101 protein-coding genes, 1 tRNA gene and 1 pseudogene (2 of these 103 only partly in view) are annotated in these 113,810 nt (G+C 70.4%); 45 read left to right on the forward strand and 58 right to left on the reverse strand.

The annotated features are described in order from the left end of the window. The 3 genes from ACFT7S_RS15325 to ACFT7S_RS15335 form a co-directional block, all read right to left on the reverse strand. On the reverse strand, positions 1–274 hold the 5' portion of the coding sequence (locus ACFT7S_RS15325) for a tetratricopeptide repeat protein (RefSeq protein ID WP_382731626.1). Its footprint begins 95 nt before the window's first position; the window shows 274 of its 369 coding nt (coding positions 1–274); its start codon is at positions 272–274; the stop codon falls past the left edge of the window. A gap of 126 nt (positions 275–400) precedes the next feature. After that, positions 401–1,003 (reverse strand): dephospho-CoA kinase, encoded by a 603-nt coding sequence (gene coaE / locus ACFT7S_RS15330; protein WP_382731628.1) that lies wholly within the window; start codon positions 1,001–1,003, stop codon positions 401–403. Between the two features lie 44 nt (positions 1,004–1,047). Next, positions 1,048–1,986: a PAC2 family protein gene (locus ACFT7S_RS15335; protein WP_382731630.1), complete on the reverse strand. Its 939-nt coding sequence runs from the start codon at positions 1,984–1,986 to the stop codon at positions 1,048–1,050. Positions 1,987–2,313: 327 nt separating this feature from the next. On the opposite strand from ACFT7S_RS15335, the gene ACFT7S_RS15340 reads away from it, so the two are divergent. Beyond that, positions 2,314–3,294: a right-handed parallel beta-helix repeat-containing protein gene (locus ACFT7S_RS15340; RefSeq protein WP_382731633.1), complete on the forward strand. Its 981-nt coding sequence runs from the start codon at positions 2,314–2,316 to the stop codon at positions 3,292–3,294. A 113-nt stretch (positions 3,295–3,407) separates the two neighbouring features. Here the strand turns inward: ACFT7S_RS15340 and rpsA are convergent, their stop codons facing one another. Continuing rightward, the gene (gene rpsA, locus ACFT7S_RS15345) at positions 3,408–4,922 is read right to left on the reverse strand and encodes a 30S ribosomal protein S1 (RefSeq protein ID WP_382731636.1); all 1,515 of its coding nucleotides are present in this window, start codon (positions 4,920–4,922) and stop codon (positions 3,408–3,410) included. A gap of 396 nt (positions 4,923–5,318) precedes the next feature. Between rpsA and ACFT7S_RS15350 the strand changes: the two genes are divergently transcribed. Together ACFT7S_RS15350 and hrpB are read left to right on the forward strand one after the other, a co-directional pair. Then, complete coding sequence (locus tag ACFT7S_RS15350) at positions 5,319–6,131, forward strand: class I SAM-dependent methyltransferase (protein ID WP_382731638.1); 813 nt, start codon at positions 5,319–5,321, stop codon at positions 6,129–6,131. A 49-nt stretch (positions 6,132–6,180) separates the two neighbouring features. Beyond that, complete coding sequence (gene hrpB / locus ACFT7S_RS15355; RefSeq protein ID WP_382731641.1) at positions 6,181–8,691, forward strand: ATP-dependent helicase HrpB; 2,511 nt, start codon at positions 6,181–6,183, stop codon at positions 8,689–8,691. 67 nt (positions 8,692–8,758) lie between these two features. Here the strand turns inward: hrpB and ACFT7S_RS15360 are convergent, their stop codons facing one another. The 3 genes from ACFT7S_RS15360 to ACFT7S_RS15370 form a co-directional block, all read right to left on the reverse strand. Then, positions 8,759–9,772 carry a DUF3068 domain-containing protein gene (locus ACFT7S_RS15360; protein ID WP_382731644.1) on the reverse strand — a complete coding sequence of 338 codons (1,014 nt, stop codon included), beginning with the start codon at positions 9,770–9,772 and terminating at the stop codon, positions 8,759–8,761. 43 nt (positions 9,773–9,815) lie between these two features. Next, complete coding sequence (locus ACFT7S_RS15365) at positions 9,816–9,953, reverse strand: SPW_0924 family protein (RefSeq protein WP_328909580.1); 138 nt, start codon at positions 9,951–9,953, stop codon at positions 9,816–9,818. A 183-nt stretch (positions 9,954–10,136) separates the two neighbouring features. After that, positions 10,137–11,837: a lytic transglycosylase domain-containing protein gene (locus ACFT7S_RS15370; protein WP_382731648.1), complete on the reverse strand. Its 1,701-nt coding sequence runs from the start codon at positions 11,835–11,837 to the stop codon at positions 10,137–10,139. Between the two features lie 196 nt (positions 11,838–12,033). Between ACFT7S_RS15370 and ACFT7S_RS15375 the strand changes: the two genes are divergently transcribed. After that, positions 12,034–12,909, forward strand: a complete 876-nt coding sequence (locus tag ACFT7S_RS15375; protein ID WP_382731651.1) for a DUF4184 family protein — start codon at positions 12,034–12,036, stop codon at positions 12,907–12,909. A 164-nt stretch (positions 12,910–13,073) separates the two neighbouring features. On the opposite strand, the gene polA is transcribed toward ACFT7S_RS15375, so the two are convergent. After that, positions 13,074–15,785: a DNA polymerase I gene (gene polA / locus ACFT7S_RS15380; protein ID WP_382731652.1), complete on the reverse strand. Its 2,712-nt coding sequence runs from the start codon at positions 15,783–15,785 to the stop codon at positions 13,074–13,076. A 166-nt stretch (positions 15,786–15,951) separates the two neighbouring features. Between polA and ACFT7S_RS15385 the strand changes: the two genes are divergently transcribed. From ACFT7S_RS15385 to ACFT7S_RS15415, 7 genes are all read left to right on the forward strand, one after another. Beyond that, the gene (locus tag ACFT7S_RS15385; RefSeq protein WP_382731654.1) at positions 15,952–18,225 is read left to right on the forward strand and encodes an FdhF/YdeP family oxidoreductase; all 2,274 of its coding nucleotides are present in this window, start codon (positions 15,952–15,954) and stop codon (positions 18,223–18,225) included. Positions 18,226–18,338: 113 nt separating this feature from the next. Next, a complete protein-coding gene (locus ACFT7S_RS15390; protein ID WP_382731656.1) occupies positions 18,339–18,809 on the forward strand; it encodes a PaaI family thioesterase in 471 nt (156 codons plus the stop codon). Between the two features lie 609 nt (positions 18,810–19,418). Then, positions 19,419–20,627: a branched-chain amino acid ABC transporter substrate-binding protein gene (locus ACFT7S_RS15395; RefSeq protein ID WP_382731883.1), complete on the forward strand. Its 1,209-nt coding sequence runs from the start codon at positions 19,419–19,421 to the stop codon at positions 20,625–20,627. Between the two features lie 104 nt (positions 20,628–20,731). Continuing rightward, complete coding sequence (locus tag ACFT7S_RS15400) at positions 20,732–21,661, forward strand: branched-chain amino acid ABC transporter permease (RefSeq protein ID WP_382731659.1); 930 nt, start codon at positions 20,732–20,734, stop codon at positions 21,659–21,661. A gap of 5 nt (positions 21,662–21,666) precedes the next feature. Then, the gene (locus ACFT7S_RS15405) at positions 21,667–23,448 is read left to right on the forward strand and encodes a branched-chain amino acid ABC transporter permease (RefSeq protein WP_382731662.1); all 1,782 of its coding nucleotides are present in this window, start codon (positions 21,667–21,669) and stop codon (positions 23,446–23,448) included. Positions 23,449–23,453: 5 nt separating this feature from the next. Next, positions 23,454–24,380, forward strand: coding sequence for an ABC transporter ATP-binding protein (locus ACFT7S_RS15410; RefSeq protein WP_382731886.1), 927 nt, complete (start codon positions 23,454–23,456; stop codon positions 24,378–24,380). Next, entirely contained in the window at positions 24,377–25,093 is a 717-nt protein-coding gene (locus ACFT7S_RS15415) for an ABC transporter ATP-binding protein (RefSeq protein ID WP_382731665.1), read from the forward strand. Before ACFT7S_RS15410 ends, ACFT7S_RS15415 begins: the two co-directional genes overlap by 4 nt. Positions 25,094–25,177: 84 nt before the next feature. Here the strand turns inward: ACFT7S_RS15415 and ACFT7S_RS15420 are convergent, their stop codons facing one another. Continuing rightward, complete coding sequence (locus ACFT7S_RS15420) at positions 25,178–25,834, reverse strand: ANTAR domain-containing response regulator (RefSeq protein ID WP_185301459.1); 657 nt, start codon at positions 25,832–25,834, stop codon at positions 25,178–25,180. Between the two features lie 101 nt (positions 25,835–25,935). On the opposite strand from ACFT7S_RS15420, the gene ACFT7S_RS15425 reads away from it, so the two are divergent. Further along, positions 25,936–26,008: transfer RNA gene (locus ACFT7S_RS15425), tRNA-Leu, on the forward strand. A 110-nt stretch (positions 26,009–26,118) separates the two neighbouring features. Next, positions 26,119–26,898: a helix-turn-helix domain-containing protein gene (locus ACFT7S_RS15430; RefSeq protein ID WP_382731668.1), complete on the forward strand. Its 780-nt coding sequence runs from the start codon at positions 26,119–26,121 to the stop codon at positions 26,896–26,898. 8 nt (positions 26,899–26,906) lie between these two features. On the opposite strand, the gene pyk is transcribed toward ACFT7S_RS15430, so the two are convergent. Both pyk and ACFT7S_RS15440 read right to left on the reverse strand, forming a co-directional pair. After that, the gene (gene pyk, locus ACFT7S_RS15435; protein ID WP_382731670.1) at positions 26,907–28,340 is read right to left on the reverse strand and encodes a pyruvate kinase; all 1,434 of its coding nucleotides are present in this window, start codon (positions 28,338–28,340) and stop codon (positions 26,907–26,909) included. Between the two features lie 120 nt (positions 28,341–28,460). Further along, entirely contained in the window at positions 28,461–29,171 is a 711-nt protein-coding gene (locus ACFT7S_RS15440) for an SIMPL domain-containing protein (protein WP_382731673.1), read from the reverse strand. 126 nt (positions 29,172–29,297) lie between these two features. On the opposite strand from ACFT7S_RS15440, the gene ACFT7S_RS15445 reads away from it, so the two are divergent. The 6 genes from ACFT7S_RS15445 to ACFT7S_RS15470 all read left to right on the forward strand — a co-directional run bounded on the left by ACFT7S_RS15445 (position 29,298) and on the right by ACFT7S_RS15470 (position 35,614). Then, on the forward strand, positions 29,298–31,103 hold the full coding sequence (locus ACFT7S_RS15445; protein WP_382731889.1) for a bifunctional metallophosphatase/5'-nucleotidase: 1,806 nt from the start codon (positions 29,298–29,300) through the stop codon (positions 31,101–31,103). Positions 31,104–31,451: 348 nt separating this feature from the next. Beyond that, positions 31,452–32,012 (forward strand): RNA polymerase sigma factor, encoded by a 561-nt coding sequence (locus tag ACFT7S_RS15450; RefSeq protein WP_382731676.1) that lies wholly within the window; start codon positions 31,452–31,454, stop codon positions 32,010–32,012. Further along, on the forward strand, positions 32,009–32,827 hold the full coding sequence (locus tag ACFT7S_RS15455) for a zf-HC2 domain-containing protein (RefSeq protein WP_382731678.1): 819 nt from the start codon (positions 32,009–32,011) through the stop codon (positions 32,825–32,827). The genes ACFT7S_RS15450 and ACFT7S_RS15455 overlap by 4 nt, the downstream gene beginning before the upstream one ends. Continuing rightward, positions 32,824–33,657 carry an ABC transporter ATP-binding protein gene (locus tag ACFT7S_RS15460; protein ID WP_382731680.1) on the forward strand — a complete coding sequence of 278 codons (834 nt, stop codon included), beginning with the start codon at positions 32,824–32,826 and terminating at the stop codon, positions 33,655–33,657. Before ACFT7S_RS15455 ends, ACFT7S_RS15460 begins: the two co-directional genes overlap by 4 nt. After that, positions 33,654–35,042 (forward strand): hypothetical protein, encoded by a 1,389-nt coding sequence (locus tag ACFT7S_RS15465; RefSeq protein WP_382731682.1) that lies wholly within the window; start codon positions 33,654–33,656, stop codon positions 35,040–35,042. Before ACFT7S_RS15460 ends, ACFT7S_RS15465 begins: the two co-directional genes overlap by 4 nt. After that, positions 35,039–35,614 carry a hypothetical protein gene (locus ACFT7S_RS15470; protein ID WP_382731683.1) on the forward strand — a complete coding sequence of 192 codons (576 nt, stop codon included), beginning with the start codon at positions 35,039–35,041 and terminating at the stop codon, positions 35,612–35,614. Before ACFT7S_RS15465 ends, ACFT7S_RS15470 begins: the two co-directional genes overlap by 4 nt. A gap of 75 nt (positions 35,615–35,689) precedes the next feature. Here ACFT7S_RS15470 and ACFT7S_RS15475 read toward each other — a convergent pair whose 3' ends face one another. From ACFT7S_RS15475 to ACFT7S_RS15495, 5 genes are all read right to left on the reverse strand, one after another. Continuing rightward, the gene (locus ACFT7S_RS15475) at positions 35,690–37,120 is read right to left on the reverse strand and encodes a lysine N(6)-hydroxylase/L-ornithine N(5)-oxygenase family protein (protein WP_382731686.1); all 1,431 of its coding nucleotides are present in this window, start codon (positions 37,118–37,120) and stop codon (positions 35,690–35,692) included. Further along, complete coding sequence (locus tag ACFT7S_RS15480) at positions 37,117–38,514, reverse strand: pyridoxal phosphate-dependent decarboxylase family protein (protein WP_382731687.1); 1,398 nt, start codon at positions 38,512–38,514, stop codon at positions 37,117–37,119. The genes ACFT7S_RS15475 and ACFT7S_RS15480 overlap by 4 nt, the downstream gene beginning before the upstream one ends. A gap of 208 nt (positions 38,515–38,722) precedes the next feature. Then, positions 38,723–41,227 (reverse strand): aminopeptidase N, encoded by a 2,505-nt coding sequence (pepN, locus tag ACFT7S_RS15485; protein WP_382731690.1) that lies wholly within the window; start codon positions 41,225–41,227, stop codon positions 38,723–38,725. 54 nt (positions 41,228–41,281) lie between these two features. Next, positions 41,282–41,608, reverse strand: a complete 327-nt coding sequence (locus ACFT7S_RS15490; RefSeq protein WP_382731693.1) for a chorismate mutase — start codon at positions 41,606–41,608, stop codon at positions 41,282–41,284. A 25-nt stretch (positions 41,609–41,633) separates the two neighbouring features. Next, positions 41,634–42,512, reverse strand: coding sequence for a helix-turn-helix domain-containing protein (locus ACFT7S_RS15495; RefSeq protein WP_382731891.1), 879 nt, complete (start codon positions 42,510–42,512; stop codon positions 41,634–41,636). A gap of 160 nt (positions 42,513–42,672) precedes the next feature. Here ACFT7S_RS15495 and ACFT7S_RS15500 point away from each other — a divergent pair, with 160 nt between their 5' ends. Then, positions 42,673–44,481: a beta-galactosidase family protein gene (locus ACFT7S_RS15500; protein ID WP_382731696.1), complete on the forward strand. Its 1,809-nt coding sequence runs from the start codon at positions 42,673–42,675 to the stop codon at positions 44,479–44,481. Positions 44,482–44,494: 13 nt separating this feature from the next. Here the strand turns inward: ACFT7S_RS15500 and ACFT7S_RS15505 are convergent, their stop codons facing one another. After that, positions 44,495–45,268, reverse strand: coding sequence for a S1 family peptidase (locus ACFT7S_RS15505; protein WP_382731698.1), 774 nt, complete (start codon positions 45,266–45,268; stop codon positions 44,495–44,497). Between the two features lie 244 nt (positions 45,269–45,512). On the opposite strand from ACFT7S_RS15505, the gene ACFT7S_RS15510 reads away from it, so the two are divergent. Next, positions 45,513–46,406, forward strand: coding sequence for a hypothetical protein (locus tag ACFT7S_RS15510; RefSeq protein WP_382731701.1), 894 nt, complete (start codon positions 45,513–45,515; stop codon positions 46,404–46,406). A gap of 78 nt (positions 46,407–46,484) precedes the next feature. On the opposite strand, the gene ACFT7S_RS15515 is transcribed toward ACFT7S_RS15510, so the two are convergent. Beyond that, entirely contained in the window at positions 46,485–47,450 is a 966-nt protein-coding gene (locus ACFT7S_RS15515; protein WP_382731704.1) for an SDR family oxidoreductase, read from the reverse strand. An 89-nt stretch (positions 47,451–47,539) separates the two neighbouring features. On the opposite strand from ACFT7S_RS15515, the gene ACFT7S_RS15520 reads away from it, so the two are divergent. Genes ACFT7S_RS15520 through ACFT7S_RS15535 form a run of 4 tightly spaced genes read left to right on the forward strand, consistent with a single transcriptional unit; the run spans position 47,540 to position 50,938 of the window. After that, positions 47,540–48,289 (forward strand): enoyl-CoA hydratase family protein, encoded by a 750-nt coding sequence (locus ACFT7S_RS15520; protein ID WP_382731706.1) that lies wholly within the window; start codon positions 47,540–47,542, stop codon positions 48,287–48,289. Positions 48,290–48,300: 11 nt separating this feature from the next. Further along, a complete protein-coding gene (locus ACFT7S_RS15525) occupies positions 48,301–49,155 on the forward strand; it encodes a CoA transferase subunit A (RefSeq protein ID WP_382731894.1) in 855 nt (284 codons plus the stop codon). Continuing rightward, entirely contained in the window at positions 49,152–49,892 is a 741-nt protein-coding gene (locus ACFT7S_RS15530; RefSeq protein WP_382731709.1) for a CoA-transferase subunit beta, read from the forward strand. Before ACFT7S_RS15525 ends, ACFT7S_RS15530 begins: the two co-directional genes overlap by 4 nt. Further along, positions 49,892–50,938 carry an NAD(P)H-dependent flavin oxidoreductase gene (locus ACFT7S_RS15535; RefSeq protein ID WP_382731712.1) on the forward strand — a complete coding sequence of 349 codons (1,047 nt, stop codon included), beginning with the start codon at positions 49,892–49,894 and terminating at the stop codon, positions 50,936–50,938. The genes ACFT7S_RS15530 and ACFT7S_RS15535 overlap by 1 nt, the downstream gene beginning before the upstream one ends. A gap of 113 nt (positions 50,939–51,051) precedes the next feature. Here the strand turns inward: ACFT7S_RS15535 and ACFT7S_RS15540 are convergent, their stop codons facing one another. The 5 genes from ACFT7S_RS15540 to ACFT7S_RS15560 form a co-directional block, all read right to left on the reverse strand. Continuing rightward, positions 51,052–52,707 (reverse strand): DEAD/DEAH box helicase, encoded by a 1,656-nt coding sequence (locus tag ACFT7S_RS15540; protein WP_382731714.1) that lies wholly within the window; start codon positions 52,705–52,707, stop codon positions 51,052–51,054. Positions 52,708–52,873: 166 nt separating this feature from the next. Next, on the reverse strand, positions 52,874–53,077 hold the full coding sequence (locus ACFT7S_RS15545; RefSeq protein WP_015607926.1) for a cold-shock protein: 204 nt from the start codon (positions 53,075–53,077) through the stop codon (positions 52,874–52,876). 250 nt (positions 53,078–53,327) lie between these two features. Further along, positions 53,328–54,485: an acetyl-CoA C-acetyltransferase gene (locus ACFT7S_RS15550; protein ID WP_382731716.1), complete on the reverse strand. Its 1,158-nt coding sequence runs from the start codon at positions 54,483–54,485 to the stop codon at positions 53,328–53,330. A 28-nt stretch (positions 54,486–54,513) separates the two neighbouring features. Beyond that, positions 54,514–55,125, reverse strand: coding sequence for a TetR/AcrR family transcriptional regulator (locus ACFT7S_RS15555; RefSeq protein WP_382731720.1), 612 nt, complete (start codon positions 55,123–55,125; stop codon positions 54,514–54,516). A 30-nt stretch (positions 55,126–55,155) separates the two neighbouring features. Then, entirely contained in the window at positions 55,156–56,004 is an 849-nt protein-coding gene (locus ACFT7S_RS15560; protein WP_382731723.1) for an SDR family oxidoreductase, read from the reverse strand. Between the two features lie 45 nt (positions 56,005–56,049). On the opposite strand from ACFT7S_RS15560, the gene ACFT7S_RS15565 reads away from it, so the two are divergent. Then, positions 56,050–57,195 carry an acyl-CoA dehydrogenase family protein gene (locus tag ACFT7S_RS15565; RefSeq protein WP_382731726.1) on the forward strand — a complete coding sequence of 382 codons (1,146 nt, stop codon included), beginning with the start codon at positions 56,050–56,052 and terminating at the stop codon, positions 57,193–57,195. After that, positions 57,195–58,181, forward strand: coding sequence for an acyl-CoA dehydrogenase family protein (locus ACFT7S_RS15570; protein ID WP_382731728.1), 987 nt, complete (start codon positions 57,195–57,197; stop codon positions 58,179–58,181). Before ACFT7S_RS15565 ends, ACFT7S_RS15570 begins: the two co-directional genes overlap by 1 nt. A gap of 49 nt (positions 58,182–58,230) precedes the next feature. Here ACFT7S_RS15570 and ACFT7S_RS15575 read toward each other — a convergent pair whose 3' ends face one another. Continuing rightward, a complete protein-coding gene (locus ACFT7S_RS15575; protein WP_382731731.1) occupies positions 58,231–58,728 on the reverse strand; it encodes a pyridoxamine 5'-phosphate oxidase family protein in 498 nt (165 codons plus the stop codon). 158 nt (positions 58,729–58,886) lie between these two features. On the opposite strand from ACFT7S_RS15575, the gene ACFT7S_RS15580 reads away from it, so the two are divergent. Then, entirely contained in the window at positions 58,887–59,174 is a 288-nt protein-coding gene (locus ACFT7S_RS15580) for a hypothetical protein (protein ID WP_382731733.1), read from the forward strand. Here the strand turns inward: ACFT7S_RS15580 and ACFT7S_RS15585 are convergent. After that, entirely contained in the window at positions 59,153–59,740 is a 588-nt protein-coding gene (locus ACFT7S_RS15585; protein ID WP_382731736.1) for a HutD family protein, read from the reverse strand. The two genes, ACFT7S_RS15580 and ACFT7S_RS15585, sit on opposite strands and share 22 nt — an antisense overlap. Then, positions 59,737–60,480 carry a vWA domain-containing protein gene (locus tag ACFT7S_RS15590; RefSeq protein WP_382731739.1) on the reverse strand — a complete coding sequence of 248 codons (744 nt, stop codon included), beginning with the start codon at positions 60,478–60,480 and terminating at the stop codon, positions 59,737–59,739. The genes ACFT7S_RS15585 and ACFT7S_RS15590 overlap by 4 nt, the downstream gene beginning before the upstream one ends. Before the next feature lie 147 nt (positions 60,481–60,627). Between ACFT7S_RS15590 and ACFT7S_RS15595 the strand changes: the two genes are divergently transcribed. Continuing rightward, positions 60,628–61,542, forward strand: coding sequence for a rhomboid family intramembrane serine protease (locus ACFT7S_RS15595; RefSeq protein ID WP_382731741.1), 915 nt, complete (start codon positions 60,628–60,630; stop codon positions 61,540–61,542). A gap of 152 nt (positions 61,543–61,694) precedes the next feature. Here the strand turns inward: ACFT7S_RS15595 and ACFT7S_RS15600 are convergent, their stop codons facing one another. From ACFT7S_RS15600 to ACFT7S_RS15610, 3 genes are all read right to left on the reverse strand, one after another. After that, entirely contained in the window at positions 61,695–63,155 is a 1,461-nt protein-coding gene (locus ACFT7S_RS15600; RefSeq protein ID WP_382731743.1) for a glutamate synthase subunit beta, read from the reverse strand. Next, complete coding sequence (gene gltB, locus ACFT7S_RS15605; RefSeq protein WP_382731745.1) at positions 63,148–67,731, reverse strand: glutamate synthase large subunit; 4,584 nt, start codon at positions 67,729–67,731, stop codon at positions 63,148–63,150. Before gltB ends, ACFT7S_RS15600 begins: the two co-directional genes overlap by 8 nt. A 425-nt stretch (positions 67,732–68,156) precedes the next feature. Continuing rightward, positions 68,157–68,891, reverse strand: coding sequence for a VIT1/CCC1 transporter family protein (locus tag ACFT7S_RS15610; protein WP_382731748.1), 735 nt, complete (start codon positions 68,889–68,891; stop codon positions 68,157–68,159). A gap of 344 nt (positions 68,892–69,235) precedes the next feature. On the opposite strand from ACFT7S_RS15610, the gene ACFT7S_RS15615 reads away from it, so the two are divergent. The 7 genes from ACFT7S_RS15615 to ACFT7S_RS15645 are packed head-to-tail and all read left to right on the forward strand — an operon-like array spanning position 69,236 to position 76,953. Then, the gene (locus tag ACFT7S_RS15615; protein WP_382731897.1) at positions 69,236–70,318 is read left to right on the forward strand and encodes an ADP-ribosylglycohydrolase family protein; all 1,083 of its coding nucleotides are present in this window, start codon (positions 69,236–69,238) and stop codon (positions 70,316–70,318) included. Continuing rightward, positions 70,315–71,577 carry an ADP-ribosylglycohydrolase family protein gene (locus tag ACFT7S_RS15620; protein WP_382731751.1) on the forward strand — a complete coding sequence of 421 codons (1,263 nt, stop codon included), beginning with the start codon at positions 70,315–70,317 and terminating at the stop codon, positions 71,575–71,577. The genes ACFT7S_RS15615 and ACFT7S_RS15620 overlap by 4 nt, the downstream gene beginning before the upstream one ends. Then, positions 71,522–72,706, forward strand: coding sequence for an ADP-ribosylglycohydrolase family protein (locus ACFT7S_RS15625; protein WP_382731754.1), 1,185 nt, complete (start codon positions 71,522–71,524; stop codon positions 72,704–72,706). Before ACFT7S_RS15620 ends, ACFT7S_RS15625 begins: the two co-directional genes overlap by 56 nt. After that, positions 72,703–74,070, forward strand: coding sequence for an ADP-ribosylglycohydrolase family protein (locus ACFT7S_RS15630; protein ID WP_382731756.1), 1,368 nt, complete (start codon positions 72,703–72,705; stop codon positions 74,068–74,070). Before ACFT7S_RS15625 ends, ACFT7S_RS15630 begins: the two co-directional genes overlap by 4 nt. Beyond that, entirely contained in the window at positions 74,067–74,951 is an 885-nt protein-coding gene (gene rbsK / locus ACFT7S_RS15635) for a ribokinase (protein WP_382731759.1), read from the forward strand. The genes ACFT7S_RS15630 and rbsK overlap by 4 nt, the downstream gene beginning before the upstream one ends. Continuing rightward, complete coding sequence (locus ACFT7S_RS15640) at positions 74,948–76,147, forward strand: CaiB/BaiF CoA transferase family protein (protein WP_382731762.1); 1,200 nt, start codon at positions 74,948–74,950, stop codon at positions 76,145–76,147. Before rbsK ends, ACFT7S_RS15640 begins: the two co-directional genes overlap by 4 nt. Beyond that, positions 76,144–76,953, forward strand: a complete 810-nt coding sequence (locus ACFT7S_RS15645; protein ID WP_382731764.1) for an HpcH/HpaI aldolase/citrate lyase family protein — start codon at positions 76,144–76,146, stop codon at positions 76,951–76,953. The genes ACFT7S_RS15640 and ACFT7S_RS15645 overlap by 4 nt, the downstream gene beginning before the upstream one ends. Positions 76,954–77,053: 100 nt before the next feature. Here the strand turns inward: ACFT7S_RS15645 and lgt are convergent, their stop codons facing one another. From lgt to hisI, 11 genes are all read right to left on the reverse strand, one after another. Beyond that, positions 77,054–78,040 (reverse strand): prolipoprotein diacylglyceryl transferase, encoded by a 987-nt coding sequence (gene lgt, locus ACFT7S_RS15650; protein WP_382731767.1) that lies wholly within the window; start codon positions 78,038–78,040, stop codon positions 77,054–77,056. A 99-nt stretch (positions 78,041–78,139) separates the two neighbouring features. Continuing rightward, entirely contained in the window at positions 78,140–78,964 is an 825-nt protein-coding gene (locus tag ACFT7S_RS15655; protein ID WP_382731769.1) for a DsbA family protein, read from the reverse strand. Between the two features lie 75 nt (positions 78,965–79,039). Continuing rightward, positions 79,040–79,861 carry a tryptophan synthase subunit alpha gene (gene trpA, locus ACFT7S_RS15660; RefSeq protein ID WP_382731771.1) on the reverse strand — a complete coding sequence of 274 codons (822 nt, stop codon included), beginning with the start codon at positions 79,859–79,861 and terminating at the stop codon, positions 79,040–79,042. Beyond that, positions 79,858–81,096: a tryptophan synthase subunit beta gene (gene trpB / locus ACFT7S_RS15665; protein ID WP_382731773.1), complete on the reverse strand. Its 1,239-nt coding sequence runs from the start codon at positions 81,094–81,096 to the stop codon at positions 79,858–79,860. Before trpB ends, trpA begins: the two co-directional genes overlap by 4 nt. A 139-nt stretch (positions 81,097–81,235) precedes the next feature. Further along, positions 81,236–81,451, reverse strand: a complete 216-nt coding sequence (trpM, locus tag ACFT7S_RS15670; protein ID WP_382731776.1) for a tryptophan biosynthesis modulator TrpM — start codon at positions 81,449–81,451, stop codon at positions 81,236–81,238. Between the two features lie 8 nt (positions 81,452–81,459). Beyond that, positions 81,460–82,269 carry an indole-3-glycerol phosphate synthase TrpC gene (trpC, locus tag ACFT7S_RS15675; RefSeq protein WP_382731779.1) on the reverse strand — a complete coding sequence of 270 codons (810 nt, stop codon included), beginning with the start codon at positions 82,267–82,269 and terminating at the stop codon, positions 81,460–81,462. Between the two features lie 124 nt (positions 82,270–82,393). Continuing rightward, a complete protein-coding gene (locus ACFT7S_RS15680; protein WP_382731782.1) occupies positions 82,394–82,903 on the reverse strand; it encodes a DUF2752 domain-containing protein in 510 nt (169 codons plus the stop codon). 59 nt (positions 82,904–82,962) lie between these two features. Beyond that, positions 82,963–83,211, reverse strand: a complete 249-nt coding sequence (locus tag ACFT7S_RS15685) for an HGxxPAAW family protein (RefSeq protein ID WP_382731785.1) — start codon at positions 83,209–83,211, stop codon at positions 82,963–82,965. A 94-nt stretch (positions 83,212–83,305) separates the two neighbouring features. After that, positions 83,306–83,965 (reverse strand): TIGR02234 family membrane protein, encoded by a 660-nt coding sequence (locus ACFT7S_RS15690; protein ID WP_382731787.1) that lies wholly within the window; start codon positions 83,963–83,965, stop codon positions 83,306–83,308. A gap of 14 nt (positions 83,966–83,979) precedes the next feature. Next, a complete protein-coding gene (locus ACFT7S_RS15695; protein WP_382731790.1) occupies positions 83,980–85,473 on the reverse strand; it encodes an anthranilate synthase component I in 1,494 nt (497 codons plus the stop codon). A gap of 11 nt (positions 85,474–85,484) precedes the next feature. Next, positions 85,485–85,877 carry a phosphoribosyl-AMP cyclohydrolase gene (hisI, locus tag ACFT7S_RS15700; protein WP_382731793.1) on the reverse strand — a complete coding sequence of 131 codons (393 nt, stop codon included), beginning with the start codon at positions 85,875–85,877 and terminating at the stop codon, positions 85,485–85,487. A gap of 84 nt (positions 85,878–85,961) precedes the next feature. Between hisI and ACFT7S_RS15705 the strand changes: the two genes are divergently transcribed. Continuing rightward, entirely contained in the window at positions 85,962–86,594 is a 633-nt protein-coding gene (locus ACFT7S_RS15705; protein ID WP_382731795.1) for a TIGR03085 family metal-binding protein, read from the forward strand. Positions 86,595–86,612: 18 nt separating this feature from the next. On the opposite strand, the gene ACFT7S_RS15710 is transcribed toward ACFT7S_RS15705, so the two are convergent. The 13 genes and pseudogenes from ACFT7S_RS15710 to hisD all read right to left on the reverse strand — a co-directional run bounded on the left by ACFT7S_RS15710 (position 86,613) and on the right by hisD (position 97,927). Beyond that, on the reverse strand, positions 86,613–87,938 hold the full coding sequence (locus tag ACFT7S_RS15710; protein ID WP_382731798.1) for an MFS transporter: 1,326 nt from the start codon (positions 87,936–87,938) through the stop codon (positions 86,613–86,615). A 24-nt stretch (positions 87,939–87,962) separates the two neighbouring features. After that, the gene (locus ACFT7S_RS15715; protein WP_382731801.1) at positions 87,963–88,550 is read right to left on the reverse strand and encodes a winged helix-turn-helix domain-containing protein; all 588 of its coding nucleotides are present in this window, start codon (positions 88,548–88,550) and stop codon (positions 87,963–87,965) included. A gap of 53 nt (positions 88,551–88,603) precedes the next feature. After that, complete coding sequence (locus ACFT7S_RS15720) at positions 88,604–90,178, reverse strand: cation acetate symporter (protein ID WP_382731804.1); 1,575 nt, start codon at positions 90,176–90,178, stop codon at positions 88,604–88,606. A gap of 191 nt (positions 90,179–90,369) precedes the next feature. Then, positions 90,370–91,707, reverse strand: a complete 1,338-nt coding sequence (locus ACFT7S_RS15725) for a helix-turn-helix domain-containing protein (RefSeq protein WP_382731807.1) — start codon at positions 91,705–91,707, stop codon at positions 90,370–90,372. A 209-nt stretch (positions 91,708–91,916) separates the two neighbouring features. Further along, positions 91,917–92,038, reverse strand: a pseudogene (locus ACFT7S_RS15730) (LuxR C-terminal-related transcriptional regulator); the annotation flags it as partial. A 147-nt stretch (positions 92,039–92,185) separates the two neighbouring features. Beyond that, positions 92,186–92,941, reverse strand: coding sequence for an imidazole glycerol phosphate synthase subunit HisF (hisF, locus tag ACFT7S_RS15735; RefSeq protein WP_382731810.1), 756 nt, complete (start codon positions 92,939–92,941; stop codon positions 92,186–92,188). Continuing rightward, positions 92,938–93,336, reverse strand: coding sequence for a RidA family protein (locus ACFT7S_RS15740; protein WP_382731812.1), 399 nt, complete (start codon positions 93,334–93,336; stop codon positions 92,938–92,940). The genes hisF and ACFT7S_RS15740 overlap by 4 nt, the downstream gene beginning before the upstream one ends. After that, complete coding sequence (gene priA / locus ACFT7S_RS15745) at positions 93,333–94,058, reverse strand: bifunctional 1-(5-phosphoribosyl)-5-((5-phosphoribosylamino)methylideneamino)imidazole-4-carboxamide isomerase/phosphoribosylanthranilate isomerase PriA (protein WP_382731815.1); 726 nt, start codon at positions 94,056–94,058, stop codon at positions 93,333–93,335. Before priA ends, ACFT7S_RS15740 begins: the two co-directional genes overlap by 4 nt. Continuing rightward, complete coding sequence (gene hisH, locus ACFT7S_RS15750; RefSeq protein ID WP_382731818.1) at positions 94,058–94,699, reverse strand: imidazole glycerol phosphate synthase subunit HisH; 642 nt, start codon at positions 94,697–94,699, stop codon at positions 94,058–94,060. Before hisH ends, priA begins: the two co-directional genes overlap by 1 nt. Before the next feature lie 9 nt (positions 94,700–94,708). Beyond that, on the reverse strand, positions 94,709–94,876 hold the full coding sequence (locus ACFT7S_RS15755; RefSeq protein WP_382731821.1) for a hypothetical protein: 168 nt from the start codon (positions 94,874–94,876) through the stop codon (positions 94,709–94,711). Next, entirely contained in the window at positions 94,873–95,469 is a 597-nt protein-coding gene (gene hisB, locus ACFT7S_RS15760) for an imidazoleglycerol-phosphate dehydratase HisB (protein WP_328909649.1), read from the reverse strand. Before hisB ends, ACFT7S_RS15755 begins: the two co-directional genes overlap by 4 nt. Continuing rightward, a complete protein-coding gene (locus tag ACFT7S_RS15765; protein WP_382731824.1) occupies positions 95,466–96,608 on the reverse strand; it encodes a histidinol-phosphate transaminase in 1,143 nt (380 codons plus the stop codon). Before ACFT7S_RS15765 ends, hisB begins: the two co-directional genes overlap by 4 nt. Then, positions 96,605–97,927 carry a histidinol dehydrogenase gene (hisD, locus tag ACFT7S_RS15770; protein ID WP_382731827.1) on the reverse strand — a complete coding sequence of 441 codons (1,323 nt, stop codon included), beginning with the start codon at positions 97,925–97,927 and terminating at the stop codon, positions 96,605–96,607. Before hisD ends, ACFT7S_RS15765 begins: the two co-directional genes overlap by 4 nt. A gap of 147 nt (positions 97,928–98,074) precedes the next feature. Here hisD and ACFT7S_RS15775 point away from each other — a divergent pair, with 147 nt between their 5' ends. The 4 genes from ACFT7S_RS15775 to ybaK all read left to right on the forward strand — a co-directional run bounded on the left by ACFT7S_RS15775 (position 98,075) and on the right by ybaK (position 102,230). Beyond that, positions 98,075–99,679, forward strand: coding sequence for an oxidoreductase (locus tag ACFT7S_RS15775; RefSeq protein WP_382731829.1), 1,605 nt, complete (start codon positions 98,075–98,077; stop codon positions 99,677–99,679). Between the two features lie 210 nt (positions 99,680–99,889). Further along, complete coding sequence (locus tag ACFT7S_RS15780) at positions 99,890–100,930, forward strand: hypothetical protein (protein ID WP_382731832.1); 1,041 nt, start codon at positions 99,890–99,892, stop codon at positions 100,928–100,930. 5 nt (positions 100,931–100,935) lie between these two features. Next, positions 100,936–101,715: an LON peptidase substrate-binding domain-containing protein gene (locus ACFT7S_RS15785; RefSeq protein WP_382731834.1), complete on the forward strand. Its 780-nt coding sequence runs from the start codon at positions 100,936–100,938 to the stop codon at positions 101,713–101,715. A gap of 17 nt (positions 101,716–101,732) precedes the next feature. Then, positions 101,733–102,230 (forward strand): Cys-tRNA(Pro) deacylase, encoded by a 498-nt coding sequence (gene ybaK / locus ACFT7S_RS15790; RefSeq protein WP_382731837.1) that lies wholly within the window; start codon positions 101,733–101,735, stop codon positions 102,228–102,230. 360 nt (positions 102,231–102,590) lie between these two features. On the opposite strand, the gene ACFT7S_RS15795 is transcribed toward ybaK, so the two are convergent. The 4 genes from ACFT7S_RS15795 to ACFT7S_RS15810 form a co-directional block, all read right to left on the reverse strand. Then, the gene (locus tag ACFT7S_RS15795) at positions 102,591–103,280 is read right to left on the reverse strand and encodes an ABC transporter permease (RefSeq protein ID WP_382731840.1); all 690 of its coding nucleotides are present in this window, start codon (positions 103,278–103,280) and stop codon (positions 102,591–102,593) included. Between the two features lie 99 nt (positions 103,281–103,379). Continuing rightward, a complete protein-coding gene (locus tag ACFT7S_RS15800) occupies positions 103,380–104,246 on the reverse strand; it encodes an ABC transporter permease (protein ID WP_382731841.1) in 867 nt (288 codons plus the stop codon). Between the two features lie 40 nt (positions 104,247–104,286). Beyond that, on the reverse strand, positions 104,287–105,270 hold the full coding sequence (locus tag ACFT7S_RS15805) for an ABC transporter ATP-binding protein (RefSeq protein WP_382731899.1): 984 nt from the start codon (positions 105,268–105,270) through the stop codon (positions 104,287–104,289). Between the two features lie 176 nt (positions 105,271–105,446). Beyond that, on the reverse strand, positions 105,447–106,703 hold the full coding sequence (locus ACFT7S_RS15810) for an NYN domain-containing protein (RefSeq protein WP_382731843.1): 1,257 nt from the start codon (positions 106,701–106,703) through the stop codon (positions 105,447–105,449). Between the two features lie 257 nt (positions 106,704–106,960). On the opposite strand from ACFT7S_RS15810, the gene ACFT7S_RS15815 reads away from it, so the two are divergent. Further along, positions 106,961–107,143 carry a hypothetical protein gene (locus ACFT7S_RS15815; protein WP_382731845.1) on the forward strand — a complete coding sequence of 61 codons (183 nt, stop codon included), beginning with the start codon at positions 106,961–106,963 and terminating at the stop codon, positions 107,141–107,143. A gap of 244 nt (positions 107,144–107,387) precedes the next feature. On the opposite strand, the gene dnaE is transcribed toward ACFT7S_RS15815, so the two are convergent. Next, entirely contained in the window at positions 107,388–110,927 is a 3,540-nt protein-coding gene (gene dnaE, locus ACFT7S_RS15820) for a DNA polymerase III subunit alpha (RefSeq protein ID WP_382731847.1), read from the reverse strand. Between the two features lie 223 nt (positions 110,928–111,150). Here dnaE and ACFT7S_RS15825 point away from each other — a divergent pair, with 223 nt between their 5' ends. From ACFT7S_RS15825 to ACFT7S_RS15835, 3 genes are all read left to right on the forward strand, one after another. After that, positions 111,151–112,476 (forward strand): DUF2252 domain-containing protein, encoded by a 1,326-nt coding sequence (locus ACFT7S_RS15825; protein WP_382731849.1) that lies wholly within the window; start codon positions 111,151–111,153, stop codon positions 112,474–112,476. 82 nt (positions 112,477–112,558) lie between these two features. Then, the gene (locus ACFT7S_RS15830) at positions 112,559–113,281 is read left to right on the forward strand and encodes a hypothetical protein (protein WP_382731852.1); all 723 of its coding nucleotides are present in this window, start codon (positions 112,559–112,561) and stop codon (positions 113,279–113,281) included. Between the two features lie 48 nt (positions 113,282–113,329). Then, positions 113,330–113,810, forward strand: partial view of a DsbA family protein gene (locus ACFT7S_RS15835; protein ID WP_382731855.1) — the 5' portion only. It continues 335 nt past the right edge of the window; only the first 481 of its 816 coding nucleotides appear in the window; its start codon is at positions 113,330–113,332; the stop codon falls past the right edge of the window.

The following is a 113,810-nucleotide window of genomic DNA, read 5'->3' on the forward strand; positions in this document are numbered from 1 at the left end:
GGCCGGCCCGCTGGAAGGTGCGGGCCAGGGCGAAGTGCGCGAAGGCGTTGTCCGGTTCACGTTCCAGGACGAGCTCGAATTCCAGCTCGGCCGGGCGCAGTTGGGCCGCGGCGAAGAAGGCCCTGGCCCGCAGCAGGCGGGCCGCCGTGTTCTCCGGATGGGCGGCTATCACCGAGTCGAGCAGCTTGACGGCACCCCGTGGATCGCGTGCAGCCAGTAGGTGCTCGGCCGCACGGAAGTCGATGACATGGGTTTCCGGGTTCGTCTCGGGCACGCTCGCATCCTTCCCCTCGCTCGCCCGTTTCCAACGTCCGCCCGGGTCACGGTATTCCGTACGATCCCGTGGGCACAGGGCGTTCCGTACGGTCCGGTGGGGACGGGGCGGCGCGGGGGCGGAGGGTCAGCCGGCCGCCGCTCGCTCCTCCAGGTCCGCCCAGACCTTGCGGACCTGCGGTTCCAGCGCCTCCAGCGGCCCGTCGTTGTCGATGATCAGGTCGGCGACGGCCCTTCGCTGCTCACGCGTCGCCTGCGCCGCCATCCGGGCGCGGGCATCTGACTCCGTCATCCCGCGCAGCCGTACAAGACGGTCGAGCTGGGTCTCGGGGGTGGCATCCACGACGACGACCAAGTCGTACAGGGGTGCGAGGCTGTTCTCGGTGAGGAGCGGGACGTCGTGGACGACGACGGAATCGGGGCCCGCGGCCCGCTCCAGCTCGGCGGAGCGTGCGCCGACCAGCGGGTGGACGATCGCGTTGAGCGCGGCGAGCCGGTCGGCGTCGGCGAAGACGATCGCGCCCAGCGCGGGACGGTCCAGGGTGCCGTCGGCGCTCAGGACTCCGGGGCCGAAAGCGTCCACGACGGCCGCGAGCCCGGGGGTTCCGGGCTCGACGACCTCGCGCGCGATCCTGTCGGCATCGATCAGTACGGCGCCGAGGCCGACGAGCAGCCGTGACACCTCGCTCTTGCCGGCGCCGATACCGCCGGTCAGGCCCACTTTCAGCATGAACGGCAGCCTAGTCCCCACCCCGCCGGGCCGTCATGGCCCGGTCAGACGTCGCCCTCGCGCTCGGCGAGGAACCGCTCGAATTCGAGGCCGATCTCGTCCGCGGACGGCAGATCGACGGGCTCCGCCACGAGATTGCCCCGGGTCTCGGCGCCCGCGACCGCGTCGTACTGGTGCTCAAGGCCCTCGACGAGCGTGACGAGCTCCTCGTCGCCCTGGCCGATCTGCCGGTCGATCTCGGTCTGTGTGCGGTGTGCCTCGGTGCGCAGCGTGTGCGCGACACTCGGCAGGACCAGACCGGTCGCGCCGGTGATCGCTTCGAGTGCGGTGAGCGCGGCGTCGGGATACGAGGAACGGGCCACGTAGTGCGGCACGTGGGCGGCGACGCCCAGTACGTCGTGTCCCGACTCCATCAGGCGGTACTCGACGAGAGCCTCCGCCGAGCCGGGCACCTGCGCCTCGTCGAACGGGCTGCGGTGGCCGGGCATCAGGTCGGTGCGGTTGCCGTGCGGGGTGATACCGACCGGGCGGGTGTGCGGGACGCCCATCGGGATGCCGTGGAAGTTGACCGCGAGGCGCACACCAAGCCGCTCCACGATCTGCTCCACGGCGACAGCGAACCGCTCCCACTCCACATCCGGCTCGGGTCCGGACAGCAGGAGGAAGGGCGCTCCGGTGGCGTCCTGGACGACGCGGACGTCCAGCGTCGGGGCTTCGAACGACGCCCAGCGGTCGCGCCGGAACGTCAGCAGGGGGCGCCGCGCACGGTAGTCGACGAGCCGGTCGTGGTCGAAGCGCGCCACGATCTGGTGAGGCAGCGTTTCGAGCAGGCCGTCGACAATCTGCTCGCCGGTCTCGCCCGCGTCGATGTATCCGTCGAAGTGGTAGAGCATGACCAGACCGGCCGACTCCTGGGCGAGCGCCATGTCGACGACGGCCAGGCCCTCCGGCTCCCATTCATACAAATTCTGCGGATCAGGCACGGTTACCGCTCCTCCTCGTATTCCCCCAGAAGAACGCCTCCGGGGGCACGGGCATTCCCGGCTCTGTACCCCATTCACTGCCGGTCAGGCCGGAACACGGGTGCGCAGCGCGGGCAATCGGCGTCCACGCCCAGGAGAAGTTACGGCCCGTCAACTTCTCGTGTGTCCCGCACATTTCCCTCTGTTCACCACCCTGAAGGAAACATTGGTCCAGACCTTGACATGACCACCACCACTCCCTACCGTCACTGGGCAGCACGTTCAGACACTCGCCCCCTGTTCATGTACGAGAACGTCTCGAACCCTTCGACGGGAAGGCACCCCCACATGCGAACCCGCACCTCTCTCACCGCTCTGCTGGCCACCGCTCTCGCCACCGGCGGCCTCGCTCTCGCCACCGGCGGCCTCGCTCTGGCCACCGCAGGCCCCGCGCAGGCCGCCGTCATCGACGTGACCACGACGGCCCAGCTCAAGTCCGCACTCGTCGCCGCGGCTCCCGGAGACACGATCCGGCTCGCCGACGGTACGTACACCGGCAATTTCAAGGCGACCACCCCGGGCACGTCCGCCGCCCGGATCACCCTCACCGGCTCCAGCAGGGCGGTGCTCACGGCGGGCGGCGGCTACGGGCTGCACCTCAACGGCGCCTCGTACTGGACCGTCCAGGGCATCACCGTCACCGGTGGGCAGAAGGGCATCATGACCGACGCCGCGAACAGCGTCGTCATCGACTCGGTGACCGTGCACGACCTGGACATGGAGGGCGTCCACTTCCGCACGTCCAGCCGGAACGGGATTCTCAGGAACTCCCGCATCTACGACACCGGGCACGACGGCCGCGGCATGGGCGAGGGCGTCTACGTCGGCTCGGCCGGCGGTCTCACCGACCGGAGCGACCAGGCCCAGATCCTGAACAACGTGATCGGCCCCGGGGTCGGCGGCGAGAACATCGACATCAAGGAAGGCACCACCGGAGCCAGGATCATCGGCAACACCTTCGACGGCAGCGGTCTGACCGGCGCCAACTACGACGACTCCTGGATCGACGTGAAGGGCAACGACGTCCTGGTCGAGGGCAACAAGGGCTCCCGTACGACCAACAATGGCTACGAGACACACACCCAGCAGAGCGGCTGGGGCTGCGGCACCGTCTTCCGCGACAACGTCTCGGACCTCACCGGCGCCGGCGGCGACAAGCAGCTCGCCATCAACGTCACCAACAACTCGTCGAACTGCCGGACCACCGTGCACAGCAGCAACACCGTGACCGGCGGCAAGGGGCTGACGAACATCACCGTCACGCCGTAACCCTCGGAGTCCCCCCGAACTCCCCGGAGACATGAGTGAGGCCCGCCCCCGAAGGGAGCGGGCCTCACTCAGTGCTCTACAGCTACTGCCGATGAGCGACCGGGGTCAGAGCGTCAGCTCTGGCCGCCCGCCAGCTTCTCGCGCAGCGCGGCCAGTGCCTCGTCCGACGCCAGGGCGCCGGAGTTGTCATCGGACTCCGAGGAGTACGAGCCGCCGCCACCGGTGCCGCCCGAGGCAGCCGGAGCGCTGCCGGCCGGGGCAGCAGCGCCCTCGGCAGCAGCGGCCTCGTCGGCCTCGCGGGACTTGATGACCTGGGCCTGGTGCTGCTCGAAGCGCTGCTGCGCCTCGGCGTACTGGGTCTCCCAGACCTCGCGCTGAGCCTCGAAGCCCTCGAGCCAGTCGTTGGTCTCGGGGTCGAAGCCCTCGGGGTAGATGTAGTTGCCCTGGTCGTCGTACGACGCGGCCATGCCGTACAGCGTCGGGTCGAACTCGACCGAGGCCGGGTCGCCGCCGAAGGACTCGTTGGCCTGCTTCAGCGAGAGGCTGATGCGACGACGCTCGAGGTCGATGTCGATGACCTTGACGAAGATCTCGTCGTTGACCTGGACGACCTGCTCCGGGATCTCCACGTGGCGCTCGGCCAGCTCGGAGATGTGGACCAGGCCCTCGATGCCCTCGTCGACGCGCACGAACGCACCGAACGGAACGAGCTTCGTGACCTTACCCGGGACGACCTGACCGATCTGGTGCGTCCGGGCGAACTGCTGCCACGGGTCTTCCTGCGTCGCCTTGAGCGACAGGGACACGCGCTCGCGGTCCATGTCCACGTCGAGGACCTCGACGGTGACTTCCTGGCCGACCTCGACAACCTCGGACGGGTGGTCGATGTGCTTCCAGGACAGCTCGGAGACGTGCACGAGACCGTCGACGCCACCCAGGTCCACGAAGGCACCGAAGTTGACGATCGAGGAGACGACGCCGGAGCGGACCTGACCCTTCTGCAGGGTCGTGAGGAACGTCTGGCGAACCTCGGACTGCGTCTGCTCGAGCCAGGCGCGGCGGGACAGGACCACGTTGTTGCGGTTCTTGTCCAGCTCGATGATCTTGGCCTCGAGCTCCTTGCCCACGTAGGGCTGGAGGTCGCGGACACGACGCATCTCGACGAGGGAAGCCGGCAGGAAGCCACGGAGGCCGATGTCGAGGATGAGACCACCCTTGACGACCTCGATGACGGTACCGGTGACGATGCCGTCTTCTTCCTTGATCTTCTCGATGGTGCCCCAGGCACGCTCGTACTGAGCGCGCTTCTTCGAGAGGATCAGGCGGCCTTCCTTGTCCTCCTTCTGGAGAACCAGGGCCTCGATCTCGTCGCCGACCTTGACGACCTCGTTCGGGTCGACGTCGTGCTTGATCGAGAGCTCGCGGCTCGGGATGACGCCTTCGGTCTTGTAACCGATGTCGAGGAGAACCTCGTCCCGGTCAACCTTGACGATGACGCCTTCGACGATGTCGCCGTCGTTGAAGTACTTGATCGTCTCGTCGATCGCCGCGAGGAACGCGTCCGCGTCGCCGATGTCGTTGACCGCAACCTGCGGAGTGGTGGCGGTGGTCTCGGTGCTGCTCGTCATGTGGGAAAGGGCTCCGGTACGGACAGTGAGTCGTAGGTACTGCTACGCCGAAAGCCCGTATCGCCTCTGCAGAAGCCGGACAGCCTGGAAAGCGACCAACCCGTCGTACGGGCGCCGCCTCGACAACCGAGGGGACATTCAACAGACGCGAGCGCGGCCTGCTAGGTCTGAGGCGCGCAGGCTCGCAGCGCAACTTGTAGCATACGGGGGCAGCCGGACAGGGTCAATGCGCGAAGGCGCACACCCGGGGCACAACGACCCATTCCCGGCACAACTCATGTTCCCCGAGGCCACATCGGCCACGGCAATGTGTCTTGGGCACGCGTCCGTACCACCGGGTACCCACCGGTGGATACCGCGTGCGACGGGTGAAGGCAAACTACAACGACGGGCACGATGAGCCAAGAGATCCATGAGGCCGAACCGGAAGCAACGCGCCGGATCGCCGGAGAATCGGAAAGCAGCCGGGCAAGTCGCGGCTGGTGGGACCGGAACGCCGACGAGTACCAGAGCGACCACGGGGCCTTCCTCGGGGACGACCGCTTCGTCTGGGGACCTGAAGGACTCGACGAGGCCGACGCGGCGCTGCTGGGCCCCGCCGCCTCACTGAACGGCCTGGACGTCCTGGAGATCGGCGCCGGCGCCGCCCAGTGCTCCCGCTGGCTGGCCGCCCAGGGCGCGCGCCCGGTGGCCCTGGACCTCTCCCACCGCCAGCTCCAGCACGCGCTGCGCATCGGCGAGGGCATCCCGCTGGTCGAGGCGGACGCGGGGAAGCTGCCGTTCCGGGTCGGCTCCTTCGACCTGGCCTGCTCGGCCTACGGCGCGGTGCCGTTCGTCGCCGATCCCGTGCAGGTGTTCCGGGAGGTGCGCAGGGTGCTGCGGCCCGGCGGCCGGTGGGTGTTCTCGGTGACCCACCCGATCCGCTGGGCGTTCCCCGACGAGCCCGGTCCCGAGGGACTGTCGGTCGCCGCTTCGTACTTCGACCGTGTCCCCTATGTGGAACAGGACGAAGAGGGCAACGCCGTGTACGTCGAGCACCACAGGACGCTCGGTGACCGGGTCCGGGACGTGGTGGCCGGCGGCTTCCGGCTGGTCGATCTCGTCGAGCCGGAGTGGCCCGCGTGGAACAACCAGGAGTGGGGCGGCTGGTCCCCGCTGCGCGGCAACCTCATCCCCGGGACGGCGATCTTCGTCTGCGAACGGGATTAGGGCCTGTCCGGCGTTCGGGGCTGTCGGTGCGGCGTACGAGACTGGGGGCGTGATCCGTACCGACGCGCTGGACCAGTTGCCCGTACGTACCGCTGTGCCCGCCCTGGAGCGGGCGCTCGACGAGCGGGGCGTCGCCGTGCTCTGCGCGCCGCCCGGGACCGGCAAGACGACCCTCGTACCGCTCGTCCTTGCCGGGCTGACCGGCACCGGTGCGGTTCGGCGGGTCGTGGTCGCCGAGCCCCGGCGGATCGCGGCGCGGGCGGCGGCACGGCGGATGGCCTGGCTGCTCGGGGAGCAGCCGGGCGGACGCGTGGGCTTCACGGTCCGCGGGGAGCGCGTGGTGGGGCGCGACACGGTGGTGGAGGTCGTCACCACCGGGGTGCTGCTCCAGCGGCTCCAGCGCGACCAGGAGCTCGCCGGGATCGATGTGGTGATCATCGACGAGTGCCACGAGCGGCATCTGGACGCGGACACGGTCGCCGCGTTCCTGCTCGACGTACGGGCCGCCCTGCGGCCGGATCTGCGGCTGGTGGCCGCGTCGGCGACGACGGACGCGGAGGGCTGGGCGCGGCTGCTGGGCGATGCCCCGGTGGTGGAGGCGCAGGGCGTGTCGCATCCGGTGGAGGTCGTGTGGGCGCCGCCGTCCCGGCCGGTGAAACCGCCGCACGGGATGAGGGTCGATCCGGCGCTGCTGACGCATGTCGCCTCGGTGGTGCGCCGGGCGCTCGCGGAGCGCGAGGGGGACGTGCTGTGTTTTCTGCCCGGTGTGGGTGAGATCGGGCGGGTCGCCGGGCAGCTCAGCGGGGTGGCTGCCGAGGTGCTTCAGGTGCATGGGCGGGCTCCGGCGGCCGTGCAGGATGCGGTGCTGGCCGGTTCGTCCGACGGCCGGCGGGTGGTGCTGGCGACCTCGGTCGCGGAGTCGTCGCTGACGGTGCCGGGGGTGCGGGTCGTCGTCGATTCCGGACTGGCCAGGGAGCCCCGTACCGACCATGCGCGGGGCCTGAGCGCGCTGACGACCGTACGGGCCTCGCAGGCGGCGGGGCGGCAGCGGGCGGGCCGGGCCGGGCGTGAGGCGCCGGGGGCGGTGTACCGGTGCTGGGAGCAGGCGGAGGACGGGCGGCTCGCGCGCTTCCCGTCGCCGGAGATCAAGGTCGCCGACCTCGCGGCGTTCGCGTTGCAGGCGGCGTGCTGGGGCGATCCGGACGCCTCGGGGCTCGCGCTGCTCGATCCGCCGCCTGCCGGGGCGATGGGCGCGGCCCGGGAGGTACTGACGGCGGTGGGCGCCGTGGACGCGGCGGGGCGGGTGACGGACCGGGGCGTACGGATGTCCCGGCTCGGCCTGCACCCCCGGCTGGCGCGGGCCCTGCTGGACGGCGCGGCCGAGGTGGGCGGGCGGCGGGCGGCCGAGGTGGTGGCGCTGCTGAGCGAGGAGCCGCCCCGGGAGTACGGGGACGATCTGGCGGCGGCGCTGCGTACCGCGCGGCGGGGGCAGGACGGTTATGCGGCCCGCTGGCGGCAGGAGGTACGACGGCTGTCGTCCTCGCTGGGGACAACGAGGAACGGGTCATCCGGGTCGGCCGGGTCCGACGACGCGGCGGTCGGGCTGGTCGCGGCTCTGGCGTTTCCGGAGCGGGTGGCACGGGCGCGGGGCGAAGGAACGTTCCTGATGGCATCGGGGACCGGGGCGGAGCTCCGGGACGGTTCACGGCTGCGCAGCGCGCCCTGGCTGGCGGTCGCGGTAGCGGACCGGCCCGCGCATTCGGCGTCCGCGCGAGTGCGGCTGGCCGCCGTCGTCGACGAGGACACGGCGCGGCTGGCGGCGGGGCATCTGCGGTTCTCGGGCGAGGAGGTGCGCTGGGTGGACGGCGATGTCGTGGCCCGGTCCGTGGAGCGGCTCGGTGCCGTCGAACTGTCGGTGCGCGCGCTGAAGAAGCCGAAGCCGGAGCTGGTGCGCGGGGCGTTGCTGGAGGGGCTGCGGCGCGAAAGCACCGGGCTGCTGCGGTGGAGCCGGGACAGTGAGCAGCTGCGGTCGCGGCTCGCCTTTCTGCACCGGGAGCTGGGGCCACCGTGGCCCGATGTGGCGGATGAGGCCCTGCTGGCGCGTACCGAGGAGTGGCTGGAGCCCGAGCTGTCGCGGGCGCGGCGCCGTTCGGATCTCGGGCGGATCGACGCCGGGCAGGCGGTGCGGCGGCTGTTGCCGTGGGCGACGGGTGAGGCCGCCCGGCTCGACGAGCTGGCGCCTGAGCGCATCGAGGTGCCGAGCGGGTCCCGTATCCGGGTGGAGTACGGCGGGGCGCAGCCCGTACTCGCGGTGAAGCTCCAGGAGCTGTTCGGGCTGCGGGAGACGCCCCGGGTGGCGGGCGTGCCCGTGCTGTTCCATCTCCTCTCCCCCGCCGGGCGTCCGGCGGCGGTGACGGCGGATCTGGCGTCGTTCTGGCGGGAGGGCTACAAGGCGGTACGTGCCGAGCTGCGCGGCCGGTATCCGAAGCATCCGTGGCCCGAGGACCCGACGACGGTCGAGGCGACCCGCTTCACCTCGGCGCGGCTCAGGCGGGACTAGGGCCTGTCCGGCGGGTCAGGGTCGGGGGTCTCCCCTGCTCGAACGAAGCCGAGAGCTCGGGGAAGTGTCAGACACCGTGGCCCCGGCCATGATCCGCCGGACAGGCCCTAGCTTCCGGGTCGGGCGAAGGTGGGCCGGGGCGGCGGGAGCGCGCCTCCAGCCAGAGGGCGAGCGCGAGGAGTCCGGTGGCGAGAAGCAGGAAGCCCCAGGGCAGGTACGAGGTCAGCAGGAGGATCAGGACGCGCTGGGACTTGACCAGCTCGACGGTGTCCACGATGTAGTCCTCGCGCATCTTCACATGGCCGGCGAACGCGGTGACGGTGTCCTGCGGCATGCCCATCTTCTTCGCGTTGCGCAGCTCCTCCTTGTGGATCTCCTCGCCGTTGACGGGTGCGCCGGTGACCGGGTCGACCCAGAACATCCGCTTGGTGGAGTACCACCGGGTCATGCCCGTCTTGGCCACCTGCGCCGCGGTGACGCCCTTGATGGGCATCTTCTTCGGCATCGGGACCCGGGTCCACGGGATGGTCTGCTCGAAGTAGTAGACGTCCATGCCACGGAAGGTGCGGGTGCCCTTGTAGTGGATGGGCGAGGTCGTGCGGCTCTGGGCGTCGAAGTACTCGTAATCGCGCTTCTCGGTGAGGAACGGCCACTTGTACTCGATGCCTTCGCGGCGGACCGGATCGCCGTCGACCATTTCGCCGGTGGCGTGGACGGGGTCCTGGCTGTGGGCGTCGAAGATGTAGCGCTCGGGAATCTGGGACACCATTTTGCCGTCGGGGCCCTCGATATAGGAGAGCGAGTCCCAGACCACGACATCGCGTCCGGCGCTGCGCTCGATCTTCTCGGACTCCTCCACGTTGCCCTTGAGGGTCTGAACGATGGTGACCTTCTCGACCTTCTCGGACCTGAGGGTGCTGTAGTCGAGGAGCGTGGCGGGCTTCGCCTCCAGGACCATCTCCTGGTACTGGCTCGGCGGGATCTTCGCCAGCCGGGGGAAGGCGTACCAGCGCAGCAGCGGTGACATGGCGGCGAAGAAGACGGCGAAGGCCAGGAGTACGAGGCCGGCTCGGCGGCGCATGGTGGTGTCCTCCCTCGGTGTGCTGCCCGCGGGTGCTTTCGCGCTACTTCTTGGGGCCCGGGACGGTGGTCAGCAGGGGTTTGGGCGAGGTCTCGCCGGGCGGTGCTCCGATCGCGGTGACGGTGAACACGAGCGCGAGGGCTGCGGCCAGTCCGATGGCGGCGGCGACGAGGGCACGCATGCTCGGCCTCCCGGGAGCGGGGATCTGATGGGGCGTCAGGGTTGGGCACCGTAGCAACAGAGGCGCGAGATGAGAACACGCAGGGGCGAGATGGGAACGCGCGGGCGTAAAGAGGGGAACAAACAGAACCGCCCCCCTGCCCGTGAGGGCAAAGAGGCGGCTGTGCAGTGCGGAGCTCAGCGGTCAGGACACCGTGAGCACGATGTCGAGTGTGGCGCCGCCCTCGGTGGTGAGACGCAGCGTGTACGTGCCCGGGGCGCTGTCGGCGTGGATGGCCGGCAACGTCAGGAGGCCGCCCGCGCCGGTCTTGAGACCCGGGAGGGTGCGTACGGGAGTACCGTCCGCGCCCTTGAAGTACGGGCCCTTGTCGTTCTCGGCCGGCTGCTCGGCGTCGGTGATCATCGTGGCGGTGACGGCGACACCCGCGGCTGCGGCGCCCTTGTAGGTCGCCTTGACCTCGACGGCGTCGAACTGGGCGCCGGCGGCGGCCGTCACGGCCGCTTCCCCGGTCCTGGCGATGGCGTCGGCCTGGCGGGCGGTGACGGTCGCGCCGTAGGTGAGCGTGCGCGGATTGGTGGTGCCCGCGACGGCGGTCACCTTGAACGCACCGGCCTTCTCGCCCGCTTGCAGCACCGGAGAGGTGACCGTGCCGTCGGCCGCGGTACGGAAGGTGATGGTGGTCAGCCCTCCGGAGAAGCGCGTGTCGGTGTCACCGATGATGGTGAAGGTCACGGACGCCTTGGCGAGCGGAGCACCCAGGGTGTTCCTCGCCCGCACGGTGACTCGCTCGCTGAACGCCTGGCCCGCGGTGGCGGTCAGCGGGCCGGTACCGGCGTTCTCCAGGCTGCCGAGCGTCGGGGGCGGCGTGGGGCTGGGGGGCGGCGTCGTAGTGGGCGGCGGCGTGGTGGGCGGCGGCGTGGTGGGCGGCGGAGTCGGCTTCGGGGTGGTCGAGCCGCCGGCCGTCGGCGGCTTCGGGCTCGGTGTCTTTCCTCCGCCGGGGGCACTGGACGCGGGCGGCGTGGGCGAGGGGCTCGCCGAACCGCCGCTGTTGCCGCTTCCGCCGCGGGGACCGGTCGGCAGGACTCCGGCGCCGTCGGGAACCTCGTGGGTGCCGCGCTTGTAGTAGTCGAACCAGGAGCGCACCGTCCGCAGGTACTCCTGCGACTGGTTGTAGCTCAGCACCGCCCGGTCGAGGTCGGCGCCGACCGCCAGGTCGCGGGAACCGGCGCAGAGATAGAGCCCGGCCGCGAGTGCCGCGTCGTAGATGTTGTTGGGGTCCTCGCGGCCGTCGCTGTTGCCGTCCTGGCCCCAGGTCGCCCACGTGGAGGGGATGAACTGCATCGGGCCGACCGCGCGGTCGTGGGTGGCGTCGCCGTCGTACGCCCCGTCGTCGGTGTCCTTGATCAGGGCGAAGCCCTGGCCGTTGAGGGCAGGTCCGAGGATCGGCGAGTAGGTGGTGCCGTTCGCGTCGACACGGCCGCCGCGGGCCTGGCCGGACTCGACCTTGCCGATCGCGGCGAGGAGCTGCCACGGCAGGCGGCAGGCGGCGTCGCTGCCGGCGACGGACTGCTCGGCCTTCTTGTACGCGGCCAGGATCGAGGCGGGTATCCCGGCTTCCGCACTGCCGGTGACGGGCAGATTCACGGAGGTGCCGGGCTTGTTGGGCGTGGTCAGCGGCGGCAGGTCCGTGTAGTAGGGCGAGTTGCCCGTGGCCGCGCTGTCACCGGACGACGAGGAACCGGCCGTCTTCTGGTCTCCGCTTCCCGCGTCTTCGGCCAGTGGTGCACCGGGTCCCTGCGAGGCGGTGAGGGCTGCCACAGCAGCCGCGGCCACCGCTGTGGTGGTGGCCCCCCTGCGCAGTCGGCGGCCGAATTGCGCTGCCATACGTTCTGGTCCCTCCCCGTCGACGGCTGCTCGCGCTCCCCAGCGCGAGAACTCAGGCGACCCTACGACAACTCCTGCCGCCCGGACACTGGGCGTTGACCGGTTCTTACTGTTTTTTCACGTTCCCGACAGCAAGTTGTACGGCATGCCCCGGGCGCGGTACAGGGGCCCCGGAGGCTCACCCATACTTGCCGCCATGCCGTTCACGCTCAGTCATGCCGCCGCCGTGCTGCCGGGAATCCGCAAGACGGGCGCCGGACGCGGTCCGCTCGTCGCCTCGGCCCTCGTCGCCGGTTCGTTCGCTCCCGATATGACCTACTACGCGGACACCGCGATTCCCGGGGCGATGGAATTCGGCCAAGTGACGCACACCGTATGGGGCGTGTTCACCGTGGACGTCCTGATCGCCGCGATGCTGGTGGCGATGTGGCTGCTGCTGCGTGAGCCACTAGTGGCTCTGCTGCCCGCCCGCCGGCAGGGGCGGGTGTACGCGTTCCTGCGGGGACGGCGGCGGGAGCCCGGCCGTCTACGGCCCCTGGAAGCGCTCCGGTTCGCGCTGTCCGCGGCCATCGGAGCGGCCACCCATATCGGCTGGGACGCGTTCACCCATCACGACCGGTGGGGAACGGAGCTGATCCCGGCGCTCAACCGGAGCGTGGGCGGCTTCCCCGCCTACCAGCTCGTGCAGTACGGCAGTTCGGCGGTGGCACTGACGGGGCTCGTGTGGTTCACGGGTTCGGCGCTGCGCCGGGCCGGGACGGCTCCGGTGCCGGAAGCCGTGCCCGTACTCGGACGGCGGGAGCGGTGGTGGGCGGGCGGGCTGCTGGCGGTCTGCGTGCTCCTCGGTGTCATCCACCGCTGCGCGCGCTGGTACGCCTACTTCGGGCACATCTCCACACCCCTCGACATCATCCCGACCGCGTGCTTCGGCGCCGGGGCCGGGCTGGCGGTGGGACTCGTGCTGTACGGGGTGTGGATGAGGCTGCGGAGCGACGGACGCACCGGAGTGACCGGCCGCGGTGGGGATACGAGCCCCGGTCCTACGGAACGCTCCCGTCCGGGATCTCGCTGATCTCGCTGTCGGGGGTGAAGCCACGCACGGCGGCCGTACTGTCGCCGAGGCCGCGGTGGACAGCGGCCGCGATGCGTTCCAGGGTCCGTACGCGCGGTGCCCCGGCTCCGGGTGCTGGGCCATCCGGCCCAGCACCCGGGGCGCGCTGCCCCGGCCCCCGTGTATCAGTGCGCGGCGGACTCCCAGTCCGGCCCCACGCCGACCGAGACGTCCAGCGGTGCGCGCAGTTCGACCGCGGTCGACATCTCGTGGCGCAGGATCTGCTCGACCCGCTCGCGCTCGCCCTTCGCGATCTCCAGGACGATTTCGTCATGGACCTGGAGCAGCATCCGCGACTCCAGCTTCGCTTCGGTCAGGGCCCGGTCCACGTGCAGCATCGCGACCTTGACGATGTCTGCGGCCGTCCCCTGGATGGGGGCGTTGAGCGCCATCCGCTCGGCCGTTTCGCGACGCTGGCGGTTGTCGCTGTTCAGGTCGGGGAGGTAGCGGCGGCGGCCGAAGACCGTCTCCGTGTATCCGGTGGCCCTGGCCTCCTCGACGACGCGGTGCAGATAGTCGCGGACTCCGCCGAATCGCTCGAAGTAGGTGTCCATCAGACCGCGTGCCTCGCCGGCCTCGATGTTCAGCTGCTGGGAGAGACCGAACGCGGAGAGCCCGTAGGCCAGTCCGTACGACATGGCCTTGATCTTGCGGCGCATCTCGGCGTCGACGGCCGACTTGTCGACGCCGAACACCTGCGAGGCGACCGTGGTGTGCAGGTCCTCCCCGGAGGTGAACGCCTCGATCAGGCCCGCGTCCTCCGACAGGTGGGCCATCACGCGCAGTTCGATCTGGCTGTAGTCGGCCGTCATCAGCGACTCGAAGCCCTCGCCGACGACGAAGCCGCGGCGGATCGCCCGGCCCTCGTCCGTACGGACCGGGATGTTCTGGAGGTTCGGGTCGGTGGAGGAGAGCCGGCCGGTCGCCGCGACCGTCTGATTGAACGTGGTGTGGATACGGCCGTCCGCCGCGACAGTCTTGACCAGGCCCTCGACCGTGACCCTGAGCTTCGCCTGCTCGCGGTGGCGCAGCATGATGACCGGCAGTTCGTGCTCGGTCTGCGCCGCGAGCCAGGCCAGGGCGTCGGCGTCCGTGGTGTAACCGGTCTTGGTCTTCTTCGTCTTGGGCAGGCCCAGCTCACCGAAGAGGACTTCCTGGAGCTGCTTGGGCGATCCGAGGTTGAACTCGCGGCCCACCGCGGCGTGCGCCTCCTTCACCGCCTGCTGCACGGCGCCGGCGAACTGCTGCTCCATGCCTTCCAGATGGGCGCGGTCGGCGGCGATGCCGTGCCGCTCCAGCCGGGCCAGGAGGATCGAGGTGGGCAGCTCCATGTCGTGCAGCAGCTCGACGGCACCGACCTCCTTCAGCCGCGTCGTGAACGCGCCACCGAGGTCCAGAATCGCGCGGGCCTGCGCCATCAGGGCGTCGGCCTCGGCCTGGTCGTCCGCGCCGAAGGCCAGCTGTCCGTCGCCCGCGGCGGCCGGGGCCAGCTCACGGCCCAGATACTCCACGGCCAGGGCGTCCAGCGCGAAGGAGCGGCGGCCCGGCTTGACCAGGTAGGCGGCGAGCGCGGTGTCCATCGCGACACCCTCGATGTGCCAGCCCTGGTCCGGGAAGACCCGCATGGCGCTCTTCGCGTTGTGCATGATCTTCGGCCGTAGCGGATCGGAGATCCAGGCGGCGAACGCCTGCTCGTCGGCCTCGTCCAGCTGCGTGGGGTCGATCCAGGCGGCGGCCCCGTCGGCCGCGGCGAGCGCGATCTCCGTGACGGTGCCCGTGCCCAGGGCCCAGGTATCGACCGAGGCGACGCCGAGCGGCTGCCCGCCGTGGGCCGCCAGCCAGGGAGCCACCGCGCCCGCGCCCAGCACCGCGCCGTCCAGCTCGATACCCGCGGCGGGCGCCGGGCTCTCGTCCTCGGCGGCGCCCGGGTCCACGGCCAGCAGCCGCTCGCGCAGGCTCGGGTTACGGATCTCCAGGACGTCCAGCACCCCGGTGACCGCCGTGCGGTCGTACGGAGCGCGCTCCAGGTCCAGCGGGGTCTTCGGCAGCGCGACGTCGCGGACCATCTCGGTCAGCCGGCGGTTCAGCTTCACGGCGTCCAGATGGTCGCGGAAATTCTGGCCCGCCTTGCCCTTGACCTCATCGGCACGCGCCACGAGGTCGTCGAACGAACCGAACTGGTTGATCCACTTCGCGGCCGTCTTCTCGCCCACCCCCGGGATACCCGGAAGGTTGTCCGAGGGGTCACCGCGCAGCGCCGCGAAGTCCGGATACTGCTGGGGCGTGAGCCCGTACTTCTCCTCGACCTTGGCCGGGGTGAAGCGCGTCAGCTCGGACACGCCCTTGGTCGGGTACAGCACGGTCACGTTGTCCGTGATCAGCTGGAAAGAGTCCCGGTCGCCGGTGACGATCAGCACTTCAAAGCCCGCCGCCTCGGCCTGCGTGGCCAGCGTCGCGATGACGTCGTCGGCCTCGAAGCCGTCGATCGCGAACCGGTCGGCACGCATCGCGTCGAGGAGCTCACCGATCAGCTCGACCTGCCCCTTGAACTCGTCGGGGGTCTTGGAGCGGTTCGCCTTGTACTCCGGGAACTCCTGCGCACGCCACGTCTTGCGGGACACGTCGAACGCCACCGCGAAGTGCGTGGGCGCCTCGTCGCGCAGCGTGTTCGCCAGCATCGACGCGAAGCCGTACACGGCGTTCGTCGGCTGCCCCGTCCCCGTCGTGAAATTCTCCGCGGGCAGCGCAAAGAACGCCCGGTACGCCAGGGAGTGCCCGTCCATCAGGAGCAGGCGCGGTCGGTTGTCTGCCGTCTTCTTCGATGCCGTCTCAGCCACGCCCCCGATCCTGCCACGGCCCACTGACAATCCGGACCGGACGCGTCGTCGCACCGCACCGTGCGAGGGGTCCTGTCGGTGACGCGTGACAGGATCGTGAGCAGGAACACCTACAGGCACAACCATGCGGGCTCGGCAGAACCGCGCAGGCTCAAAGGGGAGCATCATGGCCACCAAGCCCCCGACCGGTGACCCGGTCCAGGACGCGCCGCAGGTCGAAGCGGTCCAGCACTCGGCGGCCGGGCTGCCCGCCGTCGCCCACACACTGCGCGTCGCCCAGCAGCAGATGGGCGTGCGCCGCACCGCGCAGACACTCCTCAAGGTCAACCAGAAGGACGGCTTCGACTGCCCCGGCTGCGCCTGGCCCGAGGGCGACAAGCGGCACACCGCCGAATTCTGCGAGAACGGGGCGAAGGCAGTCGCCGAAGAGGCGACGCTGCGCCGTGTCACCCCCGAGTTCTTCGCCGCGCACCCGGTCGCGGACCTCGCCACCCGCAGCGGCTACTGGCTGGGGCAGCAGGGCCGGATCACCCAGCCCATGTATCTGCCCGAAGGCGCCGAGCGCTACGAGGCGGTCTCCTGGGAGAAAGCCTTCGCGATCATCGCCGAGGAACTCAAGACACTCGCCTCCCCCGACGAAGCCCTCTTCTACACCTCGGGCCGCACCAGCAACGAGGCCGCGTTCCTGCTCCAGCTCCTCGCCCGGGAGTTCGGCACCAACAACCTCCCGGACTGCTCGAACATGTGCCACGAGTCGTCCGGCTCCGCACTCACCGAGACGATCGGCATCGGCAAGGGCAGTGTCTCCCTGGAGGACCTCCACCACGCAGACCTGATCATCGTCGCCGGACAGAACCCGGGGACGAACCACCCACGGATGCTCTCCGCCCTGGAACAGGCCAAGTCCGCGGGCGCGAAGATCATTTCGGTGAATCCGCTGCCCGAGGCCGGCCTGGAACGCTTCAAGAACCCGCAGACCCCGCTCGGCATGATCAAGGGCGCCACGCTCACCGACCTGTTCCTCCAGATCCGGCTCGGCGGCGACCAGGCCCTCTTCCGCCTCCTCAACAAAATGATCCTGGAGACGGAAGGCGCCGTCGACGAAGCGTTCGTACGCGAACACACCCACGGATACGAGGAGTTCGCGAAGACCGCGCGCACCGCCGACTGGGACGGGACGCTCACAGCCACCGGACTCGACCGCACCGCGATCGAAGAGGCCCTGGCCATGGTCCTCGCCTCCAAGCGCACCATCGTCTGCTGGGCCATGGGCCTGACCCAGCACAAGCACGCGGTGCCCACCATCCGCGAAGTGGTCAACTTCCTTCTGCTGCGCGGCAACATCGGACGGCCCGGCGCCGGCGTATGCCCGGTACGCGGCCACTCCAACGTCCAGGGCGACCGCACCATGGGCATCTTCGAGCGGCCCTCGACCGCCTTCCTCGACGCCCTCGACAAGGAATTCGGGATCACCTCGCCGCGCCACCACGGCTACGACGTCGTGCGCTCCATCGAGGCCCTGCGCGACGGAGACGCCAAGGTCTTCTTCGCCATGGGCGGCAACTTCGTCGCGGCGACACCCGACACCACCGTGACCGAGGCCGCCATGCGCCGCGCCCGCCTCACCGTCCACGTATCGACCAAACTCAACCGCTCACACGCCGTCACCGGCACCCGCGCCCTGATCCTGCCCACCCTGGGACGTACCGACAAGGACACCCAGGCCGGTGGCAAACAGTTCGTGACGGTCGAGGACTCCATGGGCATGGTCCACTCATCCCGCGGCAACCTCACCCCCGCGAGCCCCCACCTGCTCTCCGAACCGGCAATCGTCGCCCGGCTGGCCCGCGCCGTCCTCGGCACCGGATCCGCCACGAACTGGGAAGAGTTCGAGAAGGACTACGGCACGATCCGCGACCGCATCTCCCGCGTCGTCCCCGGCTTCGAGAACTTCAACGCCCGCGTCGCCGTACCCGGCGGTTTCACCCTCCCGCACGCCCCGCGCGACGAGCGCCGCTTCCCCACCGCCACCGGCAAGGCCAACTTCACCGCGGCCCCCGTCGAATACCCCGAACTGCCCGAAGGCAGACTGCTGTTGCAGACCCTTCGCTCGCACGACCAGTACAACACCACGATCTACGGCCTCGACGACCGCTACCGCGGCATCAAGGGCGGCCGCCGCATCGTCATGGTCAACCCCGCGGACGCCGAGACCCTCGGCCTCACCGACGGCGGATACACCGACCTCGTCAGCGAGTGGAGGGACGGCGTCGAGCGGCGTGCCCCGGGCTTCCGCGTCGTGCACTACCCGACCGCGCGCGGCTGCGCCGCCGCCTACTACCCCGAGACCAATGTGCTCGTCCCGCTCGACGCCACCGCCGACACCAGCAACACCCCGGCCAGCAAGTCGGTCGTCGTGCGCTTCGAGAACATGCGGTGACGAACATCCGGTGACGAACCTCGCAGCGGCCACCCACTAAGCGTTCGCTCAGCAGTCTGATAAGAACAGTGCACACAGCAATGAGTCAGCGCAGACGATCGGAGCCGGACCCCATGGGCGAGCACACCGCACCCAAGTTCCCCCAGGAGATCATCGCCGAGTACGCCGCACTCGGCATCGACCTCCCCGCACTCTTCTCCGCCGGACACCTCGGCGAGCGCATGGGCGTCACCGTCGTCGAGGCCTCCCCGGACCGCGTCGTGGGCACCATGCCCGTCGAGGGCAACACCCAGCCCTACGGACTCCTCCACGGCGGCGCCTCCGCCGTCCTCGCCGAGACCCTCGGCTCCATCGGCAGCATGCTGCACGGCGGGAGCTCCAAGCTCGCCGTCGGCGTCGACCTGAACTGCACCCACCACCGGGGCGTACGCAGCGGACTCGTGACCGGCGTCGCCACCCCCGTACACCGCGGCCGCACCACCGCCACGTACGAGATCGTCATCACCGACGAACAGGACAAGCGGGTCTGTACCGCCCGCCTCACCTGCCTGCTCCGTGACGCCCCCAAGCCCGCCGCCGGATAGTCACCGACAGCCCGAACACACCCCTGCCCGGCCCGGAACGCAACACGCATTCCGGCCGGGCAGACCCATATCCCCACCCCGAGAAAGCCGTTGACCAGCGAAATCAGTCAACTCCCTTGATCTCATGGCCTGTTCCATGAGCCACTCGTCAGCCACCACGCGCGATAGCGGGCGAGTACATCTTCCCCGATGTAACACTGCGTAACGCACATGCAATGAGACAGCCGGGCCCCACGGGCAGCCCCGGACACAGGGGCCGCTGCCACGCGCCCTCCGGCACCCCCCGAAGGCAACAGCACCAAGATCGGTTCAAGCGCCTTAACGGAGCTGCACGTTCTCAGCATGCGGTCACTTATTAGTCAAGCGATAAAGCCGCACATGTCCACACAGTCACCTCAAGCCTTCCTCAAGGGCATAACAAGAGCGTCACATCCTGCCGCTGCCCATCCCGGACCCCCGGCCCTGCCCTTAGAGTCACGGCCAGTCACCGCGCCGCCGGGCGCGTCTGCTGAACGACTGCACCAACCCAGTACGGCCCGGCGATCGTCACGGCACCTCAGCAGAGGAGGCCGCGCCAGGGAAAGGACCTCTTTCGTGCGACACCGTTCTTTGCTCATCCTCACCGCAGTGCTCACCACCGGAGCACTGACACTCACCGCCTGCGGGTCGCGCGACGACGACAACAAGAGCAGCGGCAGCGGCGACACCCAGACCATCGTCATCGGCGTCGACGCCCCCCTGACCGGCGACCTCTCCGCCCTCGGCCTCGGCATCAAGAACTCCGCCGACCTCGCCGCCAAGACGGCGAACGAGGACAAGACGGTCCCGGGCTTCAAGTTCGAGATCAAGCCCCTCGACGACCAGGCCCAGCCGTCCGTCGGCCAGCAGAACGCCGCCACGTTCATCGGCGACAAGACCGTCCTCGGTGTCGTCGGCCCGCTGAACTCCGGCGTTTCGCAGTCGATGCAGAAGCCGCTCAACGACGCCAGCCTCACCCAGGTCTCCCCGGCCAACACCGGCACCGAGCTGACCCAGGGCAACGACTGGAAGGCCGGCGACAAGAAGCGTCCGTACAAGACGTACTTCCGTACCGCCACCACGGACGCGATCCAGGGTGCCTTCGCGGCGAACTACCTCTTCAAGACCGCGAAGATCAAGGACGTCTACCTCATCGACGACCAGAAGCCCTACGGCGCCGGTCTCGCCGCCTCCTTCAAGGCGACGTTCACCGAGCTCGGCGGCAAGATCGTCGGCACGGACCACATCAACCCCGACGACCGTGACTTCAACTCCGTCGTCACCAAGGTCAAGGGCTCCAAGGCCAAGGCCGTCTACTACGGCGGCGAGTACCCCGCCGGCGCACCCCTGAGCCAGCAGCTCAAGGACAGCGTCAAGATCCCGCTCATGGGCGGCGACGGCATGTACAGCGCCGACTTCATCACGCTGAACAAGAAGTCCCAGGGCGACATCGCCACCTCCGTCGGCAAGCCCGTCGAGGAGCTCGAGTCCGCCAAGAAGTTCATCGCGGACTACAAGACGGCCGGCTACAAGGACGCCTACGAGGCGTACGGCGGCAGCACCTACGACGCCACCTGGGCGATCATCGAGGCCATCAAGGCCGTAGTCGCCGAGAACGACGGCAAGCTCCCCGAGGACTCCCGCGCCAAGGTCCTCGCCGCGATGAGCAAGGTCCAGTTCGAGGGCGTCACCGGCCCCGTCTCCTTCGACGAGTTCGGCGACACCACCAACACCATGATGACCGCCTACCAGGTCGACGGCGGCAAGTGGGTCTCCAAGCTCAGCGAGGCCGTCAAGTAGGTCCCGCAAGAACTCCCGGTCACACATAGCGACCAGACCGCGCGGGAGCGCTACGAGCGCTCCCGCGCGGTGCCATATCCGAACCACTCCACGGAGGCCCTGCGGTGAACGAACTGCCGCAACAGCTGGCCAATGGACTCATCCTCGGCGCGATGTACGGTCTCATCGCGATCGGTTACACGATGGTCTACGGAATCATCCAGCTCATCAACTTCGCACACGGCGAGATCTTCATGATCGGAGGCTTCGGTGCCCTCACGGTCTACCTCGGCCTTCCGTCGGGTCTCTCCCTCATAGCTGCGATACCCCTCATGATCGCCGGTGGCGTCATCGCCGCCGTCGCGATCAGCATGGCTGCTGAACGCTTCGCCTACCGGCCCCTGCGCACAGCACCACGCCTAGCCCCCCTCATCACGGCCATCGGTCTCTCGCTCGCTCTCCAGCAAGCAGTGTGGATGTGGTACCCGGACGCCACGAAGGACCGTTCCTTCCCCCAGTTCAAGGGCGAAGCGTTCGAAATCTTCGGCGCCAACATCCAGCGCGGTGACCTCTTCGTCCTCGTCGTGGCCCCCCTCTGCATGATCGCCCTCGGCCTCTTCGTCTCGAAGACCCGCGCCGGACGCGGCATGCAAGCCACCTCGCAGGACCCCGACACCGCCAAGCTCATGGGCATCAACACCGACCGCATCATCGTCATGGCCTTCGCCATCGGTGCCGCGTTCGCCGCCGTCGCCGCCGTCGCCTACGGGCTCAAGAACGGCCAGATCGGCTTCCGCATGGGCTTCATCATGGGGCTCAAGGCCTTCACCGCAGCCGTCCTCGGCGGCATCGGCAACATCTACGGCGCCATGCTCGGCGGAGTCGTCCTCGGCGTCGCCGAATCGCTCGCCACCGGCTACATGAGCGAGGTCCCCGGCATGGAACTCTTCGGCGGTGGCGCCTGGAAGGACGTGTGGGCCTTCGTCCTCCTCATCCTCGTCCTGCTCATCAGGCCCCAAGGCCTGCTGGGCGAACGCGTCGCGGACAGGGCGTGATACCCATGACCACCCAGAACGCCCCGACCTCCCTGGCCCTGCCCACCGCAGCCGCCCGCATCGCCACCACAGCGGGCGCGGCCATCGCGCTCATCGGCACCTTCCTCGCCTGGACCTGGACCGACGAATTCCCCGGCGACCTCACCGTCACCGGCTACCCCGGCGGCCTCCAGGTCCTCGCCCTCATCTGCGCAGCACTCACCCTGCTCTTCGCGCTCTCCGGATACGGCATCAAGGGACTGCGCTGGCTCACCCCAGGCGGCACCAACAGCCCCACCCGGCTCCTCGCCCTCGGCACCCTCGGCGTCGTCGGCTACTCCATCGGCGCCATCACCGTAAAACTCGGCGGCGCCGTCAACCTCGAACCCGGAGCCTGGGTCAGCGGCATCGGCGCACTCATCGCCGTCATCGCCTCCCTCCAACTCCCCAGCGACCTGCCCCTCGACAAGGACAGCTCGCCGAACGCCTGGGAACGATTCCGCGACAGCCTCCGCGCACCCGCGCCGGGCCGCGCCAAGGACCTCCCCGCCTGGGCCGAGATCCTGATCATCGCCGTAGCCTTCGGCATCGGGCTGCACATCTTCACGTACGGCATCGACACCGAATACGCCGAGCTCTTCATCGGCTTCATGATCACCGTCGCCTTCGGCTTCACCGCGGTCAGCCGCGCCGGGCTCATCGCCCGCATCACCGCACTGACCACCAAGCACCGCAACGTCACCCTCGCCGCCGCCCTCGTCGCGGCGTTCTGCTTCCCCTTCACCCAGCAGAACGAGCAGTACGCCCTCATCGGCGCGAACATCCTCATCTTCGCGACCGTGGCACTCGGCCTGAACGTCGTCGTCGGCCTCGCCGGCCTCCTCGACCTCGGATACGTCGCCTTCCTCGGCGTCGGCGCCTACGCCGCCGCCCTGGTCTCCGGCTCCCCGATGTCACCCATCGGCGTCCAGTTCCCCTTCTGGGCCGCCGTCCTCACCGGCGCCGCAGCCTCACTCGTCTTCGGCGTCGTCATCGGCGCCCCGACCCTCCGGCTGCGCGGCGACTACCTCGCCATCGTCACCCTCGGATTCGGAGAGATCTTCCGGCTCACCGTCAACGCCCTCAACGGCGTCAGCGGCCCGGACGTCACCAACGGCTCCCAGGGCATCCCGAGCATCCCCGACCTCAACATCCTCGGGTTCGACTTCGGGATCAGCCACGACATCGGCGGCTTCACCCTCGGCAGGTCCGCCAACTACTACCTGCTGATGCTCGTCTTCACCGGCGTCGTCGTCATGGTGTTCCGCCGCTCCAACGAATCCCGCATCGGCCGCGCCTGGGTCGCCATCCGCGAAGACGAAACCGCAGCCACCGCCATGGGCATCAACGCCTTCCGGCTCAAGCTGCTCGCCTTCGCCCTCGGCGCCACCCTCGCCGGACTCGCCGGAACCGTACAGGCGCACGTCTCCTACACGGTCACCCCGGAGCAGTACCAGTTCGCCGGATCCGTACCGCCCAACTCCGCGTTCCTCCTCGCCGCCGTCATCCTCGGCGGCATGGGAACCCTCAGCGGACCCCTCGTCGGCGCCGCACTGCTCTACCTGATCCCGGCCAAACTGCAGTTCATGCAGGACTACCAGCTCTTCCTCTTCGGACTGGCGCTCATCCTCCTGATGCGCTTCCGCCCCGAAGGCCTGGTCGCCGACCGCAGGAAGCAGCTCGAATTCCACGAGACCGGCCAGCTCGACGTACCACCGGACGTACCACTCACCGACACGGCCGCCGGAACCACGAAGGCGGGGGCGTGACCGACATGACCAAGACAGCCACGACCACCACCGCAACCGGCACCCCCGTACTCGACGCCAGCGGTGTCACGATGCGCTTCGGCGGACTCACCGCCGTACGCAACGTCGACCTCACCGTCAACGCAGGCGAGATCGTCGGCCTCATCGGCCCCAACGGCGCCGGAAAAACCACCTTCTTCAACTGCCTCACCGGCCTCTACGTCCCCACCGAGGGCAAGGTCAGCTACAAGGGCACCGTCCTGCCGCCCAAGCCCCACCTCGTCACCCAGGCAGGCATCGCCCGCACCTTCCAGAACATCAGGCTCTTCGCCAACATGTCCGTCCTGGAAAACGTCCTCGTCGGACGCCACACCAGGACCAAAGAAGGCCTCTGGTCCGCACTGCTGCGCCTCCCCGGCTACAAGAAAGCCGAGAACGCCAGCCGCGAACGCGCCATGGAACTCCTGGAGTTCATCGGCCTCCAGGACAAGGCCGACCACCTCGCCCGCAACCTCCCCTACGGAGACCAGCGCAAGCTGGAAATCGCGCGCGCACTCGCCAGCGACCCCGGACTCCTCCTCCTGGACGAGCCCACCGCAGGCATGAACCCCCAGGAAACCCGCGTCACCGAAGAGCTCATCTTCGCCATCCGGGACCAGGGCATCGCCGTCCTCGTCATCGAGCACGACATGCGCTTCATCTTCAACCTGTGCGACCGCGTCACCGTCCTCGTCCAGGGTGAAAAGCTCGTCGAGGGCACCGCCGAAGTCGTCCAGGGCGACGAACGCGTCATCGCCGCCTACCTCGGCACCCCCTTCGAAGGCGCCCCCGGCGCCGAAGAAGTCGCCGAAGTCGAAGCGGCCGAAGCCGAAGCCGCCGTGGCGGCGCAGGCAACCGAAGCCGGCACCAGCACCACCAAGGACACCACCACCGAGGAGGAGGACACCCGATGACCGCACTGCTCGAGGTCGAGGACCTCCGCGTCGCCTACGGCAAGATCGAAGCCGTCAAGGGGATCTCCTTCAGCGTCGAAGCCGGCCAGGTGGTCACCCTCATCGGCACCAACGGCGCCGGCAAAACCACCACCCTGCGCACCCTCTCCGGACTGCTCAAGCCACTCGGCGGCCGCATCCTCTTCGAGGGCAAGCCACTCGCCAACATCCCGGCACACAAGATCGTCGCACTGGGCCTCGCCCACTCCCCCGAGGGACGCCACATCTTCCCCCGGCTGACGATCACCGAAAACCTCCTCCTCGGCGCCTACCTCCGTAACGACAAGGCAGGCATCGAGAAGGACATCCAGCGCTCCTACGACCTCTTCCCCATCCTCGGGGAACGCCGGAAGCAGGCCGCCGGTACCCTCTCGGGCGGCGAGCAGCAGATGCTCGCCATGGGACGCGCCCTCATGTCCCAGCCCAAGCTGCTCATGCTCGACGAGCCCTCCATGGGCCTCTCCCCGATCATGATGCAGAAGATCATGGAGACCATCGTCGAACTCAAGGCGTCGGGCACCACGATCCTGCTCGTCGAGCAGAACGCCCAGGCCGCCCTGTCCCTCGCGGACCAGGGCCACGTCATGGAGGTCGGCAAGATCGTCCTCTCCGGCACCGGAGCGGACCTCCTGCACGACGAGTCGGTCCGCAAGGCGTACCTCGGCGAGGACTGACACCTCCCGTACCCGTACGCGAAGGAGGCCCGCACCCCGATCGATCCGGGGGGCGGGCCTCCTTTGTGCGTTGTTCGTACGAGGCTACTCGGCCGCCTTCTTCTTCTCCTCGGCGTCCTCGATCAGCGCCTCGGCGAGCTGCTGCATGGACAGCCGACGGTCCATCGACGTCTTCTGGATCCAGCGGAACGCGGCGGGCTCGGAGAGGCCGTAGTCGGTCTGGAGGATGCTCTTCGCACGGTCGACGAGCTTCCGGGTCTCCAGCCGCTGCGAGAGGTCCGCGACCTCGCCTTCAAGGGCCTTCAGCTCCGCGAACCGTGACACCGCCATCTCGATGGCCGGCACCACGTCGCTCTTGCTGAACGGCTTCACGAGGTACGCCATCGCGCCGGCGTCCCGGGCCCGCTCCACGAGGTCGCGCTGCGAGAACGCGGTGAGCATGAGGACCGGCGCGATGGACTCCTCGGTGATCTTCTCGGCGGCGGAGATCCCGTCGAGGACGGGCATCTTCACATCGAGGATCACGAGGTCCGGCTTGTGCTCCCGGGCCAGCTCGACGGCCTGCTGCCCGTCACCGGCCTCGCCGACGACCGAGTAGCCCTCTTCCTCCAGCATCTCTTTGAGGTCGAGACGGATGAGCGCCTCGTCCTCGGCGATGACGACACGGGTCGTCAGCGGCGGGACGTGCGACTTGTCGTCGTCGACGGCGTCTACGGGCTGGGGCGACTCGGGGGTGGTCACGGGGCTCCTTGATCAACTCAGGGGTACTGCTCCCAAGAGCCTACCTAGCTACGGTATGTTTGAGGCACGGAGGGGTTTCGGTATCCTTCGTTCCGAAGGGGGCCCCGGTAGCCCAGCGGCAGAGGCGATGGATTCAAAACCCATACAGCGTCGGTTCGAATCCGACTCGGGGCACTTCTCCTTCGATTCCAAGGTGGATCACCTATTGGTGATCTTCACCCTTGATGGTGAACGTACCTTCGATACGGGCTCGCATCTTCCAGGGCCATACGAAGCTCTGTCTCATGGCACAGCACAATCCTTCGATACGTGACGAAGCGCTCGCCCTCTTGAGGCGTGGCGCAACCAATCGATTGGTTGCCGAGCAACTCAACGTCCCCCGCGGAACAGTCGGCTGGTGGCGGCACGAAGATCGCAAGCGGCGCGGGGAAAAGTACGAGCCGCCCACGGACTGCCCCCAATGCACCGGCCGTGAATTCGACCTCGTGGCATACGCGTACTTACTGGGCCTCTACCTCGGCGACGGACACATCATCTCGAAGCCGAAGCAGCACCACCTGTCGATCTTCTGCGGAGACACGTGGCCAGGCCTGATCGATGAAGCCGAGTCGGCGATGCTCCGGGTGATGCCCGCACCTCGGACCGGACGAAGGCACCGAAACGGCTGCGTCGAGGTCAAGTCCTATACGAAGCACTGGACATGCCTCTTCCCGCAGCACGGCCCGGGAAAGAAGCACAATCGCCGCATCGCCCTCGAACCCTGGCAGCAGGAGATCGTGGATGCACATCCCTGGGACTTCGTCCGGGGCCTGATCCACTCAGACGGGTGTCGCAACATGAATTGGACCACCCGCGTCGTGGGCGGCGTGAAAAAACGGTACGAGTACCCGAGGTACTGGTTCACCAACGTCTCGGACGACATCCGGCAGCTCTACACCGACACCCTCGACAAGCTCGGCATCACGTGGACGCACTGCACCCGCGCCGGTAAGGCGTACAACATCTCCGTCGCCCGACGGGCGTCCGTCGCTTTGATGGACGCCCACGTCGGGCCGAAGCACTGACCGTCGCGTTACTTCGGGCTGTCGTCCTCGCCGATGTGGTGCACGCGGACCAGGTTCGTGGAGCCGGCTACTCCAGGCGGGGAGCCTGCCGTGATCACCACGATGTCGCCCTTCTGGCAGCGGCCGATCCGCAGGAGTTCCTCGTCGACCTGGGCCACCATCGCGTCCGTGGAGTCGACGTGCGGGCCGAGGAAGGTTTCTACGCCCCAGGTGAGGTTGAGCTGGGAGCGGGTGGCCTGGTCCGGGGTGAAGGCCAGGAGGGGGATCGGGGAGCGGTAGCGCGAAAGGCGTTTGACCGTGTCGCCGCTCTGGGTGAAGGCCACCAGGAATTTCGCGCCGAGGAAGTCGCCCATTTCGGCGGCTGCGCGGGCGACCGCGCCGCCCTGGGTGCGGGGCTTGTTGCGGTCGGTGAGGGGCGGGAGGCCCTTGGCGAGGATGTCTTCCTCGGCGGCTTCGACGATGCGGGACATCGTGCGGACCGTTTCTACGGGGTATTTGCCGACGCTGGTTTCGCCGGAGAGCATCACGGCGTCCGTGCCGTCGATGACCGCATTGGCGACGTCGGAGGCTTCGGCGCGGGTGGGGCGGGAGTTGTCGATCATCGATTCGAGCATCTGGGTGGCGACGATGACCGGCTTGGCGTTGCGCTTGGCGAGTTTGATGGCGCGCTTCTGGACGATGGGGACCTGTTCCAGGGGCATTTCGACGCCGAGGTCTCCGCGGGCGACCATGATGCCGTCGAAGGCGGCGACGATGCTGTCGATGTTTTCGACGGCCTGGGGCTTCTCGACTTTGGCGATGACGGGGAGGTGGCGGTTCTCCTCCTTCATGATGCGGTGGACGTCGTCGATGTCGCGTCCGCTGCGTACGAAGGAGAGGGCGATGATGTCGGCGCCGGTGCGCAGGGCCCAGCGGAGGTCGTCGATGTCCTTCTCGGAGAGTGCGGGGACGGAGACGGAGACGCCGGGGAGGTTGAGTCCTTTGTGGTCGGAGACCATGCCGCCTTCGATGACGGTGGTGTGGACGCGGGGTCCGTCGACTTCGGTGACTTCGAGGGTGACGCGGCCGTCGTCGACGAGGATGCGTTCGCCGGTGGTGACGTCGGCGGCGAGGCCGTCGTAGGTGGTTCCGCAGGTGTGGCGGTCGCCTTCCGCGGGTTCGACGGTGATGGTGAAGTCGTCGCCGCGTTCAAGGAGTACGGGGCCTTCGCGGAAGCGTCCCAGGCGGATCTTCGGACCTTGAAGGTCGGCGAGGACGCCGACGCTGCGGCCGGTCTCGTCGGACGCCTTGCGGACGCGGTGGTACCGCGCTTCGTGTTCGGCGTACGTGCCGTGGCTGAGGTTGAAGCGGGCGATGTCCATTCCGGCTTCGACCAATGCCTTGATCTGGTCGTATGTGTCGGTTGCGGGTCCCAGGGTACAAACGATTTTTGCTCGGCGCATGGTTTGAGCCTAGACCTTACCTATGGGTAGGTAATTGGCTCTGCATGACACCTCAACAACCTTTGCGTGAAGGGTTATTGACAAGTGTTGAATTGTGCAGCGGGGTGCTCTGATGAGCGTTTATCGGAGTGTCGGCGGATCGATGGTGAACGACGCTTCGACCTGGGCGTGGACGGTCTGGCGTACGGGTTCGAGGTCGATGGGTTCCGCGTCGGCGGCGAGTTCTGTTGTGGCGGCTGCGCTGTAGGCGACCCTTTGGCCGGCGAATCCGGCGCGTGCGGGGCGGCCGATGCCTGTGCCGGTGTCGGCGAGTTCGAGGAGGGCGCCGAGTTCGGTGTCGAGGGCTTCGGCGTATTCGCGGGCTCGTTGGACGGCTTCGCGGACGGCTTGGCGGCGGGCGCGGGCGTGGACGGGTGAGTCGGGGCGCAGGGCCCACCAGGGGCCTTCTACGCGGGTGAGTTCCTGGTCGGCGAGGCGGCTGGTGAGTTCGCCGAGGGCGGTGAAGTCGGTGAGGGTGACGTTGAGTTGGACGTTGCCGTGGTAGGCGCGGACGCGTTCGCCGCGGCCGTGGCGGGTGAGTTCGGGGCTGATGGAGAGGGTGCCTGTTTCGAGTGTGTCGATGGCTTCGCCGTAGCTCTTGATCAGGTTGATGGCTTGGGTGTTGCGTCGGGTGAGGTCGTCGAGGGCGGTGCGTCTGTCGGTGCCGCGGGCGGAGACGGTGACGTAGATGCGGGCGGTTTCGGGGTCGGCTTCGATGCGGGCTTCGCCTCGGACGGTGACGCGGGGAGTTCGGGGTGTTCCGTAGGGGCGGGGGGCGTCGTCTTCGGTCATGCGTTCACTGTGGCACGGGGGGTGTGCGCGTGGTGGTCATCAGATCGAAACCTGCTTGGGGTGTTGCGGGAGGTGGTGACTGGGCCAGAATCTACGCGCGTTGCTCGATTGAACGAGGAGTCAAGGATGCCGTTGAACCGTAGGACGTTTCTGGGCCGTTCGGCTGCGGCCGGCGCGGGTGTGGCGATAGCCGGCGGTGTCGTCGCGGGGCAGGCCGAGGCGGCGGAGGCGGCGGGTCGGCACCGTCCGGCGAAGCGGTACTCCTTCACCGTGATGGGTACGACCGATCTGCACGGCAATGTCTTCAACTGGGACTACTTCACGGACAAGGAGTTCGACGACAAGGCCCACAACGATGTCGGTCTGGCGAAGATCTCCACGCTGGTCGACCGCATCCGGGAGGAGCGGGGCCGTCACAACACGCTGCTGATCGACGCGGGCGACACGATTCAGGGCACTCAGCTCTCGTACTACTACGCGAAGGTCGACCCGATCACGGCGAGGCGTGGTCCGGTGCATCCGATGGCGCAGGCGATGAATGCGATCGGCTATGACGCGGCGGCGCTCGGCAATCATGAGTTCAACTATGGAATTCCTGTTCTGCGGAAGTTCGAGGAGCAGTGTGATTTTCCGCTGCTGGGTGCGAACGCGCTGGATGCGAAGACGTTGCGGCCGGCCTTTGCCCCGTATGTGATCAAGCGGCTTCGTACGCCGCACGGGCGTGATGTGCGGGTGGCGGTGCTGGGGCTGACGAATCCTGGTATCGCGATCTGGGACAAGGCCAATGTGGGCGGAAAGATGGTGTTCCCGGGCCTTGAGGAGCAGGCGGCGCACTGGGTGCCGAAGCTGCGGTCGATGGGCGCGGACGTGGTGATCGTGTCGGCGCATTCGGGGTCGAGTGGTACGTCGTCGTACGGGGACCAGTTGCCGTACATCGAGAATGCGGCCGGTCTGGTGGCGGAACAGGTTCCGGGCATCGACGCGATTCTGGTGGGGCACGCGCACACGGAGATTCCCGAGTACTTCGTGACGAACGAGGAGACCGGGAAGCAGGTTGTGCTGTCGGAGCCGTTGAAGTGGGGGCAGCGGCTGACGCTGTTCGACTTCGATCTGGTGTGGGAGAAGGGCCGTTGGGCGGTCGAGACGGTCGGCGCGGAGGTGCTGAACTCCAACGCGGTGGCCGAGGACCCGAAGATCACTTCGCTGCTGGGTGATGAGCACACGAAGGTGGTGGCCTATGTGAATCAGGTCATCGGTACGTCGGTGGTGGCGATGTCGACGGTGGAGGCGCCGTGGAAGGACGAGCCGATCATCGATCTGATCAATCAGGTGCAGGCGGAGACGGTGAAGGCGGGGCTGGCGGGTGGCGAGTACGCGGCGTTGCCGGTGCTGTCGCAGGCGTCGTGTTTCTCGCGTACGGCGGGTATTCCGGCTGGCGAGGTGACGATCAAGGACGCGGCGGGGCTGTATCCGTTCGAGAACACGCTTGAGGCCCGGCTGCTGACGGGCGCGCAGCTGAAGGACTACCTGGAGTACTCGGCGAGGTATTACGTGCAGACGGCGGCGGGTGCTCCGGTGGATACGTCGAAGCTGACGAATGCCGACAACACGCCGGACTACAACTATGACGCGGTGTCGGGGGTGGCGTACGACGTCGACATCGCGAAGCCGGTGGGTTCACGGATCGTGAATCTGACGTTCGAGGGTGCGGCGATCGATCCGGCGGCGCAGTTCGTGTTCGCGGTGAACAACTACCGGGCGAGTGGTGGGGGCAATTTCCCGCATGTGCCGGGTTCGAAGCAGCTGTGGGCAAATTCGGACGAGATCCGTAACACGATCATCAACTGGGTGAAGGCGAAGGGGTCGGTGGATCCTGCGCAGTTCGCGTCGGTGGGGTGGCGGTTGACGCGGGACGGTACCCCGGTGTTCTAGCCGTAACAGTGGCGGCCGTTCCCCGGTTGGACGCGGGGGACGGCCCCGGTCTCACCCCGGTCTCACGCAGCATCCGCATGACGGTCGCGGGCGAGGGGTGCTGTCGTCCGAGCGCGGCCATGCCATCGATATCCGGGTGGTTTGCGGGTGACGCCATGCTGACTCGGCCCATCGGGAGCAACCGAACGCTCATTGGCGATAGCGAGCATTCGGTGTTCCCGATGGGCCATCTCCATCGAAGGCGTGATCACCGCGTTCCGGCGCGCTCGGATATCCGAAGCTTTGCCACATGTGGCGGGGATCACGTTGGGGAGAAAACCTGCGGCGCGGCTCGGGCGTCTAGGAGGTGTGAGAACAGTCAGAGCAGCGCTGCACGAGCTGGACGAGGAGCGTCTCGTCCGGCTGGTGGCCAAGGGCGACCGTGCCGCGTTCGAGGAGTTGTACCGGCGTACGTCGCCGTGGATGGCGGTGCGGCTGCGCCGCCGCTGCGCGGACGAGCAGATCGTCGCCGAGGTCATGCAGGAGACGTATCTGGCGGTGTGGCGCGCGGCGGGTGCGTTCGCCGGGGCCGCGGCCGGAGGAACGGCCGTCGGCTGGCTGTGGACGATCGCGGCGCGGCGCCTCGTCGATGCGTTTCGGCGCAGGGCCCACCACGCGGAGCCGCCGCCCGCGGCCGCCCCGCAGCCCGTGGCGCCCGCCGCCGAGGAGGAGGCGCTCGCGGCGACCGTCGGCGGTGACGTCGGTGACGCGTTGCGGCGCCTCGCGCCGGAACTCAGACAGGTACTGCAGGCCATGGTGCTCGACGGACTGTCCGTCAGGGAGACCGCGGTCCTGCTCGGGCTGCCCGAGGGCACGGTCAAGACCCGTGCCCGCCGGGCCAGGATCGCGATGCGGAGGGCGCTGGTATGAGCGTGGAACACGCGTCGATGCGGATCATCGACGGTTACGCGCGCGGCGACACGGACATCGCCGCCGACGAGTTGTGGGCCCTGGAGGCCCACCTGGAGGGGTGCCGGGTGTGCCGTGACCGGCTGTCGGCCGCCGTTACGGCGCAGGCGCCCGCCGTGGCGGCACTGGTCGACACGGTGTGGTCGGGCCTCGGCCCCCAGTTGGCCGCCGCCGCCACGATGCCGCGCCGGCAGCGCTGGTCGGCGTGGCTGTCCGCGTGGATGACGCCGGTGATGGTGCCGTGGCTGGCAATGGTCGTGAGCGTGACACTGCTCGCGCTACTGCTCGACCTGGTCGGCACCGGCTCCGACGAGATGTCGCTGGTGCTGCTGTTCTCCCCGGTCCTGCCCGTGCTCGGCGTCGCGGCGTCGTGGTCGCAGGGTCTGGACCCGGCGTACGAGCTGACGGCCTCGGCGCCCAGGGCTGGGCTCCACCTGGTGCTGCGGCGCACCACAGCCGTGCTCGCCGTGGTCGTCCCCGCGTTGCTGGTGGCCGGATGGGTGACGGGGATGACGGCCGCGCAGTGGCTGTTGCCCTGTCTGGCCTTCACCTCGACGACCCTGGCGCTCGGCGGTGTCGTCGGTGTGACCCGCGCCGCTGTCGCGCTGGCGGCCGTGTGGGCCGCCGTGGTCGTGGCGCCGACTCTGGCCGCCAACCGTACGACCTTCGCCCTGCAGACGGACGGTCTGCCCGTGTGGGGGCTGATCCTCGCGCTCGGCATCGGTGTCGTGATCGCCCGCAGGGGCGCGTACTCCGTGCTGGGAGCCCATCGATGACCATCGGAAAGGAACACCACATGACGTCCGCGGTGAGCGCGGCTGACATTGCGCCGACTGCCTACGCCTGGGAGATCCAGGCCACCGGGCTGAAGGTCAAGGTCGGCAGGAACCGGATGGCAGTCAACGGGCTAGACCTGAAGCTCGGCCTCGGCGTGCACGGTCTGCTCGGCCCCAACGGGGCGGGCAAGACCACCCTCATCCGAACGCTGGCCACCGTGCTGCGCCCCACCGAGGGCACCCTGGAGCTGCTCGGCGAGTCCGTGGGCTGCGTGGGTGAGCACCGTGCGTTGCGCCGCCGGATCGGCTACCTGCCGCAGGAGTTCGGCTACTACAAGCGCTTCACGGTGCGCGAGTTCGTCGAGTACATGGCGTGGCTGAAGGAGGTGCCCAAGGCGGACATCCCCGGGGCGGTGCAGCGCGCCGTGGAGCGGGTGGGTCTGGCGGACCGCGCCGGCGAGAAGATGAAGGCGTTGTCGGGCGGCATGGTGCGGCGGGTCGGCATCGCCCAGGCCATCGTCAACGACCCGTCGGTCCTGCTGCTGGACGAGCCGACGGTCGGCCTGGACCCGGCGCAGCGGCTGCGCTTCCGTGAGCTGCTGCAGGAGCTGGGTAAGGACACCTGCGTGCTCGTCTCGACCCACCTGGTGGAGGATGTCGCCGCCGCCTGCACCGACGTGGTGCTCTTCGCCGAGGGCAAGCTGGTCTTCCAGGGCACCCCGGGCGAGCTGGCCGCGGCGGGCGGCCCCGAGCATGTGGGCGACAGCCCGCTGGAGCGCGGCTACTCGGCGCTGCTGCTCAACCCCGAGCAGGGAAGGGGCAGCTGGTGAACGTCCGTGTCCTGCGCATCGAGTTGAGGCGCTCCGTCGCCCCGTGGGCGGGGGCCGTGGTCCTGGCGTCCGCGCTGGCGTTCCTGTACCTGGTGAACGCCGCGTATTGGAGGGGCACCACTGCGTGGACGGTCCAGTGGACGTCCATGGCTCTGACGACCCGCGGCATGCTGTTCTATTTGTGGCCGCTGGCCCTGGGGCTCGGGGCGCTGCAGGGCCTGCGCGACCAACGTTCGAAGATGTCCGAGCTGCTGACGACCACATCGCGTCCCGCCTGGCACCGCGCCGCCACGCTGGCGGGCATTACGGCGATCACCCTGGCCTCGGCCTTTGCGCTGCTCGTCCTCGTGGGCGCGGTTCAGGTGCTCGCCAACACCGAGTACACGCACCTCGGGTGGCTGCCAATCTCGCTGGTGGGGGCACTCTCTCTCGTCGCGGGGGCCGTGCTGGGCATGGGGGCCGGGCGGGCCCTGCCGTCCGTGCTCACCCCGCCCGCGCTGGCCATGGGCGCCTTCGTGTTCACGACCCTCATGCACATGTCGTTGGGCCGGACGGAGACGACCACGGCGACGGGGATCCCTGTCACGGAGCCGAACCGGGTCTCGCTGCTGTCACCGGCGGTGGACGAGGTGCGCGATGTGCTCGTCACGCTCTCCGCCTCCGTGCACGTCGGGCAGACGATCTGGCTGCTCGGTATGGCCGCTACCGGCTTCGCGCTGTTGGTCGCCGCGACCCCGCGCGCCCGGCTGCTCGCCCTGATGCCCGTCCTGGCGGGCGCGGCGCTCGCCCTGCTCGTCCTCCCCTCCGACCCGCGCCGGATGTATGTCGTCGACGAGGCGGCCGCGGAGTTGGTGTGCGACGGCCCGGTGTGCGTGGCCAAGACGCACCAAGCACGACTCGCCGACCTCGCGGGTCCCGGTAAGGAGGCGCTGCGCCTGCTGCACGGTGCCCTGGGCGGCCAAGCGCCGGTCTCGGTCCGGGAGAACACCGCCGTACTGCCGGAAGGCGCCACGCCGCAGTGGTCCCGCAAGACCGTGCTCTTCGACTTCGACGACGACATCATCGCCGCCGGGAAGGGCGAGGAGCTGACCTGGGCCCTGATCGCCAAAGGCATGGTGCCAGGGTGCGCCCCCGTCGGCTGGAGCCGCTCGGGGGGAGATGACATCGCGCAGGCCGTCGCGGTGGGCTGGGTCCTCGGGGACCTCAGGTCGCTGCCCGGCACATGGTCAGCAAGCGAGGTCGACGCCGAGGCCCGCACGGTGTGGAAGGAACTCAAGGCGCTGCCGCGGGCCGAGCAGCTCTCGCGGATCAACGCGATGCGCGCCGCCGCGCTCTCCTGCAAGGGAGACGCGCTCGACGCGCTGAACGGCGGTGCGTCCGGGTGAGGTGGCTGACGCTGTACGCGCGCTCGCGTCAGGTACCCGCGTCACTCGCCGCGGTGGTGATCAGCACGGTGGTGGTGTGGGCACTCGCCGGGGACGGGGGCGAGGGGCCCGGTGATCCGCGGCTGGCCGTGCTCGTCCTCGCTACGGGGGCGATGGCAGCCTCGATCGGGCTCAGCGGGCAGGATCTCGCGCTGGACCGGACGGCTGCGATCCGCTGGGTGCCCCGTAGAGCGGCACACGTGCTGCTCTTCGGCGCGGTCGTCGGCACGGTGCTGCTGACAGTGCAGACAATGGGCGAGGACATGGCCACCACCGCGTTCGTCGTCCGGGACAGCGCGGGCCTGATGGGGCTGGTCGCCCTGGGCGCGGCGCTCTCGGGCGGCCAGTACGCATGGACGCTGCCGTTCGCCTGGCTCTCGTTCTCGTTCTTCGCCCCGCCCCCGACGAGTGCGCCGATGCAGGTGGCGACCTGGATGCTGCTGCCACCCGGCACGGCAGCGGGCACCTGGACGGCCCTGGTCCTCACGGTCGCCGGCACCGCGGCCTACGCCGTCGCGGGACCGAGACGGTAACCGGACCGGGCCCGGGGGCGGGGCACCCAGAGACAGGAGACCGGGGCCGGGACGGCCGCTTCTGTGTGTCCGTGGTCAGTTGCGCTGGACGAGTGGGATGGGGGCGGGGCTCTGGGCGGGGATTCTGGGGGCGTTGGAGGGGGTGAGGCCGAAGGTGGTGAAGGCGGTGCGGTCGGGGAGGGGGTAGGGGTTGGTGCCGGTGAGGTCGTTGAGGATGGTGGCGCTGCGCCAGGCGGCGAGGCCCAGGTCGGGGGCGCCGACTCCGTGGGTGTGGCGTTCGGCGTTCTGTACGTAGACGTGGCCGGTGACGGTGGGGTCGAGGACGAGGCGGAACCGGTCGTCGATGCGGGGGCGTGCGGCGGCGTCGCGGCGCATGTAGGGGTCGAGGCCGGTGAGGAGGCCGTCGAGGGGGCGTTCGCGGTAGCCGGTGGCGAGGACGACGGCGTCGGTGGTGAGCCGGGAGCGGGTGGCTTGCTGGGTGTGTTCGAGGTGGAGTTCGACGCGGGTGGTGGAGACGCGTCCTGCGGTGCGTACGGAGACGCCTGGGGTGAGGGTGGCGTCGGGCCAGCCGCCGTGGAGGGTGCGTCGGTAGAGCTCGTCGTGGATGGCGGCGATGGTGTCGGCGTCGATGCCTTTGTGGAGTTGCCACTGGTGGGGGACGAGTTCGTCGCGTACGGATTCGGGGAGGGCGTGGAAGTAGCGGCTGTAGTCGGGGGTGAAGTGTTCCAGGCCGAGTTTGGAGTACTCCATGGGTGCGAATGCTTCGGTGCGGGCGAGCCAGTGGATCTTTTCGGCTCCGGCGGGGCGGGCGCGGAGGAGGTCGAGGAAGATTTCTGCGCCGGACTGGCCGGAGCCGATGACGGTGATGTGTTCGGCTTCGAGGAGGCGTTCGCGGTGGCTGAGGTAGTCCGCGGAGTGGATGACGGGGACGGATTCGGCTTCGGCGAGGGGTTTGAGGGGGTCGGGGATGAAGGGTTCGGTGCCGACGCCGAGGGCGACGTGGCGGGTGTAGGCGCGGCCGAGTGCTTCGGCTTCGCCGTCGGCGTCGAGTTGGGTGAAGTCGACTTCGAAGAGGGCGCGTTCGGCGTTCCAGCGGACGGCGTCGACCTGGTGGCCGAAGTGGAGTCCGGGGAGTTGGTCGCTGACCCAGCGGCAGTAGGCGTCGTATTCGGCGCGTTGGATGTGGAAGCGCTCGGCGAAGTAGAAGGGGAAGAGCCGGTCGCGGCTGCGCAGGTAGTTGAGGAAGGACCAGGGGCTTGCGGGGTCGGCGAGGGTGACGAGGTCGGCGAGGAAGGGGACTTGGAGGCTGGCTCCGTCGATGAGGAGGCCGGGGTGCCAGTGGAAGGCGGGGCGTTGTTCGTAGAACGTGGCGGCGAGTGGTTGTGGGTGTCCGGGGGCGCCGGGTACGCCGTGGGCGAGGGCGGCGAGGGAGAGGTTGAAGGGGCCGATGCCGATGCCGACGAGGTCGTGTGGCTGGTCGGGTTCGGAGGCGGGCCGGTCGGTCATCGGGGTGTGCTGCCTTCCGCGAGGCCGTCTGCGACGGTGGTGACGAGGTCGATGAGGGTGTGGAGGTCGTCCGGGGTGGTGTGGGGGTTGAGGAGGGTGGCTTTGAGCCAGCGGCGGCCGTCGGCTTCGGCTCGGCCGAGTACGGCGTGGCCGCGGTTGAGGAGAGTGCGGCGGATGACGGCGACGGTGTGGTCGGGGGCGCCGGTGGGGCGGAAGAGGACGGTGCTGATGGTGGGGCGGTCGTAGAGGTCGAGGGCGGGGTGTTTGGTGATGAGGTCGGCGAGTTGCTGGGCGGTGGCGAGGGTGCGGTCGACGAGGTCGGCGAGTCCGGTGCGGCCGAGTGCCTGGAGGGTGACGGCGATTTTCAGGGCGTCGGGTCTTCGGGTGGTGCGCAGGGAGCGGCCGAGGAGGTCGGGGAGTCCGGCTTCGGTGTCGTCGTCGGCGTTGAGGTAGGGCGCGCGGTGGTGGAGTGGGTCGAGGTCGTGGTGGTCGGGGACGGCGAGGAGTGAGGCTGATGCGGGTTGCCAGCCGAGTTTGTGCAGGTCGAAGGTGACGCTGTGGGCGCGGTCGAGGCCGTGGAGTTTGCTTCGGTGGGTGGGGCTGAAGAGGAGGGGTCCGCCGTAGGCGGCATCGATGTGGAGTTCGGCGCCGTGTGCTGTGCAGAGGTCGGCGATGGCGTCGATGGGGTCGATCTGCCCGGTGTCGGTGGTGCCGGCGGTGGCGGTGACGAGGAGGGGGCGGTGGAGCCGGGTGAGGGTTTCGTCGAGTGCGGTGAGGTCCATGACGCCTGCGGGGGCGGGGACGGCGATGGGTTCGGGGAGTCCGAGGAGCCAGGTGGCGCGGGTGATGCTGTGGTGGGCGTTGGCTCCGCAGATGGTTTGTACGGGGCCGTGGCGCTCGCGGGCGAGGAGCAGGGCGAGTTGGTTGGCTTCGGTGCCGCCGGTGGTGATGACGGCGTCTGGTGTGGTGGCGTGTGGGTAGATCTCGGCGGCGAGTGCGGCGGTGAGGTCGGTTTCGAGGGCGGAGGCGGCGGGGGCCTGGTCCCAGGAGTCCATGGAGGGGTTGAGTGCGGAGGCGGCGAGGTCTGCGGCGGCGGCGAGGGCGAGTGGCGGGGTGTGGAGGTGGGCCACGCAGTGGGGGTGTGCCGGGTCCGCGGCGCCTTCGGCGAGTGCGGTGACCAGGGTGCGCAGGGCGTGTTCGGCGCCGGTTCCCGTGTCGGGGATGAGGGGGCGGTCTGCGGTGCGCATCCGGGAGGTGGTGCTGTCGGGCCCGCCCGCGGGGAGCGGTCCGCCGCGCCGGTCGGCTCCCTGCTCCAGGGCGCTGAGCACCGTGTCGAGGAGGGGGCGCAGGGCGGTGGGGCCCGCGGTGCCTCCGGCGAGGGGTGGGGTGGGCATGGATGTGTGGCCCTTCGGGTGCGCGGGGGTGGACATGCCAGCTTGTCCAGGTTTCGGTCGGCGCGGCCGAAGAGCACAACGATCTGAACCCTAAAGGGGTACTGCTGGTCGGTGGGGTCTGTTTGCCGGGGGTTCGCCTGCTATGGGTGTGCCCGGCCGCCCTTGGGGAGGGTGGCCGGGCACGGGTGGTGCATGGGTTTGTCCGGGGTCAGTGGGTGTCGCGGACGGTGAGGGCGCGGCGGAGGTCGTCGAGCTGGTCGACGAGTTTGCGGCGCAGTGCGGGGATGAGGGCCTGGTCATCGAGGGCCTGGGTGCCGAGGTCGAGGCTGTGGGTGTCGACAGTGGTGGCGGGGAAGGCGTGGCGGCCTGCCGCTTCGGCGATGGCGGGGCCGCGGCGTACGGCGAGGGCGGTGGCGTCGGGGTAGTAGCGGGGTACGTACTCCCGTACGAGCTCGTCCTGTTCGGGCTGCCAGAAGCCCTGGGCGGTGGCGGTGAAGAGGTAGTTGGAGAGGGAGTCGTCGCTGAACATGGCTTGCCAGGCGGCGGCTTTCGCGCCGGGGGTGGGGAGGGCGGCCCGGCAGCGGGCGGCGCCTTCCTGTCCGGTGGCGCTGGGGTCCTGGGCCAGTTCGGCGTCGATGGCGGTCTCGTCGGTGGCGCCGAGGACGGCGAGGCGGGTGAGGATGCGCCAGCGGAGTTCGGGGTCGAGTTCGGGTCCGCCGGGGACAGTGTCGCCGCCGAGCCAGTCCTGGATGCCGTCGGGCTGGGTGGCGGCGTCGATGAAGTGGCGTACGGCGATGAGGCGCAGGCCCGGTGCGGAGCCGTCCTCGGTCCGCCGGATCAGGTCGCGGCAGATGGCGGTGAGGGTGGCCAGGGCCGTGGGGCGGTCCTCGGGGGCCAGGAAGCGGTCGGCGATGTGGAGGGACGCGAAGGAGAGGACGCCCTGGACGACGGCGAGGTCGGATTCGTACGGGAGGTGGGTGCGGGCGGCGGCCAGGTAGGCGGCGGGGGCGAGTTCGCCGTCGCGGACCATGTCGCGTGCGGTGTTCCAGACCAGGGCGCGGGTCAGCGGGTCGGGGATGCCGGAGAGCGACCTTACGACGGTGACCCAGGACTCGGGGTCGAGGCGGACCTTGGCGTAGGTCAGGTCGCCGTCGTTGAGGACGAGGAGGGCTGGGCGGCGGCCGGGGAGTGCCGTGGCGGATTCGCGCTGGGGGACGTCGAGTTCGAAGCGGTCGCGCAGGACGAGCCGGTCCGGTCCGGACTGGGTGTCCAGGGAGTATTCGTATGCGCCGACGGTGATGCGGTGGGGGCGGCTGCCGTCGCGGTCGACGGTGACGGACCACTGGCCGTCGCTCTCGGCGACCTGGGCGGTGAGGGTGTCGATGCCGGTGGTGCGCAGCCACTGTTCGGCCCAGGCGTGGACGTCGCGGTCGGTGGCGGACGCGAGGTTGTCGATGAAGTCGGCGAGGGTGGCGTTGGCGAACTTGTGGCGGGCGAAGTGGGTGTTGATGCCGGCCAGGAAGTCTTTCTCGCCGAGCCAGGCGACGAGTTGGCGCAGGGCGGATGCGCCCTTGGCGTAGCTGATGCCGTCGAAGTTGAGGAGGGCGGACACGGTGTCGGGGACGGCGTCGGGGTCGGGGGCGACGGGGTGGGTGGAGGGGCGCTGGTCCGCGTCGTAGCCCCAGCCCTTGCGGGCGACGCCGAATTCGACCCAGGTGTCGGTGAAGCGGGTGGCTTCGGTGAGGGTCTGGTAGCCCATGTATTCGGCGAAGGACTCGTTGAGCCAGATGTCGTCCCACCAGGAGAGGGTGACGAGGTCGCCGAACCACATGTGGGCCATCTCGTGGGAGATGACCATGGCGCGGGTCTGGCGTTCGGTGTCGGTGACGGCGGAGCGGTAGACGAATTCGTCGCGGAAGGTGACGAGGCCGGGGTTCTCCATGGCGCCGGCGTTGAACTCGGGGACGAATGCCTGGTCGTACGAGTCGAAGGGGTACGGCTCGTCGAATTTCTCGTGGTACCGGTCGAAGCAGGCGCGTGTGATGTCGAGGATTTCGTCGGCGTCGGTGTCGAGGTACGGGGCGAGGGAGCGGCGGCAGTGGATGCCGAAGGGCAGTCCGGCGTGTTCGGTGGTGATCGAGTACCAGGGGCCGGCGGCCACGGCGACGAGGTAGGTGGAGATGAGGGGGGTGGGGGCGATGGTCCAGTGGCCCTGGCCGGTGTGTTCGGCGATGCCGTTGCCGAGGACGGTCCAGCCGTCGGGGGCGGTGACGGTGATGCCGAAGACGGACTTGAGGTCGGGCTGGTCGAATGCGGCGAAGACGCGCTGTACGTCGTCCATGAAGAGCTGGGTGTAGACGTATGTCTCGCCGTCGGTGGGGTCGGTGAAGCGGTGCATGCCTTCGCCGGTGCGGGAGTAGCGCATGGCGGCGTCGGCGCACAGTTCGTGCGGGCCGGCGGTGAGGGCGGTGAGGGGGTAGCGGTTCTCGACGAGGAGGTCGGGGTCGAGGGGCTGCCCGTCCAGCGTGACGGAGCGCAGGGTGGCGGGCTTGAGCTCGACGAACGTGTCCCCGGCCGCGTGGGCGGTGAAGTGGATGACGGTGCGGGAGTCGAAGGTCTCCTCGCCCGCGGTGAGATCGAGGTCGATCGTGTACCGGTGTACGTCGAGGAGCTGGGCGCGGGTCTGCGCTTCGTTGCGCGTCAGTACGGACATGCGCCCATGCTGCCGTACGCGTACGAGGGTGTGCAGCCGGGTTCTCGCAGGTGCTTACGCGGTCTCGCCGTTCGCCGATTCCTCCGCGATCCTCTCGTGGTGGCGGATGACCTCGGCCACGATGAAGTTCAGCAGTTTCTCGGCGAATGCCGGGTCCAGTTTCGCGTTTTCGGCGAGCTGTCGCAGCCGGGTGATCTGGCGGCTTTCGCGGGCGGGGTCGGCGGGCGGCAGGCGGTGCTCGGCCTTGAGGTGGCCGACCTGCTGGGTGCACTTGAAGCGTTCGGCGAGCATATGGACGACTGCGGCGTCGATGTTGTCGATGCTCTCGCGCAGCCGGTTCAGTTCGGCGCGTACGGACTCGTCGATGTCGCTCGTGGTCATGGTCAGCGAGCTTAAGGGAAAGACCCTATCCGGTGATCGTCGGTGGGTGTTCCGGGTCGGGTATCCGGTCACTCCAGCCGCCCGGGACGCTGCGTCCCTGCTGTTCGCGGAAGCGCACCGGGGCCGTGCCGACGCGGCGGGCGAACAGCCGGGAGAAGTATGCCGGGTCGTCGTATCCGACGCGGCGGGCGACCGCGGCGACGGGCAGGTCCGTCGCGGCGAGGAGTTCTTTGGCGCGGCCGAGCCGGATGCCCAGCAGAAAGTCCTTGGGGCTGCATCCGGCGCCCCGCCTTACCGCGGAGCGCAGTTCGGCGGGTGTCATGCCGTGGCGGGACGCGTGCTCGGCGACGGACAGCGGCTGGAACGCCTCGCGGGCCAGGGCCTGGAGCACCGGGTCGCCGTCCGGGCCGATGTCGGCGCGGGCCCGGCGCAGGGATACGAGGAGTTCGTGGACGGCGGCTCCGGTCTCTACTTCCAGGAGCGGGTTGCCCCGGCGGGCGGCGCGCACGATGCGGTTCACGGCGGCGCGTGGTGCTGCTGTGTCGGAGAGCGGGACGAGGGGGCGGTCCGGTTCGATGCAGCCGAGCTCGGTGTACGTCGTGGTGGCGGGGCCGGTGAAGTCGACGAAGCTCTCGTCCCAGCCGGTGGCCGGATCGGCACCGTAGTGGTGCGGTGTGCCGGGGGTGAGCCAGATGAGGCTGGGCGCGGTGACGGGCAGGCGTCTGCCGTCCGGGCCGATGAACCAGCCGCTGCCCGAGTTGATGATCACGGCCACGTGGTGGTCGAGGGTGCGCGGGCCGACCGGCGGCAGGGCGCCGTGCTGGAGGCCCACGCCGAGACAGACCAGTCCGAGCCGGTGGTGGAGCGGGCTGGGAGTGAAGAAGCGCATCCATGTGTGGTACATCGGCCGGCCTTCCTCCCGTTCTTCGTTCTGCTTCACGTTGTGTCCAAACAGCAGTGATCTTTGTCCATGGACCGGTCGTACGCCAGAGGGTGACAGTGGGCCGACCGGCACGTGGGGGGCCGGTCAGGGACACCGAGGCATACAGGAGAGTACGAGCACGATGCCTGACTTCACCGTGGGGGACGACCACTTCCTGCTCGATGGCAAGCCCGTACGGCTGTTGTCGGGGGCGATGCACTACTTCCGGGTGCACGAGGAGCAGTGGGATCACCGGCTGGCGATGCTGCGGGCCCTGGGGCTCAACTGTGTCGAGACGTACGTGCCGTGGAATCTCCACGAGCCGCGGTCCGGCCGGTTCCATGATGTGGAGGCGCTCGGCCGGTTCCTGGACGCGGCGCACCGGGCCGGTCTGTGGGCGATCGTCCGCCCGGGGCCGTACATCTGCGCAGAGTGGGAGAACGGCGGGCTGCCGGCCTGGGTGACGGGGCGGTTCGGGCGGCGGGTGCGGACGCGTGATGTGGAGTATCTGGCCACGGTGGAGCGGTGGTTCCGGGAGTTGCTGCCGCAGGTGGTGCAGCGGCAGATCACCCGCGGCGGTCCTGTGCTCATGGTGCAGGCCGAGAACGAGTACGGGAGTTTCGGCAGCGACCGGGTGCATCTGGAGCAGCTGACGGGGCTGCTGCGGCAGTGCGGGATCACGGTGCCGCTGTTCACGTCCGACGGGCCGGACGATCACATGCTGACCGGTGGTTCCGTGCCGGGGCTGCTGGCCACGGCGAATTTCGGGTCGGGTGCGCGGGAGGCGTTCCGGGTGCTGCGCCGCCATCAGCCGAAGGGGCCGCTGATGTGCATGGAGTTCTGGTGCGGCTGGTTCGAGCACTGGGGGGCCGACCCGGTCGTACGCGATCCGGCGGAGGCCGCCGGGGCGTTGCGGGAGATCCTGGAGTGCGGGGCGTCCGTGAACATCTATATGGCGCACGGCGGGACGAATTTCGCGGGCTGGTCCGGTGCGAACCGTTCGGGTCCGCTGCAGGACCAGGAGCTGCAGTCCACGGTGACGTCGTACGACTACGACGCGCCGGTCGACGAGTACGGGCGGCCCACGGAGAAGTTCTGGCTGATGCGCGAGGTGCTCGCCGGGTATGTGGACGGTCCGCTTCCGGAGCTGCCGGCGCCGCCGGCCGTACTCACGGAGACGGTGCGTGCGGAGCTGACGCAGTGGGCGCCCCTGGCGGGTGTTCTGGAGGCGCTGGGTGATCCGGAGACGGCGGAGAGCGGGGTGCCGCCGACGTTCGAGGAGCTCGGTGTGGACCGCGGTCTGGTGCGATACCGGGTCGACGTGCCGGGTCCTCGCCGGCCGTATGCGCTGGGTGCGGTGGGGCTCCGGGACCGGGCGGTGGTGTACGTGGACGGCGTCCGGGCCGGTGTGCTGACCGAGGAGGACGGCACCCTCGCGGAGCCGGTCGCGGGGCCCGCGGAGGTCGAGCTGTGGGTGGAGTCGCTGGGCCGGGTCAACTACGGGCGCCGGCTGGGTGAGCCCAAGGGCATCACGGGCGGGGTGCTGCACGAGCGGCAGTTCCTGCACGGGGTGCGGGCGCGTGCGTTGCGGCTCGACGCCTTCGAGGGGGCGCGCGGGGTGTCGGCGGTCGTGTTCCGGACGGTCGGCGGGTCCGTGGCGGGGCGGACGGGTCTGTTCCGGGGGACGTTCGAGGCTCCGGGGCCGGGGATCGGCGACGGCGGGCTCGAACTGCCGGGCTGGACCCGGGGGTTCGTCTGGGTCAACGGTTTCTGCCTGGGACGTTACTGGTCGGCCGGACCGCAGGAGACGCTGTATGTGCCGGGTCCGGTGCTGCGGGCCGGCTCCAACGAGGTGTGGGTGCTGGAGCTGGAGGAGGCCGGCGACCCGTTCGTGGAACTGGGTCCGGGGGTGCCCGTCCGGACGGGCACCCCCGGGGATGTTCAGGTGTGATCAGGCAGCGGGGTCAGAGCGTGGCTGCCGCGGACGCGATGGCGGAGGCGAAGGTCGAGACCTCGGTGTACACACCGGGGTAGCCGGCCCGTGCGCAGCCCTCGCCCCAGCTGACGATGCCGACCTGGAGCCATGCTCCGGCGCTGTCCTTGCGGAACATCGGGCCGCCGGAGTCGCCCTGGCAGGTGTCGACGCCGCCGGTGTCGAGGTATCCGGCGCAGAGTTCCTCACCGGGGACGAGGGAGCCGCCGTACGCGTCCTGGCAGTCGGCGTCGGAGACGTACGGCACGTTCGCCTTGAGGAGGTAGCGCTGCTGGCCGCCGCCCTCGGTGGCGGCGCCCCAGCCCGCGACGGTGAAGGTGCCCTGGTTGAACGCGGTGGTCGTGGCGATCTTCAGCGTCGGCTGGTTGACGGGCGAGGCCAGCTTGATCAGCGCCCAGTCCTTGCCCGTGCCGTTGTAGCCCGGGGCCTGGAGGACCTTGGTGGACTTGACCTTGACGGCGGCGGACGACTGGAGGTCGACGACGCCCGTGGTGGCGGTGATGGAGGTGTTGTTGCCCGAGCCGCTCACACAGTGGGCGGCGGTCAGGACGATGTCCTTGGCGTAGAGCGCACCTCCGCAGCCCATGGAGAGCCGGACCATGAACGGGAATTCGCCCTGGGCCGCGCGGGTTCCGCCGACGACGGGGGCGGGGGCCGCGGATGCGGTGGGCTGGAGGCTGACGGTGGCGAGGGCCACCGCGGCTATGACGGTGCATCTTCTCAGCGCACGCAGAAGCTGCTTCAACGAACTGCCTTTCGTGGGGGGTTGCTTGTGGGGGGGGTGCTTGTGTTGCGCGCCCGGGTCGGAGTCCTGCCACAGGCAGTTCTCGGCATGAGCCCGACAAAGGCGTGATCGGATTATCGGGAAGTGATCACCGCGTCCACAAGGCGTACTTTCCAGCCATGCCCATTGGGTGCACATCGGCTTGCCCGCGCGCCGGTCGGCATACAGTGGAGGTCCGTTGAGCGTTACGGATGGGGGTTCCGGCGTGACTGACGGCAGCCCGGTGGTCCATGGATTTCCGCATCTCGACACCGTCCGGTCCGCGATCACCGCGCTCTACCGGCGGATCTCCTACGACGGCATGCATGCGTACGCCACGAGCCTCGTGCCCGCCGACGCCGCGTTCTCCGACGCGGACGATCTGCATCTCGGGGCCCAGCGGGTGGCCCGTGCGATGGTCCATCATCTGCATCTGCCCGATGCGCGCGTGATCGTCGGCTTCCGGCGGATGGAACATGCGGCGAGCGTCGAACTGGCGGCGGGGCCCGAGTACTTCATCGAGCTCAACGACCGGTTCCGTACGCATCGCCGGGACATCGGCGCCGCGCTGGCGCACGAGGTCATGCACGTACTGCTGCACCGGCTCGGGCTCGAGTTCCCCGGCACGCGCGACAACGAGATCCTCACCGACACCGCGGCGGCCTATCTCGGTGCCGGGTGGCTGCTGCTTGACGCCTTCCGTGAGGACGCGACGTCCAGCCAGAAGCTCGGCTATCTCACCCCGGAGGAGTTCGGGTACGTACTGGCGAAGCGGGCGCTGGTCTTCGACGAGGACCCCTCGCCCTGGTTCACCAGCGCGCAGGCGTACACGGCGTACACGAAGGGGCGGGAGCGGGCCCTGCGCGACGGCCGGCAGCCGCCGTTGACGGCGGCGGGGTGGGCGGGCCGCCACCGCTATGCGAAGGACCGGCGGTACGCGCGTGACCACCCGGGGGCCGCGGCCGACCCGGCGGTCCCGTACGCCTTCGAGGACGACGGGCAGGGCCTCCGGGTCTCCTTCGGCTGCCCCACCTGCCACCAGCGCATCCGGGTCCCGGTCCGGGGGCGGGTACGGGCGCGGTGCGGGGTGTGCCGGACGGTGCTGGAGTGCGATACGTGAGGGGTGCGGGGGGGGGAGGTGCGGGGGGCCCCGACCCGCCCCTTCCCGTAACCGGGGTTCCGCCCCGGACCCCGGTCCTCAAACGCCGGACGGGCTGGGACTGGATGGTGTGGGGGGCGTCGCCCCGTACACCGCTCCCGGTGTCTGCGCCCCGGTCAGCAGGCGCCGGACCGCCTCCCCCGCCTCCCCCGGGGCCCAGCGGGTTCCCCGGTCCGTCGTGGGGCCCGGACGCCAGCCCTCCATCACCGTGATCCGGCCCGCCTCCGCCTCGAAGACCCGCCCCGTCACCCCTTCGCTGGCAGCCGAGCCGAGCCACACCACCAGCGGGGAGACGTTCTCAGGGGCCATCGCGTCGAACCCCCCGGCCCCGGGCGCCGCCATCGTCTCCGCGAAAGTCTGCTCGGTCATCCGGGTCCTGGCAGCCGGTGCGATGGCGTTGACCTGGACTCCGTACCGGCCCAGTTCGGCGGCGGCGACGAGGGTCAGGGCGAGGATGCCGGCCTTCGCGGCGGCGTAGTTGACCTGGCCCACGCTGCCGAGGAGCCCCGCGCCCGAACTGGTGTTGATCACCCGGGCCACGGGCGTGCGTCCAGCCCGGGCCTCCGCCCGCCAGTGCGCCGCCGCATGCTTCAGGGGCAGGAAATGGCCCTTGAGGTGGACCCTCATCACCGCGTCCCAGTCGTCCTCGGCCAGATTCACAAGCATCCGGTCCCGCAGGAAACCCGCGTTGTTGACCACGGTGTCCAGCCGCCCGAACGCGTCCAGCGCGTCCGCGATCAGCGACGACGCCCCCTCCGTCGTCGCGATGTCCCCGCCGTTGACCACTGCTTCCCCGCCCGCCGCGACGATCTCGTCGGCCACCTGCCGGGCCGGCCCCGACGAGACGCCGTCGCCCGCGGGTCCGACCCCGAGGTCGTTGACGACGACCTTCGCCCCCTCGGCGGCGAACGCCAGCGCGTGGGCCCGGCCGAGCCCCCGCCCCGCTCCCGTCACGACGACGACCCGGCCCGCGCAGAGTCCGGTACAGCCCACGGTCGCGGTCATCTCTCACATCTCCCCTGTTGGCGATGTGGCGGCAGACTGCTACCTTCCACACCTAACAAATGTTTGGTGGAAAGGTAGCTGATCCGCCCATGGGTGTCTCCACCTCACGCCCCACCGACGCCGTTTCCGTCGTCACCGTCGACTACCCGCCGGTCAACGCCCTCCCCGTACAGGGCTGGTACGACCTCGCCGACGCGGTCCGTACCGAGGGCCGCGACCCCGAGGTCCGCTGCGTCGTCCTGGCCGCCGCCGGGCGCGGCTTCAACGCGGGTGTCGACATCAAGGAGTTGCAGGGCGATACGGGACACGGCACCCTGATCGGCGCCAACCGCGGCTGCTACGAGGCCTTCGCCGCCGTGTACGAGTGCGAGGTCCCGGTCGTCGCCGCGGTGAACGGCTTCTGCCTGGGCGGCGGCATCGGCCTCGTCGGCAACGCCGACGCGATCGTGGCGAGCGACGACGCCACCTTCGGTCTGCCCGAGCTGGACCGCGGCGCGCTCGGCGCCGCCACCCATCTCGCCCGCCTGGTCCCGCAGCACCTGATGCGCACGCTGTACTACACCTCGCGCACCGCGACCGCCGCCGAACTGCACGCCCACGGCTCGGTCTGGCAGGTCGTACCGGCCGACGGACTCATCGGCGCGGCACTGGAGTTGGCCGGGGAAATCGCCCGCAAGGACGGGTATCTGATCCGGCTGGCCAAGGCCGCGATCAACGGGATCGACCCGGTGGACGTACACCGCAGCTACCGCTTCGAGCAGGGCTTCACCTTCGAGGCCAATCTCAGCGGGACCGCCGACCGCGTCCGTGACACCTTCAGCAAGGAGGCACGACCGTGACCGACAAGACCATGACACCCGAGGAAGCCGTCGCCCGGCTCGACAGCGGCATGACCATCGGTATCGGCGGCTGGGGTTCGCGCCGCAAGCCGATGGCGCTGGTACGGGCGCTGCTCCGGTCCCCCGTCACCGATCTGACCGTGGTCGCGTACGGCGGCCCCGATGTCGGCCTGCTCGCCGCAGCCGGGAAGATCCGCAAACTGGTGGCGGCCTTCGTCACGCTTGACTCGATCCCCCTCGAACCGCACTTCCGGGCGGCCCGCGAGCGCGGTGCGTTCGAGCTGATGGAGATCGACGAGGCGATGTTCATGTGGGGGCTGCACGCCGCCGCCAACCGGCTGCCGTTCCTTCCCGTGCGGGCCGGTCTCGGTTCCGACGTGATGCGAGTCAACCCGGGGCTGCGGACGGTGACTTCACCGTACGAGGACGGCGAGGAACTGGTCGCGGTGCCCGCCCTGCGGCTGGACGCCGCGCTGGTCCATGTGAACCGTGCGGACCGGCTGGGCAACGGCCAGTATCTGGGGCCCGATCCGTACTTCGACGACCTGTTCTGCGAGGCCGCCGACACCGCGTACGTCTCCTGCGAACGGCTCGTGGAGACCGCCGAACTGACCGCGGACGCCGCCCCGCAGACCCTCCTGATCAAGCGGCACACCGTCACCGGTGTCGTCGAAACCCCGAACGGGGCGCACTTCACCTCCTGCGCACCCGACCATGCCCGCGACGAGCCGTTCCAGAAGGCGTACGCGACCGCCGCCGCGGACCCCACCGCCTGGGCGGCGTTCGTGGAGCGTTTCCTGCCCGCGCACGGCACCGAGAAGGACTACCTGTCCGCCGTACAGATCTGGCACGAGGAGCAGCGATGAGGACGCAGACCGTCACTCGGGCCGAGTACTGCGTGATCGCGTGCGCCGAGGCGTGGCGCGACAACGGCGAAGTGCTCGCCAGCCCCATGGGGTTGATCCCTTCCGTCGGCGCCCGCCTCGCCAGGCGCACCTTCTCCCCCGACCTTCTGCTCACCGACGGTGAGGCGCTGATCGTCGGCCCGGACGGCACGACGGAGGGCTGGCTGCCGTACCGCCAGCACCTCGCCATGGTCACCGGCGGCAGACGGCACGTGATGATGGGCGCGAGCCAGATCGACCGGTTCGGCAACCAGAACATCTCCTGCATCGGCGACTGGGACCGGCCCGCCCGCCAGCTCCTCGGGGTCCGTGGCGCGCCGGTCAACACGCTGAACAACCCGGTCAGTTACTGGGTTCCCAAGCACTCCCCCCGGGTCTTCGTCGAGCGGGTCGACATGATCAGCGGGGTGGGTTACGACAGTGCGGCCGCGGCCGGCCCTTCGGCGTCCCGCTTCCACCGCATCCCGCGTGTAGTCACCGATCTCGGGGTCTTCGACTTCGCGACCCCGGACCGCTCCATGCGGCTGGCCTCGCTGCATCCGGGGGTCACCGCCGACCGGGTCCGCGAGGCCACCGGATTCGCGCTGACGGTCGCGGACGACGTCCCGGACACCCGCGAACCCACCGCCGGGGAACTGCGCCTGATCCGCGAGGTCATCGACCCCGCGGGCAGCCGTGACCGCGAGGTCAGGGCCTGATGCGCACCCCGCTCACCGAACTCGTCGGCGTCGCCCACCCGATTGTGCAGACGGGCATGGGATGGGTCGCCGGCCCCCGGCTCGTCTCCGCCACCGCCGAGGCGGGCGCGCTCGGCATCCTGGCCTCCGCGACCATGACCGTGGAGCAGCTGCGTGCGGCGGTACGGGAGGTCAACTCCCGTACGAGTGCGCCGTTCGGGGTAAATCTGCGCGCGGATGCCGGTGACGCCCGTGAACGGGTCCGGATCATCATCGACGAGGGCGTGAAGGTGGCGTCCTTCGCGCTGGCCCCTTCGAAGGATCTGATCACGGAGCTGAAGGACGCGGGTGTGGTCGTCATCCCGTCGGTCGGCGCCCGGCGCCATGCCGAGAAGGTCGCCGCGTGGGGGGCGGACGCGGTGATCGTGCAGGGCGGCGAGGGCGGCGGACACACGGGGGATGTGGCAACGACGGTGCTGCTGCCGCAGGTGGTGGACGCGGTCGGCATCCCGGTGATCGCGGCGGGCGGATTCCATGACGGCCGGGGTCTGGTCGCGGCGCTGGCCTACGGGGCGGCGGGGGTCGCGATGGGTACGCGTTTCCTGCTGACGTCCGACTCGACGGTTCCGGACGCGGTGAAGGCCCGCTATCTGGCGGCGGGCGTCAAGGACGTCACGGTGACGCGGGCCGTGGACGGGCTGCCGCACCGGATGCTGCGTACGGAGATGGTGGCCGCGCTGGAAGATGCGGGCCGGGTGAGGGCGCTGGCGACGGCGGTGCGCAGAGCGGCCGGCTTCCGACGGCTCTCGGGGCTGAGCCGGCGCGGGATGGTGCGGGAGGGTCTCGCGATGAAGCACGGCAAGGACCTGTCGTGGAGCCAGATCCTGCTGGCGGCCAACACCCCCATGCTGCTCAAGGCCGCCATGGTCGACGGCCGAACGGACCTCGGGGTGATGGCGTCGGGCCAGGTCGCGGGGGTCATCGAGGACTTGCCGAGCGTGGCGGAACTGGTGGACCGGGTGATGAAGGAAGCCCACCAGACGCTTGAGGCTTTGCCGCGGGGGTAGTGGGCCGGGTCCGGGCGGCTGCCGCTTTGTCCTCAATCTCCCCCATGGCCTTAAGGGCATGGGGGAGATTGAGGACGGAGCGTGACCGGGTGACCGGTCACCCCGTCGTCGTGCTACGCCGCCCGGCGACCGCGTGACGCGGAGCCACTGCGGGCCGCGCCGGCGCGGGCTGCCCCGGTGCCCCGGGACTCACCGCCGCCACGGCCCGCACCCGCACCGCCACCACGCACGGCACCGGCGCCCGCGCCCGTACCGCCCGAACGTCCCTCGCCACCGGCACCTCCGGCGCCACCGCGGCGGCCACGGCCACGGCTGCCGGCGCGGAATCCACCGGCAGTCGCACCCGCGGCACCCCCCGGCCGCGTACGCGGCTTCGGCTGGGTCGGCTGCGGAACCTCGACGACGATCGCGATACCGGAGGGCTCGCGGGCCCCCGTGATCCGGGTCAGTTCCTCGTCGCTCGACTTGATGCGGGTGGTACGCGGGGCGATGCCCGCGTCCTGCATCAGCCGGGTCATCTCGCGCTTCTCCTCGGGCAGCACCAGCGTGACGACGCTGCCGGACTCCCCGGCACGCGCCGTGCGCCCGCCGCGGTGGAGGTAGTCCTTGTGATCGGTGGGCGGGTCCACGTTGACGACCAGGTCGAGGTCGTCGACATGGATGCCACGGGCCGCCACATTGGTCGCGACGAGCGCGGTGACCTGGCCGGTCTTGAACTGGTCCAGGGTCCGGTTGCGCTGCGGCTGGGACCGGCCGCCGTGCAGGGCGGCAGCCCGTACACCGCTGGCGAGCAGCCGCTTCGCGAAGCGGTCGGCAGCGCGCTTGGTGTCGACGAACATGATCACTCGTCCCTCGCGGGCGGCGATCTTGAGGGCGACGGCCTTCTTGTCGGTCTCGTCCATGACATGCAGCACGTGGTGCTCCATGGTGGTGACCGCACCGGCGGACGGGTCGACGGAGTGCACGACCGGGTCGGTCAGGAACATCTTGACCAGGCGGTCGATGTTCTTGTCCAGGGTCGCGGAGAACAGCATCCGCTGTCCGTCCGGCTCGACCTGCTTGAGCAGGGCGACGACCTGCGGCATGAAGCCCATGTCGGCCATCTGGTCGGCCTCGTCGAGAACGGTGATCGCGACGTCGTCGAGGCGGCAGTCGCCGCGCTCGATGAGGTCCTTCAGCCGGCCCGGCGTGGCGACGAGCACCTCGGCGCCGCGGCGCAGCGTGCCGGACTGCTTGCTGATCGACATGCCGCCGACGACGGTGGCGAGTCGCAGGTTCACGGAGGTCGCGTACGGCGTGAGGGCGTCGGTGACCTGCTGCGCGAGCTCACGGGTCGGGACGAGGACGAGCGCCAGCGGGGCGCGCGGCTCGGAGCGGCGGCCGGCGGTGCGGGCCAGCAGGGCCAGGCCGAAGGCCAGCGTCTTGCCGGAACCGGTGCGGCCGCGGCCGAGGATGTCCCGGCCGGCCAGCGAGTTCGGCAGGGTGGCGCCCTGGATGGGGAAGGGCTCGGTGACGCCCTGTGCGGTGAGCGTCTTGAGCAGTGCTGCGGGCATGTCCAGCTCGGCGAACGCCTCGACGGCGGGCAGGGCGGGGGTCATGGATTCCGGCAGGGCGAACTCGCCCTGGGGAGGCGTGGCGCGGCGCCTGGCCGGTGCCTTGCCGGCTCCCCGGCCGGATGCCTTGGCGGGTGCCTGTGCCTGGGCCGGGCCACGTCCCCTGATCGGACGGGTGCGAGTGGCCGGTCGGTCCTGGCGTTCGGAGCGGGTCATACGGAATTGCCCTCCTGGGGGATTCCTGGGTTACTGCGGAATGCTTGGTGGACTGCTTGATGTGCGCCCCAGGATGCAGCACAAAGCGGGATGTCCCGGAGACAGCACAAACCGGGGCCCGCACCTTCACGGTGCGGGCCCCGGTTGCGAGGTACGCGTCCGGCAATTAGGCCGGGACGATGTTCTCCGCCTGCGGGCCCTTCTGGCCCTGCGTGACGTCGAAGGAGACCTTCTGGCCCTCCTGGAGCTCACGGAAGCCCTGGGTGGCGATGTTGGAGTAGTGGGCGAAGACGTCAGCGCCGCCGCCGTCCTGCTCGATGAAGCCGAAGCCCTTTTCCGAGTTGAACCACTTCACGGTTCCAGTAGCCATGTCGATCTCCTAAAAGAGGTGCAGTGCCGGAAATCCGCACTTTACGAATTCCAAGTCGCCGCATTGAGCCCCACCCGGAGAAAGCCGGAAAACAATAAAGCGCCTGAGGAAGCATTCCCGTCAGGCGCACATAAAGTTCATGGGTACCAAAACTGCAACTGGACCACCGTAGCACGTCCTCTCGTCCGGCGGTGGATCTGGTGGATCACGCCACGCCGCCGGACGGAAAACTTCGCTGTCGGAGCTGTCCTCAGAGCCGTTCGATGATGGTGACGTTGGCCTGGCCGCCACCCTCGCACATCGTCTGGAGGCCGTAGCGGCCGCCCGTGCGCTCCAGCTCGTGCAGGAGCGTCGTCATCAGCTTGGCACCGCTTGCCCCGAGGGGGTGACCGAGCGCGATCGCGCCGCCGTTGACGTTGACCCGTTCCGGGTCGGCCCCGGTCTCCTTGAGCCAGGCCAGCACGACGGGTGCGAACGCCTCGTTGATCTCGACCAGGTCCATGTCGTCGATCGTCATGCCGGCCTTCTTCAGCGCGTACGCGGTGGCGGGGATCGGCGCCGAGAGCATCCAGATCGGGTCCTCGGCGCGCACCGAGAGGTGGTGGACGCGGGCGCGCGGGGTGAGGCCGTGTTCGGCGACGGCCCGCTCGGAGGCGATGAGCAGGGCGGCGGCGCCGTCGGAGACCTGGGAGGAGCAGGCCGCGGTGATCGTGCCGCCGTCCAGGACCGGCTTCAGTCCGGCCATCTTCTCCAGGGTGGTGTCGCGGCGCGGCCCCTCGTCCGTGGTGACGTCTCCGTACGCCACCGTCTCGCGTACGAAGCGGCCCTCGTCGATGGCGCGGACGGCCCGCCGGTGGGAGGTGAGCGCGAACTCCTCCATGTCGCGGCGGCTGATGCCCCACTTCTCGGCGATCAGCTGGGCGCCGTGGAACTGGTTGACCGGCTGGTCGCCGTACCGGGCGCGCCAGCCCTCGCTGCCCGCGTACGGGCCCTGGGTGAGGCCGAGCGGTTCGGCGGCCTGCCGTGAGGCGTAGGCGATCGGGATCTGCGTCATGTTCTGCGTACCGCCGGCGACGACCAGGTCCTGGGTGCCGGAGAGCACCCCCTGGGCGGCGAAGTGCAGGGCCTGCTGGGAGGAGCCGCACTGGCGGTCGATGGTGACACCGGGGACCTCTTCCGGGAGGCCCGCCGCCAGCCAGCAGGTGCGGGCGATGTCCCCGGCCTGGGGTCCGACCGTGTCGAGGCAGCCGAAGACGACGTCCTCGACGGCGGCCGGGTCGATGCCGCTGCGGGCGACGAGCGCCTTGAGGACGTGGGCGCCGAGGTCGGCGGGGTGGACGGCGCCGAGGCCTCCGCCACGCCTGCCGACGGGGGTGCGTACCGCTTCGACGATGTATGCCTCGGCCATGGCTGCCGCTCCTCGGGTCTCGGGTGGGTCAGGTGCGCAGGGCGATGCCGTCCAGCACCATCGAGAGGTACTGGCGGGCGATTTCTTCGGGGCTGTGCTGTCCGCCGGGCCGGTACCAGGAGGCCGCGACCCAGACGGTGTCGCGGACGAAGCGGTACGTGAGCCGGATGTCCAGGTCGGCACGGAAGACGCGGTCGGCGACGCCGCGTTCCAGCGTGCCGAGCCAGGCCTTCTCGAACTTCTGCTGCGAGTCGGTGAGGTAGCCGAAGCGCGGCTGGGTGGAGAGGTGCTTGGACTCCTTCTGGTAGATGGCGACGGCGGCGCGGTGCCGGTCGATCTCCCGGAAGGACTCGGTGACGAGGGCCTCGATGGTCTCCCTGGGGCCGAGTCCGGCGCCGAGCACCGCGTCGTAGCCCTCCCAGAGCTCGTCGAGGAACGTGGAGAGGATTTCGTCGACCATCGATTCCTTGGAATCGAAGTGGTAGTAGAGGCTGCCCGCGAGCATCCCCGCCTCGTCCGCGATCTTGCGGACGGTGGTGGCGTTGTATCCCTGTGCGGCGAAGACTTCGGCGGCGGTGGCGAGCAGTTCTCGGCGCCGCGCGGGCGAGGGGGTCACCTGGGGCTTCTTCTTGGTAGGCACGCGCCCATTGTCCGCCCGGTGCGCGCCGCGTCAGGCATGTTGGCTGCTGACGGAGACGACCTCGCCGGTCATGTACGAGGAGTAGCCGCTCGCCAGGAAGACGATGACGTTGGCGATCTCCCAGGGTTCGGCGTACCGGCCGAAGGCCTCCTTCGTGGTCAGTTCCGCCAGGAGCTCCGCCGAGGTGACCTTGGCGAGGTGGGGGTGCATGGCGAGGCTGGGGGCGACGGCATTGACGCGGACGCCGTACGCGGCGGCCTCGACGGCGGCGCAGCGGGTGAGTGCCATGACGCCGGCCTTGGCGGCGGCGTAGTGGGCCTGGCCGGTCTGGGCGCGCCAGCCGATCACGGAGGCGTTGTTGACGAGGACGCCGCCGCGGCCCGCCGCCTTGAGGGAGCGCAGGGCGGCGCGGGTGCAGCGGAAGGTGCCGTTCAGGGTGACGTCGAGGACGGTGGACCACTGGTCGTCGGTCATCTCGGTGAGTTCGGCTGTGCCGCCGAGTCCCGCGTTGTTGACGACGATGTCGAGGCCGCCGTGGGTCTGTTCGGCGAGTGCGAAGAGGGCCTGGACCTGGACCTCGTCGGTGACGTCGCAGGGCAGGGAGGCGACCCGGTCGGGGCCGAACTCTTCGGCGAAGGCCTGCTCCGTCTCTTTGAGGCGCCTGGCGTGGGCGTCGCCGATGACGATGCGCGCGCCCTCCTCCAGGAATCTGCGGGCGGTGGCGCCTCCGATTCCTGCCCCCGCGGCCGCGGTGACGACGGCTGTGCGGCCGGCCAGCAGCCGGTGTCCTGGTACGGGGGCCGGCGGGCCCGTACCGGCGCCGTGCCGGTGCGTGCCGTCGGCTTCGTCCCCGGTTTCCGCTTCCTCGACGGTGCTCATGTCCGTACGTTAATCTACCAAACACTTGTTAGGGAAGGATGGCCGATGGATCTGTCGCACACCGCCGCGGAGAACGCCTTCCGGGCCGAGGCCCGGGAGTGGCTGCGGGACCGGGTCCCGGCCCGCCCCCTGCCCTCGCTGGAGACCGCCGAGGGGTTCGCCGCCCACCGGGAGTGGGAGGCGCGGCTGCACGCGGACCGCTGGTCGGTCGTCTCCTGGCCGTCCGAGTACGGCGGGCGGGGCGCCGACATTTTCGGGTGGCTGGCCTTCGAGGAGGAGTACTACGCGGCGGGCGCCCCCGGCCGGGTCTCGCAGAACGGCATCAGCCTCCTCGCCCCGACGCTCTTCGACCACGCCACGGCCGAGCAGCGGGCGCGGATTCTGCCGCCGATGGCGAGCGGGGAGGTGATCTGGGCGCAGGCGTGGTCGGAACCGGAATCCGGCTCTGACCTCGCGTCGCTGCGTTCGCGTGCGGTGCGCACGGACGGTGGCTGGCTGCTGTCGGGCCAGAAGACCTGGTCCTCGCGGGCCGCGTTCGCCGACCGGGCCTTCGGGATCTTCCGTACGGACCCGGAGGCCGCCAAGCCGCATCACGGGCTGACGTATCTGATGTTCGACCTGTCGGCGCCCGGCGTCACGGTCCGGCCGGTGGGGCGGCTGGACGGCAAGCCGGCGTTCGCCGAACTCTTCCTGGACGAGGTGTTCGTACCGGACGAGGACATCATCGGGGAGCCGGGCCAGGGCTGGCGGATCGCCATGTCGGCGACGGGTGACGAGCGGGGGCTCACGCTGCGCTCCCCCGGCCGGTTCCTGGCCGCGGCGGACCGGCTGGCCGCGCTGTGGCGTACGCACGGCGACCCGTCGGACAGCGGGCTGCGGGACCGGGTCGCGGACGCGGTGGCGGGGGCGCGGGCGTATCAGCTCTTCACGTACGCGTACGCCTCGCGCTTCGCGGCGGGTAACACGATCGGCGCGGAGTCGAGCCTGAACAAGGTCTTCTGGTCGGAGTACGACATCGCGCTCCACGAGACCGCACTCGACCTGCTGGGCCCGGAAGCGGAACTTGCGGACAGCGAGTGGGCGCAGGGGTACGTCTTCGCTCTCGCCGGCCCCATCTACGCGGGCACGAACGAGATCCAGCGGGACATCATTGCCGAGCGGCTGCTCGGCCTGCCGAAGGGGCGGCGCTGATGCGATTCCTTCTCGACTACGAGCAGCGGGAGTTCGCCCGTTCGCTGGATGCGATGCTCGCCGCCGCGGACACGCCTTCGGTGGTACGGGCGTGGGGCGCGGGGGACCACGGGCCCGGGCTCGCCCTGTGGTCGCGGCTGGCGGAGGCGGGGGTGTTCGCGCTGGCGGTCCCGGAGGCGTACGAGGGGATGGGGCCACTTCCCGTGGAACTCGCCCTCTCCTTCAGGGAGTTGGGGCGCTATGCGGTGCCCGGTCCGGTGGTGGAGACGGTCGCCGCCTCGGTACTGCTGGGCGTGGTGGGCGGTCCCGCGGCGAAGGAGTGGCTGCCCCGGCTGGCCTGCGGCACGGCGGCGGCGACCCTGCGCCTGGACGGGCCGGGGCCGTACGCGCTGGACGCGGACGTGGCGGACGCCGTGTTCACGGTGCGCGGGGAGGAACTGTGGCTCGCGTCCGGGCCGGGGGCGTTCAGTGCGTCGGCCGACCCCGCACGGCGGCTGTTCTCGCCGGACGACGGGGGGACGCTGCTCGCCCGTGGGGCACGGGTGGCGGAAGGGGCCAAGGTGGCGGCCGACTGGGCGGCGTTCGCGACGGCGGCTCAGGTGCTGGGTGTCGGGGAAGCGTTGTTGCGGTCCACGGTGGAGTACGTGAAGCAGCGGACCCAGTTCGGTGCGGCCATCGGGTCCTTCCAGGCGGTCAAGCACCGGCTGGCCGACACGCTGACCGGGCTGGAGTTCGCCCGACCGCTGGTGTATGGAGCGGCGGTGTCGCTGGCGGAGGGGACGGCGCGGGCCGGGGCGGATGTGGCGGCGGCCAAGCTGGCGGCGGGCGAGGCCGCGTACGCCGCGGCCCGCACCGCGCTCCAGCTGCACGGTGCGGTGGGCTATACGGAGGAGCTGGACCTCGCGCTGTGGCTACGGAAGGCGCGGCCGTTGCGGGACGCGTGGGGGGCGCCGGGGGTGTGCCGGGGGCGGGTGCTTGCGGGGTGAGGCCGGCCCGATCACCCCCGTCCGGTGATTGAGGACGGAGACGGCGGTATCACGTGGCCGGGCTTTCGTCGTTGGTCCGGCGGATCGTGCGCAGGGGGTGGCCCGGGCGCCATGCCTGTACGACCAGAGTGTCGCCGCCCTCCAGGCCCGTGTGGACCACCTCCGTCAGTTCCGTACGGAACAGGTGGAACGGCACCGGCGGGTTCGCGTCCTCGATGAAGCGCGCCAGCAGCTCCGGATCGGTCACCTCCACCGCGCGGCCGGAGATCCGGACGTCGCCGTCCGCCATCTCCGCGTCGGGTCCCGGGTTCGCCTGCACCGCGAACCTCGGGTCGCGCCGCAGATCCAGTGCCTTGCGGGAGTTCGGCATCATGCCGAACAGCAGCTCGTCGAAGCGGAAGTCCACTTCGAGGCCGGTGACCCGGGGCGAGCCGTCCTTGCGGAGGGTCGCCAGGACATGGTGCTTGTACAGCTTGAATCGCTTCTGCACGGTCTCGGCGAACGCCGGTTCCGCCATCCTGAAATCTGCCCACGAACTCGATGTCATAAGACCAGGAAACACAGGATGCCCGACATCTTCTGTCTGGATTACTGACAGATCACCCGGGCGGATGCCGCCGTGCGGCGGACGTGGTGTTCTGTAAGGGGTACGGCCGCTGTACGGGCGGCGGGGGGCCGGCCCCCTGCCGACCGAGGTGAATCCCTATGGCGATCTTCATGAAGGCCACACTGCCCGGCGTCACCACAGCCCAGTACGACGCGCTCAACGCCGAACTCCAGGCACAGCCGGGCGATACGTTCGCCGGCTGCCTCTCGCATGTCTGCGTCCCGACCGACGCGGGCCTGGAGATCTACGACCTCTGGGAGTCCCAGGAGGCGATGGACAAGTTCGGCGCCACGATCATGCCGGTCGCCGAGCGGCTGGGACTGCCGCAGTCCTCCGAGCCGCCGGCGTCCTCACCGGTGCACAACTACTGGGTGCCTGGGGCGTAGCGGCTGACCGGCCCGAGTGTCACCACCACCGCGGAGCCCATCGTCCGGAGCACCCCGGGCGACTCGCCGGTGGCCAGGACCGCGTCGTAACGGCCCAGTTCGATATCCGTGCCGTCGAGGACGGCGCCGTCCTCCAGCGCGAGGGCGAGGACCGCGCCACCGTCCGGCGGCATCAGCCGGACGGTGCCGCGGACGACGGCGGTCGCGGCCTCCGTACGGCATCTGCGGTACATCACGTTGAAGTTCACGACAGGGCCGCCGAGGAGGCTGCCGACGGTCTGCAGGTCGCCGGGGAAGTCGTACGGCCAGTAGGGCTCGTCGACGATGTGGTGCTCCCCGCCCACCATCAGGTCCATCCCCTCGCCCTCGACCACGGTCAGGGTGCGGTCGATACCGGGGAACGCGGAGAACGGCCCGTCCGCGGCCACGTCCGCCAGGCTGATCCGCCAGTCGAAGCGGTCCGACGTGGCGCCCTCGGGCCACACGGCGATCTCCCGGGTGACTCCCCCGCCGTTCTTCCACGGCACCGACGCACGCCCGGCCGCCCTCAGTACACGTAGCGTCATCGGACGATGCCCTGCGCCGTGGCTGCCGCCAGCCAGTGCGGGAACTCGGCGACCAGCCGGTCGTACAGCTCCGCGTCGGGGACCTGCCGGGGGTCGGCTCCGGCATGGAAGAAGCCCGCGTTGTCTATGGGGCGCTTGGCGGGTACGGCCAGGTCGTCGAGCTTGCGCAGGAAGTCGAACTGCGAGCTCCGCTTGTTGCCGAAGCCGATGAACTGCCAGAACAGCGGCAGCTTCGCCGCCTTGCACAGATAGCGTTCCGCCGCGTGCTTGCTGATCGGGCCGCCGTCCGTCTGGAAGACGACGAGGGCGGGTGCCGTCGAGCCGCTGTCGAGGTAGTGGTCGATGACGGCGTCCATCGCCAGGTGGTAGCTGGTCTTCCCCATGTGCCCGAGTCCCGCCACTATGCGGTCGATGCGTCCGCGGTGGTCGTCCAGCGCGATGTCGGTGACCGCGTCGATGTCCGTGGAGAAGAACACGACGGGGACGCGGCCGTCGTCGTCGAGGTGGGCCGACAGACCCAGCACCCGGTCGGCCAGTGCCTGGACGCTGCCGTCCTTGTAGTAGTCCTTCATCGAACCGGAGTGGTCGAGGACCAGATAGACCGCGGCACGATGGCCCGTCATTCCGTTCTTCTCCAGCGAGACCTTGGCGCTCTTGTACAGGCTGACGAGCGCGGGCGCCGTCTCCTCGACCTTGCGGAGGCTGATGGCCGGGCCTTGGGCCGCGGGCGAGCCGGGCATGACGGTCTCCGTTCTGCGGTCTGCTGACTTCTGAGAGTAGGTCACCGCCGGTACCCGGACCTACGGCGGTCACCGGCGTTCGCTATCTTGATCGCCGCCGTCCCCACCGGCCCCTTGCCTGTCTGTCGACCCATGAAGGAGCCGGCCATGGAGGCCGCCGCCACCCGGTGCTATCGCCACCCGTCGTACGAGACGTATGTGAGCTGCACTCGTTGCGACCGCTACATCTGCCCCGACTGCATGCGTGAGGCCGCGGTCGGCCATCACTGCGTGGAGTGCGTGAAGGAGGGACAGCGCTCCATCCGGCGGGCCCGCAGGATCTTCGGTGGCACGGCGGCCACGGTCACGACGCCCGTCGTGACGTACGTCCTGATGGCGCTGAACATCCTGGCGTACATAGCGGAGGTGGCCCTGCCCTCGCTGGTGGACCGGTTCGCGGCACTCGGTGCCGTACTGGTCGATGCGCAGGGCGAGCACTACTACTACGAGGGCGGGGTCTTCCCCGGGTACGAGCTGAGCGGGATCGCGGACGGCGAGTGGTACCGGCTGCTGACCGGCGCGTTCCTGCATCTGCCACCCGATGCCTCGTTCGGTGTGATGCACCTGGTCTTCAACATGCTCTCGCTCTGGAATCTGGGCCGGGCCGTCGAAGGGCAGCTGGGCCGGGCGCGGTATCTGGCGCTCTATCTGCTCTCCGCAGTGGGCGGCTCGGTGCTCGTCTATGTCATCTCGCCGGAGACGGTGACGGTGGGTGCGTCGGGCGCGATCTTCGGTCTCGCGGCGGCGTACTACATCATCAGCCGGCGGCTCGGCCGGGACATGCGGGCCGTGAACCGGCTGCTGACCGGCCTGCTGCTCTGGCTGGTCGTCTCCGCCGCGTTCACCTCGTGGCAGGGGCACCTCGGCGGCCTGCTGACCGGCGCCCTGGTCACCTGGGCCCTCGCCTACGCGCCCGCGAAGCTCAAGACCACCCCGGCGCAGATCGGCGGGGGTCTGATCCTGCTCTGCCTGCTCGCGATCGTCGTGGCCTCGAAAACCGCCTCGCTGACGAGCGGCGCCTGACAGCACGTACGGCCCCGTCCCTGCCGGGGCGGGGTCCGGGCGTACCCGCCCCCGGACGCGCCACGGCGCCCACCAGAGTCCGGTCGGGGACAAGGCAGGCGCCGCGTTCAGTTCCGTACGCCGTTGTACGGGACGTCTTTTGTGTGCCGCGATCAGACCATGAGTGAACGGTCCGTCGGGCGGATCGGGGCCGGCAGTGCGCTGGTCCCGGTCAGGAATCGGTCCACGCCGCGTGCCGCGGAGCGGCCCTCGGCAATGGCCCAGACAATCAGTGACTGGCCTCGGCCCGCGTCACCGGCGACGTATACGCCGTCGACGTTGGTCGCGTAGTCCTCGTCACGGGCCACATTACCCCGCTCGTCGAGGTCGAGGCCGAACTGGTGGACGAGGCCGTTGGCCTGGTCGGTACCGGTGAAGCCCATGGCCAGGGTCACGAGCTGGGCGGGAATCCGCCGCTCGGTACCGGGCTTCTGCTCCAGCTTACCGCCCTTGAACTCCACCTCGACCAGGTGGAGGGCCTGGACGTCGCCGTGCTCGTCGCCCTCGAAGTGGGTGGTGGAGACGGAGTAGACCCGCTCGCCGCCCTCCTCGTGCGCGGAGGTGACCTTGTAGAGCATCGGGAAGGTCGGCCACGGCTGGTTGGCGTTCCGGTCCTCGCCCGGCTTCGGCATGATCTCCAGCTGGGTGACGGAGGCCGCGCCCTGCCGGTGGGCGGTGCCGACGCAGTCGGCGCCGGTGTCGCCGCCACCGATGACGACGACGTGCTTGCCCTCGGCGGTGATCGGAGAGACCGTCAGGTCTCCCTCCTGCACCTTGTTGGCGAGCGGCAGGTACTCCATCGCGAAGTGCACGCCGTTCAGCTCACGGCCCGGGACGGGCAGATCGCGGGAAACGGTGGCGCCTGCGGCGATGACGACCGAGTCGTAGCGGCGGCGGAGCTTGGCGGCGTCGATGTCCTTGCCGATCTCCACCTCCGTACGGAACTTGGTGCCTTCCGCGCGCATCTGCTCGATGCGGCGGTTGATGTGCGACTTCTCCATCTTGAACTCGGGGATGCCGTACCGGAGCAGGCCGCCGATGCGGTCGGCGCGCTCGTAGACGACGACCGTGTGACCGGCCCGGGTCAGCTGCTGGGCGGCGGCCAGACCGGCCGGGCCGGAGCCGACGACTGCCACGGTCTTGCCGGACAGCCGCTCGGGCGGCTGCGGGGTGACGTCGCCGCTGTCCCACGCCTTGTCGATGATGGAGACTTCGACGTTCTTGATGGTGACAGCCGGCTGGTTGATGCCGAGCACACACGCCGACTCGCACGGAGCGGGGCACAGACGGCCCGTGAACTCCGGGAAGTTGTTCGTGGCGTGGAGGCGCTCGGACGCCGCCGTCCAGTCCTCGCGGTAGGCGTAGTCGTTCCACTCGGGGATGAGGTTTCCGAGGGGACAGCCGTTGTGGCAGAACGGGATGCCGCAGTCCATGCAGCGGCCGGCCTGCTTGCTGATGATCGGCAGCAGCGCGCCCGGAACGTAGACCTCGTTCCAGTCCTTGAGCCGCTCGCCGACGGGGCGGGTATCGGCGACCTCGCGGCCGGTGGTCAGGAAGCCCTTGGGGTCAGCCATTGGTCGCCGCCTCCATCATCTTCTCGGTGGTCTCCTGCTCGGAGAGACCGGCGAGCTCAGCGGCGTCCTTGGCGGCGAGCACTGCCTTGTAGGCGGAAGGGATGATCTTGCTGAAACGGGTGACACCACTGTCGGGGTTGTCCCACTCAGCAAGCAGCTTCTCGGCGACCGTGGAGCCGGTCTCCTCCTGGTGGCGGCGCACGACGTCGTGCAGCCACTGCTTGTCGGTGTCGTCGGGCGTCTCGACCGCGCCGAGGTTGCCGATGTTGACGTTGTCGCGGTCCAGATCGATGACGTACGCGACACCGCCGGACATACCCGCGGCGAAGTTGCGTCCGGTCTCGCCGAGGACGACGGCGTGGCCACCGGTCATGTACTCGCAGCCGTGGTCGCCGACGCCTTCCGAGACGACCGTCGCGCCCGAGTTACGGACACAGAACCGCTCTCCGGTCCGGCCGCGCAGGAACAGCTCGCCGCCGGTCGCACCGTAGGCGATGGTGTTGCCCGCGATGGTGGAGTACTCGGCGAGGTGGTCGGCGCCGCGGTCCGGGCGGACGACGATGCGTCCGCCTGAGAGGCCCTTGCCGACGTAGTCGTTGGCGTCGCCCTCCAGACGCAGCGTCACACCGCGCGGGACGAAGGCGCCGAAGGACTGGCCGGCGGAACCGGTGAAGGTCACGTCGATGGTGTCCTCGGGCAGGCCCGCACCGCCGAACTTCTTGGTGACCTCGTGGCCGAGCATGGTGCCGACCGTCCGGTTGATGTTACGGATCGCGATCTGCGCCCGGACCGGCTGTGCGGCCTCGGCACTCTCCGCGCCGAGCGCGTCGGCGGCGAGCTTGATCAGCTCGTTGTCGAGCGCCTTGGTGAGGCCGTGGTCCTGCTCGACGACCTGGTGGCGTACCGCACCCTCGGGCAGTTCCGGCACGTGGAAGAGGGGCTTCAGGTCGAGGCCCTGTGCCTTCCAGTGCGTGACGGCCCGGTCGGTGTCGAGGAGTTCGGCGTGGCCGACGGCCTCCTCGATCGTACGGAAGCCCAGCTCGGCGAGGATCTCGCGGACCTCCTCGGCGATGAACTCGAAGAAGTTGACGATGTACTCGGCCTTGCCGGAGAACCGCTCGCGCAGGACGGGGTTCTGGGTGGCGATGCCGACCGGACAGGTGTCCAGGTGACAGACGCGCATCATGACGCAGCCGGAGACGACGAGCGGCGCGGTCGCGAAACCGAACTCCTCGGCCCCCAGCAGCGCGGCGATGACGACGTCGCGGCCGGTCTTCAGCTGACCGTCGGTCTGGACGACGATGCGGTCGCGCAGGCCGTTGAGCAGCAGGGTCTGCTGGGTCTCGGCGAGGCCGAGCTCCCAGGGGCCGCCCGCGTGCTTCAGCGAGGTGAGCGGGGATGCGCCCGTGCCGCCGTCGTGGCCGGAGATGAGGACGACGTCCGCGTGGGCCTTGGAGACACCCGCGGCGACCGTGCCGACACCGACCTCGGAGACCAGCTTCACATGGATGCGGGCCACCGGGTTGGCGTTCTTGAGGTCGTGGATCAGCTGAGCAAGGTCCTCGATGGAGTAGATGTCGTGGTGCGGCGGCGGGGAGATCAGACCGACACCCGGGGTGGAGTGCCGGGTCTTGGCGACCCACGGGTAGACCTTGTGGCCGGGCAGCTGGCCGCCCTCGCCGGGCTTGGCGCCCTGTGCCATCTTGATCTGGATGTCGTCCGCGTTGACCAGGTACTCGCTGGTCACACCGAAGCGGCCGGAGGCGACCTGCTTGATGGACGAGCGGCGCGCCGGGTCGTACAGGCGGTCCGCGTCCTCGCCGCCCTCACCGGTGTTGGACTTGCCGCCCAGCTGGTTCATGGCGATGGCGAGGGTCTCGTGCGCCTCACCGGAGATCGAGCCGTACGACATGGCGCCGGTGGAGAAGCGCTTGACGATCTCGGAGACGGGCTCGACCTCGTCGATCGAGATCGACTCGCGGTCCGACGTGCCGTTCTCATTGGGGAGGGCGAAGAGACCGCGGAGCGTCATGAGGCGCTCGGACTGCTCGTTCACCCGGCCCGTGTACTTCTTGAAGATGTCGTACCGGCGGTTGCGGGTGGCGTGCTGGAGGCGGAAGACCGTCTCCGGGTCGAACAGGTGCGGTTCGCCCTCGCGGCGCCACTGGTACTCGCCGCCGATCTCCAGCGCGCGGTGCGAGGCCGCGATGCCGGAGGAGGGGTACGCCTTGGTGTGCCGGGCGGCGACTTCCTTGGCGACGACCTCGAGACCGGCGCCGCCGATCTTGGTCGCGGTGCCGTTGAAGTACCGCGCGACGAATGCCTCGTCCAGGCCGACGGCCTCGAAGACCTGGGCGCCCCGGTAGGAGGCGACGGTCGAGATGCCCATCTTGGACATGACCTTCAGGACGCCCTTGCCGAGCGCGTAGATCAGGTTCCGGATGGCCTGCTCGACCTCGATGCCCTCGATGAACGTGCCGGCGCGGACCAGGTCCTCGACGGACTCCATCGCCAGGTACGGGTTGACCGCGGCGGCGCCGTAACCGATCAGCAGGGCTACGTGGTGGACCTCGCGGACGTCACCGGCCTCGACCAGCAGCCCCACCTGGGTGCGCTGCTTGGTACGGATGAGGTGGTGGTGGACGGCAGAGGTGAGGAGCAGCGAGGGGATCGGCGCGTGCTCGGCGTCGGAGTGCCGGTCGGAGAGGACGACCAGGCGGGCGCCGTCCTCTATGGCGTCGTCGACCTCGGTGCAGATCGCCTCGATCCGGGCGGCGAGGGCGTCGCCGCCGCCGCTGACCCGGTAGAGACCGGAGAGCGTGGCCGCCTTCATGCCCGGCATGTCGCCGTCGGCGTTGATGTGTATGAGCTTGGCCAGCTCGTCGTTGTCGATCACCGGGAAGGGCAGCGTGACGCTGCGGCACGCCGCGGCGGTCGGCTCCAGGAGGTTGCCCTGCGGGCCGAGCGTGGAGCGCAGCGAGGTGACGAGCTCCTCGCGGATGGCGTCCAGCGGCGGGTTGGTGACCTGCGCGAAGAGCTGGGTGAAGTAGTCGAAGAGCAGCCGGGGGCGCTCGGACAGGGCGGCGATCGGCGAGTCCGTACCCATGGAGCCGAGCGGCTCACCTGCGGTGCGGGCCATCGGCGCGAGGATGACGCGGAGCTCTTCCTCGGTGTAGCCGAAGGTCTGCTGGCGGCGGGTGACCGAGGCGTGGGTGTGCACGATGTGCTCGCGCTCGGGGAGGTCGGAGAGCTCGATCTCGCCGGTCTCCAGCCATTCCAGGTACGGCTGCTCGGCGGCGAGGGACGCCTTGATCTCGTCGTCCTCGATGATGCGGCGCTCGGCGGTGTCGACGAGGAACATCTTGCCGGGCTGGAGGCGGCCCTTGCGGACGACCTTCGCGGGGTCGATGTCCAGGACGCCGACCTCGGAGGAGAGGACGACGAGGCCGTCGTCGGTGACCCAGTAGCGGCCGGGGCGCAGACCGTTACGGTCGAGGACCGCGCCGACCTGGGTGCCGTCGGTGAAGGTGACGCAGGCCGGGCCGTCCCAGGGCTCCATCATCGTGGAGTGGTACTGGTAGAAGGCGCGGCGGGCGGGGTCCATCGAGGCGTGGTTCTCCCAGGCCTCGGGGACCATCATCAGCACCGAGTGCGGCAGCGAACGGCCACCGAGGTGGAGCAGCTCCAGGACCTCGTCGAAGGAGGCCGAGTCGGAGGCATCCGGGGTGCAGACGGGGAAGATCCGGTCCAGCTGCTCGCTGCCGAAGAGGCGGGAGGCGAGCTGGGACTCGCGGGCCTTCATCCAGTTGCGGTTGCCCTTGACCGTGTTGATCTCGCCGTTGTGCGCGACGAAGCGGTACGGGTGGGCGAGCGGCCAGCTGGGGAAGGTGTTCGTGGAGAAGCGCGAGTGGACCAGCGCGACCGTGGTGGCGAAACGGCGGTCGGAGAGGTCCGGGAAGAACGGCTCCAGCTGCCCGGTCGTGAGCATGCCCTTGTAGACGATCGTGCGCGCGGAGAGGGAGGGGAAGTACACCCCGGCCTCGCGCTCGGCGCGCTTGCGCAGCACGAACGCCTTGCGGTCGAGCACGACGCCGGTGCTCGTGCCGTCCGCGACGACGAGCTGGCGGAACTCGGGCATGGTGGTGCGGGCCCCGTTGCCCAGGAGGCCGGGGGTGACCGGGACCTGACGCCAGCCGAGGACCTTGAGGCCCTCTTCGGCGGCGATCTTCTCGATCTTCTGGACGGACTCGGTGGAGTCGTCCGCGGGCAGGAAGGCGATTCCGACGGCGTAGGAGCCGGCCTCGGGGAGGTCGAAGTCGACCTCTTCCCGCAGGAAGGCATCCGGAACCTGGAGCAGAATGCCGGCGCCGTCACCCGAGTCGGGCTCGGATCCTGTGGCGCCGCGGTGTTCGAGGTTGCGCAGTACGGTCAGCGCCTGCTCGACCAGCTCATGGCTGGCCACACCGGTCAGAGTGGCCACGAACCCGACGCCACAGGCGTCGTGCTCGTTACGGGGGTCGTACATCCCCTGCTGGGCGGGGCGACCGTCCATGGGCGACCAGGCGTCGGAACGCATTGGCTCTCCCGTCGTCGTCGTGGCATATGCAGTGCCGAGGGACGACGTTGGCCCTCTGCGAAATTTCGTGCAGGTTACATGATGGAACGCTTCTCAAAAAGCGGATAGTCCGTTCCAGCATGCGGACGCCACGGGGACGTGGCGGAGGTGGGTCACAGTCGGGGCGGACCGTAATCGGTCGGTACCCGGGGGAGACCGCAGAGAGCGAGCGTCGTTGCCCGCGTGTCTACGGCTCTTGCCCGGCGGTCAGCTAAATGAAACCGCCGAGTAACGACTACTTATGTGTAGTCCTGTATAGAGACTCATTTTACGTCGCGCGGAGCCATTCCGCCCAGTGAGGTTCATCAAGACGTACATCACACCGTCGGCGCATGGGCAACGCCCGCGACACGGGGTACGGAGCGGCCCCGCAGGCCGGCCGCCGGTCAGCCGCCGACGGCCACACCGAAGACCATGCCGAGCCCGTACGTGAGCGCGGCGGCGGTGCCGCCGAGCACGAGCTGGCGAAGACCGCTGAACCACCAGCTGCGGGCGGTGACCCTGGCCACCACGGCTCCGCAGCCGAAGAGGCCGATCAGGGCGAGCAGCACGGCGGGCCACAGCGCGGTGGCGCCGAGCAGATAGGGCAGTAGGGGCAGCAGCGCGCCGAGCGCGAAGGCGCCGAAGGACGAGACGGCGGCGACGAGCGGCGAGGGCAGATCGCCCGGGTCGATCCCGAGCTCCTCGCGGGCATGGATCTCCAGCGCCTGCTCGGGGTCCCTGGACAGCTGCCGCGCGACCTCATGGGCCAGCAGGGGGTCGACTCCGCGGGAGGCGTAGAGCGCGGCGAGCTCCGCCATCTCGTCCTTGGGGTGCTTACGCAACTCCCGCCGCTCGACGTCGAGTTCGGCCTCGACGAGCTCGCGCTGCGAGGCTACGGAGGTGTATTCGCCTGCCGCCATGGAGAACGCGCCCGCGGCCAGGCCCGCCAGACCGGTGATCACGATGGTCTGCTGCGAGACGGAGCCGCCCGCGACACCGGTCATCAGGGCGAGGTTGGAGACCAGTCCGTCCATCGCACCGAACACCGCGGGACGCAGCCAGCCACCGTTCACATCGCGGTGGGTGTGGTTGTCGCGGTGCGCCTCGTGCAGGACGGCGTCGGTCTCGATGATGGACACAGCTCTCCCCTTCTCAGGAAGCGGGGTTCCACGTTCCAGCCCCCGCCAACATCATGAAAGTACGCACGAAAAACGTCTCCCGCCAGCAAGGAAGGCCGTACTTACCTGCCCCGGGAGGCGGTTCGGACCGGCCGTGCGCGAGGTGTCCGCGCTGTCATCCGTGTGGCCCTTTTGTTGCCCCGGGCGGCCTCGCCGGGGCACTCGCGTGGGACAGATCGCTCAGGTGGTCCCACCGGTGGCGCACCGATGGGACCGGCCGATGCGAGCGAAGGGTCGACGCGATGGAGCTGACTGCAGGCAATCCGGCCGAGCCGCAGGGGAGTGTGGGCTCCGAGGACACGCGGGTGCGGGCGGGAACGGACGGCCGTACCCCGGCCCGCCCCAGGACGGTACGGGGCGACCGGGCCCGTGGCGCGCTGCTCGGTCTCGCCGTGGGCGACGCGCTGGGCGCACCGGCGGAGAACCTCCGCCCCTCCGAGATCCGCCGCCGCTGGGGCCGGATCGAGGGCTTCGTGAGCGAGGACCCGGCGGGTACGGACGACACGGAGTACGCGATCTTCTCGGGGCTCCTGCTCGCCCGGCACGGCTCGGCGCTCACCGTCTCCCATGTGGAGCGGGCCTGGCACCACTGGATCGCCGATCTGGACGAGGGGCCGTTCCGGGGCGCCGGATTCAGTGAGCGCGGCACGCTGGAAAATCTGCGCCGGGGCCTGGCCGCACCGATCTCGGCGCAGCACCGGCACGCCTGGAGCGACGGTCTCGCGATGCGGGCGGCGCCCTTCGGGGTCTTCGCGGCGGGCCGTCCTGCGGAGGCGGCCCGGCTGGTGGCGGTGGACGGCGGGGTGAGCCACGACGGGGAGGGCATCTACGGCGGGCAGGCGGTCGCGGCCGGGGTCGCCGCCGCGATGGTGGGGTCCGGGCTCGCGTCCGTGATCGCCGCCGCACTGTCCGTCGTACCGATGGATTCCTGGACGGCCCGTTCGCTGCGGCGCGCCGTGTCGGCCGCGCAGCGGTCGTACCCCGACCCGCTGACGATGGAGCGTGCGGTGCGTTCCGCGGTGGTGATCGGCGGGTATCCGTGGACGGATCTGGCGCCGGAGGCGGTGGGCCTGGCGTTCGGCGCGTTCACCGCGGCGCGCGGCGACTTCCGTACGGCGGTGCTGACGGCCGTCAACATGGGCCGCGACGCGGACACCACGGCCGCGGTGGCGGGGGCCCTGGCCGGGGCGCTGAACGGGGCGTCGGCGATCCCGCAGGAGTGGGGTGCGGCGATCGGCCCGGTACGCGGCACTTGCCTGCCGTCGATGCGGGGCTACCACGTGCTGGACATCGCGGAACTCCTGACCCCGGACGAGGCGGACGAACCGGCCCATGCGCACCCCTTCGACACGACCCGGCCCACCGGCGAACAGGGAGCACGACGATGACGACAGCCCGCCCCACGACATCCCCCCGGCCGACGGCCGTCGACGCCATCCGGACGAAGGACGCGCCCGGGCGGCGGGCCCGGATCGAAGGGCTGCTGCTCGGGCTGGCGGCCGGGGACGCGGCGGGCTGGCCCGCGGCGCGGCACCGGGCGGCCCGGATGCCGGAGTGGACGCGGCGGCTGACCCGCGAGCTCGACACCTTCGCCGAGCAGAACGCCACGACCACGCTGCCCGTCCCCATCGCCCTCAACCAGCCGCCCGAACCGCTCAGGCTCGGGCCGTCCGACGACGCCGAGTGGGCCGCCTTCGCGGCCCGTACCGTGCTGGCCGCCGCGGCCGACCGGGGGCTCGGGCTCTCCGGCGAGCGCCGGATGCGCGATGCCATCGACCGCGCCTGGAACGCCCTGGCCGCGAAGGTCGCCGAGGCCGGCGCCCGCGCCCCCGAGGTCGAGGCCGCCGTGCTCCCCCTTCGCGCCCGGATCTCCGTACGGGCCGGGCTCGGCAATCTCGCCGCCGGTCTCCGCCCGCCCGCCACCGGGCACGACAACCCGCACTACTTCGACGACGCCGCCTGCGTACGCGCCGCCGTCCTCGCCGTCGTCCACCCGGGCGACCCCGACGCCGCTGCCGCACTCGCCGAGTTCGACGCCCGCTACACCCAGGACGGCGACGGGGTGCACGGCGCCCGTGCCATCGCCGCCGCGATCTCCGTGGCCCTCGCGGGGGCGGACGTCGACACCGTGGTGGACGCGGCCCTCGCCCAGCTCCCGGAGGGCACCGAGATCGCCCGCAACGCCGCGCACGCCGTCCGGATCGCCCGGGAGTTCGCCGACGAGCCGGCGGGCGCGTTCGCCCTGGTCCCCGTGCTGGAGCATCAGATCGTCGACCACGTCTACAGCTACGGGATCGCCGCGGCCGAGACCGTGCCGGTCGCCCTCGCGCTGGCCACCGCGGCCCGGGGCGAGCTCGCTCAGGCGGTGCCATCGGCGGCCTGCCTCTCCCGGGTCGCCGACTCCGCCCCCGCTCTCGCCGGGGCACTGACCGGCGCGCTCGGCGGAAGCGGCACCGTGCCGGCGGGCTGGCGGGAGGCGTGCCGCACGCTCGCGGGCTGTGCGCTCCCCCGTTTCGCGGGCACCGATCTCATCGAACTCGCCGGGCTCCTCGCAGACACGGAACCGGCCACCCCGGGTGGACAATTCCGACATGACGCCCACAACATCCACGACATCCACCGCACCCACCACCCTGACCCTCGATGAGCGGATCACCGGCGCCCTCGTCGGCGCCGCCGTCGGCGACGCGCTCGGCGGCCCGGTCGAGGGCTGGACCCCGGAACAGATCACCGAACGCCACGGCGGCCGGATCAACGGCATCGTGGGCCCCTGGTACGGCGAGGACTGGCGGACCGCCCGCCCCATCGCCCCGTACCACAAGGGCGACGGGCACATCACCGACGACACCTTGATGACCCACGCGCTGGTACGGGTCTACGGCACCGTGCGCGACCACCTCGACGCGTACTCCGTCGCGGACCACCTCGTACCGGACCTGATCTCCAACCCCCGCTGGATTCCGGAGCTGGAGGCCGAGGCGCTCCCCCTCCAGCGGATCTTCCTCGCCGAGAAGTGGATCGTCGCGCGGCTGCACTACGGGCACGTCGACCCGCGCGAGGCGGGCTCGGGGAACATCGTCAACTGCGGGGCGGCGATGTACATGGCGCCCGCCGGTCTGGTCAACGCCGCCCACCCGGAGGCCGCGTACGCCGAGGCGCTGGACATCGCGGGCGCGCACCAGTCCTCGTACGGGAGGGAGGCGGCCGGAGTCTTCGCGGCGGCCGTCGCCGCCGCCTGCACCCCGGGCGCCACCCCCGCCACCGTGGTCGACGCCTGCCTGGCGCTCGCCAAGGACGGAACAGGCGCGGCGATCGAGGCGGTGTGCGAAGTCGCCGCCGGATACAGCGACTTCGAGTCGGCGCTGACTCCCCTGCGTACCGCGGTCGCCCCCTTCGACACGGTGGGCCCGGACTACCGCGCCCCCTCCCTCGGCGCCCGCCGCCCCTCGCGGCTGCACTCCATCGAGGAGCTGCCGATCGCGCTCGGCATGCTGCTCGTCGCCGACGGCGACTACCGGCACGCGGTCCTCGGCTCGGTCAACTACGGCCGCGACTGCGACTCGATCGCGACGATGAGCGGCGCGCTGGCGGGCGCGCTCCACGGCGAACGGGCCGTACCCGCCACCTGGGTGAAGACCGTCGCCGAGGCCAGCCGCCTCGATCTGTACACCCCCGCCCGGACCCTCACCGAGGTGGCCCGGGAGATCTTCGTACGGGACACCGCCCGGCGCCGCGCGCACGAGTCGGCCTTCGCGACCCTGGCCGGCTCCCGGTGAACGTACGCCTGACCTGGGTGCAGCCCGAGGACCTGCTCGGACACGAACTGCGCCAGGCGGCCCAGGACGGCCGGGACGCGCGGGACATCGAGCAGCGTTGGTACGAGGCCGGCGGCGCCCCCGCCCCCGAGCGTGCCGGTGCGTCGGAGCCCCCCGCACCTCCACGCCTGCGCGCACTCGCCGAGCGGCTGCTCGACGAACTGGCCCTGCTCACCTCACCGTTGACCGATGACGAACCGACCGATCTGGAGGCGATCCGGGCCGCCTGCCCGCGCTGGCCCGCCACCCGCACGGAGCGTGCCCTCGTCGAACCCGACCGGCTGCACGCCGCCTGGCTGGGCCGGGCCGCGGGCTGCCTGCTCGGAAAGCCCGTCGAGAAGCTGCCGCTCGCCGGAATCCGTGCCTTGGCCGGCGCCGCCGGGAACTGGCCGCTCACCACCTGGTTCACCGAGAAAGGCCTGCCGGCCGAGCTGCTGTCCGCGTACCCGTGGAACCGCCGGTCCGCTCCCACCTCCCTCGCCGAGAACATCGACGGCATGCCCGAGGACGACGACCTCAACTACCCTCTGCTGACCGTGCTGTTGCTCCAACGTCATGGACGCTCCTTCGCCACGGCCGACCTCGGCCGCCTCTGGCTCGACGAAGTCCCGGCGGGCCGCGTCTTCACCGCCGAGCGCGTCGCCTACCGCAATCTGCTCGACGGCATGGAACCACCGGACACCGCCCGGCACCGCAACCCGTTCCGGGAGTGGATCGGCGCCCAGATCCGCGCCGATGTGCACGGCTGGACCCACCCGGGCGACCCGGCCGGCGCCGCCGCGCAGGCCCACCGGGACGCCGTGCTCACGCACACCGCCAACGGGGTGTACGGGGCGATGTTCACGGCCGCCGCCCTGGCCGAGGCGGCCGGCGGCGAGACCGATGTGCACGGCTGTCTGGCGGTGGGACTGCGGGTGGTGCCGCCCCGCTCCCGGTACGCGCGCGCGGTGCGCCTCGGTATCGAAACGGCCCGCGCCGAACCGGACTTCGACCAGGTCGTCGACCGGCTGCACGCCACGTACGCGGACACCCACCACTGGGTGCACGTGCTGCCCAACGCCGCGCTGCTGGCCGCGGCCCTCACCCACGCGGACGGGGATTTCGGCCGTTCCATCGGGTGCGCGGTGTCCGGCGGCTGGGACACCGACTCGAACGGCGCCACGGCCGGTTCGCTCGCGGGCCTGCTGGCCGGGCGGCCCACCGCGCTCCCCGCCGGCTGGACCGCCCCGCTGAAGAACCGCCTCGCCACGTCCGTCCCGGGGTTCGACTCCATCGGCTTCGACACGCTCGCTGATCTGACCTACCAGGAGGTACTGCGCCCATGACCGGTATCGCGGTGCTCGGCAGCACCAATATGGACCTTGTCGCCTACGTCGCACGGGCTCCCGCACGCGGTGAGACGGTGACCGGCCGGGAGTTCCGGACGATTCCCGGCGGCAAGGGCGCCAACCAGGCCGTCGCCGCCGCCCGCGCGGGCGGCGAGGTGGTGATGATCGGCGCGGTCGGCGACGATGCGTACGGGGCCGCGCTCCGCGCCGATCTGGAGCACTCGGGGGTCTACACCGATCTCCTGCACACCGCGGAGGGCCCCAGCGGCACCGCGCACATCGTGGTGGACGACGAGGGTGGCAACGCGATCGTGGTGATCCCCGGCGCCAACGCCACCATGACCGCGCTCGGCCCCGGCGAGACGGCCGCGATCGCCGCCGCCGACCTGCTGCTCCTCCAGCTCGAACTCCCGCTGTCCGCAGTGGTCGAGGGCGCCCGGGCGGCCCACGCCCAGGGCGTACGGACGGTCCTCACCCCGTCCCCCGTACAACTGCTCCCGGACGAACTCCTCGACTGTGTCGACCTGTTGATCCCCAACGAGCACGAGGCCGCCGCACTCACCGGTGTCGCCGAGCCGCAGGCCGCGGCGGAGGTGCTGCTCCGCCACGTCCCTGAGGTCGTCATCACCCTCGGCGCGAAGGGCTGCCTGTACGCGGCCCGGGGCAGCGAACCCGTCCTCTTTCCCGCCCCCGCTGTCGCGGCCGTCGACACGACCGGCGCCGGGGACACCTTCGTCGGCGCCCTGGCCGTGGCACTCGGCGAGGGCAGGCCCGTACCGGAGGCGCTGGCCTGGGCCTCGTCGGCCGCCGCGCTCTGCGTACAGAAACCCGGTGCCTCTACCTCCATGCCGTACCGCAGCGAGATCGATGCCGCATGAACACTCCGACGACCACGCCCCTCGCCGGCCTGCGGGTCCTGGACCTCGCGACCCTCTTCGCGGGCCCTCTCGCGGCCACCATGCTCGGCGACTTCGGCGCCGAGGTGATCAAGATCGAGCATCCGCGCCAGCCCGACCCCTCGCGCGGGCACGGCCCGGCGAAGGACGGCATCGGCCTGTGGTGGAAGCTGCTCGGCCGCAACAAGCGCAACCTCACCCTCGATCTGTCCAGCCCGGGCGGCCGTGACGTCCTGCTCAAACTGGCCGCGGAAACCGACGTCGTCATCGAGAACTTCCGGCCCGGCACCCTGGAACGCTGGAGCATCGGCCCGGCGGAACTGCACGCGGTGAACCCCCGGCTGGTCCTGGCGCGAGTCACCGGCTTCGGCCAGTTCGGTCCGTACTCCCACCGCCCCGGCTTCGGCACGCTCGCCGAGGCGATGAGCGGCTTCGCGGCGATCACCGGCGAACCGGACGGGCCGCCGACCCTGCCGCCGTTCGGCCTCGCCGACTCGATCGCCGCGCTCGCCACCGCGTACGCCGTGATGACGGCGCTCGCCGGACGGGACCGCACCGGACAGGGCCAGATTGTCGATATGGCGATCATCGAACCGATCCTGACGGTCCTGGGCCCGCAGCCGCTCTGGTACGACCAGCTCGGCTACGTACAGGAGCGCACCGGCAACCGCTCCCGCAACAACGCCCCGCGCAATACGTACCGCACGTCCGACGGCCACTGGGTCGCGGTCTCCACCTCGGCCCAGTCGATCGCCGAGCGCGTGATGCGCCTGGTCGGCCGCCCGGAACTGATCGACGAGCCCTGGTTCGCCGCCGGCACCACCCGCGCCGAGCACACCGAGGAACTCGACGAGGCCGTCGGCAACTGGATCGCCCGGCACACCCGCGAGGACGCGGTCGCGGCGTTCGAGAAGGCGGAGGCGGCGATCGCCCCGATCCATGACGTGCGGGATGTGATGGAGGACCCGCAGTACCGGGCCCTCGACTCGATCACCGAGGTCGACGACCCGGAACTGGGCCCGCTGCGCATGCAGAACGTGCTGTTCCGCCTCTCGGAGACACCCGGTTCGATCCGCTGGGCCGGCCGCCCGCACGGAGCGGACACCGAGGAGATCCTCGACGAACTCGGCCTCTCCGCCCACCAGATCGCGGCCCTGCGCTCGGAGGGCGCGCTGTGACCACCGCGGTGCCTCTGACCTGGCTGTACGTCCCTGGGGACCGGCCGGAGGTGGTGAACAAGGCGCTCTTCTCGGGCGCCGACGTGGTGATCGTGGATCTGGAGGACGCGGTCGCTCCCGACCGGAAGGAGTACGCGCGGGCAGCCACCGTCGAACTCCTCACCGAACCGGCGGCGGCGGATGCGGTGCCGGTGCATGTCCGGGTCCACGGCGAGGACGACGTACGGGCCCTGGCGGAGCTGCCCGGCCTCTCCGGTCTCCGGCTCCCCAAGATCACGCACGCCGCGAGCGTCCATCATGTGGCGGCGCTGGCGCCGGGTGTCCCGCTCTACCCGCTCCTGGAGTCGGCGCTCGCCGTCGAGCACGCGTACACGATCGCCGCCGCTCATCACGAGGTACGGGGCATCGCGCTGGGCGAGGCGGACCTCCGGGCGGACCTGGGGGTGCGGGACGACGCCGGCCTCGACTGGTCGCGCAGCCGGATCGTGGTCGCGGCGCGTGCGGCCGGGCTGGCCCCGCCCATCCAGTCGGTGTTCCCGGACGTCCAGGACCTGGACGGACTGTGGTCGTCCTGCGGCCGCGGCCGGTCCCTGGGGCTGTGGGGCCGGGCGGCGATCCATCCCCGCCAGCTGCCGGTCATCGAGCGGGCGTTCCGGCCCACGGACCAGGAGATCGAGGCCTCCGAGGAGATCGTGGCAGCGGCCCTGCTGGACGCGGGCGCGCAGGCGCTGCCGGACGGGAGGTTCGTGGACGCGGCGGTGCTCGCCTCCGCGCAGCGGACGCTGGCGCTGGCCGGACGGGCATGAAAAACCCCCTACGGGCTTGAGAATCAAGCCCGTAGGGGGTCACTCCCATGCCCTTAAGGCTATGGGGGAGATTGAGGACAGCGGGTGCGCCCGTGAGCGGTCAGCTCTTGTCTGCGGTCTCCGGAGCACCGTTCGTCTCGGGCTCGTCGGAGTCGTCCGTGGCATCGGCGGGGCCGTCCGTGGCCTTCTCCGCGTCACCGGCGTCCGTGTCGGCGTCGCCCTCGGCGTCACTGCCGCCGTCGCCCTTGGACAGGTCGACCCGGTCCGCGGCCTCGGGATCGGGCTCGACGATCTCCTCGCGGCCCGGCCGTACCTTCGCCGAGATCACGATGTACGTCACGGCGAGCACGAAGACGACGATCGAGGTCCACACGTTGAGCCGGAGCCCCAGCACATGGTGGGCCTCGTCGACCCGCATGTACTCGATCCAGGCGCGGCCCGTGCAGTACGCCGCGACGTACAGCGCGAACGCCCGCCCGTGTCCGAGCTTGAACCGGCGGTCCGCCCAGATGACCAGCAGCGCGACGCCGATGCACCAGAGCGACTCGTACAGGAAGGTCGGGTGGTAGGTGCCTGCGACCCGGTTCGGACCCTCGCTGATCTTCAGCGCCCAGGGCACCTCGGTCGGCTTGCCGTAGAGCTCCTGGTTGAACCAGTTGCCCCAGCGGCCGATGGCCTGGGCGAGAGCGATACCGGGTGCGAGTGCGTCGGCCCAGGCGGGCAGCGGGATTCCGCGGCGGCGGCAGCCGATCCAGGCACCGACCGCGCCGAGCGCGATCGCGCCCCAGATACCGAGGCCGCCTTCCCAGATCTTGAAGGCGTCGACCCAGTTCTCACCGTCGCTGAAGTACAGCTGGTAGTCGGTGATGACGTGGTAGAGCCTGCCGCCGACAAGTCCGAAGGGCACGGCCCAGACGGCAATGTCGGCAACTGTGCCGGCTCTGCCGCCCCGGGCGACCCAGCGCTTGTTGCCGAACCAGACGGCGACGAAGACACCGATGATGATGCAGAACGCGTAGCCGCGAAGGGGGATCGGGCCGAGATCGATCACACCGGTCGACGGGCTGGGAATGAAGGCAAGGTTCATGACGGGGTCGACGCTACCTTGCCGAGCGGGACGTACGGCAAGCCGTCCGGCAACTTCTGGGTAACGGGGCGGCGGTTACGAGTCCGCCCCGCGCCCCCGTCAGGAGGCCGAAGGCGTCGGAGTGACCTTCGCCGGCTTCTTGCCCTTGTTGGCCTCGGCGACCCACTTCTTGAGATTCGCCTCGGAGATCTGCTGTCCGTCCTTGCTGGGAAAGATCGACTCGCCGTTGAGCAGGGCGGTCGGGGTGCCCTGGAATCCGCCGTTCTGGAAGGCCGTGTTGGACTTCTGGACCCAGGTGTCGTGCGTGCCGCCCTCCACACAGGCGCGGAAGGCCGGGGTGTCGAGGCCCTCGACCTTGCCCGCCAGCTCGATCAGCTTGCTGTTCTTGCCGAAGGCGTCGTCGGACTCGGCGGGCTGATTGGCGAAGAGCACGTCGTGGTACTCGGGGAACTTGCCGGCATCCTGCGCGCAGCCCGCCGCGTTGGCGGCCCGCAGCGATCCGCTGCCGCCGAGGTTTCCGTCGATGATCGTGGCGAGGTGGTACTCGACCTTGATCTGGCCGCTGCTCTGCAGCTCGTGGATCATCTTGCGGAAGGCGGTCTCGAACTGGGCGCAGACCGGGCAGCGGAAGTCCTCCCAGATCGTGAGCGTGGACGGCGCGTCGTCCGCGCCGACCTGGAGGGAGAGACTGTCCTTGCCGGTCGCGCCCGAGGGCGCCACCGCGGGACCCGCCCCGCTGCCCTCGTCGTCCTTGCCCGCGTTGGCGGCGATCAGGCCGACCACGGCGGCCAGGCCCAGCACTCCCACCACCGCGCTCGCGACGATCAGCGTGCGCCGACGGCGCTCGCGCGCCCTCTCCCGCTCACGCTGCTGGACGAGCCGGTCGCGCGCGGCCCTGTTTCCCTCACGGTTCTTCTCGCTCACACCCGCAGCAACGAACCGGGGAGGCACGTGCGTGCCTCCCCGGTCCAGGTCCACCCGTACGGGTTACACCCGTTGTCAGCGCTTTCGAACGCCTTCGGCCAGTTCGCCCGCCAATGCGCGGACCGCTTCCAGGCCGGCGGCCTCGTCGGCGGCGTCCAGCATCCGCTTGACGAAGGCCGAGCCGACGATCACTCCGTCCGCGAAGCCGGCGACCTCCCGGGCCTGCTCGGCGTTGGAGACGCCGAGGCCCACGCAGACCGGCAGGTCAGTGGTGGCGCGGGTGCGCCGCACCAGGTCCTGGGCCTGCTCGCCGACCGACACACGGGTGCCGGTGACCCCCATGAGCGAGGCCGCGTAGACGAAGCCGGAGCCCGCCGCCGTGATGGTGGCCAGGCGCTTGTCCTGGCTGCTCGGCGCGACGACGAACACGGTCGCGAGACCGTGCTTGTCGGCGTGCTCGCGCCATACCGCGGACTCCTGGACCGGCAGGTCGGGCAGGATGCACCCGGCGCCGCCCGCCTCGGCGAGCTCGGTGGTGAAGCGTTCGATGCCGTACCGGTCGATCGGGTTCCAGTACGTCATGACGAGGACCGGGACGCCGGTCGCCTCGTACGCCTCGCGGACCGTACGCATCACGTCGGCGATCTTGACGCCGCCGCGCAGCGCGATGTCGTCGGCCGTCTGGATGACCGGTCCGTCGAGCACCGGGTCGCTGTGCGGGAGGCCGATCTCGACGATGTCCGCGCCGCCGGCGACGACCGCCTTGACCGCGGCGATGCCTCCGTCGACGGTCGGGAATCCGGCGGGCAGATACGCGATGAGCGCCGCCCGGTCCTCCGACCTGGCCTTCGCCAGCGCCGTGCTGAGCAGTTCCGTGTTTCCGCCGTGCCCGCTCACTTGGCCCCCTCCGTGTCGTACAGCCCGAAGTACCGCGCCGCCGTGTCCATGTCCTTGTCGCCCCGGCCGGACAGGTTGATCAGGATCAGCCCGTCCTTGCCGAGCTCCTGCCCGAGATCCAGGGCCCCCGCCAGCGCGTGGGCGCTCTCGATGGCCGGGATGATGCCCTCGGTGCGGGAGAGGAGGCGCAGCGCCTGCATGGCGGCGTCGTCCGTGACCGCGCGGTACTCGGCCCGGCCGAGGTCCTTCAGATAGGCGTGCTCCGGGCCGATGCCCGGGTAGTCGAGTCCGGCCGAGATCGAGTACGGCTCGGTGATCTGACCCTCCTCGTCCTGGAGGACGTAGGACCGTGAGCCGTGCAGGATGCCGGGCTCGCCCGCGGTCAGTGTCGCCGCGTGCTCACCGGTCTCCACGCCGTGTCCGGCCGGTTCGCAGCCGATCAGACGGACCCCGGCGTCCGGGATGAAGGCGTGGAAGAGGCCGATGGCGTTGGAGCCGCCGCCGACACAGGCGACCGCGGCGTCCGGCAGCCGGCCGGCCCGCTCCAGCATCTGCCGCCTGGCCTCGACGCCGATCACCCGGTGGAAGTCGCGGACCATCGCCGGGAACGGGTGCGGGCCCGCGACCGTGCCGAAGAGGTAGTGCGTACGGTCCACATTGGCGACCCAGTCGCGGAACGCCTCGTTGATGGCGTCCTTGAGCGTCCTTGAACCGGACTTCACCGCGATGACCTCGGCGCCGAGCATCCGCATCCGCGCCACGTTCAGCGCCTGCCGCTCGGTGTCGATCTCGCCCATGTAGATGGTGCAGTCGAGCCCGAAGAGCGCGCAGGCGGTCGCCGTGGCGACGCCGTGCTGGCCCGCGCCCGTCTCGGCGATGACCCGGGTCTTGCCCATGCGCTTGGTGAGCAGGGCCTGGCCCAGCACGTTGTTGATCTTGTGCGAGCCGGTGTGGTTCAGGTCCTCGCGCTTGAGGAAGACCCGTGCGCCGCCCGCGTGCTCGGCGAAGCGCGGAACCTCGGTCAGCGCGCTGGGCCGTCCGGTGTAGTTGACCATGAGCTCGTTGAGCTCGGCGGCGAAGCTCGGGTCGCTCTTCGCCTTGTCGTACTCGACGGCGACCTCGTCCACGGCGGCGACGAGCGCCTCCGGGATGAACGAGCCACCGAACGCGCCGAAATAGCCCTCGGCGCTGGGGATCAGACCCTCGGGGTCCGGAATGAAGAAGTCGGACGACATGCGACATGCTCCTCGACATTGCAACGGGTGGGTTCACCGTATGCGCCGTGAGCGGAGCGCCACGCCGACCGCGGTGCGGTCGGTGTGATGCGGTCGTGCGTGTCCCTCGTGTGTGACGAGGGGTGACGGCCGGGGCTCGCTACGGCGCGGACCCCGTGCGCCATCGCATGCCGTTGACCTGTCCCGGCTCGTCGCCGATCACGTACCGCACGCGCCGACCGTGCACGCGCCTGGCGGGGGCGCGGCAGCCACGGGGGCGGCAGCCGCGCGCCAGCGGCGCGTGCGGGACCCGGGCCGTCGCCCCGGCGGGGCGCAGGCCCGGCCGGACGCGGCAGGCGGGACGGTCGGCGGACATCGGGAGGGTCAGCTCCGTCCGTGCCGGAGTGCCGGGTGGGCACCCGCGGCGACCAGGTCGGCGACGGCGGCCCGCGGGTCGCGGCCGGTGACCAGGGACTCGCCGACGAGCACGGCGTCGGCGCCCGCGTTGGCGTACGCGATCAGGTCGTGCGGGCCGCGGACTCCGGACTCGGCGATCTTCACGATGTGGTCGGGGATCTCGGGCGCGACGCGCTCGAAGGTGGAGCGGTCGACCTTCAGATCCTTCAGGTTGCGCGCGTTGACACCGATGATCTTCGCTCCGGCGTCGACGGCACGCTCCGCCTCCTCCTCGTCGTGCGCCTCGACGATCGGCGTCAGGCCGATCGACTCGGCGCGCTCGATCAGCGAGACCAGGGCCTCCTGGTCGAGGGCTGCGACGATCAGCAGGGCGAGGTCGGCGCCGTAGGCGCGGGCCTCCCACAGCTGGTACGAGCTGACGATGAAGTCCTTGCGGAGGATCGGGATGTCGACCTTCGCGCGGACGGCCTCCAGGTCCGCGAGCGAGCCGCCGAAACGGCGCTCCTCGGTGAGGACGGAGATGACGGACGCGCCGCCGGCCTCGTAGTCCGCGGCGAGCGCGGCCGGGTCGGCGATCGCAGCCAGGGCCCCCTTGGAGGGGCTGGAACGCTTGACCTCGCAGATGACGGTCACGCCTTCGCCGCGCAGTGCGGCGACCCCGTCCTTCGCCGCGGGAGCGCGGGCTGCGCGCTCCTTGAGCTCCTCGAGGCTGACGCGCGCCTGCCGCTCCGCGAGGTCGGCGCGAACGCCTTCGATGATCTCGTCGAGCACACTCACGCGAGCGGCCCCCTTCCGGAACGGTGATGACGGTGATGAGACAACAGGACCAGCTATCCCGATGGTATCCGCAGGAGGCCATTGGGCTGACATCGTGTGGACACGCGTCCCACTACCTGGGCATTCACGGCGCCAGCGCCGATCCGAACGGCAGATTCCGGACGACCGCGAAGATCAGCAATAGCGCGCCGATACCCCACCAGTAGACCGGGGCGAGCGTGATACGCAGTCGCTCCCCCCGACTCGCGCGGACCATCCACAGCACCCAGACGGCGGCGAACACGGCGTAGCCGACGACAGCGAACGCGTTCGAGCCGAGTGCGGTGGCGAGGTCGCCGTGCGCGACGGCGTGGGCGCTGCGCAGTCCGCCGCAGCCGGGGCAGAGCACGCCGGTGAGCCGGAGCAGCGGGCAGACCGGGTAGTGGCCCGGCTCGTTCGGGTCGACCGTGCCCACGTAGGCGAAGGCTCCGACGACGACGGCCAGCACGCCGACGGGCGTGGCGAGCCGCCTGAGCCGGGAGGCGGGCACGGGGGCGAAGACAGGTGCGTACGGCGGCGCGGCCGGGGGCCCGGCCGGGGGCGGGGCGGCGTCTTGTGCTGGCGAGGCGTCCACCCGGTGATTGTCCCTGCTCATACGGAAAGGCGCAGCCCGGGCCGGGCTGCGCCTCGCGTGGTGTTTCCGGTGGCCGGACGTCAGGAGATCTGGGCCTGTCCCGCCCGGGCCCTGGCCTGCGCCAGTTCCGCAGACTCCCTCGGCATGCCGAGACCGGCGGCCCTCATCGCGAGACCGACGATCCCGCCGATGAAGACGACGGCGATGCCGGCCCAGAAGCCGAGCGGGTTGGCCGCGACCATGAAGACGCCTGCGACACAGAAGCCGATGAACGCGATGATGACACCGGTCCAGGCGGCCGGGGTGTGTCCGTGGCTGGTGCCCGCCATGAGTTGCTCCTCGTTGGTGTTGCGCTGAAGGTATCGCTGTACAGAAAGCTCGGGGCCATTGTCCCGTACGTGCGGATACGACGTGAGCCGGGGGTCATACCTCGCGAGTCGGGTCTTCGCCGCGGTCCAGGGCCTTCCACAGGTCCTCGGGCCGGTCGGGGTCCGGGGCGGCGGGTGCGGCCTTGCGGGGGCGGGGGGTGCCGTCGCGCTCGTACCGTCCCGACATGGTGGGCCAGCGGCTTCCGTAGCGCAGGGCGAGCAGCCCGGCGAGGAGGATCAGCAGCCCGCCGACGGCCGTGACGTACGGCCATGCGGTGTGGGTCAGGGCGTCGATGGTGGCCGAGGTGTTGCCGGTGGTCTGCGCGGCCTTCTCGTCGAGGGCCGCGCTGTCCGAGGCGCCGAGGTAGGCACTCAGGCCCGCGCCGAGGCCGCTGAGGGCGAGGAGCCCCGCGACGAGCGCACGGCTGCCGCCCCGGACGGCGAACACGGCGACGAGGGCGGCCAGCGCGACGATGGCCAGGGCCGCGGGGAGGCCGGTGACGTCCTGCCCATCGGCCGTCAGCGGCAGGGTCCCGCCGCCGACGGCGGCCTCGCCCTCGGCCCACGTCTGTCCGGACGCGAGCAGGACGACGGTCGAGCCTGCCGCCCCGAGGAGCAGGGCGGCGGCCAGGCTCCGGCGGCTTCCCGCGCTGTCGGGCGCGGCGGCGGCTGGGGCACGGGTCTGGGGTACGGGCACAGCACTCACGTACTCCACTATCCCCTACGCCCTCAGGGGGCGTGGAGGCGGTTGGCCGTGTGGACCGCGCGGAGGACCGCGGCGGCCTTGTTGCGGCATTCGGTGTCCTCGGCGACCGGGTCGGAGTCGGCGACGACGCCCGCTCCGGCCTGGACGTACGCGGTGCCGTCTCGGAGCAGGGCGGTGCGGATGGCGATCGCGGTGTCGGAGTCGCCCGCGAAGTCGAGATAGCCGACGCAGCCTCCGTAAAGACCGCGCCGGGTCGGTTCCAGTTCCTCGATGATCTGCATCGCGCGCGGCTTGGGCGCCCCGGAGAGGGTGCCCGCCGGGAAGCAGGCGGTGAGGACGTCGAACGCGGTGCGGTCCTCGGCGACTCGGCCGGTGACGGTGGAGACGATGTGCATGACGTGCGAGTACCGCTCGACGGACATGAAGTCGACGACCTCGACGCTGCCGGGTTCGCAGACCCGCCCCAGGTCGTTGCGGCCGAGGTCGACGAGCATCAGGTGCTCGGCGCGCTCCTTCGGGTCGGCGAGGAGTTCGTCCGCGAGCGCCTGGTCCTCCTGCGGGGTGGCGCCGCGGTGCCGGGTGCCCGCGATGGGGTGGACCATGGCCCGCCCGTCCTCGACCTTGACCAGGGCTTCCGGGCTGGAGCCGACGACGTCGAAGCCGTCGAAGCGGAAGAGGTACATGTACGGCGAGGGATTGGTGGCGCGCAGCACCCGGTAGACGTCCAGGGCGCTCGCCGTGCACGGGGTCTCGAAGCGCTGGGAGGGCACCACCTGGAAGGCTTCGCCGGCCCTGATGCGCTCCTTGATGTCGTCGACGGCGTCCTGGTACGCCTTGCCGCCCCACAGTGCGGTGTACGGCGGGAGCTCGGAGGGCGGCAGCGCGGCGGGGGTGTTCTCGACGGGGCGGCGCAGGTCCTGTTCCATGGCGTCGAGCCTGGTCACGGCGTCCGTGTACGCCTCGTCGACACCGGTCTGCAGGTCGTTGTGGTTGATCGCGTTGGCGATCAGGAGGACCGTGCCGTCCCAGTGGTCGAGGACGGCGAGGTCCGAGGTGAGCAGCATGGTGAGCTCGGGGAGCTTCAGGTCGTCGCCGCCGTGCTCCTCGATCCGCTCCAGCCGGCGCACGATGTCGTAACCGAGGTAGCCGACCATGCCACCGGTGAACGGCGGCAGTTTCTCGTCGACGGCCAGGTCGCGGGGGGTGTGGAGGGTGTCGATGGTGACGCGCAGGGCGTGCAGCGGGTCCCCGTCGGCGGGGACTCCGACGGGCGGGGTGCCGAGCCAGTGGGCCTGCCCGTCGCGGGTGGTCAGGGTGGCGGCGCTGCGGACACCGATGAAGGAGTAGCGGGACCAGGTCCGGCCGTTCTCCGCGGATTCGAGGAGGAAGGTGCCGGTGCGTTCGGCCGCGAGCTTGCGGTAGAGCCCGACCGGGGTGTCGCCGTCCGCGAGGAGCCGGCGGCTGACGGGGATGACGCGCCGGTCGACGGCCAGCTTGCGGAAGGTCTCGAGATCCATGGCCGGTGACCTTACTGCGCGAGGGGGAGGACGTCGGCGTCGAAACAGGTGCGGTCGCCCGTGTGGCAGGCGGCGCCCGTCTGATCCACCCGGACGAGGACGGTGTCGGCGTCGCAGTCGAGGGCGACGGACTTGACCTGCTGGATGTGGCCGGAGGTGTCGCCCTTCACCCAGTACTCCTGGCGGCTGCGCGACCAGTAGGTGCAGCGGCCCGTGGCGAGGGTGCGGTGCAGCGCCTCGTCGTCCATCCAGCCGAGCATCAGTACCTCGCCCGTGTCGTACTGCTGGGCGATGGCCGGGACCAGTCCGTCGGCGCCGCGCTTGAGGCGGGCGGCGATGGCGGGGTCGAGGTTGCTGGCGGGCGTGCCGGGCGACGGCGTACCGGGCGAAGGCGTGCTGGTCATGTGCCCATTGTGCCGTGGCGGGGAGGGCCGTCCGGGCGTGCGTCCACTGGGCGGACCGCGGGGCCCGGTCGTACGCTGGCGTACATGTCGACCCATGCGAAGCGTGAACGTCTTCTGTTCGCCGACCTGTTGGAGGCGGCGGGCCCCGATGCGCCTACTCTCTGCGACGGCTGGCGTACCCGTGATCTGGCCGCTCATGTGGTGGTGCGCGAGCGCCGTCCGGACGCGGCCGGCGGAGTGCTGCTGGGAGCGCTGAAGAACCGGCTGGAGCGGGTGCAGGCCGAGTTCGCCGCGAAGCCGTACGAGGAGCTGATCCAGCTCATCCGTACAGGTCCCCCGCGCCTGTCCCCGTTCGCTCTCAAACAGGTGGACGAGGCGGCCAACACGGTCGAGTTCTTTGTGCACGCCGAGGATGTGCGCCGGGCCCAGCCGGACTGGTCGCCGCGCGAGGTGGACCCGGTCTTCGCCGAAGTGCTGTGGTCGCGCCTCGAACGGACGGCTCGGCTGGTGGGCCGCCGGTCCCCGGTCGGTCTTGTGCTGCGCCGCCCGGACGGCCAGACGGCGGTCGCCCACAAGGGCTCCCCGGTGGTGACGGTCACCGGCGAGCCGGGAGAGCTGCTGATGTTCGTGTTCGGGCGTCAGGACACGGCGAAGGTGGGACTGGAGGGCGACGAGGACACCGTGGCCAGGCTGCAGTTGTCGCAGCTCGGTATGTAGGGCGGAGGGCCGCCGGTCTCAGCGCGGGAGTTCGGCGCGGCGCAGCGTGGTGACGGCCAGGCCGACGGCGCCTCCCGCCACGCAGAGACCGGCAGAGGTCACGAAGACGGGGCCGGCGCCCCAGGCGGCGACGGCCGCCCCCGTGACGGGGTAGCTGAGCGGCGAGACGGCGTGGGTGAAGAGCGTCGAGACCGAGGTGACCCTGCCCAGGTAGGAGGGGTCGGCGGCGGTCTGGACGAGGGCCGCGCACAGGGAGCCGGCCAGCCCGGCGAAGAGGCCGACGAGGACCCCGGTGACGGCCGCCAGGGCCACCGACGGGGCGTAGGCGAGTGCGCCGATCGCGACCGCGCCGACCATCGCGGTCAGGCACATGACGAGTCCGGCGCGGGGCACCCTCCCCCGTACGGCGAGGAGCAGGGCGGCCGCTCCCGCACCGGTCCCGAACCCGGCGACGATCCAGCCCATGCCGGCCGCGCCCCAGCCGCGCTGCTCGGCGAGCAGGATGAGTCCGAGGTTCAGGGGTCCGACGAAGCCGAGCTCGCTGATGGCGATGACGAGCAGGAGCGGGCCGAGCAGGGGATGGCGGCGGGCGTACCGCAGCCCGTCGGTCAGCTCCCGCCAGGCCGTGGCGGGCGGGCGCGGACCGGGGTCTTCGTGTGCGGGGGCGTCCTGCTCGGCGCTGTCCTGTGCGGGACTGTCCCGCTCGGGGTTCTTCTCCTCCGGGTTCTTCTGCTCCGGCAGCGGTCGGATGCGTACGGCGATGAGCAGCGGCAGCGAGACCGCGAAGAGCATCCCGGCCGCCGCGAAGGCGAGCCGGGGCCCGCCGATGGCCACCGCCGCGCCGCCGAGCGGGGCTCCGGCGACATTGGCGACACGGGTGGCGAGTCCGCGCAGTCCCTGGATACGGGCCAGCTGCCCGGGGACGCTGATCCTCGGCGGCAGGGCTCCGACGGCGGGCAGGAAGAGGGCGTCGACCGCGCCGAAGACGAGCGCGACGACGATCAGCATCCACAGCGCGGGTGAGGTGAAGACCAGCGTGCCGGCCAGGCCGAGGACGACGACGCAGCGTGCGGCGTCGCTGCCGATGACCACACGGCGGGGTCCGAACCGGTCGGCGACGACTCCCCCGCCGAGCATCAGGACCGCTCTGGGTATGGAACCCAGGGCGAGCACGAGTCCGGTCTGGGCTGCGCTTCCGGTACGGGTCGCAGCCCAGGCGAGTGCCATGAAGTAGACGCTGTCGCCGATCATCGACGCGGTGTACGCGCCGAGCCAGCGCAGTACGTTGCCGTCGCGGTGGGCGGGGCGTTCGGGAGCGCGGGTGGGCGTGAGCGTGGCGGTCACGGGTCGTCCTCTCGGCGCGCCGGATCAGATGCGGAACGGGAAGCCGTACAGATGCAGGGCGACGTTCTCGCGGCCCTCCGTGTCGCCGGCCTCGTCACGGGTGCGGCCCATCTCCTCGTACCTGTCGATCAGTTCGTGCATCTCGCGGGTGAGCGTGGCCAGCTCCTCGGCGGTGAGCCTGGTCAGGTATTCGGAGCTGGAGGCGGCGCTGCGCCATTCCGGCGACCAGCTCTGCTGCGCATCGAGGTAGCCGCGGTAGAGCTCGATGCGCTGATCGAACGAGAGCCGGCCGACGGCCGCGTGGGTGGCGGCCTTCTCGGGCGCGTCGCTGAAGTCCTCGTCGTGGAAGTTCAGCCCCTTGGACGCGGGCTGCCACCAGCGTTCGCGGCCGTCGTGGCCCTCCCCCTCGGCAGGCTCGATCAGACCGTGGTCGGCGAGCTTGCGCAGGTGGTAGCTGACGAGCGAGACCGCCTCGTCGACCTGTTCGGCCAGTTGCGAGGCGGTGGCCCGGCGGGCGATGTAGAGCGCGCGGTAGAGCTTCATCCGCAGCGGGTGCCCGAACGCCTTGAGCGTGCCGAGGTCGGAGACCCGGCGGGATTCGTTGCTTGCCATGCCCTCCAGCGTAGACAGGAAAGAAAACTTGCACAATATTTATTGCACAAGTCCTATTGCGCAAAGAACGCTGTGCGGTTCCGGCGGGCGATCGGTGCCGGCGTGCGCGAGCCCAGCAGCCCCAGCAGGAAGCCGGCGGGGATCGTCACCAGGCCCGGGGTCTGGAGCGGGAACCAGCGGAAGTCCCACTCCGGCAAGAGCGCGACGGGTGTCCCGGAGACGGCGGGCGACAGCGTCATCAGGACGAGGATCAGCGGCAGCGTCCCGTACACGATCCAGCGCACCCCGCGGGCGGTGAAGCCCGGCCGGAAGAGGGCGTACAGCAGCACGGGCGGCAGGATCGAGGCCGCGGCTGCGAAGGAGAGGGAGAGCAGCACCTGCGGGTTGCGGTCCTGGGTGTACGTGGACGCGAGGACGGAGAGTGCGCCGATCGCGACGACGGTCCAGCGGGCCAGCCGGATCTCCCGGCGGGATGCCTTCCCGGCACCCTGGGCACCGGACCGCGCGGCGAAGTCGCGGGCGAGGGACGACGCGGCGGCCAGGGTGATACCGGCGACGGCGGCAAGGGTGGTGGCGAAGGCGGCGCAGGCGACGAGGGCGAACAGCGGGCTGTGCCGGGGTCCGTCGGCGCCCGGGTCGAGGGCGCCGGTGACCAGGAGCAGGGCGGTGTTGCCCGCCGGATCGGCTGCGCGCAGGATGCCGTGGCCGAGCAGGGCCGAGGCGCCGAGTCCGACGACGACGATCCCGGCGCACAGGAGGGCGACCGGGCCCACGGACCAGACGGCGGCGCGGCGCGCGGTGTAGGTGTCCCGCAGCGGATACAGCCGCATCATGATGTGCGGCATGCAGGCGGCGCCGAGGACGAGCGTGCACTGGAAGCCGATGAGATCGAGGCCGCCGGCGAACCCGTGGCCGAACTGGAGCCCGGGGCGTGCGTAGGCCCCGCCCTGCCCGCTCCCGTTCCGCGCGGCCTCGAAGAGCGCGAACGGGGACCAGCCGTACCGGGCGAGTACGAGCCCCGCGAGCAGGGTGACCGCGGCCAGGACGACGCCGACCTTGAGGATCTGGATGTAGCCGCTGCCGCGCATGCCGCCGAACGCCGAGTAGCAGATCATCAGGGCGCCGCTGGCGACGGTGCAGCCGGTGAGCGCGCCGTCCGGCAGTCCGAACATCGCAGTCATGACGTGTCCCGCGGTGGTGAGCTGCACCAGCAGGAGGGGCACGAGGACGACGAGGGTGGTGACACCGAGCGCCCGGCGCACGGAGCGGTCGCCGAGCCGGTCGGCCAGGAAGTCGCCGAGGGTGAACACGCCCTTGCGGCGCATCCGTTCGGCGAGCACGCGCATGACGAGGACCAGCGAGGCGACGGTCGCGAGGGCGAACAGCACTCCGTCGAATCCGGCGAGCGCGACGGAGCCGGTGGTGGAGAGCAGGGTGGCGGCGGAGATGTAGTCCCCGGCGATGGCGAGCCCCCCGCCCACCGGGCCGAGCGCGGCGCCGCCGCCCGCGTAGAAGTGCTCGGGGTCGTCCTGGTCGGCGGCGGCCAGACCGCACAGGAGCAGGGACACGGCGACGAACCCGAGAAAGATGACGACGGCGAGGGACCGGGCGTCGAAGGCGCCGCTCATCGGCGGGGCTCCGGTGCCGGAGGTGGTGGTGTCATACCGGTTACGGCACCAGACGGCCGGGACCGGGTACAGCGGCCGGCGCGGGGCGGGGGCGTGGGGACAGGGTGCCGGGGGGAGGTCTGTGCGGGGGCACATACCCGGCGCAGGGTGAGCCTGTCCGGCGATCGAGAACCGCGGCCCCCGCCCCGCCCTCAGGTGCCGAGCAGGCGGCGGGCCGCGAGCGCCAGGGACACTTCCACCGCGTCGGACGGGCGGGTCAGGCACCGGCCCGTCAGCTGCTCGAAGCGCCGCAGACGGTTGAGCACCGTGTTGCGGTGGCAGTACAGCCGCGCCCCCGCCCGCTGCGCCGAACCGTCGGAGTCGAGCCAGGCGGTGAGCGTCTCGATCAGTACGTCGCGGTCCGCCGGATCGAGGCGGTCGAGCGGCCCGAGCACCCGGGCGGCCAGCGCCCTGCCGAGACCCGGGGACGAGACGACGAGCGCGGTCGGCAGGTGCTCGTCGAGCTGGACGACGCCGCCCGACGAGGGGCAGGCCCGCAGCGCGGTCTCGGCCAGCCGACGGGCGTCACCGAGCGCGGCGAGCCCGCCGACCACGGAGCTGATGCCGACCCGGGTCCCCGGCGCCACCGTCAACTCCGCGGCGACCGAGGCGAGTTCCTCCTGACAGGGCGGGGCGGCACCGTCACCCTCCGCCGGGCCGTGATCACCGTCCTGCTGAGCGGCGGGCCCCCCGCTCAGCGCCAGAATCGCGAACTCCGCGTCCTGGCCCGGATGCCAGAGCACGTCCGTACCGGCGGGCAGCGTCACGGGCTGCTCGCCCGCGCCGTGCGGGGCGCGGCGCGCGGCGGAGACCGCGAGCACCGCGTACCGGCCGTCCACGGGCAGCCCCAGCATCGCCGCGGCATCCGGCAGGTCCGCGATCCGTGCCGTGCCGTCGAGCAGGGCGGCCGTCATCAGACGCTGCCGGTTCTCGCGCCGCCAGACCAGCCGGCGTTCGGCCTGCCGGTAGGCGTCCGCGACCACGGCGCAGTGCTCGTCGACGAAGTTCCAGACGTCGGCTGCGACATGGACGAGCAGCCGGATGTCCTCGGGATGGCGGCGCGCGGTCTCGTCGACGAGGTCCTGCCAGACCATCGCGCCGCCCATCCGGAAGGCGTGCAGCACCGCGTCGAGGGGCACGCCCTGCTTGGCGCGGGCCTCGCCGATCCACCGGGAGGTCCGGTGGGCGGCGTCCCGGAACTCGCGGGGCTGGATCAGGGAACCGACGTTGTGCCGCAGCGAGTGGTGCACCTCCTGCCACACCTCGGCCGGTTCGTTCTCGATGGCCGTGCGGTACGCCGGTTCCTGCTCCCGGAGCGCCTCGACGAGCCGGTCCGTGAGCTCGGGGAGCCCCGCGACCAGCACCCGGGCGGCCCGGTGCAGTACGGCGATGGCCTCGCGGTCGGCCAGCGAACGGAAGCGGTGTGGCAACGGCGCTACGGGGGGCGGTCCGTGCAGCGCCCTGATCCGTGAACGTACGACCTGTGGCATGGCGGCCTCCACCGGGAATCGGCCGGCTCGTGGACAGACCGGCTCCGGTGCACCCGGCCCGGCCTTGGGCACGAGCACACCGAATGATCCTGACGCCCGCAGAATGGCATACCGCCCAGTCGGTACCTAGGGGTCTGCGGAGTTCTTATCATCACGGTCCTGCAACCTCCCGGATCATCTGCGCGAACCCGGGCCCGGAACTTCGGGCCCTAAGGGCGGCCCAGCACCCTGGCGAGGTCGGTGCGGGACCTGACACCCAGGGTGGCGAAGACGTTACGCAGATGGTGATCGACCGTCCGGGGCTCACGGAGAGACGTACCGCCACCGCTCGGGGACCGAGAACCTCGCCCAAGGCTTCGGGGTGCACCGCGTGGCTGCCGCCGTTGTTCGTCGGCGGTCGCCACTTTCGCGGTGCACCCCGTGCGCGCACACCGGCGAGATCACCGGTCTTCGCGACCGGGCCCCACCGGAAGAGACCTCAGCGGACCGGGTGACCGGCTTCCCGCAGAGCGCCCTTGACCTCGGAGATCCGCAGGTCACCGAAGTGGAAGACGGACGCTGCGAGCACCGCGTCGGCGCCCGCCTCGATGGCCGGCGCGAAGTCCGCGAGCCGGCCCGCGCCGCCGGAGGCGATGACGGGGACCGTGACGTGCGCGCGTACGGCCGCGATCATCTCGGTGTCGTAGCCGTCCTTCGTGCCGTCGGCGTCCATCGAGTTGAGCAGGATCTCGCCCGCGCCGAGCTCGGCGGCCCGGTGCGCCCACTCGACGGCGTCGATGCCGGTGCCCTTGCGGCCGCCGTGCGTCGTCACCTCGAACGTTCCCGCGGGGGTACGCCGGGCGTCGACCGAGAGCACGAGCACCTGGCGCCCGAAGCGTTCGGCGATCTCGCGGATCAGGTCGGGCCGGGCGATCGCCGCGGTGTTGACGCCGACCTTGTCGGCCCCGGCGCGCAGCAGCTTGTCGACGTCCTCGGTAGTGCGGACACCGCCGCCGACCGTGAGCGGGATGAAGACCTGCTCGGCGGTGCGGCGCACCACGTCGTACGTGGTCTCCCGGTCGCCGCTGGACGCGGTGATGTCGAGGAAGGTCAGCTCGTCGGCGCCCTCGGCGTCGTACAGCTTCGCCATCTCGACGGGGTCACCGGCGTCGCGCAGATTCTGGAAGTTGACGCCCTTGACGACCCGGCCGTTGTCGACGTCCAGGCAGGGAATGACTCGGACCGCGAGGCTCACTTCGTACCGTCCCTGAATGCTTCGACCTCGACCTCGACGACCAGGCTCGGTTCGACGAACCCGGACACGATGATCATCGAGGCGGCGGGCCGGACGTCGTCGAACAGTTCCTTGTGGGCGCGGCCCACCTCGTCGACGTCCCGGGCGTGCGTGATGTACATCCGGGTACGGACGACGTCCTCGCGGCCGAGGCCGAGCTCCTTCAGTGCGTCGAAGGCGACGTCGAAGGAGGTCCTGGTCTGCTCGTACGGGCTGCCCGCCGAGATCTCGCCCCTGACCACCGACGTGCAGCCGGAGACCAGGACGAGTCCGCTGGGCAGCTCCACGGCGCGGGAGTAGCCGAACCTCTCCTCCCAGGGGGCGCCGGTGGAGACGCGGCGCACGGAGTCCGTCATGCGGAGACCGCCTTGAGCGCCTCTTCCAGGGTGAAGGCCTTCGCGTACAGCGCCTTGCCGACGATCGCGCCCTCGACGCCGTCCACGACGAGCGAGGAGATCGCCCGCAGGTCGTCCAGCGAGGAGACGCCGCCGGAGGCGACGACGGGCTTGTCGGTGGCGGCGCAGACGTTCTTGAGCAGTTCCAGGTTGGGGCCCTGGAGCGTGCCGTCCTTGGCGATGTCGGTGACGACGTAGCGGGCGCAGCCCTCGGAGTCGAGGCGGGCGAGCGTCTCGTAGAGGTCTCCGCCGTCGCGGGTCCAGCCGCGGCCGCGCAGGGTGGTGCCGCGGACGTCCAGGCCGACGGCGATCTTGTCGCCGTGCTCGGCGATCACCTTGGCGACCCACTCCGGGGTCTCCAGTGCGGCGGTGCCGAGGTTGACGCGGGTGCAGCCGGTGGCGAGGGCCGCGGCGAGCGAGGCGTCGTCGCGGATGCCGCCGGAGAGCTCCACCTTGATGTCCATGGAGCGGGCGACCTCGGCGATCTGCGCCCGGTTGTCACCGGTGCCGAAGGCGGCGTCCAGGTCCACGAGGTGCAGCCATTCGGCGCCCGCCTGCTGCCACGTGAGGGCGGCCTGCAGGGGGTCGCCGTACGAGGTCTCGGAGCCGGACTCGCCGTGGACGAGGCGGACGGCCTGGCCGTCGCGGACATCGACGGCGGGGAGCAGTTCAAGCTTCGGCATTACAGCGTCTCGATCCAGTTGGTCAGCAGCTGGGCGCCGGCATCGCCGGACTTCTCGGGGTGGAACTGGGTGGCCCACAGCGCGCCGTTCTCCACGGCCGCCACGAAGCGCTCGCCGTGCGTGGACCAGGTGACCCTGGGGGCACGGATCTTGGCGTTGGTGACTTCGAGGGACCAGTCGTGCGCCGCGTAGGAGTGCACGAAGTAGTACCGGGCCTCGGGGTCCAGACCGGCGAAGAGCTGGGAGTCCTCGGGGGCATCCACGGTGTTCCAGCCCATGTGCGGGACGACGTCGGCCCTGAGCGGGCCGACGGTGCCGGGCCACTCGTCCAGCCCTTCCGTCTCCACGCCGTGCTCGATGCCGCGCTCGAACAGGATCTGCATGCCGACGCAGATGCCCATGACGGGGCGTCCGCCGGCCAGCCTGCGGCCGATGACCCATTCGCCGCGGGCCTTCTTCAGACCCTCCATGCAGGCGGAGAACGCTCCGACGCCGGGCACCAGCAGCCCGTCGGCGTTCATCGCCGTGTCGAAGTCGCGGGTGATCTCGACGTCCGCGCCGACGTGGGCCAGGGCCCGCTCGGCGGAACGCACGTTGCCGAAGCCGTAGTCGAAGACGACGACCTTCTTCTTGTCACTCACAGACGCCCCTCAGCCCCAGAGTCCCTGAATCCGCAGAATGCCCGCGAGCAGGCACATCACGGAGCCGATCCCGAGCAGCACGACGAGGCCCTTGGGCATGTCCTGCTTCGAGAAGGAGTAGACGCCGCCGGCCAGGAAGAGGCCGACGACGATCAGAATCGTATTGAGCCCGGTCACAGCGCGCCCTTCGTGGAGGGAAGGATTCCGGCGGCGCGCGTGTCGCGCTCGGAGGCGTACCGCAGGGCGCGGGCCAGCGCCTTGAACTGGCACTCCACGATGTGGTGGGCGTTGCGCCCGTACGGCACGTGGACGTGCAGGGCGATCTGCGCCTGGGCGACGAAGGACTCCAGGATGTGCCGGGTCATCGTCGTGTCGTACTCGCCGATCATCGGCGCCATCTTCTCGGGCTCGGTGTGCACCAGGTACGGGCGGCCGGAGAGGTCGACGGTGACCTGGGCGAGCGACTCGTCCAGCGGGACGGTGCAGTTGCCGAAGCGGTAGATGCCGACCTTGTCGCCGAGGGCCTGCTTGAAGGCGGCGCCGAGCGCGAGGGCGGTGTCCTCGATGGTGTGGTGCGAGTCGATGTGCAGGTCGCCGTCGGTCTTGACCGTGAGGTCGAAGAGTCCGTGGCGGCCGAGCTGGTCGAGCATGTGGTCGTAAAAGCCGACCCCCGTCGACACATCGACTTTCCCGGTGCCGTCGAGGTTAATCTCGACGAGCACGGACGTTTCCTTCGTGGTGCGTTCCACGCGGCCTACGCGGGGGTTCATGCCTCGTGCTCCTTCTTGGCGTTCTCAGTGACAAGCGTGCGCGCCGCATCGAGGAACGCGTCGTTCTCGGCCGGGGTCCCTGCGGAGACCCGCAGCCATCCCGGTACACCGTTGTCCCGGACCAGGACGCCCTGGTCGAGGATCTGCTGCCAGGCGGTGCGGCTGTCGGCGAAGCGGCCGAACTGGACGAAGTTGGCGTCCGAGTCGGTCACGTCGAAGCCGAGAGCACGCAGCTCGTCGACGATCCGGTCGCGCTCGCTCTTGAGCTGCGCGACGTACCCGAGCAGCGTATCGGTGTGTTCCAGGGCGGCGAGCGCGGTGGCCTGGGTGATGGAGGACAGGTGGTACGGCAGTCGCACCAGCTGTACGGCGTCGACGACGGCCTGGTCCGCGGCGAGGTAGCCGAGGCGCAGTCCGGCGGCGCCGAACGCCTTCGACATGGTGCGCGAGAGCACCAGGTTGGGGCGGCCCTCGATCAGCGGGAGCAGCGAGGGGTGGTGGCTGAATTCGCCGTACGCCTCGTCGACGACGACCATCGACGGCTTGGCCGCCTGCGCCGCCTCGTACAGGTCGAGGACGGTCTTCGCGTCGACGGCGGTGCCGGTGGGGTTGTTGGGCGAGGTGATGAAGACGACGTCCGGCCGCTGCTCGGCGATGGTCTTGCGGGCCGCCTCGACATCGATGGTGAAGTCGTCGTTGCGCGGTCCGGAGATCCACCCGGTGCCGGTGCCGCGCGCGATGAGGGCGTGCATCGAGTACGAGGGCTCGAAGCCGATCGCCGTGCGCCCCGGGCCGCCGAAGGTCTGCAGCAGCTGCTGGAGCACCTCGTTGGACCCGTTGGCCGCCCAGACGTTGGCGAAGCCGACCTCGTGTCCGGCGGTGCGGGTGAGGTAGCGGGCGAGTTCGGTACGGAGCTCGACGGCGTCCCGGTCGGGGTAGCGGTTGAGGTCTCGGGCGGCCTCGCGGACCCGCTCGGCGATCCGGTCGACCAGCGCCTCGGGCAGCGGGTACGGATTCTCGTTGGTGTTCAGACGTACGGGTACGTCGAGCTGCGGCGCCCCGTAGGGGGACTGGCCGCGCAGCTCGTCCCGGATCGGCAGGTCGTCCCAGGGATTGCGCGTGGCGCTGTCGTTGCTCACTGCTGCGGAACCTTCCACCCGAACCTGGCCTTGAGTGCGGCGCCGTGCGCGGGGAGATCCTCGGCCTCGGCGAGGGTCACGACGTGGTGCGTGGCCTCGGCGAGAGCGTCGCGCGTGTAGTCGACGATGTGGATGCCGCGCAGGAAGGACTGCACGGAGAGGCCCGAGGAGTGGCAGGCGCAGCCGCCGGTGGGCAGGACGTGGTTGGAGCCCGCGCAGTAGTCCCCGAGGGAGACCGGCGACCACGGGCCGACAAAGATCGCTCCGGCGTTGCGGACCCGGTCCGCCACGGCAGCGGCGTCCGCGGTCTGGATCTCCAGGTGCTCGGCGGCGTACGCGTTGACGACCTTGAGGCCGTCCTCCAGGTCGTTGACCAGGACGATCGCGGACTGACGGCCGGCCAGGGCGGGCTCGATGCGGTCCGTGACGTGCTTGGTCGCGGCGATCTGCGGCTTCAGCTCGGCCTCGGTGGCGGCGGCCAGCTCTTCGGAGTCGGTGACGAGGACGGCGGCGGCCATCGGGTCGTGCTCGGCCTGGCTGATCAGGTCGGCGGCGACGTGTACCGGGTCGGCGGTCGCGTCGGCGAGGATCGCGATCTCGGTCGGGCCGGCTTCGGCGTCGATGCCGATACGACCCTTGAGGAGGCGCTTGGCCGCGGCGACGTAGATGTTGCCGGGGCCGGTGACCAGGTTCACGGGCAGGCAGTCCTCGGTGCCGTACGCGAACATCGCGATGGCCTGGGAGCCGCCCGCCGCGTACACCTCGTCGACGTCGAGCAGGGCGCAGGCGGCGAGGATGGTGGGGTGCGGCAGTCCGCCGAACTCCTTCTGCGGTGGCGAGGAGACGGCGATGCCTTCGACGCCCGCCTCCTGGGCCGGTACGACGTTCATGACGACGGACGAGGGGTAGACGGAGCGGCCACCCGGTACGTAGAGCCCGACGCGCTCGACGGGCACCCACTTCTCGGTGACCGTGCCGCCCGGGACGACCTGGGTGGTGTGCGTGGTGCGGCGCTGCTCGCGGTGGACGAGCCGGGCGCGGCGGATCGACTCCTCCAGCGCGGCGCGCACAGCGGGGTCGAGCTGCTCCAGCGCCTCGGTGAGGGCCTCGGCCGGGACCCGGATCGAATCGATGCGTACGCCGTCGAGTTTCTTCCCCCACTCGATCACCGCCGCGGAGCCACGATGGCGTACGTCCTCGCAGATGGGCCGCACCGTTTCCAGGGCGGCTTCCACGTCGAACTCGGCACGGGGCAGCAGGTCGCGCAGGTCGCCGCCCTCGGGGAGGGCATTGCCGCGCAGATCGATTCGAGAGATCACACCCCAATTCTCGCAGACCGCTTCCGGCGCCCGGACGTCCGTATCACTGGCTGATACATGCCCCGGCTGTCACTGCTGGCTATTAGCGTTCACGCCGTTACACCAGGGGAAGAACGTACGTACGACATCTGCACAGAGGGGACGGCAGTGACCGAGCCGCAGGATGGCGATATCCCGGACGGCCTCAGCGCAGCGGAGCTGGGTATGTGGCAGTCCTTCCGGAACGGCACCACCTACGATCTGCGCACCCATGACCCGGTGCGCGACGATCCGTTCGCGGCGCATATCTGGGGACCCGAGCGGAGTGTCGGCGCCCGGACGGTGGCCAGGCTGCTGCTGAGCGGGCCGGCGGCGCGGCCCGGCCGGGTGGCGGCGCTGAAGCTCCGGGGTGTACGGATCACGGGGCGGCTGGATCTGGCGGGCGGGCGTGTCTCCCCGTACGTCGAGCTGACGGGCTGCCGTTTCGAGCAGGAGGTCGTGCTGCCCGAGTGCCACTTCACGACCCTGCGGATGGTCGGCTGCGCGATTCCGCGTCTGGAGGCGGCCCGGCTGCACACCGAGGGCGATCTGCATCTGCCGCGCTGCCGGATCGAGAACGGCATACGGCTCACGGACGCCCAGATCGGTACGGACCTGCTGATCAACCAGATCAGCGTCGGCCCCGACCGGCGGGGCCGCGCCCTGACCGCCGACGGTCTCGCGGTGGCGCAGGACCTTCAGGCCGAGATGATCGAGACGCGCGGGGAGCTGAGCCTGCGCGGCGCGAAGGTCGGCGGTTCGCTGAGCCTGCGCGGCAGCAGGCTGCGGGGCACGGAGGGGCGGCGGGCGCTGAACGCCCCGCAGCTGACCGTCGAACGCACGCTGTACATGACCGAGGCCTGGGTGAGCGTCGACACGGGGAACCAGGGCACGACTCCCCCATACGGCATCACACGGTCGTCGGGCACCCCGGCGCGCGGCACCCGCTCCCAGGTTTTCGAGTGCCGGGGCGGGGTGCGGCTGGACGACGGCAGGTTCGGTGACGCGGTGGATCTGCACAAGGCCCGGTTCGTGCTGGCCCGGCACGAGGAGCTGTCGCTGCGCAGGATCGTCACACCCGAGCTGCGTTTCAACGCGGAGCGCCCGGAGGAAGGCCGGGTCGTCCTGAACGGCGCGAAGGTCGTCACGTTGATCGACGTGTCGACCAGCTGGCCTGGCCCGGGCGGTCTGGCGATGGGCGGTTTCGTGTACGAGAACCTCGTCCCGTACGGGCACTTCCCGCTCTCCCGGCGGCTGGAATGGGTGCTGGCGGCGACCCCGGAGTACGTACCCGAGCCGTACGAGCGGCTCGCCGCCGTCCTGCGCAGCTGCGGCGAGGACGCGGACGCCCGCGAGGTGCTGCTCGCCAAGCAGCGGCGGCGCCGGGAGACGCTGCCGCCCGCCGCCAGACTGTGGGGCTACCTCCAGGACTGGACGGTGGCGTACGGCTACCGGCCGGGGCGGGCGGCGGTGTGGATGGCGGTGCTGTGGGCAGCGGGCGCGGTGGCGTTCTCCCAGTACGACCCCGCGGCGATCAAGCAGGACGAGCACCCGGAGTGGAACGCCGCCCTGTACGCGCTCGATCTGCTGGTTCCGGTGATCAACCTCGGGCAGGACGGTTACTGGCGACTGGAGGGCGGCTGGCAGTGGGTGGGGGCGGCGCTCGTCCTGCTGGGCTGGATACTGGCCACGACGGTCGCGGCGGGCGCCTCGCGGCTGCTGCGCCGCGGCTGACCCGACGGCCCCGCCGGATGCCCCAACAGCCGGTGGGGGCAAGGCCGTACGCGTTCGGCGCCGGGGCGGGAAGATGTGACCGGAAGGGCGGATTCGAGCCAGGATCCGGCATTTCCTTTGCCCTTTCTTGACTCCCGTCAGGGCAACCCTTCCACTCGGCACAGAAGCTTCACCTCGCCCCTCTGGCGCACCTCTCACCAGCGCTTTTCAATGGTCTGCACCATGTCATTCCTTCGCGCTCTGCTCAGCACCACGCGCATGATCCGGCACAGCCCCGAGCTGTCCGCCGGGATGCCCGTGGATGACGCGGTGCTGCTCGACGCCCCCGACGAGCGGCTGTCCCCCGCGCTGGTGGCCGCCGCCCTCGGCGCGTACGAACCCGCCGCCGAACTGCTCGCCGCCACCAGGGAGGGCGCCGAGTGGGAGACCCGCGACCGCTGCCTCACCCGCCTGGTCACCTTCGCGCACAGCCGCGACGGCTGGCTCGCCGACTGGCTGACCGCCGCCCCTCGTGACCCGGACGCACTGCTCGTCAAGGCCGGGCTGGCCGTCCGCCGGGCCTGGGAGTCGCCCGCCCGCGCCGAGCGGCTGCGCGAGGTGGGCCCGCTGATCTCGGCGGCGGCCGAGGCCCAGCCGGGCGACCCGGTGCCCTGGCGGCTCGCCCTGGACCACGCCCGCGGTACGCACGCCACGCACACCGCGTTCGAGGCCCTGTGGGAGCAGGCCATACGGCGCTCCCCGCACCACTACGGCTGCCATGTCGCTGCCCTCCAGTACCTCTCCGCCGCCTGGTACGGCTCGCACCGCGAGTGCTTCGACTTCGCCGAGCAGGCGGCCGAGGACGCGCTGCCCGACTCGCTGGTGCAGGCGTTGCCGCTACGGGCGGCCTTCGCCCTGCTGCTCGACACAAAGCTCGCCGCGCGGACCAGCCCGGTGCAGGTGGAGCGGATCGATGCCGCCGCCGATCTCGCGATCAGGCTCTCCGCCACGTACCGGCCCGGTGATCTCTGGCCGGCCGAGACGCGCAACCTGTTGGCGTACGTGCTCGTGGTGCGCGGTCGCTGGGACGAGGCCCTGGAACAATTCCGGCTGGTCGGACCGCACGCCACCTCGTTCCCGTGGTCCTCGGTGTCCGACGATCCGCTCGGTCAGTTCCTCGACGCGAGGGACGGCGCACGGCTCCAGGTGGCCTCCGTGACCCCCTTACGCAACCGGGACGGCCGCAGCCGCGCGCGTGGCCATTACGCTTGACCGTTGTGACCACCGCTCGCCTCCCCCTCTTCCCGCTCAACGCGGTGCTGTTTCCCGGCCTCGTGCTGCCGCTCAACGTTTTCGAGGAGCGTTATCGCGCCATGATGCGCGCGCTGCTGCAGACAGACGAGGACGAAGCGCGCCGCTTCGTCGTGGTCGCGATCCGCGACGGCCGCGAAATCGCTCCGACGGCCACCGGGATGCCGGACAGCCTCACCGCGTCCGTCCCCGTCGACCGTGCACCGGCCGACGGCTTCGGACCCGACCCGATCCAGTCCTTCCACCGGGTCGGCTGTGTCGCGGACGCCGCGAAGATCCGTGAGCGTGCCGACGGGAGCTTCGAGATCCTGGCCACCGGCACGGTCAGGGTCAAGCTGCTCTCCGTCGACGCGAGCGGCCCCTATCTGACGGCCGAGGTCGAAGAGCTGACCGAGGAGCCGGGCGACGAGGAGAGCGGCGAGACGAAGGGGGCCGAGGAGGCCGGCGCGCTCGCCGAGGGCGTCCTGCGGGCGTTCCGCAGCTACCAGAAGCGGCTCGCGGGTGCCAGCGAACGGTCCCTGACCACCGGAGCGGATCTCCCCGACGACCCGTCGGTGGTCTCGTACCTGGTGGCCGCCGCGGCCGTACTCGACATCCCGTCGAAGCAGCGTCTGCTCCAGGCCCCGGACACCGCGACCCGGCTGCGCGAGGAACTGACCCTCCTGCGGCAGGAGACGGCGGTCATCCGGCATCTGCCGTCGCTGCCCGCGGTGGAACTGACCCGGGCTCCCACGCACCCCAACTGAGCCGAGGACCCTGCCCCGTGGCGAAGAAGCCGAAGAATCAGCAGGGCGGCACCCCGGCCACGGTCGCCCTGACCGCGGCGGGCACCGCCTACACCGTCCACGCCTACGAGCACGACCCGTCGTCCCAGTCCTACGGCGAGGAGGCGGCACAGGCCCTCGGCGTCTCCCCGGACCGCGTGTTCAAGACCCTGGTGGCCGACGTGGACGGCGAACTGACCGTAGCGGTGGTCCCGGTGGCCGGCTCCCTGGACCTGAAGGCCCTGGCATCGGCGGTGGGCGGCAAACGGGCCACGATGGCGGACCCGACGGCGGCGGAACGCACAACGGGCTACGTACGAGGCGGAATCTCCCCCCTGGGCCAACGCAAGCGCCTGCGCACGGTCCTGGACGCCTCGGCCCGGTCCCACCCGACCATCTGCGTCTCGGCGGGCCGCCGGGGCCTGGAGGTAGAACTGACGGCCACGGACCTGGCAACGCTGACGAACGCGGTATTCGCCCCGATCGGCCGCGAATAACCCACCGCCCAGACACCGAAGCCGTCAGCCGACCTGGCACTCGCCAGAAATCCTTCGGCCCGCCCGGCCGCAAGGGCACCTGCCTACGGCCCCGCCACACCCCAACCCACGGCCCCGCCACGCCCAACCCAACGTCCCGCCACGCCACAGCCCGGCCACCCCCAGCCCGCCCGGCGCTTGAGGGCATGCAGTCAGCCCGTCCGGCGCTTGAGGACCGGGGTCCGGGGCGGAGCCCCGGGTTCGGGAAGAGTGGGGTCTCCCCTGCTCGAACGAAGTTGAGAGCTTGGGGAAGGGTAGGGGAACAAGCCCGCCGCAGGCGCCCCGCCCCACCCCACCCGCACGGCTACGACACCCGCACGACTAAGGCCGCATCGACTCCCCGGCCCCCGCCCCGGAACCCTCAGGACCCTCAGGACCCTCGGGACCCCAAGGCGCCTCAGAAACCCACTCCGGCTCAGGATCCCGCGGAGCGAACAACGTCGTCAGCCCCAAATGCACCAGCATCGCCACGATCGGCCACGCCAGCACCACCCCCGTGGCGTGCAGCTCCAGCGGCGCATCGAAGGTGACACCCTTGCCGACCTCCCGCGCCCGCGCGACCACATCCGACGAAGGTCCGAACCAGACACCGATCCCCCAGGCCAGCAGCGACCCGAGCAGACCGCCGAGCGCCAGCCCGGCCACCAGCAGGATGCCCCCGCGGCGCCGGTAGAAGAACACGGCGGAGGCGGCCACGACCCCGAACGCGAGCGCCAGCAGCACGAACGTGCCGTCCGCCCCCACCGCCTCCTCGCTCTCACTGTTCTTCAGGAAGACCGCCGTGTCGTCGGAGATCAGCGGCACCCGGGGCGCCAGCCACAGCCACAGCAGCCCGAGCAGCACACCCGCAACCGTGAGCACGGCGGTGATCACGACGGCCTGCCGCAACTCCGTCGCCAGTTCCTGGCCGTACAACGGCTTGTGGGCGGGCGCCGGTGAGGCCCCCGACGGCGGCGTCTGCCACGGATCGTTGGAAGAGGGCTGGTGCGGCGGCGTCAGAGGTGCGGTCACCGTGCCATCGTGCCAGGTGCCCCTGTGCGGCGCCTCACCGGACCGATTCCGCCGATCCCGCCCGGCCACCCGCCACCCACTGCACGCCACACCCACCCGCTACCGAACCGCCGCCCGCCGGTACGCCCACGTAGCCGCCGCCAGCGACAGCACCCCCACCACCGCGCACACCGCGAGGTCCAGAGCGATGACCGGCCAGTCCGGGTGCGCGTCGAAGGACCGCGCGAGGGCCTCCACCCCGTACGTCGAGGGCAGCAGGTCGCGCGCCCACCCGACCGGCTGCGGCAGCCGGTCGGCCGGCAGCACGCCCAGCAGCAACGCGGCGGACATGCCCAGTTGCCCGAGCAGCGTCGCGAGTTCCTGGCGCGGCGCCAGCAGCCCCAGCGCCGCCCCGAGACCGGCCAGCGCCGCCCCGGAGAGCGGCACCACGGCGACGAGCACCCACAGATGGGTCATCGGCAGCTGGAAGAGCACGCTGCCGGTCACGGCCGTCACAATCGTGCCGGGCACGGTGAAGGACGCGTACGCCCCCGCCGCCCCCAGCACCACCGCGGCCGGCGGCACGGGCAGCGTGGCGTAGTGGTCGAGTCCGCCACTGGCGCGCAACTGGCCGAAGTACTGGGCGAGCAGGTTCAGCGCGACGAAGGCCACTACCAGCACGCTGGACCCGGCGACGACGGCCCGCGCCTCGGACCCCCCGTCCACGACCCCGCGCATCAGGACCATGATCCCGATGGACTGGAAGGTCGCCACGAACAGCAGCGGAATCCGGGCGACCCGCGCCCGCGAGAGCTGAGCCCGGTACACGGCGGCGAGCGCGGGCAGCAGCTTGGCCCGCGGGGCCAGCGGCGCCGGCGCCGCGGCGGAGGCACCGGACGGACCGGTCCGGAACTGTCCGGGCACCGCCCCCGCTTCCGCCCCCGTCTCCGTAGCCGTAGCCGCCTCCGCGCGAACGATGCTCGTCACCTGGCGCTGCTCCCCTTAGATACCTGAGATACGTGCACGTTCACGCCTTCACCAGTCCCTCGGTCGCCCTGACCGCGTCCCCGCCGAGCGCCAGATAGACGTCCTCCAGGCTGGGCGTGGCCAGCGTGAAGTCGTCGAGTGCGGCGAACGCCGCCCCGCCGGTCACCGCGGCCACCGCCGCCCGCGCCTCGTCGGGCGCCAGCCGCAGCACCCAGCGCCGCCCGGACTCCGTGGCGGACCCGCGCAACGCCGCCACCTCGGGTACGTCCAGGGGGGCCCGCTCGCGCCAGACCAGCTCGACGCGGACCTCTCCCGCCACCTGCTCCTTGAGCCCGTGGGGGGTGTCGCAGGCGATGACCTTGCCCCGTTCCAGTACGGCGACCCGGTCGAGCACCATCTCGGCCTCGATCACGTTGTGGGTGACGAGCAGCACCGTGGCGCCCCGCTCGGCCCGGCGCCGGTCGACGGCGGCCCAGACGGCACGCCGGGCGACGGGGTCCATACCGGTCGTGGGTTCGTCCAGCACCAGGACGGGGCGTTCCCCGACCAGCGTCGCGGCGAAGCAGGCGAGCCGCCGCTGACCGCCGGACAGCTTCTTCAGGGGGCGCCCGGCAAGCTCGGTGAGTCCCAGCTCTTCGAGCACGGCATCGCGCGCGGCACGCGCTTCGCGGACCGGGAGGCCGCGCAGCCGCCCGGTCGTCTCGGCGGCGAGGGAGACGGTCAGCTCGTCGAGGGCGGTGGATTCCTGCCCGAGGTAGCCGATCAGCCGGGAGGCCCGCTCGGGGTGGCGCACGAGGTCGTGCCCCAGCACCTCCACACTGCCGGAGTCGGGCCGCATCAGTCCGGTGAGCTGACGCACCAGCGTGGATTTGCCCGCACCGTTGGGGCCGAGCAGACCGAAGATCTCGCCCTGCCGGACATCGAGGCTGATCCCGTCGGTGGCGCGCACCTCGGGGGTGGCTGCCGCGCCTCGGCGGCCGCGGACGGCGGGATAGGTCTTGACCAGATCACGCACCGCGCACACGGTCCCGGTCCCGGTCTGCGCCTGTGCTGTGCCCGTACTCACGAGGTACGAGGGTACGGGGTCGGATGCCCCGGATTGCGCCCGGGGTCGCACCGGCCCGGACACGACTGCGTGCGCCGGGCGGCCCCGTACGGACCGGGCACTCCGCTTCCACAGAGCCGCGGACGCCCCGGCCACTACTCCGCGACGGGCGTGTGCTCCGCGGCAGCCCGTACGTCGATCTCGCGCCAGAAGCCCGCCCGGATGGCATAGCGGTCGTGCTCGTCGATCTGGTCGTCCTTGTGGGCGAGCAGACCGAACCGCGCCGCGTACCGCAGGAGTTCGCCGTCGATCCGGTGCGGGATGCGCGGGTACATGGTCGACAGCTTCTGGACGTGGACGGTCTCCGGCAGCCGCTCCATCCACCGGCGGGCGAAGACCTGGCCGACCTCGAACGGGTCGCCGCCGACGGTCGTGATGTCCTCCTCCCGGTCCGCCCAGCGCTGCTCCGCGCTGGTGAGCTGGGCGAGCGTCGGCAACGAGGCCGTCTCGGCCGGTTCGCCGAGCGGTCCGCCGCGCTCGACCCAGCCCTTGTCGGACGACCACCGGAGGGTGGCGTTGGCGGGCGCCGGCGGGGCCGGGTGCTGCGCCGCCTGGCTGCCGGGCCCGCGCAGGCTCGCCAGGTCCTTGGGCGTGGGGACGCCCCGGTGGCCGGGGCCTGACGGGGCGTCGGTGTCCTGGTCGGCGGGTGCGGAGGCGCCGTTGCGCGCGGCGGCGGCCTGGGCCTCGGAGGCCCGTTCCGCGGAGGCCGCCAGCGCGGCTTCGGGGAGGGGCGCGGAAAGGATCGCGGCGATCTCGGGGCGCGGGACCGGCGGCGGCGCGCAGATGCCGCCGATCTCCTTGGCCCGTACGGCCTTGGTGATCCAGGCCCGGTCCAGCACCCGCCGTTCGTCGGCCTCCGCGACCAGGTCCTCGGACTGGTTGTAGTCGCCGTCGGCGGCCTGGACGGCCCACAGGTGGACGGCCACCCCGTGTTCCTTCGCCGACATCAGCCCGGGCAGCAGGTCGCCGTCGCCGGTCACGAGCACCACGTCGGAGCAGGCGCGGTTCCTGGCGAGCTCGGTGAGCTCGGCGTGCATCGCCGCGTCGACCCCCTTCTGCGCCCAGCGTCCGTCACTACGGGTGAGCGCCCCCAGCCGGACGGTCACGCGGGGCATCACCCGGAGTCTGCGGTGTTCCGGCTGCGGTACGCGATCGGGGGCGCCGTCGAACCAGTAGATCCGGAGCAGGGGCTGCTGGGTGTCCGCCTCCGCGCGTTCGCGCAGGCCCTGGATCAGGGCCGTGTGGTCGACGGTGATGCGGGAACGGGCGGGCTCCCCGGCCAGCAGACTCGCGGCTGCGCCCAGCAAATAACCGGCGTCCACCAGGACGACGCAACGGTCCACGCGTTCCACCCTCTTCCAAGAATTCGGGAACGGTTTTCTGCGGGCCCGGTCGTGAGGGGTGGGCCTGCTTACTCAGGGTTTCCTTGGAGTCTGCCCGACCACGCGGGGGTTAACGTCCGGAACTCGATCATCGGCGTGGCGGATCGGGAAAACGGTGCAACACACCACTTCCACTACGCACGGTAATGATCCAAAATGCGGTGTTTGCTGCGCTATGTGAGTCTGACAGCGGTCCTGGCCCCGAGAGTCCCCATAGGAGGAACACCATGGCCAAGAACAAGAACCGCAAGCAGGGCACCCAGCAGGATCGCGCCGCGTCCACGGCGGAGCGTAGTGCGCAGGACGCGAAGTCCTCGTCCTTCGAGGCACAGAACGCCCCTCAGTCGCAGCCTCAGGGCAGCCCCTCTGATGTTGCGCGTAAGCACCAGCGGCGCTTCGGCCACAACTGACCGGTCCATTCCCGGTCCGGCCGCAGGCCGAACAGCCGAGAGGGGGGGGCCCCCGGGGGGGGGGGGCCCCCCCGGGGCGCCCCCCCCGGGGGCGCCCGCCCGGCGCGGGGGGGGCCGCCCGCCCCGCAGGGGCCCCCGCGGCCCCCACAACGGCCGGGACAATCCCGGGCCCGCCCCCCGGCCCACCCGCCGTGTGGGGCCCCCCGCTTGCGGGGGCCCCCCCTCTCGTACGACCGCAGGAGTCTCAGCCGGCCAGGCAGGACGGGCCGAGCAGGACCTTCAGGTCACCGAAGAGCGCGGGGTCCGGCTTCACCCGGTGCCGGTCGAGCCGGAGCACGGTGGTCTTACGGGGGCCCTGGAGCCTGATCCGTACCTCGGTGTCGCCGCGGTGGCTGCTGAGGACCTCGCCGAGGCGGCTGACCATCGGCGGGGTGATCTTGACCGTCGGGATGGTCAGCACGACCGGTGCGTTGGTCCCGGCCGACGAGACGTCGGGGACCTGCATCTCCATGGCGACCAGGCGCGGCACGTCCTCGCGCTTGTCGAGGCGCCCCTTGACGAAGACGACGGTGTCCTCCACGAGCTGGGTGGAGACCAGCTGGTACGTGGCGGGGAAGAACATGCACTCGATGGAGCCCGCGAGGTCCTCGACGGTGGCGATCGCCCAGGCGTTGCCCTGCTTGGTCATCTTCCGCTGGAGGCCGGAGATGATGCCCCCGATGGTGACGATCGCGCCGTCCGCGTGTTCACCGCCGGTGAGCTGGGAGATCGCGGCATCCGACTTGTCGGACAGCACGTGCTCGATACCGAAGAGCGGGTGGTCGGAGACGTACAGGCCGAGCATTTCGCGTTCCTGCGCGAGCAGGTAGGACTTCTCCCACTCGATGTCGGAGAACTCCACGTCGAGCCCGAAGCCGGGCTCGTCGGTCTCCTCCTCGCCCATGCCGCCGAAGAGGTCGAACTGCCCCTCGGCCTCCTTGCGCTTGACCTGGACCACGTTGTCGATCATCGGCTCGTGGTGGGCGACGAGGCCCTTGCGGGTGTGGCCCATCTCGTCGAAGGCGCCGGCCTTGATGAGTGATTCGACGGTGCGCTTGTTGCAGACGATCGCCTCGACCTTGTCGAGGAAGTCGGGGAAGGAGCTGTACTTCCCCTTCGCCTTGCGGGTCTTGATGATCGAGTCCACGACGTTCTGGCCGACGTTACGGATGGCGGTCAGACCGAAGAGGATCACGTCGTCGCCCTGGGCGGCGAAGTTGGACACGGACTCGTTCACATTGGGCGGCAGCACCTTGATGCCCATGCGCCGGCACTCGTTGAGATAGACCGCGGACTTGTCCTTGTCGTCCTTCACGGACGTGAGCAGCCCCGCCATGTACTCGGCCGGGTAGTTCGCCTTGAGGTACGCCGTCCAGTAGGTGACCAGGCCGTACGCAGAGGAGTGCGCCTTGTTGAACGCGTATCCGGCGAAGGGGACCAGGACGTCCCACAGCGCCTTGATCGCCGCGTCGGAGAAGTTCTTCTTCTTGGCACCCGCCTCGAAGAGAACGAAGTTCTTCTCCAGCTCGTCGGCCTTCTTCTTGCCCATCACGCGGCGCAGGATGTCGGCTTCGCCGAGTGAGTATCCGGCGACGATCTGCGCGGCCTTCTGTACCTGCTCCTGATAGACGATCAGGCCGTAGGTGAGGCCGAGGACCTCCTTGAGAGGCTCCTCCAGCTCCGGGTGGATCGGAGTGATCTCCTGGCGGGCGTTCTTCCGCTCGGCGTAGTTCGTGTGCGAGTTCATTCCCATCGGGCCCGGCCGGTACAGGGCCGAGACTGCGGAAATGTCCTCGAAGTTGTCGGGCTGCATCTGGCGCAGCAGCGAACGCATCGGGCCGCCGTCGAACTGGAACACACCGAGCGTGTCACCGCGGCAGAGCAGTTCGTACGTCTTGGGGTCGTCCAGCGGGAGGGAGAGCAGGTCGAGCTTGACGCCCTTGTTGGCCTCCACCATCTTGACGGCGTCGTCCATGATGGTCAGGTTCCGCAGGCCCAGGAAGTCCATCTTCAGCAGGCCGAGCGACTCGCACTGCGGGTAGTCCCACTGCGTGATGGTGACGCCGTCGGTGTGCCGCACCCAGATCGGGGCGTGGTCGACGATCGGCTCGCTGGACATGATGACGCCTGCGGCGTGCACGCCCATCTGCCGGACCAGGCCCTCGACGCCCTTCGCGGTGTCGATGACCTTGCGGACGTCCGGCTCGTTCTCGTACATCCCCCGGATCTCGCCCGCTTCGCTGTAGCGCGGGTGCTTGGGGTCGGTGATGCCGTTGAGGTCGATGCCCTTGCCGAGGACGTCGGCGGGCATGGCCTTGGTGAGCCGGTCACCCATGGCGTACGGGTAGCCGAGGACGCGGGCGGAGTCCTTGATCGCGTTCTTGGCCTTGATCTTTCCGTAGGTGCCGATCATGGCGACCTTGTCGGCGCCGTACTTCTCGGTCACGTACCGGATGACTTCGACGCGCCTGCGCTCGTCGAAGTCGATGTCGACGTCGGGCATGGAGACGCGCTCGGGGTTCAGGAACCGCTCGAAGATCAGCCCGTGCTCGATCGGGTCGAGGTCGGTGATGCCCATGGCGTACGACACGATCGAGCCGGCCGCCGAGCCTCGTCCGGGGCCGACCGCGATGCCCTGGTTCTTGGCCCACATGATGAAGTCGGCGACGACGAGGAAGTACCCCGGGAACCCCATCTGGATGATGATGTCCATCTCGTACTCGGCCTGCTTCTGCCGGTCGTCGGGGACCCCGCCCGGGAAGCGGCGGTTCATGCCGACCCGGACCTCTTCCTGGAACCAGGTGATCTCGGTGTAGCCCTCCGGGATCTCGAACTTCGGCATCAGGTTCTTCGCCTCGAACATCCCGGAGGTGTCGATCTGCTGGGCGACCAGCAGGGTGTTCGCGCAGCCCTGTTGCCAGGCGTCGGAGGAGTCGACGCCGTACATCTCGTCGGTGGTCTTGAGGTAGTAGCCGGTGCCGTCGAAGCGGAAGCGGTCCGGGTCGGAGAGGTTCTTGCCTGTCTGGATGCAGAGCAGCGCGTCGTGCGCCGTGGCCTCGCCGGCGTAGGTGTAGTGCGAGTCGTTCGTCACGAGCGGCGGGATGTCGAGCTTCTTGCCGATCTCCAGCAGCCCGTCGCGGACCCGGCGCTCGATCTCGATGCCGTGGTCCATCAGCTCCAGGAAGTACTTGCCCTCGCCGAAGATGTCCTTGTAGTCCGAGGCCGCCTGGACCGCCTCGTCGAACTGGCCGAGCCGCAGCCGGGTCTGCACCTCACCGGAGGGGCACCCGGTGGACGCGATCAGACCCTCGGACCACTGGGAGATGGTCTCCTTGTCCATGCGGGGCCACTTCTGGAGCCAGCCCTCGGCATACGCGTCCGAGGACAGCCGGAAGAGGTTGTGCAGCCCGGTCCTGTTCGACGCCCAGATCGTCTTATGGGTATAACCACCCGAACCGGACACGTCGTCGCGCTTCTGGTGCGGCTGCCCCCACTGGACCTTGCGCTTGTGCTTGCGCGACTCGGGCGCGACATACGCCTCGATCCCGATGATCGGTGTCACACCCGCCTTCTTCGCCGAATGGAAGAAGTCGTACGCACCGTGCAGGTTGCCGTGGTCCGTCATCGCGATGTGCGACATGCCCATCTCATTGCACGCCTCGAACATGTCCTTGAGCCGCGCGGCACCGTCCAGCAGCGAGTACTGGGTGTGGACGTGAAGGTGCGTGAAGGGCGGCTTGGTCACGGCGCTGGGCCTCCGATTAGTGGGTGCGGCGCGAAGGCGCCTCGATGAGGGGCGGTGGTCTGGTGACGGGAGGGCTGACGATGACGGGTTGGGGGGACAGCGTGGAAGTCTACGTCTCCGCAGTGACAACCGAGGGGCACTCCCGGGTACGGTCGCGCGTTGAAGGGGGCGGAAACACCCGTCCCATTTGTCATGAACGCCATGCAGCAGGAGGCACCAAGAGATGTCGGAAACGCAGACCGGCGCAGCGCAGCGCGGGGAGCAGATTCTCGCCGTTTTCGACACCGCATTCGGTGAGCTGCTGGCCGCCGATCCGGCTGCCTTCCGGGTCAAGTTCCGGAAGATGGCGGGCTCGGCCTTCGCGTTCTACCGGGGCACGGCCGGCCTGTTCTACGACGACCTGGCGCGGGAGCTGCACGCCGGTCCGTATCTGGACGAGCGCACCGGCCGGGTGTGGATTCACGGCGATCTGCACGCGGAGAACTTCGGCACGTACATGGACGCCAACGGCCGGCTGGTCTTCAACGTGAACGACTTCGACGAGGCGTACGTCGGCCCCTTCACCTGGGACCTCAAGCGCTTCGCCGCCTCCGTCGCCCTGATCGGTTACGCGAAGGCGCTGAGCGACGACCAGATCACCGAGCTCGTCCGCGTCTACGCCGCCGCCTACCGGGAGCGCATCCACGCCCTGGCGACGGGCGCGAAGAACGACGAGGTGCCGCCCTTCACACTGGACACCGCCGACGGCCCGCTGCTGGACGCGCTGCGCGACGCCCGCTCCCTGACCAGGTTCTCGCTGCTGGACTCGATGACGGAGATCCGGGACTTCGAGCGCCGGTTCGCCGCCGACGGCGGTGCGATCGACCTGGACGCGGCGACCCGGTACAAGGTGCTGGCCGCGTTCGACGGCTATTTGGAGACGCTGCCGGAGTCGAGCCTGTCCCGCCCCGACTCCTATCGGGTGAAGGACGTCGTGGGCCGGCGCGGCATCGGCATCGGATCGGCCGGGCTGCCCTCGTACAACATCCTTCTGGAGGGCAACAGCGACGCCCTGGAGAACGATGTGGTGATCTACCTCAAGCAGGCGCAGACCCCGGCCGTCTCCCGGCACATCACCGACGCGGCCGTGCGGGACTACTTCCAGCACGAGGGCCACCGCACTGTCATCTCGCAGCGCGCCCTCCAGGCGCACTCCGACCCGTGGCTCGGCTGGACCGAGCTGGACGGCTCGGGACAGCTCGTCGCCGAGGTCTCGCCGTACGCGGTGGACCTGGACTGGTCCGACATCGACGAGCCGGAGGAGATCGCCGCGGTCGTCGCCGACCTCGGCCGGGCCACGGCGACGATGCACTCGGCGGCGGACGACGAGAGCGGGCACTCCCTGGTGCCGTTCTCCACGGAGCGGGCGATCGACGCCGCGATCGCGGCCGACGAGGAGGGCTTCGCCGGCCTGCTCGTGGACTTCGCCCACAGTTATGGGGCACGGGCCCGCGCCGATCACCAGATCTTCGTGGATCTCTTCCGCAACGGCCGCATCCCCGGCCTGTAAGCATCCCGGGCCTGTAAGGCTGCCCACACGCACAGGCGATTTTAAGGATCACTTACAGGTTCACATGGGACACTCCTCGACGATGGACGTATCAGGGACGCAGCTCAGAACGGTTCGCGCGGCGCTTTTCACAGCGCTCGTCGTGACGCTCTCCGCTGCGTCCCATGTGCTGCTGTCCCGGGTACCGCTGCCACTGACCGTGGTCGCCCCGCTGGCCGTCGGCGTCTTCGCGGTGGCCTTCGCGCTGGCCGGCCGCGAGCGCGGCTTCGGGGCCATCGCGGGGGTGGTGGTCCCGCTGGAGCTGGCCGCCGACACGGTGTTCACCACCGGACAGCACCTCTGTTACGGAGCGGCGGGCGGCCCGATCGCGGGGCCGCTGCGCTCCGTGGGTCTGGACGTCCTGTGCGGTGGCGGCGAGGCCGGCGCGGGTTCGGCCCGGCTGGCCGGTGTCGGCGCGGTCGGCACCCCGCTGGCCGGGGTGACGGGCGCGGGCGACCGTGCGGCCGCCCTGCTGGCGTCGCCCGATCCCCTGGTGCCGTGGCTGCTGCTCGCCGCCCACGTGACCGTGGGCCTGCTGGCCGCCGCCTGGCTGAGCCGCGGCGAGGCCGCGCTCGCGGGGCTGCTCCGCGCGGCGGCCGCGGTCGCGTTCCGTCCGCTGCTGGTCGCGTTCGCCGTGGTGGGCACCGCCCGCCGCTCCGTACGCCGCGACACGCTCCCCGCGGGGCACCCGCACCCGCTCTTCCCGGCCCGCCTCCTGGGGCACTCCGTGGGACGGAGGGGACCACCGCGCTCGGCCTGCGCCTGAGCACGCACGTCCCCCACTCACGACACCACGCACCCACGGAGAACCACCATGAGCAAGCGCAACACCCAGGCGAACAAGGCAGCGGCCCGCGATCGACTGCGCGCCGAGCGGGAGCGCCAGGCCAAGAAGGACAAGGCACGCAAGCAGATCGTCGTGGGCGTCTCGGTGGTCGCCGTGCTGGCGATCGCGGGCGGCGTCAGTTACGGCGTGATGCAGCTGAACAAGCCCTCCGCCTGGGAGGCTGCCGCGGACGCGAAGAACGTCACCGCGCCGAAGAACACCTCCGGCGACGACGGCACGACGGTCGTCGTCGGCAAGTCGACCGCCAAGAAGACCCTGGAGCTGTACGAGGACTCGCGCTGCCCGATCTGCGCCACCTTCGAGCAGACGGTCGGCGAGACCGTGGCGAAGGACGTCGACGCCGGCAAGTACAAGGTCAAGTACGTCGGTGCGACCTTCATCGACAACTCCGACAACGGCGAGGGCTCGAAGAACGCCCTGAGCGCGCTGGGTGCGGCGCTCAATGTCA

Source organism: Streptomyces sp. NPDC057136 (genome assembly GCF_042670885.1).
Lineage (GTDB): Bacteria > Actinomycetota > Actinomycetes > Streptomycetales > Streptomycetaceae > Streptomyces.

What these genes read in the sequence shown, in the direction of transcription:
- ACFT7S_RS15680 (WP_382731782.1), bottom strand. Translation starts at nt 82,903, where the DNA reads ATGAGCAGGGACAATCACCGGGTGGACGCCTCGCCAGCACAAGACGCC.
- trpM (WP_382731776.1), bottom strand. Translation starts at nt 81,451, where the DNA reads ATGTCCGCCGACCGTCCCGCCTGCCGCGTCCGGCCGGGCCTGCGCCCC.
- gltB (WP_382731745.1), bottom strand. Translation starts at nt 67,731, where the DNA reads ATGCGTTCCGACGCCTGGTCGCCCATGGACGGTCGCCCCGCCCAGCAG.
- rbsK (WP_382731759.1), top strand. Translation starts at nt 74,067, where the DNA reads ATGACCGGTATCGCGGTGCTCGGCAGCACCAATATGGACCTTGTCGCC.
- ACFT7S_RS15595 (WP_382731741.1), top strand. Translation starts at nt 60,628, where the DNA reads ATGGAGGCCGCCGCCACCCGGTGCTATCGCCACCCGTCGTACGAGACG.
- ACFT7S_RS15415 (WP_382731665.1), top strand. Translation starts at nt 24,377, where the DNA reads ATGACCGCACTGCTCGAGGTCGAGGACCTCCGCGTCGCCTACGGCAAG.
- ACFT7S_RS15460 (WP_382731680.1), top strand. Translation starts at nt 32,824, where the DNA reads ATGACCATCGGAAAGGAACACCACATGACGTCCGCGGTGAGCGCGGCT.
- ACFT7S_RS15570 (WP_382731728.1), top strand. Translation starts at nt 57,195, where the DNA reads ATGCGATTCCTTCTCGACTACGAGCAGCGGGAGTTCGCCCGTTCGCTG.
- ACFT7S_RS15520 (WP_382731706.1), top strand. Translation starts at nt 47,540, where the DNA reads ATGGGTGTCTCCACCTCACGCCCCACCGACGCCGTTTCCGTCGTCACC.
- ACFT7S_RS15445 (WP_382731889.1), top strand. Translation starts at nt 29,298, where the DNA reads ATGCCGTTGAACCGTAGGACGTTTCTGGGCCGTTCGGCTGCGGCCGGC.
- ACFT7S_RS15495 (WP_382731891.1), bottom strand. Translation starts at nt 42,512, where the DNA reads ATGTACCACACATGGATGCGCTTCTTCACTCCCAGCCCGCTCCACCAC.
- ACFT7S_RS15500 (WP_382731696.1), top strand. Translation starts at nt 42,673, where the DNA reads ATGCCTGACTTCACCGTGGGGGACGACCACTTCCTGCTCGATGGCAAG.
- ACFT7S_RS15580 (WP_382731733.1), top strand. Translation starts at nt 58,887, where the DNA reads ATGGCGATCTTCATGAAGGCCACACTGCCCGGCGTCACCACAGCCCAG.
- ACFT7S_RS15370 (WP_382731648.1), bottom strand. Translation starts at nt 11,837, where the DNA reads ATGGCAGCGCAATTCGGCCGCCGACTGCGCAGGGGGGCCACCACCACA.
- ACFT7S_RS15535 (WP_382731712.1), top strand. Translation starts at nt 49,892, where the DNA reads ATGCGCACCCCGCTCACCGAACTCGTCGGCGTCGCCCACCCGATTGTG.
- ACFT7S_RS15640 (WP_382731762.1), top strand. Translation starts at nt 74,948, where the DNA reads ATGAACACTCCGACGACCACGCCCCTCGCCGGCCTGCGGGTCCTGGAC.
- ACFT7S_RS15525 (WP_382731894.1), top strand. Translation starts at nt 48,301, where the DNA reads ATGACACCCGAGGAAGCCGTCGCCCGGCTCGACAGCGGCATGACCATC.
- pyk (WP_382731670.1), bottom strand. Translation starts at nt 28,340, where the DNA reads ATGCGCCGAGCAAAAATCGTTTGTACCCTGGGACCCGCAACCGACACA.
- ACFT7S_RS15530 (WP_382731709.1), top strand. Translation starts at nt 49,152, where the DNA reads ATGAGGACGCAGACCGTCACTCGGGCCGAGTACTGCGTGATCGCGTGC.
- ACFT7S_RS15825 (WP_382731849.1), top strand. Translation starts at nt 111,151, where the DNA reads ATGTCGGAAACGCAGACCGGCGCAGCGCAGCGCGGGGAGCAGATTCTC.
- ACFT7S_RS15780 (WP_382731832.1), top strand. Translation starts at nt 99,890, where the DNA reads ATGGTCTGCACCATGTCATTCCTTCGCGCTCTGCTCAGCACCACGCGC.
- hisB (WP_328909649.1), bottom strand. Translation starts at nt 95,469, where the DNA reads ATGAACCCCCGCGTAGGCCGCGTGGAACGCACCACGAAGGAAACGTCC.
- ACFT7S_RS15560 (WP_382731723.1), bottom strand. Translation starts at nt 56,004, where the DNA reads ATGAGCACCGTCGAGGAAGCGGAAACCGGGGACGAAGCCGACGGCACG.
- ACFT7S_RS15550 (WP_382731716.1), bottom strand. Translation starts at nt 54,485, where the DNA reads ATGGCCGAGGCATACATCGTCGAAGCGGTACGCACCCCCGTCGGCAGG.
- ACFT7S_RS15625 (WP_382731754.1), top strand. Translation starts at nt 71,522, where the DNA reads ATGACGCCCACAACATCCACGACATCCACCGCACCCACCACCCTGACC.
- ACFT7S_RS15685 (WP_382731785.1), bottom strand. Translation starts at nt 83,211, where the DNA reads ATGGCGGGCACCAGCCACGGACACACCCCGGCCGCCTGGACCGGTGTC.
- ACFT7S_RS15585 (WP_382731736.1), bottom strand. Translation starts at nt 59,740, where the DNA reads ATGACGCTACGTGTACTGAGGGCGGCCGGGCGTGCGTCGGTGCCGTGG.
- ACFT7S_RS15350 (WP_382731638.1), top strand. Translation starts at nt 5,319, where the DNA reads ATGAGCCAAGAGATCCATGAGGCCGAACCGGAAGCAACGCGCCGGATC.
- ACFT7S_RS15695 (WP_382731790.1), bottom strand. Translation starts at nt 85,473, where the DNA reads ATGGATCTCGAGACCTTCCGCAAGCTGGCCGTCGACCGGCGCGTCATC.
- ACFT7S_RS15725 (WP_382731807.1), bottom strand. Translation starts at nt 91,707, where the DNA reads ATGCCACAGGTCGTACGTTCACGGATCAGGGCGCTGCACGGACCGCCC.
- ACFT7S_RS15475 (WP_382731686.1), bottom strand. Translation starts at nt 37,120, where the DNA reads ATGACCGACCGGCCCGCCTCCGAACCCGACCAGCCACACGACCTCGTC.
- priA (WP_382731815.1), bottom strand. Translation starts at nt 94,058, where the DNA reads ATGCCGAAGCTTGAACTGCTCCCCGCCGTCGATGTCCGCGACGGCCAG.
- ACFT7S_RS15620 (WP_382731751.1), top strand. Translation starts at nt 70,315, where the DNA reads ATGACGACAGCCCGCCCCACGACATCCCCCCGGCCGACGGCCGTCGAC.
- lgt (WP_382731767.1), bottom strand. Translation starts at nt 78,040, where the DNA reads ATGAACCTTGCCTTCATTCCCAGCCCGTCGACCGGTGTGATCGATCTC.
- ACFT7S_RS15385 (WP_382731654.1), top strand. Translation starts at nt 15,952, where the DNA reads ATGGCCACCAAGCCCCCGACCGGTGACCCGGTCCAGGACGCGCCGCAG.
- ACFT7S_RS15715 (WP_382731801.1), bottom strand. Translation starts at nt 88,550, where the DNA reads ATGGCAAGCAACGAATCCCGCCGGGTCTCCGACCTCGGCACGCTCAAG.
- ACFT7S_RS15430 (WP_382731668.1), top strand. Translation starts at nt 26,119, where the DNA reads ATGGCACAGCACAATCCTTCGATACGTGACGAAGCGCTCGCCCTCTTG.
- ACFT7S_RS15540 (WP_382731714.1), bottom strand. Translation starts at nt 52,707, where the DNA reads ATGACCCGCTCCGAACGCCAGGACCGACCGGCCACTCGCACCCGTCCG.
- pepN (WP_382731690.1), bottom strand. Translation starts at nt 41,227, where the DNA reads ATGTCCGTACTGACGCGCAACGAAGCGCAGACCCGCGCCCAGCTCCTC.
- ACFT7S_RS15480 (WP_382731687.1), bottom strand. Translation starts at nt 38,514, where the DNA reads ATGCCCACCCCACCCCTCGCCGGAGGCACCGCGGGCCCCACCGCCCTG.
- ACFT7S_RS15390 (WP_382731656.1), top strand. Translation starts at nt 18,339, where the DNA reads ATGGGCGAGCACACCGCACCCAAGTTCCCCCAGGAGATCATCGCCGAG.
- ACFT7S_RS15590 (WP_382731739.1), bottom strand. Translation starts at nt 60,480, where the DNA reads ATGCCCGGCTCGCCCGCGGCCCAAGGCCCGGCCATCAGCCTCCGCAAG.
- ACFT7S_RS15815 (WP_382731845.1), top strand. Translation starts at nt 106,961, where the DNA reads ATGGCCAAGAACAAGAACCGCAAGCAGGGCACCCAGCAGGATCGCGCC.
- ACFT7S_RS15575 (WP_382731731.1), bottom strand. Translation starts at nt 58,728, where the DNA reads ATGACATCGAGTTCGTGGGCAGATTTCAGGATGGCGGAACCGGCGTTC.
- ACFT7S_RS15545 (WP_015607926.1), bottom strand. Translation starts at nt 53,077, where the DNA reads ATGGCTACTGGAACCGTGAAGTGGTTCAACTCGGAAAAGGGCTTCGGC.
- rpsA (WP_382731636.1), bottom strand. Translation starts at nt 4,922, where the DNA reads ATGACGAGCAGCACCGAGACCACCGCCACCACTCCGCAGGTTGCGGTC.
- ACFT7S_RS15405 (WP_382731662.1), top strand. Translation starts at nt 21,667, where the DNA reads ATGACCACCCAGAACGCCCCGACCTCCCTGGCCCTGCCCACCGCAGCC.
- ACFT7S_RS15600 (WP_382731743.1), bottom strand. Translation starts at nt 63,155, where the DNA reads ATGGCTGACCCCAAGGGCTTCCTGACCACCGGCCGCGAGGTCGCCGAT.
- ACFT7S_RS15455 (WP_382731678.1), top strand. Translation starts at nt 32,009, where the DNA reads ATGAGCGTGGAACACGCGTCGATGCGGATCATCGACGGTTACGCGCGC.
- trpB (WP_382731773.1), bottom strand. Translation starts at nt 81,096, where the DNA reads ATGTCGTCCGACTTCTTCATTCCGGACCCCGAGGGTCTGATCCCCAGC.
- ACFT7S_RS15340 (WP_382731633.1), top strand. Translation starts at nt 2,314, where the DNA reads ATGCGAACCCGCACCTCTCTCACCGCTCTGCTGGCCACCGCTCTCGCC.
- ACFT7S_RS15365 (WP_328909580.1), bottom strand. Translation starts at nt 9,953, where the DNA reads ATGCGTGCCCTCGTCGCCGCCGCCATCGGACTGGCCGCAGCCCTCGCG.
- ACFT7S_RS15375 (WP_382731651.1), top strand. Translation starts at nt 12,034, where the DNA reads ATGCCGTTCACGCTCAGTCATGCCGCCGCCGTGCTGCCGGGAATCCGC.
- ACFT7S_RS15565 (WP_382731726.1), top strand. Translation starts at nt 56,050, where the DNA reads ATGGATCTGTCGCACACCGCCGCGGAGAACGCCTTCCGGGCCGAGGCC.
- hisI (WP_382731793.1), bottom strand. Translation starts at nt 85,877, where the DNA reads ATGACCAGCACGCCTTCGCCCGGTACGCCGTCGCCCGGCACGCCCGCC.
- ACFT7S_RS15705 (WP_382731795.1), top strand. Translation starts at nt 85,962, where the DNA reads ATGTCGACCCATGCGAAGCGTGAACGTCTTCTGTTCGCCGACCTGTTG.
- ACFT7S_RS15490 (WP_382731693.1), bottom strand. Translation starts at nt 41,608, where the DNA reads ATGACCACGAGCGACATCGACGAGTCCGTACGCGCCGAACTGAACCGG.
- ACFT7S_RS15440 (WP_382731673.1), bottom strand. Translation starts at nt 29,171, where the DNA reads ATGACCGAAGACGACGCCCCCCGCCCCTACGGAACACCCCGAACTCCC.
- ACFT7S_RS15740 (WP_382731812.1), bottom strand. Translation starts at nt 93,336, where the DNA reads ATGACGGACTCCGTGCGCCGCGTCTCCACCGGCGCCCCCTGGGAGGAG.
- ACFT7S_RS15720 (WP_382731804.1), bottom strand. Translation starts at nt 90,178, where the DNA reads ATGAGCGGCGCCTTCGACGCCCGGTCCCTCGCCGTCGTCATCTTTCTC.
- ACFT7S_RS15515 (WP_382731704.1), bottom strand. Translation starts at nt 47,450, where the DNA reads ATGACCGCGACCGTGGGCTGTACCGGACTCTGCGCGGGCCGGGTCGTC.
- ACFT7S_RS15360 (WP_382731644.1), bottom strand. Translation starts at nt 9,772, where the DNA reads ATGCGCCGCCGAGCCGGCCTCGTACTCCTGGCCTTCGCCGTCTTCTTC.
- coaE (WP_382731628.1), bottom strand. Translation starts at nt 1,003, where the DNA reads ATGCTGAAAGTGGGCCTGACCGGCGGTATCGGCGCCGGCAAGAGCGAG.
- ACFT7S_RS15830 (WP_382731852.1), top strand. Translation starts at nt 112,559, where the DNA reads ATGGACGTATCAGGGACGCAGCTCAGAACGGTTCGCGCGGCGCTTTTC.
- ACFT7S_RS15410 (WP_382731886.1), top strand. Translation starts at nt 23,454, where the DNA reads ATGACCAAGACAGCCACGACCACCACCGCAACCGGCACCCCCGTACTC.